The organism is Burkholderia anthinoferrum (genome assembly GCF_002925705.1).
Lineage (GTDB): Bacteria > Pseudomonadota > Gammaproteobacteria > Burkholderiales > Burkholderiaceae > Burkholderia > Burkholderia semiarida.
The window spans coordinates 1-115,343 of record NZ_LFZP01000046.1; the positions used below are offsets into that span (position 1 = coordinate 1).

81 protein-coding genes, 2 pseudogenes and 1 riboswitch (1 of these 84 running past the window's edge) are annotated in these 115,343 nt (G+C 65.0%); of the genes and pseudogenes, 49 read left to right on the forward strand and 34 right to left on the reverse strand.

Features of this window, described 5'->3' with window-relative positions; all coding sequences use genetic code 11:
- Positions 1-637: 637 nt before the first annotated feature.
- Entirely contained in the window at positions 638-2,062 is a 1,425-nt protein-coding gene (locus C5F75_RS17680; RefSeq protein ID WP_059575585.1) for a DHA2 family efflux MFS transporter permease subunit, read from the forward strand.
- A gap of 275 nt (positions 2,063-2,337) precedes the next feature.
- On the opposite strand, the gene C5F75_RS17685 is transcribed toward C5F75_RS17680, so the two are convergent.
- From C5F75_RS17685 to C5F75_RS17695, 3 genes are all read right to left on the reverse strand, one after another.
- Complete coding sequence (locus tag C5F75_RS17685; RefSeq protein WP_059575583.1) at positions 2,338-3,099, reverse strand: 2OG-Fe(II) oxygenase; 762 nt, start codon at positions 3,097-3,099, stop codon at positions 2,338-2,340.
- Positions 3,100-3,378: 279 nt separating this feature from the next.
- Complete coding sequence (locus C5F75_RS17690; RefSeq protein ID WP_059575581.1) at positions 3,379-4,971, reverse strand: inorganic phosphate transporter; 1,593 nt, start codon at positions 4,969-4,971, stop codon at positions 3,379-3,381.
- 164 nt (positions 4,972-5,135) lie between these two features.
- On the reverse strand, positions 5,136-5,726 hold the full coding sequence (locus tag C5F75_RS17695; protein WP_059575579.1) for a histidine phosphatase family protein: 591 nt from the start codon (positions 5,724-5,726) through the stop codon (positions 5,136-5,138).
- Between the two features lie 50 nt (positions 5,727-5,776).
- Positions 5,777-5,915, forward strand: a riboswitch (cobalamin riboswitch).
- 33 nt (positions 5,916-5,948) lie between these two features.
- On the opposite strand from C5F75_RS17695, the gene C5F75_RS17700 reads away from it, so the two are divergent.
- Entirely contained in the window at positions 5,949-6,158 is a 210-nt protein-coding gene (locus tag C5F75_RS17700; RefSeq protein WP_034175140.1) for a CbtB domain-containing protein, read from the forward strand.
- Between the two features lie 13 nt (positions 6,159-6,171).
- Positions 6,172-6,894 carry a CbtA family protein gene (locus C5F75_RS17705; protein WP_059575577.1) on the forward strand — a complete coding sequence of 241 codons (723 nt, stop codon included), beginning with the start codon at positions 6,172-6,174 and terminating at the stop codon, positions 6,892-6,894.
- Positions 6,895-6,916: 22 nt separating this feature from the next.
- On the opposite strand, the gene C5F75_RS17710 is transcribed toward C5F75_RS17705, so the two are convergent.
- Positions 6,917-7,825, reverse strand: coding sequence for a LysR family transcriptional regulator (locus tag C5F75_RS17710; RefSeq protein WP_059575575.1), 909 nt, complete (start codon positions 7,823-7,825; stop codon positions 6,917-6,919).
- A 127-nt stretch (positions 7,826-7,952) separates the two neighbouring features.
- Between C5F75_RS17710 and metE the strand changes: the two genes are divergently transcribed.
- Positions 7,953-10,247, forward strand: a complete 2,295-nt coding sequence (gene metE, locus C5F75_RS17715; protein WP_059575574.1) for a 5-methyltetrahydropteroyltriglutamate--homocysteine S-methyltransferase — start codon at positions 7,953-7,955, stop codon at positions 10,245-10,247.
- A 109-nt stretch (positions 10,248-10,356) separates the two neighbouring features.
- Here metE and C5F75_RS17720 read toward each other — a convergent pair whose 3' ends face one another.
- Positions 10,357-11,682, reverse strand: coding sequence for an MFS transporter (locus tag C5F75_RS17720; protein ID WP_059575570.1), 1,326 nt, complete (start codon positions 11,680-11,682; stop codon positions 10,357-10,359).
- Positions 11,683-11,736: 54 nt separating this feature from the next.
- The gene (speB, locus tag C5F75_RS17725; RefSeq protein WP_059575568.1) at positions 11,737-12,693 is read right to left on the reverse strand and encodes an agmatinase; all 957 of its coding nucleotides are present in this window, start codon (positions 12,691-12,693) and stop codon (positions 11,737-11,739) included.
- 134 nt (positions 12,694-12,827) lie between these two features.
- Here speB and C5F75_RS17730 point away from each other — a divergent pair, with 134 nt between their 5' ends.
- On the forward strand, positions 12,828-13,745 hold the full coding sequence (locus C5F75_RS17730; RefSeq protein ID WP_181035441.1) for a LysR family transcriptional regulator: 918 nt from the start codon (positions 12,828-12,830) through the stop codon (positions 13,743-13,745).
- A gap of 66 nt (positions 13,746-13,811) precedes the next feature.
- Here the strand turns inward: C5F75_RS17730 and C5F75_RS17735 are convergent, their stop codons facing one another.
- A complete protein-coding gene (locus C5F75_RS17735) occupies positions 13,812-14,276 on the reverse strand; it encodes an Lrp/AsnC family transcriptional regulator (RefSeq protein ID WP_006488501.1) in 465 nt (154 codons plus the stop codon).
- 135 nt (positions 14,277-14,411) lie between these two features.
- Between C5F75_RS17735 and C5F75_RS17740 the strand changes: the two genes are divergently transcribed.
- From C5F75_RS17740 to C5F75_RS17750, 3 genes are all read left to right on the forward strand, one after another.
- Complete coding sequence (locus C5F75_RS17740) at positions 14,412-15,032, forward strand: LysE family translocator (RefSeq protein WP_104012493.1); 621 nt, start codon at positions 14,412-14,414, stop codon at positions 15,030-15,032.
- A gap of 287 nt (positions 15,033-15,319) precedes the next feature.
- On the forward strand, positions 15,320-16,909 hold the full coding sequence (locus C5F75_RS17745; RefSeq protein ID WP_104012494.1) for a S53 family peptidase: 1,590 nt from the start codon (positions 15,320-15,322) through the stop codon (positions 16,907-16,909).
- 73 nt (positions 16,910-16,982) lie between these two features.
- Complete coding sequence (locus C5F75_RS17750) at positions 16,983-18,659, forward strand: S10 family peptidase (protein WP_060315180.1); 1,677 nt, start codon at positions 16,983-16,985, stop codon at positions 18,657-18,659.
- Positions 18,660-18,734: 75 nt separating this feature from the next.
- Here C5F75_RS17750 and nadE read toward each other — a convergent pair whose 3' ends face one another.
- From nadE to C5F75_RS17765, 3 genes are all read right to left on the reverse strand, one after another.
- Entirely contained in the window at positions 18,735-19,586 is an 852-nt protein-coding gene (gene nadE / locus C5F75_RS17755) for an ammonia-dependent NAD(+) synthetase (RefSeq protein WP_059575561.1), read from the reverse strand.
- 190 nt (positions 19,587-19,776) lie between these two features.
- Positions 19,777-20,646 (reverse strand): DMT family transporter, encoded by an 870-nt coding sequence (locus tag C5F75_RS17760; RefSeq protein WP_059575559.1) that lies wholly within the window; start codon positions 20,644-20,646, stop codon positions 19,777-19,779.
- A gap of 193 nt (positions 20,647-20,839) precedes the next feature.
- Complete coding sequence (locus C5F75_RS17765) at positions 20,840-21,025, reverse strand: hypothetical protein (protein WP_006480515.1); 186 nt, start codon at positions 21,023-21,025, stop codon at positions 20,840-20,842.
- A gap of 228 nt (positions 21,026-21,253) precedes the next feature.
- Here C5F75_RS17765 and C5F75_RS17775 point away from each other — a divergent pair, with 228 nt between their 5' ends.
- Both C5F75_RS17775 and C5F75_RS17780 read left to right on the forward strand, forming a co-directional pair.
- Positions 21,254-22,012 (forward strand): DeoR/GlpR family DNA-binding transcription regulator, encoded by a 759-nt coding sequence (locus tag C5F75_RS17775; RefSeq protein WP_099317835.1) that lies wholly within the window; start codon positions 21,254-21,256, stop codon positions 22,010-22,012.
- A 105-nt stretch (positions 22,013-22,117) separates the two neighbouring features.
- Complete coding sequence (locus tag C5F75_RS17780) at positions 22,118-23,899, forward strand: phospholipase D-like domain-containing protein (RefSeq protein WP_104012495.1); 1,782 nt, start codon at positions 22,118-22,120, stop codon at positions 23,897-23,899.
- 54 nt (positions 23,900-23,953) lie between these two features.
- On the opposite strand, the gene C5F75_RS17785 is transcribed toward C5F75_RS17780, so the two are convergent.
- The 3 genes from C5F75_RS17785 to C5F75_RS17795 form a co-directional block, all read right to left on the reverse strand.
- On the reverse strand, positions 23,954-24,628 hold the full coding sequence (locus C5F75_RS17785; protein WP_059643544.1) for a TetR family transcriptional regulator: 675 nt from the start codon (positions 24,626-24,628) through the stop codon (positions 23,954-23,956).
- Positions 24,629-24,733: 105 nt separating this feature from the next.
- Complete coding sequence (locus C5F75_RS17790; protein ID WP_104012496.1) at positions 24,734-26,002, reverse strand: NAD(P)/FAD-dependent oxidoreductase; 1,269 nt, start codon at positions 26,000-26,002, stop codon at positions 24,734-24,736.
- A 138-nt stretch (positions 26,003-26,140) separates the two neighbouring features.
- Positions 26,141-27,721, reverse strand: coding sequence for an amino acid permease (locus tag C5F75_RS17795; RefSeq protein ID WP_104012497.1), 1,581 nt, complete (start codon positions 27,719-27,721; stop codon positions 26,141-26,143).
- 633 nt (positions 27,722-28,354) lie between these two features.
- On the opposite strand from C5F75_RS17795, the gene amaB reads away from it, so the two are divergent.
- Both amaB and C5F75_RS36795 read left to right on the forward strand, forming a co-directional pair.
- Positions 28,355-29,866 (forward strand): L-piperidine-6-carboxylate dehydrogenase, encoded by a 1,512-nt coding sequence (amaB, locus tag C5F75_RS17800; RefSeq protein WP_104012498.1) that lies wholly within the window; start codon positions 28,355-28,357, stop codon positions 29,864-29,866.
- Positions 29,867-30,246: 380 nt separating this feature from the next.
- Complete coding sequence (locus C5F75_RS36795) at positions 30,247-30,801, forward strand: hypothetical protein (protein WP_179231793.1); 555 nt, start codon at positions 30,247-30,249, stop codon at positions 30,799-30,801.
- 23 nt (positions 30,802-30,824) lie between these two features.
- Here C5F75_RS36795 and C5F75_RS17805 read toward each other — a convergent pair.
- Positions 30,825-31,135 (reverse strand): annotated as a pseudogene (locus C5F75_RS17805) (transposase domain-containing protein); the annotation flags it as partial.
- A gap of 505 nt (positions 31,136-31,640) precedes the next feature.
- On the opposite strand from C5F75_RS17805, the gene C5F75_RS17810 reads away from it, so the two are divergent.
- The 6 genes from C5F75_RS17810 (at position 31,641) to C5F75_RS17830 (ending at position 43,226) form a co-directional block, all read left to right on the forward strand.
- Complete coding sequence (locus tag C5F75_RS17810) at positions 31,641-32,264, forward strand: hypothetical protein (protein WP_226094230.1); 624 nt, start codon at positions 31,641-31,643, stop codon at positions 32,262-32,264.
- Positions 32,265-32,926: 662 nt separating this feature from the next.
- The gene (locus tag C5F75_RS36380; protein WP_143328761.1) at positions 32,927-33,556 is read left to right on the forward strand and encodes a hypothetical protein; all 630 of its coding nucleotides are present in this window, start codon (positions 32,927-32,929) and stop codon (positions 33,554-33,556) included.
- An 8-nt stretch (positions 33,557-33,564) separates the two neighbouring features.
- Positions 33,565-38,169: a calcium-binding protein gene (locus C5F75_RS17815; protein WP_059575541.1), complete on the forward strand. Its 4,605-nt coding sequence runs from the start codon at positions 33,565-33,567 to the stop codon at positions 38,167-38,169.
- A 101-nt stretch (positions 38,170-38,270) separates the two neighbouring features.
- Complete coding sequence (locus C5F75_RS17820) at positions 38,271-40,457, forward strand: type I secretion system permease/ATPase (RefSeq protein WP_059575539.1); 2,187 nt, start codon at positions 38,271-38,273, stop codon at positions 40,455-40,457.
- Positions 40,454-41,797 carry an HlyD family type I secretion periplasmic adaptor subunit gene (locus tag C5F75_RS17825; RefSeq protein WP_059575537.1) on the forward strand — a complete coding sequence of 448 codons (1,344 nt, stop codon included), beginning with the start codon at positions 40,454-40,456 and terminating at the stop codon, positions 41,795-41,797. Before C5F75_RS17820 ends, C5F75_RS17825 begins: the two co-directional genes overlap by 4 nt.
- Positions 41,769-43,226: a TolC family protein gene (locus C5F75_RS17830; RefSeq protein ID WP_059575535.1), complete on the forward strand. Its 1,458-nt coding sequence runs from the start codon at positions 41,769-41,771 to the stop codon at positions 43,224-43,226. The genes C5F75_RS17825 and C5F75_RS17830 overlap by 29 nt, the downstream gene beginning before the upstream one ends.
- Positions 43,227-43,277: 51 nt before the next feature.
- Here the strand turns inward: C5F75_RS17830 and C5F75_RS17835 are convergent, their stop codons facing one another.
- Positions 43,278-45,722 (reverse strand): DUF3772 domain-containing protein, encoded by a 2,445-nt coding sequence (locus C5F75_RS17835; RefSeq protein ID WP_059575532.1) that lies wholly within the window; start codon positions 45,720-45,722, stop codon positions 43,278-43,280.
- A 448-nt stretch (positions 45,723-46,170) separates the two neighbouring features.
- On the opposite strand from C5F75_RS17835, the gene C5F75_RS17840 reads away from it, so the two are divergent.
- The 4 genes from C5F75_RS17840 (at position 46,171) to C5F75_RS17855 (ending at position 51,567) form a co-directional block, all read left to right on the forward strand.
- On the forward strand, positions 46,171-47,589 hold the full coding sequence (locus C5F75_RS17840) for an MFS transporter (RefSeq protein ID WP_059575530.1): 1,419 nt from the start codon (positions 46,171-46,173) through the stop codon (positions 47,587-47,589).
- Between the two features lie 334 nt (positions 47,590-47,923).
- Positions 47,924-49,231 carry a hypothetical protein gene (locus tag C5F75_RS17845; protein ID WP_104012499.1) on the forward strand — a complete coding sequence of 436 codons (1,308 nt, stop codon included), beginning with the start codon at positions 47,924-47,926 and terminating at the stop codon, positions 49,229-49,231.
- Positions 49,232-49,391: 160 nt separating this feature from the next.
- Positions 49,392-50,504: a porin gene (locus tag C5F75_RS17850; RefSeq protein ID WP_104012500.1), complete on the forward strand. Its 1,113-nt coding sequence runs from the start codon at positions 49,392-49,394 to the stop codon at positions 50,502-50,504.
- Positions 50,505-50,514: 10 nt separating this feature from the next.
- Positions 50,515-51,567, forward strand: coding sequence for a nucleoside hydrolase (locus C5F75_RS17855; protein WP_104012501.1), 1,053 nt, complete (start codon positions 50,515-50,517; stop codon positions 51,565-51,567).
- Positions 51,568-51,596: 29 nt separating this feature from the next.
- On the opposite strand, the gene C5F75_RS17860 is transcribed toward C5F75_RS17855, so the two are convergent.
- Positions 51,597-52,505 carry a LysR family transcriptional regulator gene (locus C5F75_RS17860; protein WP_059575522.1) on the reverse strand — a complete coding sequence of 303 codons (909 nt, stop codon included), beginning with the start codon at positions 52,503-52,505 and terminating at the stop codon, positions 51,597-51,599.
- A gap of 94 nt (positions 52,506-52,599) precedes the next feature.
- Here C5F75_RS17860 and C5F75_RS17865 point away from each other — a divergent pair, with 94 nt between their 5' ends.
- Together C5F75_RS17865 and add are read left to right on the forward strand one after the other, a co-directional pair.
- Entirely contained in the window at positions 52,600-53,949 is a 1,350-nt protein-coding gene (locus C5F75_RS17865) for an NCS2 family permease (RefSeq protein WP_104012502.1), read from the forward strand.
- 45 nt (positions 53,950-53,994) lie between these two features.
- On the forward strand, positions 53,995-55,095 hold the full coding sequence (gene add / locus C5F75_RS17870; RefSeq protein ID WP_104012503.1) for an adenosine deaminase: 1,101 nt from the start codon (positions 53,995-53,997) through the stop codon (positions 55,093-55,095).
- A gap of 34 nt (positions 55,096-55,129) precedes the next feature.
- On the opposite strand, the gene C5F75_RS17875 is transcribed toward add, so the two are convergent.
- Together C5F75_RS17875 and pdxR are read right to left on the reverse strand one after the other, a co-directional pair.
- The gene (locus C5F75_RS17875) at positions 55,130-57,361 is read right to left on the reverse strand and encodes a penicillin-binding protein 1A (RefSeq protein ID WP_104012504.1); all 2,232 of its coding nucleotides are present in this window, start codon (positions 57,359-57,361) and stop codon (positions 55,130-55,132) included.
- A gap of 87 nt (positions 57,362-57,448) precedes the next feature.
- On the reverse strand, positions 57,449-58,993 hold the full coding sequence (gene pdxR / locus C5F75_RS17880; RefSeq protein WP_104012505.1) for a MocR-like pyridoxine biosynthesis transcription factor PdxR: 1,545 nt from the start codon (positions 58,991-58,993) through the stop codon (positions 57,449-57,451).
- A gap of 123 nt (positions 58,994-59,116) precedes the next feature.
- On the opposite strand from pdxR, the gene C5F75_RS17885 reads away from it, so the two are divergent.
- Positions 59,117-59,755: an FMN-binding negative transcriptional regulator gene (locus C5F75_RS17885; RefSeq protein ID WP_104012506.1), complete on the forward strand. Its 639-nt coding sequence runs from the start codon at positions 59,117-59,119 to the stop codon at positions 59,753-59,755.
- A 53-nt stretch (positions 59,756-59,808) separates the two neighbouring features.
- Here the strand turns inward: C5F75_RS17885 and C5F75_RS17890 are convergent, their stop codons facing one another.
- Positions 59,809-60,390 (reverse strand): thioredoxin family protein, encoded by a 582-nt coding sequence (locus C5F75_RS17890; protein ID WP_104012507.1) that lies wholly within the window; start codon positions 60,388-60,390, stop codon positions 59,809-59,811.
- 227 nt (positions 60,391-60,617) lie between these two features.
- Between C5F75_RS17890 and C5F75_RS17895 the strand changes: the two genes are divergently transcribed.
- Complete coding sequence (locus C5F75_RS17895) at positions 60,618-61,358, forward strand: response regulator (protein ID WP_059575507.1); 741 nt, start codon at positions 60,618-60,620, stop codon at positions 61,356-61,358.
- On the forward strand, positions 61,355-62,677 hold the full coding sequence (locus tag C5F75_RS17900) for an ATP-binding protein (RefSeq protein WP_059575505.1): 1,323 nt from the start codon (positions 61,355-61,357) through the stop codon (positions 62,675-62,677). The genes C5F75_RS17895 and C5F75_RS17900 overlap by 4 nt, the downstream gene beginning before the upstream one ends.
- A gap of 115 nt (positions 62,678-62,792) precedes the next feature.
- On the opposite strand, the gene C5F75_RS17905 is transcribed toward C5F75_RS17900, so the two are convergent.
- From C5F75_RS17905 to C5F75_RS17915, 3 genes are all read right to left on the reverse strand, one after another.
- Positions 62,793-63,527, reverse strand: a complete 735-nt coding sequence (locus C5F75_RS17905; protein ID WP_104012508.1) for a metallophosphoesterase family protein — start codon at positions 63,525-63,527, stop codon at positions 62,793-62,795.
- A gap of 97 nt (positions 63,528-63,624) precedes the next feature.
- Entirely contained in the window at positions 63,625-64,161 is a 537-nt protein-coding gene (locus C5F75_RS17910) for a GNAT family N-acetyltransferase (protein WP_104012509.1), read from the reverse strand.
- A 12-nt stretch (positions 64,162-64,173) separates the two neighbouring features.
- Positions 64,174-64,815: a LysE family translocator gene (locus tag C5F75_RS17915; protein ID WP_059575499.1), complete on the reverse strand. Its 642-nt coding sequence runs from the start codon at positions 64,813-64,815 to the stop codon at positions 64,174-64,176.
- 296 nt (positions 64,816-65,111) lie between these two features.
- Between C5F75_RS17915 and C5F75_RS17925 the strand changes: the two genes are divergently transcribed.
- From C5F75_RS17925 to C5F75_RS17935, 3 genes and pseudogenes are all read left to right on the forward strand, one after another.
- Entirely contained in the window at positions 65,112-66,305 is a 1,194-nt protein-coding gene (locus C5F75_RS17925; RefSeq protein WP_059575497.1) for a porin, read from the forward strand.
- A gap of 152 nt (positions 66,306-66,457) precedes the next feature.
- Positions 66,458-66,556: pseudogene (locus C5F75_RS37245) on the forward strand (GFA family protein); the annotation flags it as partial.
- Between the two features lie 431 nt (positions 66,557-66,987).
- The gene (locus tag C5F75_RS17935; protein WP_060012051.1) at positions 66,988-68,913 is read left to right on the forward strand and encodes an NHL repeat-containing protein; all 1,926 of its coding nucleotides are present in this window, start codon (positions 66,988-66,990) and stop codon (positions 68,911-68,913) included.
- Positions 68,914-68,926: 13 nt separating this feature from the next.
- On the opposite strand, the gene C5F75_RS17940 is transcribed toward C5F75_RS17935, so the two are convergent.
- Positions 68,927-71,089: a TonB-dependent siderophore receptor gene (locus C5F75_RS17940; protein WP_104012510.1), complete on the reverse strand. Its 2,163-nt coding sequence runs from the start codon at positions 71,087-71,089 to the stop codon at positions 68,927-68,929.
- Positions 71,090-71,494: 405 nt separating this feature from the next.
- Here C5F75_RS17940 and C5F75_RS17945 point away from each other — a divergent pair, with 405 nt between their 5' ends.
- On the forward strand, positions 71,495-71,941 hold the full coding sequence (locus C5F75_RS17945; RefSeq protein ID WP_059575492.1) for a hypothetical protein: 447 nt from the start codon (positions 71,495-71,497) through the stop codon (positions 71,939-71,941).
- Positions 71,942-72,108: 167 nt separating this feature from the next.
- Here C5F75_RS17945 and C5F75_RS17950 read toward each other — a convergent pair whose 3' ends face one another.
- Both C5F75_RS17950 and C5F75_RS17955 read right to left on the reverse strand, forming a co-directional pair.
- A complete protein-coding gene (locus C5F75_RS17950; RefSeq protein ID WP_104012511.1) occupies positions 72,109-73,074 on the reverse strand; it encodes a PDR/VanB family oxidoreductase in 966 nt (321 codons plus the stop codon).
- Positions 73,071-74,150, reverse strand: a complete 1,080-nt coding sequence (locus C5F75_RS17955) for an aromatic ring-hydroxylating dioxygenase subunit alpha (RefSeq protein ID WP_104012512.1) — start codon at positions 74,148-74,150, stop codon at positions 73,071-73,073. Before C5F75_RS17955 ends, C5F75_RS17950 begins: the two co-directional genes overlap by 4 nt.
- A gap of 201 nt (positions 74,151-74,351) precedes the next feature.
- On the opposite strand from C5F75_RS17955, the gene C5F75_RS17960 reads away from it, so the two are divergent.
- Positions 74,352-74,840, forward strand: a complete 489-nt coding sequence (locus tag C5F75_RS17960) for a MarR family winged helix-turn-helix transcriptional regulator (protein WP_104012513.1) — start codon at positions 74,352-74,354, stop codon at positions 74,838-74,840.
- 47 nt (positions 74,841-74,887) lie between these two features.
- Here C5F75_RS17960 and C5F75_RS17965 read toward each other — a convergent pair whose 3' ends face one another.
- Positions 74,888-75,634, reverse strand: coding sequence for a TetR/AcrR family transcriptional regulator (locus tag C5F75_RS17965; RefSeq protein WP_059575485.1), 747 nt, complete (start codon positions 75,632-75,634; stop codon positions 74,888-74,890).
- Positions 75,635-75,804: 170 nt separating this feature from the next.
- Between C5F75_RS17965 and C5F75_RS17970 the strand changes: the two genes are divergently transcribed.
- The 17 genes from C5F75_RS17970 to C5F75_RS18050 all read left to right on the forward strand — a co-directional run bounded on the left by C5F75_RS17970 (position 75,805) and on the right by C5F75_RS18050 (position 101,413).
- Positions 75,805-76,986 carry an isovaleryl-CoA dehydrogenase gene (locus C5F75_RS17970; RefSeq protein WP_059575483.1) on the forward strand — a complete coding sequence of 394 codons (1,182 nt, stop codon included), beginning with the start codon at positions 75,805-75,807 and terminating at the stop codon, positions 76,984-76,986.
- Positions 76,987-77,017: 31 nt separating this feature from the next.
- Positions 77,018-78,625: a carboxyl transferase domain-containing protein gene (locus C5F75_RS17975; RefSeq protein WP_059575480.1), complete on the forward strand. Its 1,608-nt coding sequence runs from the start codon at positions 77,018-77,020 to the stop codon at positions 78,623-78,625.
- Positions 78,626-78,643: 18 nt separating this feature from the next.
- Positions 78,644-79,429: an enoyl-CoA hydratase/isomerase family protein gene (locus tag C5F75_RS17980; RefSeq protein ID WP_059575479.1), complete on the forward strand. Its 786-nt coding sequence runs from the start codon at positions 78,644-78,646 to the stop codon at positions 79,427-79,429.
- Between the two features lie 36 nt (positions 79,430-79,465).
- Positions 79,466-81,466 (forward strand): acetyl/propionyl/methylcrotonyl-CoA carboxylase subunit alpha, encoded by a 2,001-nt coding sequence (locus C5F75_RS17985; RefSeq protein ID WP_104012514.1) that lies wholly within the window; start codon positions 79,466-79,468, stop codon positions 81,464-81,466.
- 326 nt (positions 81,467-81,792) lie between these two features.
- Entirely contained in the window at positions 81,793-81,996 is a 204-nt protein-coding gene (locus C5F75_RS17990) for a hypothetical protein (protein WP_011694854.1), read from the forward strand.
- 42 nt (positions 81,997-82,038) lie between these two features.
- On the forward strand, positions 82,039-84,153 hold the full coding sequence (locus tag C5F75_RS17995; RefSeq protein ID WP_104012515.1) for a phosphocholine-specific phospholipase C: 2,115 nt from the start codon (positions 82,039-82,041) through the stop codon (positions 84,151-84,153).
- Positions 84,154-84,970: 817 nt separating this feature from the next.
- The gene (locus tag C5F75_RS18005) at positions 84,971-87,325 is read left to right on the forward strand and encodes a type VI secretion system Vgr family protein (protein WP_104012542.1); all 2,355 of its coding nucleotides are present in this window, start codon (positions 84,971-84,973) and stop codon (positions 87,323-87,325) included.
- A 76-nt stretch (positions 87,326-87,401) separates the two neighbouring features.
- The gene (locus C5F75_RS18010; protein WP_316252118.1) at positions 87,402-89,771 is read left to right on the forward strand and encodes a hypothetical protein; all 2,370 of its coding nucleotides are present in this window, start codon (positions 87,402-87,404) and stop codon (positions 89,769-89,771) included.
- Entirely contained in the window at positions 89,735-90,400 is a 666-nt protein-coding gene (locus C5F75_RS36385) for a hypothetical protein (RefSeq protein WP_146075213.1), read from the forward strand. Before C5F75_RS18010 ends, C5F75_RS36385 begins: the two co-directional genes overlap by 37 nt.
- Before the next feature lie 89 nt (positions 90,401-90,489).
- Positions 90,490-90,750 (forward strand): PAAR domain-containing protein, encoded by a 261-nt coding sequence (locus C5F75_RS18015; protein ID WP_081059280.1) that lies wholly within the window; start codon positions 90,490-90,492, stop codon positions 90,748-90,750.
- Positions 90,750-92,048 carry a hypothetical protein gene (locus C5F75_RS18020; protein WP_059575462.1) on the forward strand — a complete coding sequence of 433 codons (1,299 nt, stop codon included), beginning with the start codon at positions 90,750-90,752 and terminating at the stop codon, positions 92,046-92,048. Before C5F75_RS18015 ends, C5F75_RS18020 begins: the two co-directional genes overlap by 1 nt.
- Positions 91,996-95,559, forward strand: a complete 3,564-nt coding sequence (locus C5F75_RS18025) for an ImcF-related family protein (RefSeq protein WP_258048567.1) — start codon at positions 91,996-91,998, stop codon at positions 95,557-95,559. Before C5F75_RS18020 ends, C5F75_RS18025 begins: the two co-directional genes overlap by 53 nt.
- Before the next feature lie 23 nt (positions 95,560-95,582).
- Positions 95,583-97,409: a type VI secretion system baseplate subunit TssF gene (tssF, locus tag C5F75_RS18030; protein WP_089465813.1), complete on the forward strand. Its 1,827-nt coding sequence runs from the start codon at positions 95,583-95,585 to the stop codon at positions 97,407-97,409.
- Positions 97,410-97,429: 20 nt separating this feature from the next.
- A complete protein-coding gene (gene tssJ, locus C5F75_RS18035) occupies positions 97,430-97,936 on the forward strand; it encodes a type VI secretion system lipoprotein TssJ (protein WP_104012518.1) in 507 nt (168 codons plus the stop codon).
- 250 nt (positions 97,937-98,186) lie between these two features.
- Positions 98,187-99,329, forward strand: a complete 1,143-nt coding sequence (locus tag C5F75_RS18040) for a DUF2827 domain-containing protein (protein WP_089465749.1) — start codon at positions 98,187-98,189, stop codon at positions 99,327-99,329.
- Between the two features lie 791 nt (positions 99,330-100,120).
- A complete protein-coding gene (locus C5F75_RS18045; RefSeq protein WP_059575453.1) occupies positions 100,121-100,924 on the forward strand; it encodes an EAL domain-containing protein in 804 nt (267 codons plus the stop codon).
- 72 nt (positions 100,925-100,996) lie between these two features.
- The gene (locus C5F75_RS18050) at positions 100,997-101,413 is read left to right on the forward strand and encodes a hypothetical protein (protein WP_059575451.1); all 417 of its coding nucleotides are present in this window, start codon (positions 100,997-100,999) and stop codon (positions 101,411-101,413) included.
- Positions 101,414-101,437: 24 nt separating this feature from the next.
- Here C5F75_RS18050 and C5F75_RS18055 read toward each other — a convergent pair whose 3' ends face one another.
- The 8 genes from C5F75_RS18055 to C5F75_RS18090 all read right to left on the reverse strand — a co-directional run.
- Complete coding sequence (locus C5F75_RS18055) at positions 101,438-102,574, reverse strand: DUF2827 family protein (protein ID WP_060315308.1); 1,137 nt, start codon at positions 102,572-102,574, stop codon at positions 101,438-101,440.
- A gap of 28 nt (positions 102,575-102,602) precedes the next feature.
- Complete coding sequence (locus tag C5F75_RS18060; RefSeq protein ID WP_104012519.1) at positions 102,603-103,757, reverse strand: DUF2827 domain-containing protein; 1,155 nt, start codon at positions 103,755-103,757, stop codon at positions 102,603-102,605.
- Positions 103,758-103,771: 14 nt separating this feature from the next.
- The gene (locus C5F75_RS18065) at positions 103,772-104,917 is read right to left on the reverse strand and encodes a DUF2827 domain-containing protein (protein WP_104012520.1); all 1,146 of its coding nucleotides are present in this window, start codon (positions 104,915-104,917) and stop codon (positions 103,772-103,774) included.
- A gap of 389 nt (positions 104,918-105,306) precedes the next feature.
- Positions 105,307-105,975 carry an OmpA family protein gene (locus tag C5F75_RS18070; RefSeq protein WP_104012521.1) on the reverse strand — a complete coding sequence of 223 codons (669 nt, stop codon included), beginning with the start codon at positions 105,973-105,975 and terminating at the stop codon, positions 105,307-105,309.
- Between the two features lie 124 nt (positions 105,976-106,099).
- The gene (locus C5F75_RS18075; protein ID WP_104012543.1) at positions 106,100-112,837 is read right to left on the reverse strand and encodes an ESPR-type extended signal peptide-containing protein; all 6,738 of its coding nucleotides are present in this window, start codon (positions 112,835-112,837) and stop codon (positions 106,100-106,102) included.
- Between the two features lie 964 nt (positions 112,838-113,801).
- Positions 113,802-114,704 (reverse strand): hypothetical protein, encoded by a 903-nt coding sequence (locus tag C5F75_RS18080; protein ID WP_059575437.1) that lies wholly within the window; start codon positions 114,702-114,704, stop codon positions 113,802-113,804.
- A gap of 95 nt (positions 114,705-114,799) precedes the next feature.
- Positions 114,800-115,018 (reverse strand): hypothetical protein, encoded by a 219-nt coding sequence (locus C5F75_RS18085; RefSeq protein WP_006480563.1) that lies wholly within the window; start codon positions 115,016-115,018, stop codon positions 114,800-114,802.
- Between the two features lie 232 nt (positions 115,019-115,250).
- A protein-coding gene (locus C5F75_RS18090; protein WP_060968372.1) for an NADPH-dependent FMN reductase crosses the window boundary here: on the reverse strand, positions 115,251-115,343 show its 3' portion. It continues 558 nt past the right edge of the window; the window shows 93 of its 651 coding nt (coding positions 559-651); its start codon lies off the right edge, out of view — the gene reads right to left on this strand; the stop codon is at positions 115,251-115,253.

The window sequence follows — 115,343 nt, forward strand, 5'->3', positions numbered from 1 at the left end:
GAACAGGACCGTGAAACGACTCTACGCCGATGATAGTGCGGATTCCCGTGTGAAAGTAGGTAATCGTCAGGCTCCCTCAAGCCAGAAACCCTCGCCCGACAAGGCGGGGGTTTTTGCATTTCGGCATCCCGAAAGGCCGGCGGCGAAGCATTGCCGAGGCTACCTACGCCGAGTCCCGCTGCGACGTAATGAATAGCAGTGCAGACCGGTCAATCCTGCGCTCCGTTATTCTCGGGTAGCGGCCGTTGTACCGTCCTGAATCTCCCAGCACCTCCTTCCGCTAACCGTACCATCCGTCTTCAGGATCGATTCCGGCCAATACTGCACATTCGGCGACGACGTTGCGACCGCTGATGATGAGCGATGTTGATCGACAGCGATCGATGAATACTGCCTACTGACGAAAAATCCCTGCATCTGCCCGTCCTTCGAGGCGCCGTGTCATACGCACCACTCGGCGATCGCAGCACGACATCATCATAAAAATCTATGCGCATAAAGTTCATTCGCGCGACATGCCCGGCAGAGCGGGAAGCAAGCCCTTCGGGGTAATATCATCGCTCGTCCCGATTCCCCGGCGCTTGCCTGCATCCGCCGGCGGTCGGCGCTTTTTTGTATTCCGTCTTCTGCATCGTTCATGACTGACAGCCCCGCTCAAAGTGGTCGGACGACCGACTTCTTGCCGTATCTCGTCGCCGCGACCTTCTTCATGGAGTACCTCGACACGACGGTGATCGCGACCGCGCTGCCGCAAATGGCGAATTCGTTCGGCGTCGGACCGAACGCACTGAGCCTCGGGATGACGGCCTACATGCTGGCGCTGGCGGTGTTCATCCCGATCAGCGGCTGGATCGCGGATCGCTATGGTTCACGCACCGTCTTTGCGAGTGCGATCGTCGTCTTTACCGGCGCGTCGGTGCTGTGCGGGCTGTCCGACGGGGTGATGTCGTTTACGGCTGCCCGGCTGCTGCAGGGTGTCGGCGGGGCGATGATGGTGCCGGTCGGGCGGATGATCGTCGTGCGCAATACCGAGAAGGCGAGGCTGATGCGCGCGATCGCGACGATCACGTGGCCGGGGATCGTCGCGCCCGTCGTCGGGCCGCCGATCGGGGGCTTCATCACGACCTATGCATCGTGGAGATGGATCTTCCTGTTGAACGTCCCGTTCGGCCTTGCCGCGCTCGTTTGTACCTGGCTGATCGTCCGGAATACGCGGGCCGACGAGCAACGGCCGCTCGACTGGGTCGGCTTCGTGCTGGCCGGCGGCGCATTGACCTGCCTGTTGATCGGCACCGAAGCGGCTGGCCAGCAGGATGTCGATTTCACGCGCGCGGGTGTCCTGGTGGGCGCGAGCGTGCTGTTCGGCATTGCCGCTTGGCTGCATGCGCGACGCTGCGCGCATCCACTGCTCGATTTCACGACGCTGAAGGTGCCGACGTTCTCGGTGACCGTGATCACCGGCTCGATCACGCGGATGGCGATCAACGCCGTCCCGTACCTGCTGCCGCTGTTGTTCCAGATCGGCTTCGGGCTATCGCCGTTTCAGTCCGGCCTGCTGCTGCTCGCGAGCGCGCTCGGCAATCTCGGGATGAAGGCGGGCACGTCGTGGATCCTTGATCGTTACGGCTTCCGGCGCGTTGCGCTCGTCGACGTCACGATCGTCGGCATTTTCACGATCGCATGCGGCTGGCTGACTGCGTCGACGCCGTTGGCGATCACGCTGTTCGTCGTATTCGTCTACGGGCTCACGCGTTCGATGCAGTTCACGACGCTCGCGACGCTGGCCTATGCGGATATCCCGCCTCAGCAAACGAGCGCGGCCAGCACGCTGTGGAGCGCCGCGCAGCAGATGACGATCGGGATGGGGATCGCGTTCGGTGCATTGTCGCTGCGGCTCGCAGCATGGGGGCGCGGCGACGCGGCCGGCATGCACTACGTGCTCGACGATTTCCGCTGGGCGTTCGTCGCAGCGGGCGTGCTCGCGCTGCTGACGTTGCCGGGCTATGCACGGCTGGCCTCCGATGCCGGCGACCGGCTGCGGGCCAACATGGCGCGAGGATAGGCCGGACTGGCAATCGTATCGGCGGGGCGACAGGTGAGCGCGGATGTTTTACAGCACTCACCCTGAAGGGCCGATTCGTTTCTGCGTGGATCGCTTGACGGTCGGCGCAATCGGTATTCAGTCATTGCGGGCACGCGGCCTTCTGGTCGATCGTGCTTTGTCGGAACGCTCTCGGAACGATAGCGTGCGGTGCCGCGGCGACCATGCATGGGATGCGCGACAGGGGCGGGACGAGACAGCAGCCGTCCGTCCCGATGCCCGCTATCCACTACCCGCTATTGCGCGTCATGGAAGATGATGCCGACCGTATGGCGGTGGCCGCTTCGAATCCGGCTGACGCCGTGCCGCAGGTTGACGCGATAGACGCCGCGGGTTCCCTGCACGGGCCGGCCGTGTACCGCGAAGATCACCGCGTCGCCTTGTGTCAGCGGCACCACTTCCGCACGCGACTGCATGCGTGGTCGCTGTTCCGTCAGCACGAATTCCCCGCCACTGAAATCGCGGCCCGGCGCCGACAGCAGGATCGCGACCTGCAGCGGAAACACGTGCTCGCCATACAGGTCCTGATGGAGGCAGTTGTAGTCGTCGGCACCGTATTGCAGGATCAGCGGTGTCGGTCGCGTCTGTCCCGCTGCGTGGCAGCGGTCTAGGAACGTCGCATGGTCTTTCGGATAACGGACGTCGCATCCGAGCGCCCGGTTCCAGCGATTCGCGATCGGCGCGAGATGCGGGTAGATCGTCGCGCGCAGCTCGGCGATGACCGCGGGCAGCGGATATGCGAAATACTTGTACTCGCCCCGGCCAAAGCCGTGCCGCGCCATCACGACGCGTGAACGATAGAGCGCATCGCGCGGATAGAGCGACGCGAGTGCATCGCACTCGCGTGCCGACATCAGGCCCGGCACGCGCGCGCATCCGTAGCGATCGAGCTCGGCATCGACGCTCGGCCAGTCGAGGGTGTCGACGCGCTGCGCGATGTCCGGCGAGTCGACGGCGGGTTGCAGATCGGCAATGTTCACGGGCGTACCTCGGGGCATCGGCAGTGCGGCGTCGTGCGGTCGCGCACGGTCGGATTCACGATGAAAGTTGATGAACCCAGTCTAGCTGCGTCCACATGCCGATACGCTCCAGATCTTGCGCTTTAATTCGGGCCAGGAAGCATTGAAGGCGCGGCATCGACACACTGAATGTTGCGACGTGCCGGAGCGGAGAAGCGTAGAAGCGTAGAAGCGGAGAAGCGGAGAAGCGGAGAAGCGCCATATCCCACCTGCCGCGGCGGATAGCCGGCGATCGCCCGCCACCCGCCGCGTCCGCGATCAGGCCAGCGACCGGAACAACCAGTAAAGCCCGGCCGCCAGCGCGATCGACGCCGGCAGCGTCAGCACCCATGCGAGGACGAGGCTGCGCACCGTGCTCCATTGCAAGCCGGAGCCGTTCGCCGCCATCGTGCCCGCGACACCCGACGACAGCACGTGAGTCGTCGATACGGGCAACCCGTACACGTCGGCGGCGCCGATCGTCAGCATCGCGACGAGTTCGGCCGATGCGCCCTGTCCGTACGTCAGATGCTGCTTGCCGATTTTTTCGCCGACGGTCACGACGATCCGCTTCCAGCCGACCATCGTGCCGAGACCCAGCGCGATCGCGACGGCGACCTTCACCCACGTCGGAATGAACTTGGTCGCGTGGTCGAGCTGCGTGCGATAGTTGTTGATCGCGAGCTTGTCGTCGGCCGCGAACGCGGGCTGGCCCGACTTCTCGATCAGGCGAATGGCTTCGGAGACGAGATACATCGTGTTGCGCACGTTGTCGACGTCGCGCTGCGGCACGGCCGCCATCGAGCCCGACGCGCCGACGGCGGTCGCGAGCGACGTGGATAACTGCGCGACGGCCGGCAGCACGGCGGGCGTCAGTTCACGATGCTGCACGTAGTGTTCGACATCGGCGCGCGGGTTCGCGGACGGCGCGACGCCGTTCGTATACTTCCCGAACGTCGCGGCCGCCTGGTTCGCGACGGCCACGAAGGTCTGCGATTCGGCGGGCGTGACGGCCTTGTTCAGCGCATATGCGGTGGGCACCGTGCCGATCAGGATCAGCATGATGAGGCCCATTCCTTTCTGCCCGTCGTTCGACCCGTGTGCGAACGACACGCCGGTGCAGGTGAGGATCAGCAGGCAGCGAATCCAGAACGGCGGCGGCTGGTCCTTCGGCGGTTCCTTGTACAGCTCGGGAATCCGCACGACGGCCTTCAGCGCGAGTAGCAGCAGCGATGCACACAGGAAACCGACGATCGGCGAGAGCAGAAGCGACTTGCCGACGCCGAGCGCCTGGCCCCAGTCGACGCCGCTCGTGCCGGACGGCCCGTGCATCAGCTGGTTCATCAGCCCGACGCCGATGATCGAGCCGATCAGCGTATGCGAGCTCGAAGACGGCAATCCGAAATACCAGGTCGCGAGGTTCCAGACGATCGCGGCGATCAGCAGTGCGAACACCATCGCGAAGCCCGCGCCGCTGCCGACCTGCAGGATCAGCTCGACCGGCAGCAACTGCAGGATGCCGAAGGCGACGGCACCGCTCGAGACCATCACACCGAGGAAGTTCCACATGCCCGACCAGATCACTGCGACGTTCGGCGTCAGCGAGTGCGTATAGATCACGGTGGCGACCGCATTCGCGGTGTCGTGGAAGCCGTTGACGAATTCGAAGCCGAGCGCGATCAGCAGCGCGGCGCCGAGCAGCAGATACGGGAACAGCGTCCCTTCGCGGACCGGCGCCAGATCGGCGAGCAAGTGCGTGGCGATATAGACGGCGCCGAGCACGAGCACCAGCAGGAACGCGGCATAACCGATCTGCCTGTTGCGTGCGACGGAGCCGGGATGGTGCGGGGAGGACGAAGCGGGTTGATTCATGACGGCATCTCGTGAGGGAACCGCGTCCGATCCTAGCTGCGGCTAGCAGTCAGTTTGATGACAGTTGGGACGACGAACGGTGCGTCTTACGGGATGTAAGGAAAGCGGCGGCATGTGACGCGTCGGGGCGCATCGTCTACCCACATCGTGAACGAGACAGTGGCCTACGCACCCGTGTCGTGCACGTCGTCTGTCGCGGCCAACGTCCAGCCGCCGGGCGACGCGACGAACGTCGTGCACGACAGCGGCGCGACGTCGAGGCGGGCGGCCGCCTCGCGATCCATCCGCAGCACGTGCGCGATGGCCGCGCGGACGATCGGTGCATGCGTGATCGCGACGACATCGCGATCGCGCGGCAATGCGGCCAGCCATGTGCCGACCCGATGCGCGGCGGCGTCGAACGATTCGCCGCGATGCGGCGACGCGGACGGCGAGCCGATCCATGCTGCAAGTTCGTCGGGCAGGTCGCGCGCGAGATCGTGCAGCCGCTTGCCGCGCCAGTTGCCGTAGTCGAGGTCGCGCAGCGCATCGTCGATATCGGCGTGCAGCAGCCCGAGTGCGTCGGCCGTCTGCCGTGCGCAGCGTGCCGGGCTGCACAGCACGAGCGAGCCGGCAACGCCCATCCATCGGCCGCGCAACGCAGCGGCTTCGGCGAGCCCGAGTGCGTCGAGCGGATCGTCGTCGGGAAACGTGCCGGTGCGCATGGCGCGGGTCGATGCGTGCGCGATCAGGCGCAGCGAGGCAGGCAGGGTCATGTCGGTTGTCGGATGATCCGGAACGGGATGTGCTTGCCCATGTGGCATCGCTTCAATACGCGAACGTTCGCGCGTACAATTCGCCCGATACGAAGCGCGGAAGCCGGTGCAATTCCGGCGCGGTCGCGCCACTGTAACCGGAGAATCGATGATCCCGGAAGCCAGACCTGCCTTCGTACCCATCCATCATTTGTCGGGGCGCGATTCCCCTGAGGTGCATCCATGAGCGAAGCAGTGCTGAAGCCGGCGGTCGTGCCGGCACCCATCCCCGTCCGTGAGCTGTTGCCGTGGGCCGTGTTCGTCGGCCTGATCCTGCTGCTCGCACTCTATTTCGTCGGTGCGGAACAGGGCGCGACGTCGCTCGTGCCGGGCATGGTCGTACACGAATTCGTCCACGACGGCCGCCATCTGCTCGGCTTTCCCTGCCACTGACGCGGAGTAAAAGATGGTCGGAAAGCTGCTCATGCGCGGGATGCTCGCCGGCATCGCCGCGGGCCTCCTCACGTTCGGTTTCGCGAAAATCGTCGGCGAACCGCAAGTCGATCAGGCAATCGCCTTCGAGGAAAAAACCACCGCCGCCCAAGGCGAGGCGCCGGAGCCCGAGCTGGTCAGCCGCCACACGCAGGCCGGCCTCGGGCTGCTGACGGGCGTCGTGACCTACGGCGCGGCATTCGGCGGGCTGTTCTCGCTGGTCTTCGCGTATGCATACGGGCGCGGCAGCCGCCTGCCGGCGCGCCCGCTCGCCGCGTGGCTCGCGCTGGCGGCGTTCGTCGCGCTCGTGATCGTGCCGAACCTCAAGTACCCGGCCAATCCGCCGTCGGTCGGCGACCCCGACACGATCGGCTATCGCACGGGCCTGTTTTTCCTGATGATCGCGATCTCGGTGGCGACGATGGTGTTCTCGGTCAGCGTGCGCCGCCATCTGCTGGCGAAGCTCGGGCAGTGGAACGCATCGATCGTCGCCGGGCTCGTGTTCGTCGCGATCATCGCGGCCGTGCAGATCGGGCTGCCGTCGGTCAGCGAGTTGCCGGCCGATTTCCCGGCGGCCTTGCTGTGGAAATTCCGCGTGGCGGCCATCGGCATGCAGGTGATCATGTGGACGACGATCGGCCTGCTGTTCGGCGCATGGGTCGAGCGCGGCGAGCGCGCGGGAATGCGCGCCGCCTGACGCGCGGGGCAACCGGGCGCGCCTAGCGCAGCATGCGCGGCGCGCTCCACGTCGATTCGCGTGCCAGCGCGACGAACGCGGCCAGATAGTCGATCGATGCATCCGCTTCACGGATGCCGAGGAAGATCTGCTTCGCGATGCCCTTCTTGCCGAGCTTGACCGGCACGACCGGCATCCGGTCCGCGTACTCGTCCGCGAGCCACCGCGGCAGCGCGGCCACGCCGCGCCCGCTCGCGACCATCTGCAACATGATGTCGGTCGTCTCGATCGACTTGTGCCGCCTCGGCACGATGCCGGCCGGCGTCAGGAACTGGTTGTAGATGTCGAGCCGATCGGTTTCGACCGGGTACGTGATCAGGATCTCGTCGGTCAGCTGCGCGGGCGTCACGTAGTCGGCATGCGCGAACCGGTGCGAATCCGCGACCACGAGCACCTGTTCGTAGTCGAACACTGGATCGAAACGCAGCCCCGGCTTGTTCAGCGGATCGGGCGTCACCAGCACGTCGATGTCGTAACCGAATAGCGCGCCGATGCCGCCGAACTGGAAGCGCTGCTTCACGTCCACGTCGACGTCGGGCCAGCGCGACAGGTACGGTGACACGACCTTCAGCAGCCACTGGTAGCACGGGTGGCACTCCATCCCGATGCGCAGCGTGCCGCGCTCGCCCTTCGCGTACTGCTTCATCCGTTCCTCGGCGAGCTCGAACTGCGGCAGCAGCCGGTTCGCCAGCTTCAACAGATACTGCCCGCCCTGCGTGAGCCGCAGGCCGCGGCCTTCCCGGTCCCAGATCGGTGTGCCGAGCTGCTGCTCGATTTTCCTGACGGTATGGCTGAGCGCCGACTGCGTGAGGTGCAGTGCATTGGCCGCCGCGGTCAGCGAGCCCTGGCGCTCGACTTCACGAATGACGACGAGATGGAATCGTTCCAGCATGGATGGCGCTCATTCCATGAATACATGAAGAATGTTAATGGATGAATGAAATAATGCCATTTTATTTCATGGTTTGAAATCCCTATGATGGCTGCCGGATCTTCATTTTTCTCTGGACGGCAGCTTCATGGTCACGACACACAACCTCGGTTTTCCGCGCATCGGCGCGAAGCGCGAACTCAAGTTCGGTCTCGAACGCTACTGGAAGGGCGAATCGTCGCGCGACGAACTGAAGGCGCTCGGCGCCGAGTTGCGGCGGCGCCACTGGCACGACCAGCGTGATCTCGATCTCGCACCGATCGGCGACTTCGCGTTCTACGACCAGGTGCTCGACATGAGCTTCACGCTCGGCAACCTGCCGAAGCGCGTGCAGGACTTCCACGGCGATGCGCTCGACAACTATTTCCGCGTCGCGCGCGGCCGTTCGGCGCAGTCGGCGGAAGAACATGCGGCGTGCTGCGGCGGTGTCGCGGCCGGCGAAATGACGAAGTGGTTCGACACGAACTACCACTACATCGTGCCGGAGTTCCACGCGGATACGAATTTCTCGCTCGATCCGTCGCGTCTGCTGCAGCAACTGGCCGAAGCGAACGCGCAGGGCGTGCGCGCGAAACCGGTGATTCTCGGCCCCGTCACGTACCTGTGGCTCGGCAAGTCGAAGGACGATTCCGATCGCCTCGCGTTGCTGCCGAAGCTGCTGCCGGTGTACGGCGCGCTGCTCGACACGCTGACCGCGCAGGGCGTCGAATGGGCGCAGATCGACGAGCCGATTCTCGTGACCGAGCTCGATGCCGAATGGCGCCAGGCGTTGCGCACCGCGTACGCGGCGCTGGAAACGCGCCGCATCAAGCTACTGCTCGCCACGTACTTCGGCCAGCTTCAGGACAACCTGACGCTCGCGGCGTCGCTGCCGGTCGACGGCCTTCATATCGACGCGATCAACGCGCGCGACGAAGTCGACGCGCTGGTGCGTGAACTGCCGGCAGACCGCGTGCTGTCGGTGGGCGCGATCAATGGCCGCAACATCTGGAAGACCGACCTGAACGCGACGCTCGACTGGCTCGAACCGCTCGCGAAGCAACTGGGCGACCGGCTGTGGCTCGCGCCGTCGTGCTCGCTGCTGCATGTGCCGGTCGATCTCGCGAGCGAGGAGAAGCTCGACGCGGAAATCCGCTCGTGGCTCGCGTTCGCGCTGCAGAAACTCGACGAGTTGAAGGTGCTCGCGATCGCGCTGAACGAAGGCCGCGACAAGGTGGCCGGCGCGCTCGCCGCGAATGCCGCCGCGATCGATTCGCGCCGCCGCTCGCCGCGCGTGAACAACCCGGCGGTGAAGGCCGCAATCGCGCGCATCGACACGCAGCTCGGCAACCGTGCGAGCCCCTATACGCAGCGTGCGTCGAAGCAGTCGGCGCGACTGAACCTGCCGGCGTTTCCGACGACGACGATCGGTTCGTTCCCGCAGACCGCCGAGATCCGCCAGGCGCGCAGCCGGTTCAAGGCCGGCGCGCTGGACGAAGCCGGCTATCGCACGGCGATGCAGGCCGAGATCGAACGCAGCGTGCGCGAACAGGAGTCGCTCGAACTCGACGTGCTCGTGCATGGCGAAGCCGAGCGCAACGACATGGTCGAATACTTCGGCGAGCAACTCGACGGCTACGCGTTCAGCCAGTTCGGCTGGGTCCAGTCGTACGGTTCGCGCTGCGTGAAGCCGCCGATCCTGTTCGGCGACATCAGCCGCCCGAAGGCGATGACGGTCGAGTGGATCGCCTATGCGCAGTCACTGACGGACAAGCCGATGAAGGGCATGCTGACCGGCCCGGTGACGATCCTGAACTGGTCGTTCGTGCGTGACGACCAGCCGCGCTCGGTATCGTGCTACCAGCTTGCGCTGGCGATCCGCGACGAAGTGCTCGATCTCGAGAAGGCGGGCGTGCGCGTGATCCAGATCGACGAAGCGGCGCTGCGCGAAGGTCTGCCGTTGCGCCGCGCGCAATGGAGCGAATACCTGAAGTGGGCCGTCGAGTCGTTCCGCATCGCCGCGAACGGGGTGCAGGACGATACGCAGATCCACACGCACATGTGCTATTCGGAGTTCAACGACATCATCGCGTCGATCGCCGACATGGATGCCGACGTGATCACGATCGAGACGTCGCGCTCGGACATGGAGCTGCTCGACGCGTTCGACACGTTCAAGTATCCGAATGAAATCGGGCCGGGCGTGTACGACATCCATTCGCCGAACATTCCGACGCAGGATCACATCGTCGGGTTGATGAAGAAGGCGGCCGAACGGATTCCGGCGGAACGTCTGTGGGTGAACCCGGATTGCGGGCTGAAGACGCGGCAGTGGGCGGAAGTGATTCCGGCGCTGACGAACATGGTCGCCGCCGCGAAGACGCTACGCAATCAGGTGCAGTGACGCAGCGAACGCGGTGCGGTACCGTCGCGATCGACGATCGGACGAAAAAAACGACCCGCGGCAGCGGGTCGTTTTTTGTCATGCATGGATGTGCACCACGCGTCGAGCGCTACGCGGTGCGCGTGCCGCGCGGCAGCGCGTCGTTCGTCTTGCCGGGCGCACCCGCATCGTCGATGCGGACGCGGCGCGAGATCAGCCACACGCAGAGCGACGACAGCACGGCCGCACTCGTGTACTGGAGCGCGAGCGGCCACCATTGCGGCGCGGCGTGCTGCGCGATGATGGTCGCGACCAGCGGCGTGAGGCCGCCGGCGAGCGCGCCGCACACCTGGTACGCGATCGAGATCGCCGTATAGCGGATCCGCGCGACGAAGATGCCGCTGACGAAGCCGGCGACGACCGAGTAGTAGCCCGATTCCGCGAGCGTCGCGAGTCCGACGCCGATCGTGATCGACACCGGCGTGCCCAGGTGCACGAGCGGCAGCATCACGAACGGGACGATCATCGCCCAGGCGCCGGTGATCAGCAGCACGCGCGTGGTGCCGAAGCGCTGCGCGAGGAAGGCGGCCGCGAGTTGCACGACGAACTGCAGCACCGCGACGATCGTCATGCAATGCAGCACCATCGACCGGTCGAGCGACAGGAATTGCGTCGCATAGCTGATCATGAAGATGTTGCTGAAATACACGCCGGCGATCCCGTAAACGTTCGCGCCGATCGCGAGCAGCAGCAGCGGCCAGACCTTGAGCGCTTCGCGCAGCGGTTTTTGCGCGATGTTGCCGCTCTTCCTGACTTCCTCGAACTCGGGCGATTCCGACACGCTCGCGCGGATCACGAAGCCGACGATCAGCAGCACGGAACTCGCGAGGAACGGCACGCGCCAGCCCCAGCTCATCATGTCGTCCTTCGACAGCGTGCTGATCGCGCCGAACGCGAGCATCGACAGGATCAGGCCGCTCGCGCTGCCCAACTGCGCGAACGACGCGAAGAACGTGCGCTTGCCCTCGGGCGCATGCTCGCCGGCGAGCAGCACCGCGCCGCCCCATTCGCCGCCGACCGCGATGCCTTGCAGCACGCGCATCAGCACGAGCAGGATCGGTGCGATCACGCCGGCTTGCGCATGGGTGGGCAGCAGGCCGATCGCGACCGTCGACACGGCCATCAGCATCAGCGTCGCGAGCAGCGAGCGCTTGCGGCCGAAGCGGTCGCCCAGATAGCCGAACATCACGCCGCCGAGCGGCCGCGCGAAGAAACCGACCGCGAACGAGCCGAACGATGCGAGCAGGCTGATGAAGCGGTTTTCGCCGGGAAAGAACAGCGGCCCGAACACGATGGCGGCGGCGGTCGCATAACTATAGAAGTCGTACCACTCGATCGTGGTGCCGACGAACGAAGCGAGCGCCGCACGCTTCGGTTGCTTGGCGGAAGTCCCCATCTTGGTGTGTGCTCCTCTGGAATCCTCTGATTTGGAATAGTGGCGGCGCCGGGATCAGTCGCGGTAGGCGACGCCCGGCAGCACGCACAGCAGCTCGTACGCGAGGTTCGCGCCGAGCAGCGCCGTGGTGCCGAACGGGTCGTACGGCGGCGCGACTTCGACGAGATCGCAGCCGACGATGTTCAGCCCCTTCGCGCCGCGGATGATCTCGAGCGCTTGCGGCACCGTGAGGCCCGCGATTTCCGGCGTGCCGGTGCCCGGTGCGTAGGCCGGGTCGATGCCGTCGATGTCGAACGTGATGTAGACGGGCGTGTCGCCGATGCGCGCGCGCACTTCTTCCATCAGCGGCGCGAGCGATTTGTTCCAGCATTCCTCGGCCTGGACGACGCGGAAGCCCTGCTCGCGGCACCAGTCGAAATCCTCGGCCGCGTAGCCGGTCCCGCGCAGGCCGATCTGCGTGACCTTGTCGCCGTGCAGCAACCCTTCCTCGACCGCGCGGCGGAATGGCGTGCCGTGCGCGATCTTTTCGCCCATCATCGTATCGTTCACGTCGGCGTGTGCATCGACGTGGATCAATGCAACCTTGCCGTGCTTGCGGTGGATCGCGCGCAGGATCGGCAGCGCGATCGTATGATCGCCGCCGAGCGTGATCGGCTTGCAGTCGTGCTCGAGAATCGCGTCGTACGCGGCCTCGATGCGGGCAATCGAATCGTGCAGGTTGTACGGGTTGATCGCGACGTCGCCGATGTCGGCGATCTGCAGCGAATCGAAGGGCGCCGCGCGCGTGGCCATGTTGTACGGGCGCAGCAGCACGGATTCGGTGCGGATCTGGCGCGGGCCGAAGCGCGCGCCGGTGCGGTTCGACGTGCCGAGATCGAACGGCACGCCGACGAAACACGCGTCGAGGCCTTCGGCGCTCGCCACGTGCGGCAGGCGCATCATCGTCGCGATGCCGCCGGAGCGCGGCATTTCATTGCCGCCGAGCGGCTGGAAATGGGTGTGGTCGTTCATGGGTTCGTCTCTTCCGGTGTGGGGTTGCCGTATCATGCGACGCGGCCTGACGCACAGTTTTACGCGCTCCGCCGGCAAAGAAGAATGCGAAGATATCGACGTAAACATCGATCTTCATCGATGTATGGAAGGGGATGAACGTGCTGGGGAATCTGTCGACCCTCGATCTGCGGTTGATCCGCGTGTTTCTCGCGGTCACGGACGCGGGCGGCGTGTCGGCCGCGCAGGCGATACTGAACGTCGGCCAGTCGACGATCAGCGCGCAGCTGTCGTCGCTCGAGACGCGGCTCGGCTACCGGCTGTGCGAGCGCGGCCGCAGCGGCTTCCGGCTCACGCCGAAGGGCGAACGGTTCCACGCGATGAGCCGCAAGCTGCTCGCGGCGCTCGACGAATTCGGGATGGCCGCGCGGCACATGGATCGCCAACTGGTCGGCACGCTGAACATCGGCCTGATCGGCCATACGCCGGTGAGCCAGAACGCGCGGATCGCCGAAGCCATCGCCGCGTTCCGCACGCGCGACGAGGCGGTGCGCTTCTCGATCTCGGTGCGCGCGCCCGGCGATCTCGAGGAAAAGTTGCTGAGCAACGAGATCCAGATCGCGGTCGGCTATTTCTGGCATCGCGTGCCGACGCTGCACTACACGCCGCTGTTCATCGAGCGGCAGGTCGCCTACTGCGGCCGTGGCCATCCGCTGTTCGAGGGCGCCGGCACGCTGACGCCGGCCGACGTCGCCGGCTTCGAGTGGGCCTGGCGCTCGTATCCGCTGCCGGAAGCGCAGATGTCGACGACGCCCGACCGCGTGACCGCGACCGCGGACAACATGGAGGCCGTCGCGCTGCTGATCCTGTCAGGCCATCACCTCGGCTACCTGCCGCAGCACTTCGCGGCGCCCTATGTCGCGCAAGGCCTGCTCGCGCCGCTCAATCCGGATCGACTGCACTACGAGGTCACGTTCCACATGGTCGTGGCGCGCGACGGACGCGGCGATCCGGTGGTCGAAGCGTTTCTCGAGGATCTCGAGCGCGCGCATCAGGCGCCCGACGTGGTGTGACGCCGGCGCGGCGCGGCCGACCAGGTGAACGCGCGTTGCGCGGGCGGCTTGCCGGCCAGCCATGCATCACGGCACCGGCAACCCCGCATCGTGCTTCACCTCGCGCAGCGACAGCGCCGATTCGATCGACGTCACGCCCGGCAGCATCCGCAGCGAATCGCGCAGGAACGTGCCGTAATCGTCGAGATCGCGCGCGACCACCTGCAACAGGTAGTCGGCGGTGCCCGCGACGTTGTGGCAGGCCAGGATCCGCTCGATGCCGAGCACTTCCCGTTCGAACCGGTCGGCGACCTTGCGGTCGTGCGTCGCGAACCGCACGAGCACGAACGCGACCACGCCGAAACCGAGCGCCTGGCGCGACAGTTGCGCGCGGTAGCGCTCGATGTAGCCGTCGTTTTCCAGACGTTTGAGGCGCCGCGCGCAAGGCGTCTCGGACAGGCCGACGGATTCGGCGAGCCGCGCGATCGGCAGGCGGCCGTCGCGCTGCACCGCGGCGAGGATCGCGCGATCGGTTTTGTCGAGGTCGATCATGTTGGTGGAATCCTTGTCGTGACGGCGCCATTGTGGCGGATTCCGCCACGAATCTCCATTCCTGAGTCGCAAATTGCCAATAATCCCTCTGCCTTCGGCGGCAACATATCGTCATTGAAGGACGAGGGGCAGACCATGATCTCCACGCATTTGCTGTTGATTTATCTCGCCGCGCTGGCAGCCATTTACGCGGTGCCGGGGCCCGACGTGGCGCTCGTGCTGCAAACCAGCATCGGCCGCGGCGTGCGGCCGGGGATGGCGGCGGCCGCCGGCCTGTCGCTCGCCCGCACCGTGCACGTGACGCTGTCGGCATGCGGCGTCGCGGCGCTGATCCGCGGCGCGCCGTGGCTGTACGAGGTGATCCGCTACGGCGGCGCGCTCTATCTCGCGTATGTCGCGATCCAGGTGTTCCGCTCGCCCGTGTTCGCGCTCGGCGACGGCGACGCGGCGGCGGGGGAACTGCGGCAGTCGTTCGTGAAGGGATTGCTGACCAATCTGCTGAACCCGAAGGCGCTGTTGTTCTGCTCGGTGCTGCTGCCGCAGTTCGTGCGGCCCGAGGTCGGGCCGGTCGTCTGGCAGATGTTCGAGCTCGGTGCGCTGCTGGTGGCGGCCGGCGTGTGCTTCGACCTCGCGTGCGTGTTCGGCGCGTCGCGCATCGCGGCGTGGATGCGTGCGCATCCGCTCGCGCAGACGGTGCAGCGCTGGACCTTCTCTGCGGCGTTGATCGGTTTCGCGCTGCGTTTGTCGATGGACTGAGCGTTGCGCCGACATGGCCGCCGGCGGGGCGATCGGCCGCGCGGGCGGGCCATGCACGAGTCGATTCAGGCCGCGCGCGATGGTGGCCTTCGCGCAAATGCTTGCCGCAGAAGGGCGTGCGCGCAAATCGTCTGACTGTTCTAAACTTCCTCTGACTTCGCGTGATCGCGAACGCGCCGTCGCAAACGCGCCGTCGCTAATCGACTGACCGAACGGAACCGTCGTCCGCAGGCTATGTCCGATTTCCTGGCTGTTCCGTGCAACGCGGTACCAAGGAGGGTCTGAACATGGCAAGGCATCTTCAAGCCGACCGTGAACCCCGCATCGTCGCCGAGTCCAAGTGTCTCGGCCAGTGCGATCCGGCAGAACGCATCCACGTCACGATCATGTTGCGGCGGCAGGAAGAAGGGCAACTCGATGCATTGGTCCACCAGCTCGCCACCGGCGACGCCCGCGCAAAACCGGTGTCGCGCGACGCATTCGCGCAGCGTTTCTCCGCCAATCCCGACGACATCCGCAAGACCGAGGAATTCGCGCATCGTCATCAACTGACGGTCGATCGCGTCGACCCGGTCGAAAGCGTCGTCGTGGTGTCCGGCACGATCGCGCAGTTCGAAGCCGCGTTCAGCGTGAAGCTCGAGCGTTTCGAGCATCGGTCGATCGGCCAGTATCGCGGCCGCTCGGGCCCGATCGCGCTGCCCGACGAGCTCGGCGACGCGGTAACCGCCGTGCTCGGCCTCGACAGCCGCCCGCAGGCGCGGCCGCACTTCCGCTTCCGTCCGCCGTTCAAGCCTGCGCGCGGCGCGGCGGCCGTCACGTTCACGCCGATCCAGCTTGCGTCGCTGTACGACTTTCCGGCCGGCGACGGCGCCGGGCAATGCATCGCGATCATCGAACTCGGTGGCGGCTATCGCGCGGCGGACATCCAGCAGTATTTCCGCGGGCTCGGGATCACGACGCCGCCGACGCTCGTCGACGTGAACGTCGGCACCGGCCGCAATGCACCGACCGGCGAGCCGAACGGCCCGGACGGCGAAGTCGCGCTCGACATCGAAATCGCAGGCGCGATCGCGCCGGCCGCGAAGATCGCGGTCTACTTCGCGCCGAACAGCGACGCGGGCTTCATCCAGGCCGTCAACGCGGCCGTCACCGACAAGACCCACCGGCCTTCCATGATCTCGATCAGCTGGGGCGGCCCGGAGGCGATCTGGCAGGCGCAGTCGGCACACGCGTTCAACCGCGTGCTGCAGGCGGCCGCCGCGCAGGGCATCACCGTATGCGCGGCGTCGGGCGACAGCGGCTCGGACGACGGGCTGCAGGATGGCGCCGATCACGTCGATTTCCCGGCGTCGAGCCCGTACGTGCTCGGCTGCGGCGGCACGCAGCTCGATGCGCTGCCGGGGCAGGGCATCCGCAGCGAGGTCACGTGGAACGACGAGGCGTCGGGCGGCGGCGCGGGCGGCGGCGGCGTCAGTTCGCTGTTCGACCTGCCGGCGTGGCAGCAGGGGCTGAAGGTCCCACGCGCCGACGGCACCGCCACGCCGCTCGCCAAGCGCGGTGTGCCGGACGTGGCCGGCGATGCGTCGCCGCAGACGGGCTACGAAGTGTCGGTCGCCGGCACGCCCGCGGTGATGGGCGGCACGAGCGCGGTCGCACCGCTGTGGGCCGCGCTGATCGCACGGATCAATGCGGCGGCCGGCGCATCGGCCGGCTGGATCAATCCGGTGCTGTACAAGCATCCGGACGCGTTGCGCGACATCACGAAAGGCTCGAATGGCACCTATGCGGCCGCGGCCGGCTGGGACGCGTGCACGGGGCTCGGCAGCCCCGACGGCGCGAAACTGGCGGCGCTCCTCGCGCGCAAGCCGTCGAGCTGACGCGCCGGTATCTGCCTTTTCTTTCGACGCGGGTGATCTGCCCGCGTCTTTTTTCACCTCCAGGAGCAGCACGATGGGCATCGATTCCGCATCTTCCGGCGGCGTGTATCCGCTGCATCACGGCGACCACAATTCGCACGGCGTGCCGCCGACCATCAACCCGGTCGCGCTGAGCCGCGGCCGCGACCAGCCGTTCTTCGATCCGGTCGCGTACGGCAACGGCCCCGACGACTCGGTGACCGACACGACCGAAGCGGCCGCGATCACGCACCACACGATCCTGATCGACGGCAGGCGCATCGCGTACACGGCGACGGTCGGCCACCTCGTGACCGTCGATCCCAGCAGTTCGCAGCCGGCCGCGAAAATCTTCTACGTCGCGTTCACGGCGGACGGCGCGAAGGAAGAAACGCGGCCCGTGACGTTCTTCTATAACGGCGGGCCCGGCTCGTCGTCGGTGTTCGTGCTGCTCGGCTCGTTCGCGCCGAAGCGCATCAAGACGTCGATGCCGGGGTTCACGCCGCCCGCGCCGTACCAGATCGAAGACAACCCGGACAGCATGATCGACCACAGCGACCTGGTGTTCATCAATCCGGTCGGAACCGGCTATTCGGCGGCCGTCGCGCCGAACAAGAATCGCGACTTCTGGGGCGTCGACCAGGATGCGGATTCGCTCAAGCAGTTCATCAAGCGCTACCTGACGAAGAACAACCGCTGGAATTCGCCGAAATACCTGTTCGGCGAATCGTACGGCACCGCGCGCAGCTGCGTGCTCGCGTACAAGCTGCACGAGGACGGCGTGGACCTGAACGGCGTCACGCTGCAATCGTCGATCCTCGATTACCGGCAGGCCGGCAACCCGGTCGGCACGCTGCCGACCGCCGCGGCCGACGCGTGGTATCACAAGAAGCTCGGCATCAAGCCGGCGCCGAGCGATCTCGGCGCGTTCGTCGAGGAAGTCGCGCAGTTCGCGCGCACCGACTACCTGAGCGCGCTGCGCGCGGCGCCGCATGCGGACCCGGCCACCGTGCGGAAACTGTCGGAATACACGGGCATCGACACGGCGACGCTGCAATCGTGGGGGCTCGACATCGCGGGCTACGACACGCGCGGCAATTCGCTGTTCCTGACGACGCTGCTGCATGCGCAGGGGCTCGCGCTCGGTTCGTACGACGGCCGCGTGACCGGGATCTCGTCGGGCATCGCCGGCAAGATCGACCCGAATTCGGGTGGCAACGACCCGACGATGACGGCCGTGACGGGCGTCTATACGGCGATGTGGAACAGCTACCTGAACGAGCAGTTGAAGTTCACGTCGAACTCGGCGTTCACGGACCTGAACGACCAGGCTTTCAAGAACTGGGATTTCAGCCACATCGACCCGACCGGCGCGCAGCAGGGCATCGATGCGCAGGGCAACGTGATTCTCTACACGGCCGGCGACCTCGCCGCGGTGATGGCGCTGAACGTGGACCTGAAGGTGCTGTCGGCGAACGGCTTCTACGATTTCGTCACGCCGTTCTACCAGACCGTGATCGATCTGCAGCAGATGCCGCTGGAGGACCAGAAGGTGCGGCAGAACCTGTCCGCGCGGTTCTATCCGTCGGGGCACATGGTGTACCTCGACGCCGGGTCGCGCACCGCGCTCAAGCGCGATCTCGCGACGATGTACGACGCGACGGTCAGCGATACGGGCGCGCGCATGCGCATTCGTGCGCTGCAGGCGAAGAAGACGGGCGGGCGCGCGTAGCGTGGCCCGTCGCCGGTCGGCCGCGCGCAGCCGTGACGGTGCGCGCGGCGGTATGTCGGTGGCGCGGCGGCCGGCTTATGCGGTGGCCGGCCAGTCGAACATCGTGTACGGCAGTGCGCGCTTGTGGCGTGAGCCGTCGTAGAAGCGCAGCACCGTTTCATACACGCGATCGGCAACCGGCTTGCCTTCGAGGAAATCGTCGATCTCGTCGTAGGTCACGCCATACGCGTGCTCGTCGGGGCGCAGCGGGCGCAGCTCCTCGAGGTCGGCCGTCGGCACCTTCATCACGATCAGCTCGTCGCCGCCGAGCGCGCGCGCGACCGCGCGCACGCGACGCTTGCTCAGGCCCGCGAGCGGCAGGATGTCCGCGCCGCCGTCGCCGAACTTCGTGAAGAAACCCATCAGCGATTCGGCCGCGTGATCCGTGCCGATCACGATGCCGCGCCGCGCGCCGGCTACCGCGTATTGCGCGATCATGCGCTCGCGCGCCTTGATGTTGCCGTGCACGAAATCCTGCTGCGCGGGCGTGTCGAACGCATGGCCGGATGCGACCAGCGAACGGAGCATCGCATCGGCGGCCGGCTTCACGTCGACCGTCAGCACCTCGTCCGCGCGCACGAACGCCAGCGCGCGCTGCGCATCCTCTTCGTCGTTCTGCACGCCGTTCGGCAGGCGCATCGCGATGAAGCGTGCATCGTAGCCGTCGGCGCGCAGGCGCTCGACCGCCAGTTGCGCAAGGCGGCCGGCCGTCGACGAATCGACGCCGCCGCTGATGCCGAGCACGTAGGTCCGCAGGCCGGTCGAACGAAGGTACTGCGCGAGGAAATCGACGCGCCGGGCGATTTCGGCTTCGGCGTCGAAGTGCGGGGCGACGTTCAGTTCGGCAATGATCGCGCGTTGGCGGCTGGCGTAATCGGCGGAGGTCATGAGGGAAATTCCGGAACGAATTGCAAGGCGCCCATCATAAGCGCAATCGCGGCGCGCCGCCGCGCCGGGCCTGCGTTTCCGGCGGTTTCGCGTTGCTTCGGCGAGACGCGGCGCGTCGCCATGGTGCGCGGTGCGCCAGGCAGGTGCGGGATGCGGCGCGAACGGCCTCCGGGCGGGGCGACGGCGGGCGTCAGCGCCGCGCGAGCACGACGCCCACCAGCGCGAGCGCGAAGCCGGCGAGCTGGATCGTCGCGAGCGTTTCGCCGAACAGCCCGTAACCCTGCAGCGCGGCCAGCGGCGGCGCGAGAAACAGCAGCGACGTCGCGCGAGCGGCGTTGCCGCGCCGCAGCATCCACATCAGCATCGTGACCGCGCCGCCGGACAGGAACACGACGCCCCATACGAGCGACACCCACAGCGCCGGCGCGCCGATCCAGCGGGTTTCATGGAGCAGCACGACGAAGGCGGCCGCGACGACCGCCGCGCCGAAGTTCTGCACGGCGACCGCCGTGCGCAGGTCGCTCTGCGCGAGCTTGCCTTTCTGGTACAGCGAGCCGGCGGTGATCGCCCCGACCGCGAGAACCGACACGGTGACGACGAGCCACGCAGGCGCCGCGCCCGGCGGCGGCGCGACGCCGCCCGTGACCTTCGGCGCGAGCACGAGCGCGACGCCGGCCAGCCCGAGCGCCATCCCGAGCCAGCCGCGCGCGGGCAGGCGTTCGTTGAACAGCGGGACCGCGAGCACGGCGGTGGCGAGCGGCTGCAGCGCGCCGAGCAGCGCCATCACGCCCGCGTTCAATCCTTGCGCGACGGCCCAGTAGCTCGCGCCGAGATAGACGCCTTGCAGCAGCGCGCCGGCGATCAGGTGGCGCGGCCATTCGCGGCGGGCCGGCCACGGCGCGCGTGCGACGAGCGCCACCACGCCGAACAGCGCGGCCGTGCCCGCGAAGCGCGCCAGCAGGAACAGGTTCGGATCGGCGTAGGGCTTGATCGCCCGTGCAACGATGAAGCCGGTGGACCAGAGCGCGACGAAAACGGCGGCGACGATCGAGTTGAGCATGCGTGACGGGCCGCGACGCGGCCGGACAGAACCGGAAAGTCGGCCAGTATCGGGCGAAGCCGTGCCGGTGTCTTGTCGAATCCTGCACTCACGCCGGGCGGTGCGTGACGGTGCGGGCGATCATCGCGCGCCGGGTGGGCGATGCGAAGGCGATGCGTACCGCCCCGTGCGGGCGGCTACGACGCGGCGGCGATCAGTCGATCGAGAACGTATCGAGCGGCTGGTTGGCGCGCGCGTCGGTCGCGAAGCGCGCGGCGAGCTGTTCGTAGAGCCGGCGCGCTTCGTCGAGCGTCAGGTCGATCCAGTACGGGTCGCCCGCCGCGTCGTTGAGGCGTTCCGGCGGAAACTGGATTTCGATCACACTGCCTTTGCGATACATGGCGCGAGCCCCCTGGTTGGTCGGTCTTAGTCGGTCGTTCGGCGAAACGCCAAGTGTAGCAACCGGCGCCGCGCCGATTCGCGCGCGCCCGGCAATACTGAATTTCGCTTTCGGGCGACGCGCGCGGCCGCCGCCCGGCCGCATTCCCCGGCGCGGTCAAATGGTCGTCAAACGACCGTAATACAATGGCCGGCTTATCCATTACCAGTCGCCTCGGGCGCACACGCGATGCTGGCGGAACAACGTCATCAATACATCCTGTCGGAGCTTGGACGCTCGGGCGCGCTGTCGGTCGCGGAACTCGTCCGTTCGCTCGACGTGTCGCGCGAAACCGTGCGGCGCGACCTGAACGCGCTGGCCGCGCGCGGCCTGCTCGTGATGACGCATGGCGGCGCGCTGGCCGCGGATCGCCGCGAGCCGAGCCTGTCCGAGCGCGAAGCCGCGAACGCCGACGCGAAGCGCACGATCGGGCGGCGCGCGGCCGAATTCGTGCCCGACGATGCATCGGTGCTGATCGATTCGGGCAGCACGCCGCATGCGGTCGCGCTGGCGCTCGCCGACCGGCACCGGCTGTCGATCTACACGAACGACTGGCGCACCGCGTTCGTGCTCGCGCGGCGCAACGGCAACCGCGTGACGCTGCTCGGCGGCGAGCTGTCCGACGACGAGGACGCCACGTTCGGGCTCGACACGATCCACCAGCTCGCGCAATACCACGTCGATTTCGCGTTCGTCGGCGCCGGCGGCATCACGCCCGACGGCGAATGCACCGACTATTCGCGGCTCGCGGCAGAAGTGCGCAGCCGGATGATCGCGGCGGCGGGCACGGCGATCATCGTCGCCGACCATTCGAAGTTCGGCCGCGTGACGCCGGTGCGGATCAACGGCGCGTCGGCCGCCCGCTATCTCGTCACCGAACGCGCGCCGGACAAGGCGGTGCGCCGCGCGCTGACCGCTCGCGGCATCGAGCTGCTCGTGTGCGACTGACGCGCGTCCGACATACAAGGTTCATCGAACGGTCATCGTGCCGGAAGAACCGCCGTCGACACTGACCCATTCACCTCGACCGGCCGTCAGGCCAGGGAGCAACGAATGGCCGTCAGCGTGCGCAGCTATCTTTCCCCCACCCTCGTCCTGCTGGCTTTCGACTGGCCCGATGCGGCGTCGCGCGCCGATTTCCTCGGCTTCGCGATCCGGCGCACGCCGGGCTTCTGGGCGGCCGACGGCAAGACGCGTGCGCCGGACAGCTGGCTGCCCAACCGCCTGACGTTCGACGGCCCGGCCGCCGACACGCAGGGTGATGCGCCGACCGATCAGGCGCCGATCCAGAAATTCATGTGGTGGGACGCGCGCATCGATCCGCAGGACCGCGGTGCGTCGTTTCGCTACGACGTCTTTCCGGTCGTCGGCACGCCGGCGAACCTGCAGGTGCTCGACGCGCAAGCCGGCGCGTGCGACGTCGTGCTGCCCGCGCACGTCGAGGACGGCATCGGCACGTGGTTCAACCGCGCGGTGGTCAGCTCGCAGGCGTTCGCGAAGCAGGTCGCGGCGCTCGGCCTCGCGCCGAACGAGGCGCCGAGCGCCGCGCAGGCGCTGAAGCTGCGCACGTGGCTCGCGAACGACATGGAGCAGGTGTTCGCTCAGATGCTCGATCCCGCGTCGCGCGCGGTGTCGGCCGTCTATCACCTGACCGACACGCTGTGGGCGCTGCCTGCATTCGCCGCGTTCGGGCGCCGGCATGGCGAAGCGTCGCTCGCGATCGTCTATGACGCGCACACGACGGCGCGCAAGGGCAAGCCGCCGCTGCCGTCGCCGAACCAGCCGGCCGTCGATGCGCTGCAGGGCCTCGCGACGCTCGCGCCGCGCGACCGGACGCACATCATGCACGACAAGTTCATCGTGACCGATGCGCGGTCGGACCCGGCGCCCGCGCGCGTGCTGACGGGTTCCGCGAACTTCACGACCGAGGGGCTCACCGAGCAGGCCAACGTACTGCATGCGTTCGACTCGCCCGCGCTCGCCGCGCTGTACAACGAGCGCGCCCTCGCGCTGGCCGGGAATCCGTCGATTGCGGAAACCGCCCGGCTGTCGCCCGGCTGGTCGGCGCCGATGACGATCGGCAGCGCGCAGGTACGCGTTGCGTACTCGCCGGAGCCGGCGGGGCAGCGTACCGAGATCGATACGATCGTCGCCGCGATCGCGGCCGCGAAGCATTCGGTGTCGTTCTGTCTGTTCATGCCGACCGACGCGGCGCTGCGCGATGCGTGCTTCGCGGCCGGCGACCGCGGGCTGATGATGTTCGGCCTGGTGAACCGGATCAACGTTGGCGGCGCGACGAAGGCCGATGCCGCGCGGCAGGCCGGCCAGCCGCTCGATGCGGCGGCGCTCGCGAACCTCGAGCTGTACCACCGCAGCCGCGACAACCACGACGTGATCGACGCGTCGTATTTCTCGCCGGCCACCGTGCCGCAGGGGTTCGAGCCGGAGTTGCGGCTCTTCCCGGGCGAGCCGGCGCCGGCGTTTCCGCCCGTCGTGATCCACCACAAGTTCATCGTGATCGATGCGGAGGGCGCGAATCCGGTCGTCTATACGGGCTCGGCGAACATGAGCCGCAATTCCGAGCAGTACAACGACGAGAACCTGCTCGAGATCCGCGACAAGCAGATCGCGGCGATCTATCTCGCGGAATTCCTGCGACTTTACGAGCACTATCGCGCTCGCGCATTGGCGATTCGTGCGAAGCGGCGCGGCACGGGCGCGCATGCACGGCTCGCGCTCGCGCCGGATTCGAGCTGGGCGAAGAAGTATTACGTGGCGGGCAGCCCGGAAGAGAAGGCGCGGATCGCGCTCGCGTCGACCGCGCCGACGGACTGATGCGCCGACGTGCGACGGGCGCGGCGCGCGCGCGCTCCGACGGGTTGCCGTCGCTTACGCGGCGACGTAGCGGAGCACCGCGTCGGCGATCGTGTCGCGATGCCGCGCGCGCAGGCGCGGCGCCGACGGATCGCGGCCGAATGCGGCGCCGAACGTGTAGCGGTTCGCCACGCGATGGAAGCAGAACGAGCTGATCAGCAGGTGCAGGTCGTATGCGTCGATGTCCTTGCGGAACGCGCCGCTGGCCGCGCCGCGCTCGACCAGTTCCTCGAGCGTCTTGATGATGCTGACGTTGCGGTTCTTGAACGACTTGAGCTGTTCGAGATATTTCGCGCCGTGGATGTTCTCGATCGACACGAGGCGGACGAAATCGCGATGCTTGTCGTGATAGTCGAACGTGAATTCGACGAGACGGCGCATGCCTTCGCGCGGCTCCATGTCGCCGACGTGCAGTTCCTGCTCGAATGCGCGGATGTCGCCGTACACCTTCTCCAGCACGGCCTCGTACAGGCCTTCCTTGCTTTCGAAGTAGTAGTAGAGCATCCGCTTCGTCGTGTTCGTGCGCTCGGCGATCGCGTCGACGCGCGCACCGGCGAGGCCCATCGCGGAAAATTCCTGCGTGGCGACCTCGAGGATGTTGCGCTTGGTTTGCTCGGGATCGTATTTGCGCCGCGCATCGGACGCAAGCGCGCGGGGGGCGGACGTGGCGGCCTTGCTTCCTGCTTTCATGTGACTTTGTTGTGGTTCGCGGCGGCTTGGAAAAGGCATTCTAGCATGCGGAAAATGCCCGCCCGGCCGACCTTCCGCTCTAATCGGCAAGGCCGTCGCGGGCGCTCAGCGGCGGCACGACGCGAGCGCGTCGCGGGCCTGATACGCCGTATACGCAAGCTGCGCGGCGGCGAGGCCGGCCAGCCCGAACGTGCGCGTGAGCCCGAACGCGGCGAAGCCGTCCGGCACCGGCCGGCCTTCGGCCAGCGCGGCGGCGAGCGTCTCGCCGGCCACCGTGGTCGGCGCCATCCCGTGGCCGCCGAAAGCGATCGCGTGCCACACGCCGTCGGCGTCGCGGCCGATCTGCGGCATCTTGTGCCGCGCGTAGCTCATCAGCCCGCCCCACGCGTAGTCGACCTTCACGCCGTCAAGTTGCGGATACACGCGCAGCAGGTCGCGCCGCAGCAGGCGCGCGATCGCGTCGGGGCCGCGGTCGAGCACGGAGATCCGGCCGCCCCACAGGATCCGCGTGTCCTTCAGCGGACGGTAGTAGTCGAACGCGAAACGCGTGTCGTAGATCGCGTACGGCGCGTCGATCGCGTCGGGCAGGCGCGTGCCGAGCGGTTCGGTCGCGATCACGTAGGTCGCGATCGGCAGCACCGCGCGCTCGATGCGCGGCGACACGCCGCGCGCGTAGCCGCCGCCGGCGAACACGACGTCCCTCGCGCGCACCGTGCCCTGCGCCGTGCGCACGACGTAGCCGGCGCCGTCGCGCGCGATGCCGAGCGCGGCCGAGCGCTCGAACACGCGGGCGCCGCCGCGCGACGCGGCCGCCGCGACGCCGAGCACGTACTTCAGCGGATGGAAATGGAATGCGTTCGGCTCGAACAGGCCGCCGTAATAGCGCCGCGTCTTCAGCCGCTCGCGCAGCGCGTCGGTCGGGACGGGTTCCCAGTCGACGCCGAGCTCGTCTTTCATCAGCGTGCGCACGCTGTCGAGCCGCGCCGGATCGTCGAACCAGTTCGCGAGCATCACGCCCCGGTCGACGATGTCGCAGTCGATTCCGTAGCGGGCGATGCGCGCGCGGATCAGGTCGACCGCGTCGACGGTGAGCCGGTACAGCCGGCGCCCTTCGTCGCGGCCGAGCGTGCGCAGCAGGTCGGCGTTGTCGAGGCTGTAGCCGCCGAACACGAAGCCGCCGTTGCGGCCCGACGCGCCGAAGCCGACCCGCTCGCTGTCCAGCACCACGACATCGTGCACGCCGCGTTCGACGAGGCCGAGCGCCGTGCACAGGCCGGCGAGGCCGCCGCCGACGATGCAGACCTGCGTATCGATCGTGCCGGTCAGTTGCGGGTAGGGCTGGCGGGAAACGGTGGCTTCGTAGAAGTTCTGCATGCGTGTTCGGTGACTCGTGACGGCGGAAAAACGGGCGGCGCGTCGATCTTGCCTGAACGCGCGCGCCGCGTCGAATGGGGTTTTCAGCGCAGCGGGCCGGGCGCCGCGAAGGGGTGGCCGCTGGCGCGGTACCGGGCGTCAGGCGCCCGGCGTCGGGTTGACCGGGCGGGCAACGTAGGCCGGATAACCGGCGTCGGCCTTTTCGGCTGCTTCATGCGCCGCGTTGCGTTCGATCCACGGCGCGATTTCCATGTCCTCGTAGCGCACCAGGCGGCATTTGCGCACGAGTGCGTAGCCGAGCCAGATCGCGAGGAAGAACGGCAGGCCGATGTAGGTCGCGGCGACGCCCGTCCAGTCGATCCTGTCGGCGAGGAACGCGTGGTAGTCCTGGCCGAGCGCGACGACCGCGCACAGCGCGAACGCGAACAGCGGGCCGAACGGGAACCACTTCGACCGGTACGGCAACTGGTCGAGCCGGTAGCCCTGCTTAAGGAAGCCCTTGCGGAACCGGTAGTGGCTGACCGCGATGCCGAGCCACGTGATGAAGCCGGCCATGCCCGACGTGTTGAGCAGCCACAGGTACACGGTCTTGTCGCCATACAGCGACGTGAGGAAGCACAGTGCGCCGACGGCGGTGGTCGCATACAGCGCGTTGCGCGGCACGCCGCCCGGCGACAGCTTCGCGAAGAGTCTGGGCGCACGACCCTCGACCGCGAGGTTGTAGAGCATCCGCGTCGACGCATACATGCCCGAGTTGCCGGCCGACAGCACGGCCGTCAGGATCACCGCGTTCATCACGCCGGCCGCGAACGCGAGGCCCGCGTGGCGGAACACGAGCGTGAAGGGGCTCACGCCGATATCGGTCACGTCGCTCTTCAGCAGGCTCGGGTCGGTGTACGGAATCAGCACGCCGGTCACGAAAATCGCGAACACGTAGAACAGCAGGATGCGCCAGAAGATCTGGCTCACCGCGCGCGGAATCGTCGTGCGCGGGTTTTCCGATTCGCCGGCCGCGACGCCGATCATCTCGGTGCCCTGGAACGAGAAGCCCGCGATCATCGCGACGCCGAGCATCGTCGCCCAGCCGCCGACGAACGGCGCGTCGCCGGTCGTGAAGTTGCCCCAGCCGGCGCTCGGGCCGCCCTGCATGATCCCGAAGATCATCAGCAGCCCGACGCCGACGAACGCGAGCACCGTCAGCACCTTGACCAGCGCGAACCAGTATTCGGCTTCGCCGAAGCCGCGCACCGACAGCGCGTTGAGCGCGAAGATCAGCGTGAGAAACAGCGCGCTCCACCAGACGCCCGGCACGTGCGGGAACCAGTAATTCATCACGAGCTGCGCGGCGACCAGTTCCACCGCCAGCGTCACGGCCCAGCTGTACCAGTAGTTCCAGCCGAGCGCGAAGCCGAAGCCTTCGTCGACGAACTTCGCGCCGTAGGTCGCGAACGAGCCCGACACCGGCATGAACGCGGCCATCTCGCCGAGGCTCGTCATCAGGAAATAGACCATCAGGCCGATCACCATGTACGCAAGCATCGCGCCGCCCGGCCCGGCCTGCGAGATCGACGCGCCGGACGCGACGAACAGGCCCGTGCCGATCGAGCCGCCGATCGCGATCATCCGCAGATGGCGGGCCTGCAACGCACGGTGGAGGGACGGCTTCGCGGGCGGCGAGCCGGACGGGCGGGACGAATCGGGGCGGGCATCTGAATGCATGGCGGGCGCTGGGCGCTGTCTCCGGGATTGTTGTTCGGTGACGAAGCGCGACGCGTTGCCGGCCGCGGGCCGGGCAGCGGTGATGCGGGGCGAAGCCGGCCCGCTGAGCCGGGCCCTGATGCGTGCGCCTTCGTCGGTCGTCCGGGCGCCGTAGTGGCGGCCGGCGGCACGCCGGGTGCGTTGCACCTCGACGTCGCACCGATTGTGGGTGCGGGGTGCGCGGGCGGGCAAACGATATTTCCGAACAGGGTGATGCGGGATGATCATCAACTACTGTCGCGGCGCGACGCGTCCGAGCACCCGTCCACGAGCTTTGGAAACGTCCGATATCGGAGCACGAACGGACGCGGCTGCCCGACTGACTTCTTGCGTTTTGGGAATGAAGTCGTGAGTTAATATCAATAGCGGCCCGACTTGTGGCCATCGACAATGTGTTTCATGGATCGTGCCTCGCGAGGCCGGGGCGCGCCGTCCGGGCGGGCTTTCGGCGGCGGCGCAGCGCGATGCGCCGGATGGCGCATCGGGCCCGCCGCGCGGCGCATCCGCTTGCACGAGGCGCTCGAACGCGCTCCAATCGAATCACGCGGGCGGCGCTGCCGCCGCACCGATCAATCTGTCCCTGAAGAGGAAGTGATGCAATTCAACGACATTCTTGCCGCGCTCGACATCGATCTCGCCCAGTGGAAAGGCAATGCGCTGACCGCGCGTTCGCCGCTCGACGGCGCGACGCTCGCGACGCTGGCCGTCGACACGCCCGCCGACGCCGAGCGCAAGATCGACGCCGCGCACGACGCGTTCCTCAAGTGGCGCACGGTGCCGGCGCCGGTGCGCGGCGAACTCGTGCGCGTGTTCGGCAACGTGTTGCGCGAGCACAAGGCCGAACTGGGCCGCCTCGTCACGCTCGAGGCCGGCAAGATCACGTCGGAAGGGCTCGGCGAAGTGCAGGAAATGATCGACATCTGCGATTTCGCGGTCGGCCTGTCGCGCCAGCTTTACGGCCTCACGATCGCATCGGAGCGCCCGGGCCACCGGATGATGGAAACGTGGCACCCGATCGGCGTGTGCGGCGTGATTTCGGCGTTCAACTTCCCGGTCGCGGTGTGGGCGTGGAATGCGGCGCTCGCGTTCGTGTGTGGCGATTCGGTCGTGTGGAAGCCGTCCGAGAAGACGCCGCTCACCGCGATCGCTTGCCACGTGCTGCTCCAGAAGGCGCTTCGCGAGTTCGAAAAGACGCATCCGGGCGTCGCGCCGGCGGAGCTGAGCCAACTGGTGCTCGGCATGCGCGATGTCGGCGAGGTGCTGGCGGCGTCGAAGAAGGTGCCGGTCGTCAGCGCGACGGGCAGCGTGCGGATGGGCCAGGAAGTCGCGAAGGTGCTGAGCCAGCGCCTGGCACGCGGCATCCTCGAACTCGGCGGCAACAACGGGATGATCGTCGCGCCGAGCGCCGACCTCGATCTCGTCGTGCGCGCGGTCACGTTCGCGGCGGTCGGCACGGCCGGCCAGCGCTGCACGACGCTGCGTCGTTTGATCGTGCATCGCAGCCTCGTCGAGCAACTGCTGCCGCGCATCGAGAAGGCCTATGCGTCGGTGAAGGTCGGCAACCCGCTCGAGGAAGGCACGCTGGTCGGCCCGCTGGTTGATCGTGCGTCGTTCGACGCGATGCAGAAGGCGCTGGCCGATGCGCGCGAGCAGGGCGGCGAAGTGAAGGGCGGCGAGCGCGTCGACGTCGGTCATGCGGATGCGTACTACGTGCGTCCGGCCATCGTGCGGATGCCGCAGCAGTCGGCGGTGGTCGAGCGCGAGACGTTCGCGCCGATTCTGTACGTGATGGTCTACGACAACTTCGACGACGCGATCGAGCTGCACAACGCGGTGCCGCAAGGCTTGTCGTCGGCGATCTTCACGAACGACATGCGCGAGGCCGAGCAGTTCATGTCGGCGGCCGGCAGCGATTGCGGGATCGTCAACGTGAACATCGGCACGAGCGGCGCGGAAATCGGCGGCGCGTTCGGCGGCGAGAAGGAAACGGGCGGTGGGCGCGAGTCGGGTTCGGATGCGTGGAAGGCGTATATGCGCCGGGCGACGAATACGATCAACTACAGCCGGCAACTGCCGCTGGCGCAGGGGGTGAAGTTTGATGTTTGATGCACCGTGTCGTGAACACGTATCGTGTGCTGACTGTACATAGCGACTGACAATACGTCGGTCTTCAGGTTTAGCGGAAAAGCCGGCCAGAGTGCCGGCTTTTTTATTTTGGCGGTATTGATTGGCTCGTGGGTCTATAGAGTAGATCGACTGGTGGTGGGTACATATAGATCAGCTAATTCAGGACCGTAAGACGTGGGTCAGACAAGTACGGAATTGTTTTCCGTGTTTCGTATATGTATGAAAATTAAGCGTTTGCTTGTTTTCTTTCAATTCTTTCTATATTTTTGAGGGGTCGATGTGGCTTTGAGGGACGTAAATTAAGGCCGATTGTAGGGTGAGGCCTCTTTGCGAGTATAAGAATTCTGGCGAAGCAATCTATGAATGAATTGAAAGGCCTTCTGAGGTATTACCGCTACTGTCCGCGAATGTTGGCTTTGCATTTCGTCTCCGCTCTGATGGCATGGTTTGCTCCCGATGACATATTGGTGCAATACCAGACGCTCGGAAGGTTTGTGTCCTATATGGCGAATATATTTCCAGTTATAGGGGAAGCGATTGAGAGGTCGGTGTTTCCTGAGGTGACCGGATTGTATTTTTCGATCATGTATGTGTTTCTGCCGCTGAGAATCATTGATTCAACTAGGGCATTTTATGCGGATAGGGATAGGACATTTGAAATAATTAGAGGATTTTTCTGGAAAAGAATTTTTGCTTCAATTGGAGTCGTTATTTTCTTTGGGTTTGGGATCGTGGCGGTATTGTTTGGTCGGCCGTACTATGAAATTAACATCATTCCTATTTCAAATTCTAGATTTTTTCTTGGGCTTGTCGGGCCATTATTTGCGGGCGGTGTTGAGGCATTCGGTGTTGCAGTAGGTTTTGTATGGGTTTTTATTTTTGTCTCATGGGTGTCGTCGAAAATGAGGGGGTAAAAATGGCACGGAATGAACCCGATAAGCCGGGCCGCGGGCGCATCGCCGGGCCTGGGCGTGCTTGAGCGACGGTGCTCTTGCTGACGAACGTGCCCTCGTTGGCAAGACCAGATCGAATCTATCGACCACCTCGCTGGTTGACCAGTGCCGGTAGATTGCTAGCGCGATGACCAGCCACACCAGTTGTTCGGCCGGTAAGCACCGCCGACGAATGCCGGCCGCGCCCGCCGCTTCGATGGCCTGTTCGATCCAGTTATGTGGCAGATGCTTTGCTGAGTCGACTGAGGTCGGCAGGTGCGGTATCCAGTAGAAAGGTCAGGTGGTCGTTCAGCATCGCTGACCAAGTTAACAGTTTGCCGCTCCGTTTACAACTCCAACGATAAATTTACTACTCCAACGATAAAACAAAAATACCTTTCAGGTTTTGACTGAACGGCATTGCTACCACAGCGCCGGCTTTTTTGATTTTTTGCGGTATTGATTGGCTCATGGGTCTATAGAGTAGATCGACTGGTATTGTGAATGTGTAAAGGGCAGCTAATTCGGGGTTGTAAGGCGTGGATCAGACAAGTACGGAATTGTTTTCCTTGTTTCGTATGTGTATGAAAAATTAATCGTTTGCTTGTTTTCTTTCAATTCTTTCTATACCTTTGTGGTGTTGTGCTCGGTGACGGGTAAGGTACGGCAGAAAACGGATTTTCATGTGGTTTTTGGGATGACATTGATATTTCGAATTATGAAATTACGCGAATCTGAGCAGAAAGAAGTATTGGCGTCGAGCGATTGATGAATGAGTAAGAACTGGTTGGGGTGGCTTTAATATGGGTCGCCAATGTTGAATGGATTGGAAAGTAAAATTAATGGGACGTGACTCAATATTGAAAAAGGAAACTGATTCGAATGAATCTCGAAGTATTGTTGGTGAAATAATTGGAATTTATAAATTCAGTCCGGTTATTCTGGTATTGCATGTCGCCGGTGTAATCGTAGCTTGGCTTGCGCCGGAGGATGTGCTGGTGCAATGGCCCTTTCTGGATGTGATTGTAGCCGGCGTCGGCAAAGTATTTCCTTTGATATTCGGTGCTGTTGAAAAGTCAAAATTCCCCGACGTCACTGCACTCTATTTTGCACTGATGCTTGCCGCGTTCCCTTTTAGGCTTCTGGTCGGATTTCGCTTGCTTTATGCTGGTCAGGCTAAGGGGAGGGAAACGTATGAAAGATTGTCGATGGCAGGGAAGGCAAAGGTAATTTTTGGGGCTCCGTTTTTCCTTTTATGTGGGATTTTTGTTTTGGTTGAGGGGTATTACTACGAATTTAATTTCATTCCAATTAGTGAGTCTCGATTGTGGCTTGGCTTGGTGGGGCCATTGTTCGCCGGCGGTGCTCATATTATGAGTATTTCTCTAGGTCTTAGTTGGATTTGGTTTTTTATGACCAGAATTTTTTCATCGAAAGAGGAGTGATTCATGGCTTGGCATGAACTTGATGAGTGGGATGGGCTGGGTTCGCCATGGGAAAGGAATTAAATTCGCTGCAATATGGTTCCGCTCAGATGGGGTAAGTGTCGAACAATGCGGTGTGTCTTTCTACGGGTCCTGCTGCGTGGGTCCAATATGCGAGTACGATGTGGCAGAGCTTGGATGAGTTGAGTAACGTAACAATCAGCACGTTGGATAGCATTGTTTGTAGCCGACTTGATGTTCAACTTTTGAATTACGTTGAGGTCGCACGGCGGATCTTGGAAAGATGGCTTGTTTTCCAAGATCGCATAGGAAGCGGAGCCTTCGTCTCCAAATTGACGTCGGGATTCTGGTGAAAATTGGGCGGAATTGTTAGCGCGGCCGTGGCCACCGCTTTACGACCGCCATCCGTTTCCTTCTTTATGTTGAGATTAGCCTGCGTGGGGGATGCTATTGGGAGACTTAACCGACGGTGCTCGGCAGGAATATATCGCATACTCGGACAAGTACGGAATTATTCTGTCGTTTCGTATGCGTACGGAAGTTAAGCGTTCGCTTGTCTTCTTTCAATTATTTCTATATCTTCGTGACATGGCATCGTGCGGTTCAATAGTGTGATGTAGGGATAAGTGTTGATGTTGTGTATATATTGATTAGATCTACGTATGAAATATGAAGCGGATCAAGATGGCTTGCCATTGCTGCCAGAGGATGGTCGACGTCATGGCTTAGCATTGGGGGGCGTGAGGAAGATTTTTGTTTTGCTCGTGATTTCGTTTTTTGTCTCTGCGTGTGCGATTAATTCAGTGGAGGATTACCCGGTTCGGTCTCCAAAGATTTTTTTGACGGATATCAAGACTGTTGCAGATTCTGGCGATCTTGAGAATGTCGAGTTTGTTGCGAATCGACTAAGGATTGACTACAGAGTGGACCCACGGCAGCCAGTTAGCGATAGCAAGGGAGTGATTGAGGGGTATGGGGTTGATGTGAAACGCATGGCATCCTCTAAAGAATACAGGAAGACGAGAGGGTTTGACTATGGAATATTCTGGCCTATGGGGAGAGGTTTCTATAGGGCCGGGTTGTCGCTCCCCATTGATAGCAAGGAAATATGTATAACACCGAGCGATCTGTTCGAGATATTTGATAATGTTGAAAAATATCCGGTTTCTCACGGGACGTGGTGGGCATATATATATGAAAAGAAGGATGTGAATACCAGGGCGGTTTTTTCGATTGATCGTGGTGGTTGTATTAGTGGTGTTTATATTTCGATGAATCGTGGGAGAAAGTGAGGCGGATTATGCGGATAACTGGTCGTGAAGAATTGTTTCGAGATATTGAGTTGGGGCGAGAGGCTATTGATCTGATTAATAAGAGTAATCTGCTTGTAGAGCAAATAATCAAATACAACGAAGGTGTTGTGAATAAGGATCTGGAGGCAATTAGGGTTGACACTGACGAGCGGGGAATATTCTGGGATCGTCGGCGGCCAGGAATTGTATTTGGGAGTTACGGTGGAATGACGTTCGACGGACTCGATCCGCGTGTTTTGGTCGGCATCTTGAGTCACGAGATTGGCCACTATGTCAACGATGCACGCGATCAAGCTCGGGAGCGGCTCCATGCAGCTGAGATGCGAGACGACTACCATGTGGCGGCTATGGTGGGAGTGACAAGAGAGGCTGCGGCTGCCTATAACAATTGGTTGGTATCTCGGGAGATCGCAAAAAACGGCGGTGTGTTGATCCCCGTACTGGGCGATCGCCCGGACCACGACACTGCGCCCGGATTCGATCTGAACAGTGCGCTGACCAAGGTCTACGACGCGAACGTCGGAAAGATGTCTGCTGACACGCTGGAGCTGGTCATGATCGAGGTGGCGGGAAACTATCTGGCTCGGGCGCGTCCCGGAGCGGATCTGGATACAACGTACTATGAGCAAAATGGAGTAGCTTACGGTGCGACCGGCAAACGTTTGTCCCAAGCGCCAGTCGCGGGAGTGAGCTATTCATTGGATCTGGCGACGGGTTTTATCAAGGCCACCACGCTGGTATTTTCTACCGGTGCAACGCAGATCAACCAGTACGTTAGCGGGGCGCTCAGTACCGCAACGTTGTACGGCTCGAACGGACAGGTGACGGAATATGTAAGATATGCGACGAATGGTGCCAGGCTTCAAGAGACTCGATTTGCCAATGATGGCCGCGTGGTTACTACCAGAACCGATGCCAACTGCGACGGCGTCTTCGACAACATCAAAACAGAAACCCACCTCGGTAACGGCGCCAGCGTAATCCGCGAAGACACCAACGGCGACGGCGTTACCGACCGCAATTTCGTCGTAAACGGCGGTCAGCGCTACGACTTGTCCAACGTCCGCGATGCCGCCTTTGCCGACAGCCTGCTGTCGCGATATCGCGCCACCGGCCTACTGAGCGGCACAAGTTATCTGGATCTGAGCCAGATTATTTCGCGAACCCTGACCTTTGGCGGAAAAAACGACTACGGGTTCACGATGCCCGCAGGCTGGCAAAACCCGATCGGCGCATTCTACGAAGCGAAAAGCGCCGCACTGGACGCGGCAGTATCGATTGCAAACAAGACCCCCGTACTGCTCGACGCGCAGCGGCGTCGCCTGAGCGCGGCAGCGCTTGGATCGCTTGACGCCAATCGCGACGGCAAGCTTTCAGGCGCGGAATTGAGCGGGCTGCAAGTCTGGGTCGACACCAATGAAGATGGCATCGGCGACGCGGGCGAATTTCAAACACTCCGGCAGGCAGGGATTTCCGAGATCCGCGCTATCGATTACGACCTTCTGACCCGCGGCAACGCTTGGTATGCGGCAGGCTCTGCCGCCGCGCCGTGGAAGGGGAGCGACGTTGCGGGCCAGCCCGGAAGAATCTATCTGGCGCCGAGCGTACCGTTTTCGAACTATCGGTGGTTGCGCGACAACGACAATATTTACTGGGTCAACGGCGGCAGAGACTTTATCTTTTTCGGCCCGAATCAAATCAAGGTCAACAACAGCAATCGAACCTATCTCGTCGGAACCGACGGCAACGACGTATTCGATGCGAACTACTACGCCGCATACGGTCACTGGATCAACAGCGGCCTGCTCGTGAACTTCCTCGCCGGCGGCGGCGACGACATCATGGGCGGCAGCAGCCGCAACGACAATTTGTGGGGCGGCACCGGCAACGACACGCTGTTCGGCTATGACGGCGACGACAGACTGTACGGCGAGGAAGGTGACGACGAACTCAACGGCGGCGCCGGCAACGACGTCCTCGACGGCGGGATCGGCAACGACAGGCTATTTGGCCAGGTCGGCAACGACATCATGAACGGCGGCGACGGTGACGACATCATGATGGGCTTTACCGCATCGAACGAAAGCAAGCAAACGCTGGCCTGGGGCGAAACGGATGACGACGTCATGTACGGTGGCGCCGGCAACGACCGGATGTGGGGAGGCCTCGGCCACGACTACATGGACGGTGGCGACGGAGCGGACTTCGTGAGTGGCGGGGACGGAAACGATACGGTCTTCGGCGGCGCCGGGAACGACGAACTGCATGGTGACGCAGGCAACGACCAGCTACTTGGAGACGCCGGTAACGACCGCATCTTCGGCGAAGCCGGCGACGACGTGCTCTGGGGCGGCGATGGCGATGACGTGCTGGTCGGCTTCACCGCCAGCAACGATGCGAAGCAAACGTTGTCGTGGGGTGAATCCGACAACGACACGCTGTATGGCGGCAACGGCAATGATGCGCTGTACGGCGGTTTGGGCAACGATTACCTCGACGGCGGCAACGACCACGATTTCCTCGACGGCGGAGATGGCGACGACCGGCTCTTCGGTGGGGCGGGTAACGACGAGTTGAACGGCGGCAACGGCAACGACGCGCTTTCCGGTGAATCCGGCAACGACAAGATTTTTGGCGGTGCAGGCAACGACACGATCTGGGGTGGCGACGGCGACGATATTCTCGTCGGCTTTACGGCCAGCAATGACGCGAAGCAGTCGCTGGCCGCATGGGAAACCGACGACGATACGATCTACGGCGGAGCCGGAAACGATCTGATCCTCGGCGGTCTCGGCAACGATCTGCTCCACGGCGACGCAGGCAACGACGAAATTCAGGGGGGCGACGGCCACGACCGGCTTTACGGCGGCGACGGCGACGACCGACTGTTCGGCCAGGTCGGAAACGACATCCTGTACGGCGGCGCCGGCGACGATTTGCTGGTGGGTTTCACCGGCGACAACGAGGCGAAGAGGACGCTAGGCCCCGGTGAAACCGACGATGACTATCTCTACGGTGGAGAAGGCAATGACACGCTGCTCGGCGGTCTCGGCGACGACTATCTCGACGGTGGGGCCGGCGCGGATCACATGGAAGGCGGCGCGGGCAACGATACCTATATCGTGAACAGCGTCAATGACGTGATTCTCGAATACGCAAACGAGGGTTACGACACGGTCATCAGCAGCGCAAACTACATTCTCAATGCCAATATCGAAGAATTGAGACTCGTCGAAGGCTTCAACATCAACGGCACGGGCAATGCGCTCGATAACCGGATCGTCGGCAACAGCGCAGACAACATCCTCGATGGTGTCACCGGTGCCGATACGATGATCGGCGGAAAGGGCAACGATACCTACTACGTCGACAATGTCGGCGACCGTGTCGTCGAATTCGCCGGCGAGGGTATCGATACCGTGCAGAGCAAGATCAGCTATACGTTGGGCGAACACGTCGAGAACCTGAACCTGCTGGATTTCGGCAAGCCGGAAAAAGGGCTTGTCGACGGCGTGGCTGTTCACGTGTACGGGTACCCGAAGGCCAACGAGCTGGATTACATGCAAGGCGATGCGGTTCCGACGTTCCAGGGAACGTGTGCGCTGACCTCGATCGCGAATCTGTTGACGCAGACCGGGACGCCGACGACTGAGGGAGACGTCGTCCGACGCGCAATCGACAATCAATGGGCCGTCACCAGCCCGGCGGCAACGGATTACCAGCGAGGCGGGTCGAATTACGTTCAGCAACAGGCGCTGCTCAAGAGTTACGGTATTGCAAACAATCTGCTTGCCGGCTACGACGAGCATGCGGTTGCGAATCTCGTGCGCAGTGGTCGTGGCGTGATACTCGCGCTGAACTCGGGGCGGCTCTGGGAGGACAGCGCTTATCTCGATGGCGGTGGCGTGAATCACGTCGTCACCGTGACGGGCGCGGTCTACGGAGACTCTGACGGCCAGCTCAAAGGCTTCTATATCGCCGACTCGGGCCGCCGGCGCGTCAGCGACATGACGCGCTACATCAGCCTTCAGGAGTTCCGGGCAGCCGCCAACGTACCGAATGCCTACGCGATCTACACGGCCGAAGCGCTGAAACTGTGGAACGAGGACATCGACGGCACGGGTAACGCACTCGACAACACGATCATCGGCAATCGCGGTAACAACGTGCTGGATGGTGGTGCCGGCAACGACATCCTGGTCGGCGGCTTGGGCAACGATACCTATCGATTTGGCCGCGGGTCCGGCCGCGACACGATCCGGGACGACGACGAAACGCTCGGCAACAGCGATGTGATCAGCATCGGGGCTGGCGTATCCGCGGATCAATTGTGGTTCCGTCACGTCGGCGACGATCTCGAGATCAGTATCCTCGGCTCCAGCGATACGGCTACGGTTCGGGACTGGTACTCGGGATCACGCTATCAGATCGAGCAGATCCGCTTGGACGATGGTCGGACGCTCGTCAACGCCGATGTCGAGAAGCTGGTACAGGCCATGGCGGCATGGTCGCCGCCGGCTGCAGGAGCGGTAACGCTGCCCCCTGAGCATCAGGCCGCGCTTGCGCCCACGCTGGCGACAAGCTGGCGCTAATTCCCGTTCCCGAACGTCCATCCGTCCGGTTGCACATTAGTGCGACCGGACGGCCTGCTGCCGGCCGTATCGCATTTCCTTCCTCGCCACGTATTCCCTCCATGGACAGTTCCAATTTCCGGCCTCAGGCGTCGTTTCCGACGCAGGATGTCGACTCCGGTCTCGCCGTCGTTCTGACGATGGCGAGCCTGCACGGCATCGCGGCCGACGAAGCCGCGTTGCGACATGAATTTGGTTTCGATCGTTTCGATACTCAAACAATCCTGCGAGCCGCGCGTTCGCTCGGCATGACGGCCCGGGTCGTTCAACAGAACCCCGAACGACTGGATCGGGCGCCTATGCCCGCGGTCGCACGGATGAAGGGTGAAGGCGGCTATTTCGTGGTCGCGCAGTATCAGGCCGGGGATGGAACGCGCGCGCCCCGAACGCTTGTCCAGTTTCCGGGGGAGGCGCCTACCGTGCTGACGCGCGAGCGTCTTCTAGAAATCTGGACGGGAGAGCTCATCTATTTCACGAGCAGGAGCAGCATTGCGGGCACTCTGGCGCGCTTCGATTTCAGCTGGTTCATTCCGGCAATCGTCACGTATCGGAAGCTGCTGGGCGAGGTCCTCGTGATTTCTCTGGTGTTGCAGTTGATTGCGCTCGCCACGCCGCTCTTTTTCCAGGTGGTGATGGACAAGGTGCTCGTCAATCACGCGATGAAGACGTTGAACGTGATCGCCGTTGGGCTGATTTGCGCGACGCTGTTCGAGGCGGCGCTCTCGGGGATACGAACGTGGGTCTTCGCGCATACGAGCAGCAAGATCGACGTCGAACTCGGCGCGCGGCTCTTCCGCCATCTTTTGGCGTTACCGCTGGCGTGGTTTCAGGCGCGCCGTGTAGGCGATTCCGTCGCCCGTATTCGCGAGCTGGAGAACATTCGCGCGTTCCTGACCGGCAACGCCGTGACGCTGGTGATGGACCTCGCGTTTTCGTTCGTTTTTCTCGGGGTGATGCTCTGGTACAGCGCGTGGCTTACGTTGATCGTCGTTGTTTCGATTCCGCTCTACGGGTTGTTGTCGGTCGTGTTTACGCCGATCATTCGGCGGCGTCTGAACGAAAAATTCAATAAGGGCGCCGAGAATCAGTCATTCCTCGTTGAAACCATCAGCGGAATCGATACGGTCAAGGCGATGGCACTCGAGCCGCGCTGGACGGACCGATGGGATCGTCAACTGGCCGCTTATGTGAGTGCGGGGCTGGCGGCGACCAACGTTGCCACGATTGCAAGCGGCGGCGTGGCGTTGATCAGCAAGCTGGTGACCGCGGCGATCATGTGGCTGGGCGCCATGCTGGTGATCGACGGCAAGTTGACGGTCGGCGAGCTCGTCGCGTTCAACATGCTGGCCGGGCAGGTATCCAGTCCGATACTGCGTCTCGCGCAGTTGTGGAACGACTTTCAGCAGGTGGGGATTTCGATGGGGCGCCTCGGGGATATCCTGAACACGGCGCCCGAAACCGCAGCGAAAAAGACGCGTGTACCCCGTCTCGACGGGGCGATCGAGTTCGACCAGGTATCGTTTCGCTACCGGCCGGATGCAAGCGATGTCATCCGGCAGATCTCCGTCAGGATCGCGGCGGGGGAGGTCATTGGAATCGTTGGCCGCTCCGGGTCGGGCAAAAGCACGCTGACCAAGCTCGCGCAGCGGCTATACGTGCCGGATCGCGGGCGAGTGCTCGTCGACGGGCAGGATATCGCCGTGATCGATACGGCGAGCCTTCGCCAGCAGATTGGCGTCGTTTTGCAGGAAAACACGCTGTTCAATCGTTCGGTACGGGACAACATCGCGCTGGCTCGACCCACTGCGTCGATCGACGCGGTGATCGATGCTGCGAGGCTGGCCGGCGCACACGAGTTCGTCTGCGAACTTCCGGAGGGGTACGACACACTCGTCGGCGAGCATGGCACCGGACTCTCGGGTGGCCAGCGGCAGCGCATCGCCATTGCCCGCGCATTGATGACCGATCCACGCATCCTGATATTCGACGAGGCGACCAGCGCGCTTGACTACGAATCCGAAGCCGTCATACAGGCCAACATGCGCGACATCTGCGCGCGACGCACGGTATTGATCATTGCGCACCGGCTCTCGGCGGTGCGCGATGCCGACCGGATTCTCGTGATGGATCGCGGGCAGATCGTGGAAAGCGGTACGCACGACACACTGCTGCGCATGCGGGATGGCATCTACGCACACTTGTATTCGCTGCAACAGGGCGGCCGCGACGTAGCGGAGGCACGGACATGAGCGTGCGGCAGCAGGCAGAGGCCTGGCGTGAACTGGTGGGGCGTTACCGCGACGTCTGGCGTCACTGCTGGAAGCGACGCCATCGGATGACGCTGCCGACATTCGACGCGAACGAGGCCGAATTTCTCCCGGCGGCGCTGTCGGTCCAGGCGGCGCCTGTCTCGCCGGCAGGCCGGTGGGTCGCGCGCATTCTCATCCTGCTCGTGATGACGGCGATCGTCTGGTCGTATTTCGGGAAAATCGACATTGTCGTCGACGGCGGCGGCAAGATCATTCCATCCTCCCGGACCAAGACACTGGCGGCGGTCGAAGTGGCGAGCGTCAGAGCGCTGCACGTGCGCGACGGGCAGATCGTGAAGACGGGCGATGCGCTGATCGATCTCGACACACGCGTGATCGACGCCGAACGTCAACGGGCGGACGGCGACCGGCTGAATGCGGTACTGCAGGTCGAGCGTGCACGGGCGTTGATCGACGCGATCGACACGGGGCGACAACCTCGACTGGCGGATGTGGAGGGCGTGTCGCCCGAGCGGCGGCGCGAGGTCGAGCGACACCTGCTGGATCAATGGCGCGATTTCGTCGCGCGGCGGGACCGTCTCGACAGCGAAATACACAGGTACGGTCAGGCCGCTCCGCTTGCGGCGCGTCGTGCGGACGATTACGCCAGGTTGATGAAGACCGGTGACGTTGCGGAGCACGCGTGGATCGAGGCCGAGCAGCAGCGCATCGATATGGCCGGACAACTGGCGGATGCTCGTCACCAACGCGCGGCGCTCGTGGCAGAGACGCGAAGGAATACCCAGGATGCGCTGAACGATGCGCAGCGTATCGTGGACGCGTCGTCGGGCGACATGCGGCGAGCGGAGGCACACGGGGAACTGCTGCGCCTGACCGCGCCGATCGACGGAACCGTCCAGCAGCTCGCCGTCCACACCATCGGGACGGCGGTGCCGGCCGCGCAGCCGCTGATGCAGATCGTGCCGCGAGAGGGGGCGGTAGAAATGGAAGCATTCGTCGACAACCGGGATATCGGCTTCGTCAAGGAAGGGCAGGCCGCCAGCGTGAAGATCGACGCATTCGAGTACACGAAATACGGCACGGTGTCGGCGACCGTGAGTCATGTCTCGCGCGATGCGATAGACGACGACAAGAAGGGGCTCGTCTACTCGGTCAGGATCATGCTCGATCGTTCGGCGCTGATGATCGACGGTCGCGAGATCGCACTGTCGCCGGGTATGTCGGGCAGTGCGGAAATCAGAACCGGCACGCGGCGGGTAATCGAGTATGTGCTGTCGCCGTTGCTGCAGCATGCACGGGAGAGTTTGCGTGAGCGCTAGGAGCTTGAAAGATCGCGCGCGTCCGTGGATCTTCGGCCTGATGTTGGTTTCGATTGCGTGCAATGCCGAAACACGCTGGATTCCGGATGGCCTCGCCGATCCGCTGCTGACCCGTCCGCCGGTGCTGGATGCGGGGAAGCGATTACCGGGCGATGACGCGCCAGTTGTGTGCGCTTCGTCGACTGACCCGGCGAAGCCGCTGACGATTGGTGATGCGGTCGATCTTGCGCTATGCCACAACCCCCGTATCCGAGCGGCGTGGGCATCGATCAAGATCCAGGCCGCTGCGGTGGGTGAAGCCAGATCGGCATGGCTCCCCACTATCAGCGGATCGATCAGCCAACTGACGACATATAGCCGGTATCCCGATGCACCGTCGATGAATACGCGCGGTGTCGGTCGAGCGTCGAACGCGACGTTGAACTGGCGGCTACTCGACTTTGGCGGGCGGGCTGCAAACGGCGCGGCGGCGCAACAGCTGCTGACGGCCGCGCTGGCGAGCCACGACGCAGCGATGCAAAAGGCGGTCGCGGATGTCGTCGGGAGTTATTTCGATGTTCAGAATGCTCAAGCCGCGTTTGCCGCGCGTACCGAATCCGCGACCTTGGCGGAATCGACGCTGCGTGCGTCGCGTAAGCGACTGGCCATGGGCGTTGCATCCCGAGCAGACGTATTGCAGGCGGAGACGGCGTTGGCCAAGGCATTGCTCGCTGCCCGGCGAGCGGGCGGAGAGGTCGCGCGGGCCCGCGCCGAACTGGTCTTTGCGACCGGTCTGCCCGCCGGCACGCGGGTCGAGGTCGAAGAGGCAGTCGTACCAGTTGCGCTGGACGCGGAGCGCCAGCTAAGCGACTGGCTTCGCGCGGCCGAAGGTTCTCATCCCGAGATTCGTGCAGCGCGAGCCAAATGGGAGGCTGCACAAGCGAAGGTGACGACTGCACGGTCAGAGGGTATGCCGACGCTGGATCTGAGCGGCACGTTGTCCCGGAACGGCTACCCGAATCAGGGGCTGCAGTCGGTGCGGGCGACGCAAACCAGCATCGGCCTGACTCTGACGATTCCGTTCTTTGACGGTTTTTCCCGCACGTATCGGATTCGCGGCGCGCAGGCTCAGACCGAACTGGCACAGGCACAGCTTCACGATACGCAGCAGCAGATTCTGCGTGACGTGCTGAAGGCTCACGCCGATGCGGAGACGACGGCGGATAACCTGGGAGCGTCGGCACGCTTGCTGGCTGCCGCGGAAGCGGCGCTGACATCGGCGCGCAATCGTTACGCGTTCGGCGCAGGCGATATTCTGGAACTGCTGTCGGCGCAGGCGGCGCTTGCCGATGCCCGCCAGGAACGGGTGCGAACGCTCGCCGAATGGGAGGCGGCACGGCTTCGACTGCTTGCCAGCGCCGGCATCATCGGACGATGGGCATTCCGGTAGGACTGGAGACGGCCATCGCGGTAGCTGCAGTACGCGACCGGCCGTCTTTGTTCACTTCTCTTCCGCCGGCATGTTCTGCACGACCAGCATCTGCGGGCTCGACAGCGTAATCCCCGCCGCGCGCAACTGCTTGAGGATCTCGAACAGCAGATCGCTCTTCGTCGAACTCGCGATCCGCGGGCTCGACACGTAACCCGTCACGCTCAGCGTGATCCCGTCCGGCGCGAGCTGGCTGAACGTCACCGACGGCGCCGGTTTGTCGAGAATCGCCGGGTGCGCGCGATACGCATCGAGCAGCAGGTCGCGCACCTGTTCCGGATCGGTGTTCAGCGGGAACGTCAGCACCAGCGTCGCGACACCCTGCGTGCTGTTGCCCATCGTTACGTTGCGCACGTTCTGCGAGATCAACTGCGAATTCGGCACGATCACGGTCGAGCGGTCGCTCAACTGGATCTCGGTCGCGCGCACGTTGATGCGGCGGATGTCGCCTTCGACGCCCGCGATGCTGACCATGTCGCCCACCTTCACCGGGCGCTCGGTCAACAGGATCAGCCCCGACACGAAGTTCTTCACGATTTCCTGCAGGCCGAAGCCGATACCGACCGACAACGCGCTGACGATCCACGCGAGATTGCTCCACCTGACGCCGAGCAGACCGAGCGTCATCAGCACGAGCAGCACGTAGCCGACGTTGGTGAACAGCGTGATCAGCGACACGCGCATGCCGGTATCCATGCCGAGCGCGGGCATGAACTCGCCGTCGAGCCAGCGGCGCAGCGAGCGCAGCAGGTAGAAGCCGATCGCGAACCCGATCACGGCGTTCATGATCCGGTCGGGCATGATGTTCAGGCTCTGCAGCCGCTGGCTGCCGATCATCGCGACCGCGCTGTCGAGCAGGTCGCCGGGCGTCGTGCCGAAGCCGCCCGTCAGCAGCGCGATCGCCGCGATCAGCATCAGCAGGCTCGTGCCGAAGCCGGACAGGACCGTGCGCGCCTGATCGAGGTGACGGTCTTCGAGCGCGAACAGGTGCTTGATCTGCTGGCCCGTCGACAGGCTCGACGAGAACAGGCTCTCGCTCGCGTCGCGCGTCAACTGGATCAGGATGTAGGTCGCGCACAGCACGATCTCGAACCACACGAGCTCGTACGTGATGAAGCGCGCGACCGTGATGTAACCGATCAGGAGTGCGATCAATGATACGACGATCGCGAGCGTGACGCCGGCATGGATCAGGCCCGCGAGCGTCGAGCGTTGCTCCGGCGCCTCGCCTGCCGCCGCGAGTGCGGCACGCGCGCGGTTCGCGCGCAACAGCGACGCGCCGACCGTCAGCGCGACGACGAGCGATACGATGCCGCGGCCGAACAGCGTGACCGACAGGCTGGTGTCGACGATCCGGTTGATCGATTCGAGCGTACCGGATACCAGCAGCAGCGCGGCGAGGATGCTGGGGAACGGCTTCATCGCGAGCGCGACGGGATCGGCGAGCGCGGGCAGGCGCCACGACGGGTGCTTGGTGCAGAGCAGCGCACGGCCGAGGCCCGCGATCAGCGCGCAGGTCGCGGCGAGCTTCACGAACTGGTCCCACAGATCGGTCAGCGACGGCGTGAGCTCGTAGCGGCGCGCGACGGCGAGGTAGAAGATCTGCACCGCAATCGCCGTTGCCAGGAAGGTCGACAGGGCGGTCGACAGCGCCAGCGCACTGCGCCGCAGGCGCGTGGGCGGCAGGCGGTTCAGCGCGACCCAGGCGAGCCCGCGCTCGATGAGCCGGCGGCCGCCGAGCCATGCCGCGAATGCGGCGATCAGCAGCATCGCGGTGATCGTCCGCTGCCCGGGCACCCACGACGAGCGCAGCATGTCGAACAGTTCGCCGTTGAAATCGTCGAGTCGCTGACGGTCGTCCGGCGCCAGGTGGAACAGCGGCAGCCAGAACTGCGCGCTGAAGATGCTGCCCGAACGGAACGCGAGCTGGTTCTTCAGCAGGCTGCGATGCAGCTTCGCGAATTGCTCGGTCAGGTTCGCGAGGCTCGCCTTCTGGTCGGCGGCCTGCTTCAGCGCGGCGTCGATCTGCGTCTTGCGCGCGTCGAGCGTGGCCCGCTGCTTCGCGACGGCGGGCGTTTCCGGCGCGGCGCCTTCGGCCGGCGGCGGCCCGAGCACGTCGAGTTGCGCCTGGACCTGCGCGCGTTGCGGCGTGAGATCGCTCTGCAGTTTCGCGACATCGGCGCTCAGTTCCTGCGCCGAATCGTCGAGCGCGTCCAGCTCCTTGCTGTTGGACGTAGTCGAAGTCTGCTGCTTGATGCGGTCCAGCTCGGCCTGCATCTGCTTGAGCTGCGCGACCGCGTCGGGCAGCGAGATGGCCGGCTCGGTTGCGCCGACGCCGCTCGCGACAGGCGCGGACGCGGCCGCCGGAAACGCCGACGCGGTCGCGATCGCCGCGAACTGCAGCAGCGCGATCAGCGCGATCCGGCGGGCGTACAGGGATAGTCGTTGTATGGACATGGAATGCTTACGATTTGCCGACAATGCCGGTTGCCGAAAGGCAGCCGGAAGCCGGTAGTTGGCCCGCTAGCATGTTACCGGGGCGCGGAACGCGTGGTTGTACCGATTGCGTCTTGCCGTTCGCCGCGATTTTGGCGGCGCGTGCCTGCGCGAAACGGCGCGGCAGGCCCGTATTGCCGGGCTTGCGCCGTCGGCGGGCGGGGGAAGGCGGCGCGGCAACGCCGAGCTGACGCGCGTTTCGGCTCTGATACACGGTTACGCAATTTACACATTATCCGGCGCGGAATCGGGCATCGAATCGGTTCGGCGCCTGTATCGCAGCTGGCTTGCCGGCTCGCACCTGCGCGAAACGGGCGTGCCGGTACAATGCAGCGATTCGCCCGGCGGCGGTTCGACGGTCCGCCGGACGACAACACACAACACGACACGATCAGGAGACGCGCCCAAGATGGCCTCAACGGACAGCCTTCCGCAGGCAGAAGCCCCATCCCCCTCCATCGACCCCGGCTCCATTTCGGCCCGCCTCGACCGCCTGCCGCCGACGCGCAGCGTCTGGAAGCTCGTCGTGCTGCTGAGCCTCGGCTTCTTCTTCGAACTCTACGATCTGCTGTACAGCGGCTACGTCGCGCCGGGCCTCGTGAAAAGCGGCATCCTTTCCGCGACGACGCACGGTCTGTTCGGCACCACGGGCGTCGCGAGTTTCATCGCCGCGCTGTTCTCGGGGCTCTTCATCGGCACGATCGCGTGCGGCTTCCTCGCCGACCGCTTCGGCCGCCGCGCGATCTTCACGTGGTCGCTGCTGTGGTACACGGCCGCGAACGTCGTGATGGCGTTCCAGGACACCGCGACCGGGCTGAATTTCTGGCGCTTCGTCGTCGGTCTCGGCCTCGGCGTCGAGATGGTGACGATCGGCACGTACATCTCCGAACTCGTGCCGAAGCAGATCCGCGGTCGCGCGTTCGCGTGCGAGCAGGCGGTGGGGTTCGTCGCGGTGCCGGTGGTCGCGTTTCTCGCGTACCTGCTCGTGCCGCACGCGCCGCTCGGCCTCGACGGCTGGCGCTGGGTCGTGCTGATCGGCGCGCATGGCGCGCTGTTCGTGTGGTGGATCCGCCGCGAACTGCCGGAAAGCCCGCGCTGGCTCGCGCAGCAGGGCCGGGTCGACGAAGCCGACCGCATCATGCGCGCGCTCGAGGCGAAGGTCGAAGCCGAATACGGGCGGCCGCTGCCGCTGCCCGCGCCGGCCGAACCCGTGCCGCCGCGCGGCAGCTTCCGCGACATGTGGGTGCCGCCGTATCGCAGCCGCACGATCATGATGACGATCTTCAACGTGTTCCAGACGGTCGGCTTCTACGGTTTCGCGAACTGGGTGCCGACGCTGCTGATCAAGCAGGGCATCACGATCACGTCGAGCCTGATGTATTCGAGCGTGATCGCGCTCGCGGCGCCGATCGGCCCACTGATCGGCCTCGTGATCGCCGATCGCTTCGAGCGCAAGTCGGTGATCGTCGCAATGGCGGCGGCGATCGTCGTGTGCGGGCTGCTGTTCAGCCAGACGACGGTGGGCGCTTTCCTGATCGTGCTCGGCATCGGCCTCACGCTCGCGAGCAACATCATGTCGTACAGCTTCCACGCATATCAGGCGGAGCTGTTCCCGACGTCGATCCGCGCGCGGGCCGTCGGTTTCGTCTATTCGTGGAGCCGCTTCTCGGCAATCTTCTCGTCGTTCGTGATCGCGGCCGTGCTGCGCGGTTTCGGCACGTTCGGCGTGTTCGCGTTCATCGCGGGCGCGATGGTGATCGTAATGGCCGCGATCGGAGGGATGGGACCGCGCACGAAGGGTATCGCGCTCGAAACCATCTCGAAGTAGTGGGCAGGTGCGCACGCGTGTCGCGCGGTTCGTGCGACATGCGTGCGATGTGGTCGAGGTTCTGAGTTCAGATGGACGGGGCGTTGGAATGATTGGTTGACCGAATCGATCGCACGGCACGAGCCTGCCATGCAACGAACGCGCAAGTGGAAACGAGTTGAAACAAAGCGTGACGAAGCGCAATTTGACGGGAAATCGCGGTTTTCGTCGCTGCCGATTCACGCATCGACGAGTAAAATGGAGGGCCTGACGACTCATTAGCCGCCATCGGAGCGCCCGCGTTGCATCAGCGAACGGCTCCGCCGCGAAGAGACGTCGGCGCCGGGCGCGCGCGATGCGCCGCACGTGTCGATGGCTTGCGCGGAAGATGCGCCGCTCGCACCAGCAGCATGCGGCGGCCGGATCGGCCGATGGCCTCGAACGTATGATTCTTGCCTATTTGACGCGGCGCTTTGCGAAGCCGCGTTGCCTCGACCGCGCAGTCGCCGCATCCGTGTGGCTTGCTGCAGCAGTGTCGATTTCCGTGCTCGCCGAGCGGCCTGCCTTTGCCGCGTCCGACGCTGCGCCGTCTGCCGCGTCATCCTCATCCTCACCCGCTGTGCCGCCTGCTTCGGCGCCCTCCGGTACGCATCCGGCTTCGTCCGCGCATGCGGCGCCGGGTGCATCATCGGCGGCAGCGCCGGCATCCGCCGCGTCACACGTGAATTACGCGGAACCCGCGGGCGCGGCATCGGGTGCGTCGGCCGCATCCGCGGCGTCGGCCGCCGCGCCTGCATCGGCCGCCTCCGGCACGCCCGCCAGCGAGGCCGAGCCGCCTGCGCCCACTCCGCCGCGCCGGCATCCGCCGCTGTCGGCCGAGGAAGCCCAACGCGCGACGACGCGTGCGCTCGACATCCGCAAGCGATTCACGCAGGAAGTCACGCGACGCCTGAACGTGCCGGCGAACGAGCAGCGCGCGTACGGCGAGCGGCTTCAGAAAGCACTCGCCGATGCGGACCTCGGCGATCTCGCGGGCGAATACGTCGTGATGGTCGATCGCGCGCCGAACGTGCAGGCGCTGTTCATCTACTTTCGCGCGACGCCGGCCAATGCGTGGCTGATGATCGGCGCATCACCGGTCGGCACCGGGTTGCCGGGCCAGTACGACCATTTCCTGACGCCGCTCGGCGTGTTCCATCACTCGCCTGATACGATGGATTTCCGCGCGGAAGGCACGACGAACGAGAACGGTATCCGCGGCTACGGCCGCCGCGACATGCGCATCTACGATTTCGGCTGGGTGGACGGCGAGCGCGGCTGGGGCAAGGGCGGCGTGTCGCCGATGCGCTTCCAGATGCATGCGACCGACCCCGACCGGCTCGAAGCGCTGCTCGGCATCCGGCATTCGAAGGGCTGCGTACGGATTCCCGCGTCGCTGAATACGTTCCTCGACCAGCACGGGCTGCTCGACGACGACTATCAGGCACGCGTAGAGGCCGGCAAGTCGCTGTGGGTGCTGCGTCGCGATCGCGACATCACGCCGATCGCGGGCCGCTATCTGGTCGTGATCGACAGCGCCCGCAAGACTCGCCCGGCGTGGTCGCCGATGCCGGGGCGCGGTGCGTGGTCGAAGCTGCCGAAGGGCGGCGACACGGCGGACTGAGCGCCGGTTCGCCGAGAGCGAAACGCCCACGGATGAGAATAAATCCGTTTTATTGACATATAAGGAAAGCAAACTTTTATTATCCGATCCGGGTTCGTATAGTCGAGTCCAGTTTCGCGGAACCCTGCCGCGCCTGGACCACCACCGACCAACGACCCGCATGAAAACTCTCTACAAGCTCGCTCCGCTCGCGATGCTCGGCGCCTTCGCGACCCATGCCGGTGCGCAAAGCAGCATCACGCTGTACGGTCTCATCTCGGCCGGTGTCGGGTTCGCGACGAATCAGGGCGGCAAGAACGCGTGGCAGGCGCTGTCCGGCACGAACCAGAACCCGCGCTGGGGGCTGAAGGGCAAGGAGGATCTGGGGCAGGGGCTGTCCGCGGTCTTCCAGCTCGAAAACGGCTTCAACGTGATGACGGGCACGGCCGCGCAGAATGGCCGCGAGTTCGGGCGCATGGCGTACGTCGGGCTCGCCGATCGTACCTACGGTTCACTGACGTTCGGCCGCCAGTACGACGCGATCCACGACTACATCGGGCCCGTGATCATCGCGAGCAACGGCGTGAACATCGGCGACAACGACAACGGCTACAACGACATTCGCGTGCAGAACTCGGTGAAGTACGTGAGCCCCGTCTACTACGGGCTGAAGTTCACCGCACTGTACGGCTTCAGCAATGCCACCGGTTTCGCGAACAACAGCGCGTACAGCCTCGGGCTCGGCTATGAGCGCGGCCCGCTGCGCTGGAGCGCGGTCTATGCGCAGTACAACCATCCGTACAGCGCGACGAACCAGGACGGCGCGATCGCGAACGACTATGCGTCGCCGCTGCTGATCTTCAGCAAGAGCGCGATGTCGCCGGCCGCGTACGCAAGCCGGCAGCGGATCGCGGGCACGGGCGGCTTCTACACGATCGGCCGCGCGCAGTTCGCGGCGATGTTCACCGACGTGCGCTACGATTACCTCGACAATTCGCACCTGCACCTGCAGAACCTGGGCGTGAACGTCGTCTACACGATGACGCCGCAGCTCTTTCTCGGCGCCGCGTATGCGTTCACGAACGGCAAGTACGACGTGATCGACAAGCGTCCGAAATGGCATCAGGTGAACCTGCAGGCCGATTACTTCCTGTCGAAACGCACCGACGTCGCGCTGACGGTGATCGCGCAGCAGGCGGCAGGCGACGCGGATCATGCGCAGATCTTCGCGTATGCGCGTTCGACCGGCACGCGCCAGATGATGGCGACGCTCGGCGTCCGGCACGTGTTCTGAGCGCCCGACCATGACCCATCCGATCGCATCCCGCCGCACCTTCCTGAAACTGTCCGCCGCGCTGGCCGGCACCGCGCTGCTGCCCGAAACGGGCGCATTCGCGGCCGGCGGTGACGCCGCGCGCCGCACGGTGATCATCGATACCGATCCGGGGCAGGACGACGCCATCGCGATCCTGTTCGCGCTCGGCGCGCCGGACCGGCTCGACGTGCGCGCGCTGACGGCCGTGGCCGGCAACGTGCCGCTCGAGCTGACAGAACGCAATGCGCGGATCGTCCGCGACTGGGCCGGCCGCACGAAGACGCTGCCGGTGTACGCAGGCTGCCCGCGCCCGCTCGTGCGCGACCTCGTGACGGCCGCGAACGTGCATGGCAAGACGGGGCTCGAAGGCGTCGAACTGCACGAGCCGCGCGCGCCGCTCGCGGCCGGTCACGCGGTGTCGTACCTCGTCGATACGCTGAGCCGCGCGGCGCCGAACAGCGTGACGCTGTGCGCGCTCGGCCCGCTGACGAACCTCGCGACGGCGCTGGTCGAAGCGCCGCAGATTCGCGGCGCGCTGCGCGATATCGTACTGATGGGCGGCGCGTTCTTCGAGCGCGGCAACATCACGCCGGCCGCGGAGTTCAACGTCTACGTCGATCCGCAGGCTGCCGACGTCGTGTTCGGCAGCGGCGTGCCGATCGTCGTGCTGCCGCGCGACGTCGCGGTGAAGGCGCCGATCACGCCGGCGCGCGTCGCGCCGTTCCGCGCGCTCGGCAACCGCTGCGGCGCGATCGTCGCGGACATCATGGAGGCCGAGCTCGCCTACAACAAGAAGCGGCGCGGTGTTGAAGACGCGCCGATGTACGACCCGACGGCCGTCGGCTATCTCGTCGATCCGACGCTGTTCGGCGGCCGCAAGGTGAACGTGGTGGTCGAGACGACCGGGCAATGGACGCTCGGCGAGACGATCGTCGACTGGAACGGGCGCAGCGGCCGTGCCCCGAATGCCACGTGGATCAACGAGGTCGACGCGGACCGCTTCTACGCGACGCTCGTCGATCGAATCGCGAAGCTGCCCTGAACGTGGGTGCCCAAGCGCGGCGAACGGAATCAGATGTGCTTCTCGATCCACTCGCGGCAAGCGCGCACGTGCGGTCCGCGATCGTCGGCGGCGAGCGAGATCAGCGAGATCGCACGCGTGACGCGTGGTTTGTCGACGCGCAGCGCGACGAGTTCGGGATCGTGCAGATGCATCGTGTAGAGGCTCGGCAGCACGGCGGTCGCGAGGCCGTTGCGCGCGAGCGCGTAGAGCGGCTCCGTGTATTCCATCCGGTACGTGACGTTCAGGCGCAGTTTCCCGGCACCGCCGGTGCGATGCAGCGATTCGCTGACGCTGCCGCGCACGAATACCGCGAGTTCGCGATCGACGAGCTTCGCCCACGTGACGCTCTTCGCGCGGGCGAGCGGATCGTCGTGCCGTACGACGATCACGATCTCGTCCTCGAACAGCTGCTGGTAGCGCAGCGTGCCGTCGTCGCTATCGGGTTCGCGCACGCCGATGCCGAGATCCGCGACGCCGTCGCGCACCGCTTCGACGAGTGCGCTGTTCGGCAAATCGGTGAGCGTGAAGCGCAGCGTCGGGTGCGTGCCGCGCAGGGCATTGAGCGCGGGCAGCAGGCGGCCCGCGACCGACGGAATGAACGCGATGCGCACGGTCTGGATGCGTTCGCCGATGAGCCGCGTCATGTCGTCGAAGGTGCCGCGCGCCTGGTTGAGCAGGCGTTCGGCGAGCGGCAGCACGGCTTCGCCCGCGGTGGTGAGCGTGAGGCGATGCGCGGTGCGTGCGAACAGGCGGCCGCCGAGCAGGAACTCGATCTGGCGGATCGACGCGGTGAGCGCTGGCTGCGTGAGCGACAGCGCCTGCGCGGCCTGCGTGAAGCTGCGTGCATGGGCGAGCACGACGAAGTGCTGGACCTGCCGCAGCGTAAGCGCGGGGAGCAGCGACGAGCGGTCGGACATCGGGCAATAACGGTCGGGATGCGGTACGCGGCAGTATAAGACCGCGCTGCACGACCCGACACAGGACAATATTCGGAATCACGGGAGAACCACCATGTCAGCGACTGACACGATGCCGGCGCACGCGCCGGCCAACTGGCTCGAGCGGCGCTTCGCGCTCGCCGCGCGGGGCACGACCGTACGCACCGAGACGATCGCGGGCGTCACGTCGTTTCTCGCGGCCGCGTACCTGCTCGTCGTGATCCCGTCGCTGCTCGCGACGGGCGGCATGGACCGCGGCGCGGCGACGACCGCGACGATCGTCGTGTTCGTGCTGTTCACCACGCTGATGGGGCTTTACGCGAACCTGCCGTTCCTCGTCGGTCCTGGTATCGGCGGCTCGGTGATCATCGGCGTGACGCTCGCGACGACCGAGCACGTCGGCTGGCAGACGGGCCTTGGCATCGCGTGCGTGTCGGGCGTGCTGTTCTTCCTGCTGACGATCCTCGGCGCGCGCGGCGTCGTGGTGCGCCTGATTCCGGTGCAGATCAAGCTCGGGCTCGGCGCGTCGATCGGGCTGTTCGTCACGATGCTCGGGCTGCGCAATGCGGGGATGGTCGTCGCGAACGCGAAGACCAACGCGTTCGCGCTCGGCGACTTCTCGCGGCCGGGCGCGCTCGTTGCGCTGATCGGCCTCGCGGTCGCGATCGTGCTGCAGGCGCGCAAGGTGCCCGGCGCGATCCTGATCGCGATCCTCGTCGCGGCCGCGGCCGGCGTGCCGCTCGGCGTCACGCACCTGCCCGCGTCGTTCGTGTCGCCGCCGCACAGCATCGCGCCGATCGCGTTCAAGCTCGATATCGGCAGCGCGTTGAGCCTGGCCGCCGCACCGTACCTGTTCGCGTTCTTCGCGGCGGAATTCTTCTCGACGCTCGGCACCGCGCTCGCGGTCGGCGCGAAGGCGAACCTGCTCGACGAACAGGGCAACCTGCCGAACATCAACCGGCCGTTCGTCGTCGATTCGCTTGCCGCGACGCTCGGCCCCGTGTTCGGCATTCCGGCGCTGACCGCGCTGATCGAATCGGCAGCGGGTGTCGAAGCCGGCGGCCGCAGCGGGCTGTCGTCGCTGGCCGCGGCCGTGCTGTTCGCCGCGATGCTGCTGTTCGTGCCGGTCGCGCTCGCGATCCCCAAGGAGGCCACCGCGCCGGCGCTGATCCTGATCGGGCTGTCGATGTTCGCGACGATCCGCCACACGCATTTCGACGACTTCACCGATGCGCTGCCCGTGATGTCGATGGTGCTGCTCACGCTGATGTCGAACAGCTTCGGCACCGGCATTGCCGGCGGGCTGCTGTGCTACGTGCTCGTCAAGCTGCTGGCCTGCCGCTGGCGCGACGTGTCGTGGGGGCTCGTCGTCCTCGCGCTGCCGCTCGGCTATTACTTCTGGACCGTCGTGAAGCCGCACTGAGAGACGGCTTCGCGACGCATCGGCACTACCAAAAAAGAGACTGACATGAAGGGAACACCAGGCAACGTCCCGGCCGCGCGCACGGGCATCGAGATTACGCCCGCCCATCGGGCCTTCTTCCACGCGTTGCCGAAGGTCGAGCTGCATTGCCATCTGCTCGGCGCGGTGCGGCACGACACGTTCGTCGCGCTGGCCGAACGCAGCGGCGCGCCGATCGAGCGCGCGGAGATCGACGCGTTCTACGCGCGCGGCGAGAAGCCGGTGGGCGTGCTGCACGTGCTGCGCGCGCTCGACAAGTATTTGCTCACACGCCCCGACGACCTGCGGCGGATTGCCTACGAGTATCTGGAAGACGCGGCCGCGCACAACGTCAGGCATGCGGAATTCTTCTGGAATCCGACGGGAACGGTGCGCGTGTCGGGCATCGCGTATGCGGACGCGCAGGCCGCGATCGTGACCGGGATTCGCGACGCCGCGCGAGATTTCGGGATCGGCGCTCGCTTGATTCCGAGCATCGACCGTGAGCAGGACCCTGACGAAGCGGTTGTGATCGTCGAGTGGATGACGGCCAATCGCGCGGACGAAGTCGCGGGGCTCGGCATCGACTATCGCGAGAACGACCGGCCGCCCGAATTGTTCTGGAAGGCGTACCGCAACGCGCGCGCGGCCGGTTTTCGCACGACCGCGCATGCGGGCGAATTCGGGATGCCGTGGCGCAACGTCGAGACGGCCGTTGATCTGCTGCAGGTGGACCGCATCGATCACGGCTATACGATCGTCGACAACCCCGAGCTGTGCGCGCGCTATGCGGAGCGCGGCATCGTGTTTACCGTCGTGCCGACGAACTCGTACTACCTGCGCACGCTACCGCCGGAGCAATGGGCCGAGCTGCATCCGATGCGCAAGATGCCGGGCCTCGGGTTGAAGATCCATCCGAACACCGACGATCCGACGCTGCACAAGGTGAACCCTTCGGAAGCGTGGGAGCTGATGTTCAGCCATTTCGGCTTCACCGTGGCCGAGTTGAAGCAATTCATGCTGAACGGAATCGACGGCGCGTGGGTCGATGACGCGACGAAGGGGGTGTGGCGTGCGGCATGGGCGTCTGAATACGACGCGCTGGCTGCGACGCTCGCGGCGGGCTGAGCGCGTTTTCTGACCAAGCCCGCCCGCATCACGCTCAGCGAAACAACCTCAGCCAGTCGAACAGTCCCGAATGCTGCGGCGCGCGCCGCTTCGGCGCCGGCGCGCTACGCGGCCGGAAGTCGGGCGAGAACTGCACGTGCGGATCGATGGCCCGCGCGCGCAGCGCCGCATCGTAGAACGATCCGACGATCGGCAGCGCACTGTGCGCGCCCGCGCCCCAGTAGTCGCTGCGCAGCGTCACGCTGCCGTCGTCGAAGCCGACCCATGCGCCGGCCACCAGTTGCGGATGCATCAGGATGAACCAGCCGTCGGTGTTGTCCTGCGTCGTGCCGGTCTTGCCCGCGACGTCGATGCGGATGCCGTAGCGCGAGCGGATGTCGGCGCCGGTGCCGTAATCGACGACGCCGCGCATCACGTCGACCAGCGTCTGCGCCGCGGCCACCGGCAATGCGCGCTCCGGCGGCGCACTGGCGAACGTGGCGAGCACCTTGCCGTCGCGATCCTCGATGCGTGTGATCGTCTGCGGCGCGACGTACACGCCGCGGTTCGCGATCGTGCCGTACGCGGACACCATCTCCTTCAGCGTGACGGGGCTCGTGCCGAGCGCGAGCGACGGCACCGCGTCGAGCGGGCTGTCGCGCACACCCATCGCGCGGGCGAGCTGCGCGACCTTCGCCGCGCCCTCGTGCTGCATCACCTGTGCGGTGATGCGGTTGCGCGACAGCGCCAGCCCGTCGCGCAGCGTCATCGGCTCGCCGGTCGGCGGTTCCGCATCGGTCGGGCGCCACACCGTGTGCGCGTCGATCGGGATCGCGACGGGACGGTCGACGAACGTATCGCCCGGCCGCATCCCGTCAGCGAACGCGGCGCCATAGACGAACGGCTTGAACGTCGAGCCCGGCTGACGCCGCGCCTGTATCACGTGATCGAACGGCTCGCTGCCGAAATCGGGGCTGCCGACCCACGCGCGGATCGCGCCGTTGCGCGGATCGATCGCGACGAAGCCGGCCTGCACCTGCGTCTTGCGCTCGCACAGCGTGCGCATGAATGCGCGATTCGCGCCGAGCTGCTTCAGCGCCGGCACATCGGCGAGCCCCGTTTCGCGGGCCTGACGATATTCGGGCGTCTGCCGGATGAAGCCGCGAAACAGGTCGTTGCGCAGCCCGCAGCCGGACGGCCCGCGCCATGCGCTGTCGGCGATCGCCTGCAGCCGTTCGGTCTGCCGTGCGAGCGCCTGCGTGGCCATGTCCTGCAGGCGTGCATCGAGCGTCGTGCGCACGACGAGGCCGTCCGAGTAGAGATCGTAGTTGTTGCGGTCGGCCCACGCGATCAGCCACTTGCGCAGTTGCACCGCGAAATGCGGCGCGAGGCCCGGCTGCGCGGTCTGCGGTTCGAAGTCGACGCGCAGCGGCTGGCGCTGCAGTGTCGCGAGCTGCCGCGGCGCCAGCATGCCCGTCTGCGCCATCCGGCCGAGCACGACGTTGCGCCGCTGGACCGCGCGTTCCGGATTCAGCACCGGGTTGTAGTAGCTGTTGCCCTTCAGCATCCCGACGAGCGTCGCGCTCTCCGCGATGTCGAGCTGGTCGGCGGACTTGCCGAAGTAGGTGCGCGCGGCCATCTCGACGCCGTACGCGTTGTACAGGAACGGCACGGTATTCAGGTAGGTTTCGAGAATCTCGTCCTTGCTGTACACCGCTTCGATCTTGAACGCGGTGATCAGCTCCTTCACCTTGCGCGTGAGCGTCGGCGCGCGGCCGATTTCGTCGGGATACAGGTTGCGCGCGAGCTGCTGCGTGATCGTCGAGCCGCCTTGGCGGCTGCCCGAGAACGTATGCAGGCCGGCCGCGAGCGTGCGGCGCCAGTCGATGCCGTGATGCGCATAGAAGCGGTGATCCTCGGTCGCGATCAGCGCGTCGACCATGTGGGGCGAGATCTGCTTGAGCGGCACCCATTCGCGGTTCACGGGCCGGAATTCGGCGATCAACTGGCCGTCGGCCGACAGCACGCGCGCGGGGCGGTCGATGCGCGCCTTGCGGATGTCGCCGATGCTCGGCGTGAACGGAACGAACGCGAGCAGGACCAGCAGGCCGAACACCGGGATCGCGGCGAGCGTCAGCGCCACGCCGCGACGTGTCGGATGGCGCAGGCGATGCAGCGCACCGGCACACAGTGCGCGGACGCGCGTGCGGCACGCGGCGGCAAGCGGCGCGATACGGGCGCGGCAACGGAGCCACGCGTTTCGGAGAAACGGCACGAAGCGGTTCAAGGCGGCAGGGGCGCGAATGGAAGACGCGCGATCCTAGCAAACGGAACCTGCGCGCCGGCAGCCGAAACGGCCGTTTGCTTGCAGGATTTACAGACGATTACGTTTGTTGCCCGCCGACAACCTTTTGCCATGCGCGGGCCGCGATTCCACCGACGAAACCACGTCCGCGAGCCGCTGCGCGGCCGCTTCCATCTGCGCGCGGCCGAACCCGCCGAAGCCGAGCACGAGCCCCGGGCGCGCCGTGCCGGGCGCGAACATCGGCGACACCGCACGCACGGCGACACCGGCCTGGGCGGCGCGCGCGACCACGTCGAGATCGTCGATGCCTTGCGCGAGCCACAGCACGACGTGCATGCCCTGGTCGCCCGGCTGCACCCATGCGCGTTCGCGCGGCAGCCGCGCGCCGAGCGTGTCGATCAGCAGCGCGCGCTGTTCCGCATAGACGCCGCGCACGCGGCGGATGTGGCGGTCGAGATGACCTTCGGCGATGAACGCGGCGAGCACATGCTGATCGGCGGTCGGCGCATGACGATCCATCAGCACGCGCGCGCCGCAGAACGCGGGCACGAGATCGTCGGGCGCGATCACGTAGCCGAGCCGCAGCGATGGAAACAGGATCTTGCTGAAGGTGCCGAGATAGATCACGCGGTCGGGCGCGAGGCCCTGCAGCGACGGGAACGGATAGCCTTCGTAGCGCAACTCGCTGTCGTAGTCGTCCTCGACGACCCATGCGCTGTGCGTGCGGGCCCACGCGAGCAGCGCATTGCGGCGCGCCATGCTCAGCGGCATGCCGAGCGGGTACTGGTGCGACGGCGTGACGAACGCGGCGCGCGCATCGGGCGCGAGACGAATGCCGGCGTCGACGTCGAGGCCGTCGGCGTCGACCGGCACGCGCACCATCGCATCGCGCCGCCCGGTGCTTTCGAGCAGCGCGGTGATGCCGCGGTAGGCCGGATTCTCGACCCACGCGCGGTCGTGTTCGCCGAGCAGCACCTGGCTCGCGAGATGCAGCCCCTGCTGCGTGCCGCTCGTGATCACGACCTGGCCGGCATCGCAGCGCACCGAGCGTGATCGGCGCACGTAGTCGGCAATCGCTTCGCGCAACGGCAGCGCGCCTTGCGGATCGGCATAGCCGGACGGCGCGCCGGCGCCGCGGGCGCGCAGGCGATTGCCGAGCCGGCGCCAGATGTCGTCGGGCGCGGTGAGGCCGAGCGGCACCGAGATCGCGAACGGCATGGCCGGCAGCGGATTGAATTCGCGGGCGAGCCGCGCGAAGGTGGCGGCCGGTTCGGGCAGGCCGTCGCGCATCGGGTCCGGGCCTGGCGCCGGCGATTCCGGGCCGTTGCCGGGCGGCGGTTCCGCGAGCGCGTGCGCGACCCGCGTGCCCGCTCCGCCGCGCGATTCGAGAAAGCCTTCGGCGATGAGCTGGGCATAGGCGTCGACGACGGTGCCGCGCGCCACCTGCAGCGACGCCGCCAGCAACCGCGTGGAGGGCAGCATATCGCCCGGCCGGACGTCGCCGCGGCGCACCGCGTCGCGCAGCGCCTGCGCGAGCTGGCGGCTCAGGTCGCCGGCCGCGCGGTCGAGCGCGCCGAGCGACGGGATTTCGACGATCCGGGCCGTTCTTGCCATGATTCTGGTCTGCTGAAATTGTTTCAAACCGGCTCTACAGCATAAACCAGTTTCGGCTCACAATCGACGCATGACGGGCCTGCGCCCGCACCCTTTCCCACCCCGCACGACCGTGGAGCCGACATGTACATCCCCGCCGACTACAACGAACCCAACCCCGACGCGCTGCGCGAGCTGATCGCGCAGCATCCGTTCGGCAGCCTGGTCACGCACGGCAAGCGCGGGCTCGACGCGAACCACATTCCGTTCGAGCTGATGCTGGACGACGGCGGACTCGGCGAACTGCACGCGCATGTCGCGCGCGCGAATCCGGTCTGGCAGGACGTCGCGGACGGCGACGAGGTGCTCGTGATCTTCCGCGCCGGCGACGCGTACATCTCGCCGAACTGGTATCCGAGCAAGCACGTCGCGCACCGGCAGGTGCCGACGTGGAACTACCGGGTCGTGCATGCGCATGGCCGCATCACGGTGCGCGACGACGAGAAGTTCGTGCGTGGCGTGGTCGCGCGGCTGACGCGCACGCACGAAGCGTCGCAGCCGGTGCCGTGGAAGATGGGCGACGCGCCGCAGGACTATATCGATACGATGCTGCAATCGATCGTCGGGCTGCAGATCGAGATCACGCGGCTCGTGGGCAAGCGCAAGCTCGGGCAGAACAAGGCCGAGGCCGATATCCGCGGCGCCGGCGAAGCGCTGGTTGCGGACGGCCATCTCGCGATCGGGGAGGCGATGCTGGCGGAGGCGGACGCGAAGCGCACTTGAGCACACGAGGACCGCGGCGCGCGGGCGAGCCGCGGGCCCGCGCGCCGCGCTGATCACTGCGTGCGCGTCGAATCCTTCATCCCTGCCTTTGCCTGCGCGAGCGCTTCCCGAATCGCGGCCTCCGTCTTGTCGTACCCGCCTTCGCCATAACGCGTATAGACGATCTTGCCGTTCGCATCGATCAGGTACAGCGCGGGCCAGTACTGGTTGCCGTACGCGCGCCACGTGTCGTAGCGGTTGTCCTGCGCGACCGGATACCGGATGTCGAAGCGCTTGATCGCATCGGCGACGTTCTTCGCGTCGCGCTCGAACGGATATTCCGGCGTATGCACGCCGACCACGACGAGCCCCTGGTCGCGATACTTCCGATACCAGTCGTTCACGTACGGGATCGTATGAATGCAGTTGATGCACGAGTACGTCCAGAAATCGACGAGCACGACCTTGCCGCGCAACTGCTCGAGCGTCAGCGGCGCGCTGTTGTGCCAGCGCTCGATGCCGGTGAAACCGGGCGCCGCCATGCCCGCCAGCGACGTCTGCATGCCCGCGTCGTCCCGGGTGCCGGCGAACGCGGCGAGCCCGGCCGTGGCGGCGAGAGCGATGACGAGGGCGGCGGTCTTGAGTCGGGGCAGCATGGCGTTCTCCTGATCTTTGGGGGCCGCGGCGCGATGTCGGCGTCCGGGCGGGTTTCGACAGGCCCCATTAGGCGGCGCCGACGTATCTGCGATGTGTCCGGCCGGCCGCGCGTGTGCAATGTTGTGTGTCGTCGCGGCGACGCGATACATTGCGATACAAATGCGTGCCCGCCGTGCGGTATAAAAGCGGACATCGCCCGCCCGAACCCCGATACCGACACCGACTCATGGACAAGATCGACCACGTGCTGATCGTCGACGACGATCGCGCGATCCGCGAACTGATCGCGGACTACCTGGAGAAGAACGGCATGCGCGTGTCGCTGGCCGCGAACGGCCGCGAGATGCGCCACGTGCTCGACGACGGCGCGCCCGACCTGATCGTGCTCGACCTGATGCTGCCCGGCGAGGACGGCCTGACGCTGTGCCGCGATCTGCGCGCGGGCAAGTTCCGCACGGTGCCGGTGCTGATGCTGACCGCCCGAGGCGAGGAAACCGACCGCATCATCGGCCTCGAGATGGGCGCCGACGACTACCTGGCCAAGCCGTTCGCGGTGCGCGAGCTGCTCGCGCGGATCCGTTCGGTGCTGCGCCGCGCGCGCATGCTGCCGCCCGGCATGCAGGTGACGGAAACGGCCGCGATACTCGCGTTCGGCGAATGGCAGCTCGACACGACCGGGCGCCACCTGCTCGACGCCGAAGGCACGCTGGTCGCGCTGAGCGGCGCCGAATACCGGCTGCTGCGCGTGTTCCTCGACAACCCGCAGCGCGTCCTGACGCGCGATCAATTGCTCAACCTCACGCAAGGGCGGCAGTCCGACCCGTTCGACCGCTCGATCGACCTGCTCGTGAGCCGGCTGCGCCAGCGCCTGCGCGACGGCGCGCGCGAACCGCGCTACATCAAGACACTGCGCAACGAGGGCTATGTGTTCTCGTCGGCCGTGACCGCCATCGACGGTACGCCATGAGCGCGCGCACGCCGTGGCACTGGCCGCGTTCGCTGTTCGCGCGGCTCGCGCTGATCCTGTTCGTGGGGCTCGCGCTCGCGCAGACGCTGTCGTTCTGGCTCACCATGACCGAGCGCGACCAGGCGACCACGAACCTGATGATGGGCTACATCGAGCGCGAGGTCGCGAGCTCGGTTGCGCTGCTCGACCATCTGCCGCCGGCCGAGCGGGCCGCGTGGCTGCCGCGTCTCGCGCGGCGCAGCTATGCGTTCATCCTCGGGCCCGGCCAAACCGGCACGCCGCCGGAAGCGCGGCTGTCGGCGCGCGTCGAGCGCTCGATCTCGGACGGCATCGGCGGCGACTACCCGCTGACCGCGAACTCGATTCCCGGCGACCGCGAACATCTGCAGGTGCATCTGCGGCTGACCGACGGGTCGCCGCTGACGATCGACATTCATCCGATGTCGACGGTGCCGCTGTCGGGCTGGTTGCCGGCCGTGCTCGTGGTGCAGCTCGCGGTGCTGGCCGCGTGCTGCTGGCTCGCGGTGCGGCTCGCGACGCGGCCGCTCAAGCAGCTCGCGCAGGCCGCCGACGCGCTCGGCCCCGATCTGAAGGGCGAGCGGCTGAACGAAGACGGGCCGTCGGAAGTCGCGCGCGCCGCGCGGGCCTTCAACGCGATGCAGGACCGCATCGCGCAGTACATGGCCGAGCGCATGCAGATCCTCGCGTCGATCTCGCACGATCTGCAGACGCCGATCACGCGAATGCGGCTGCGCGTCGACGTGATGGACGACGACACGCAGGGCGCGAAGCTGCGCCAGGATCTGCTCGAGATGGAGCATCTGGTGAAGGAGGGCGTCGCGTACGCGCGGACGCTGCACGGCACCGAGGAGGCCGCGCGCCGCATCGATCTCGATGCGCTGCTCGACAGCATCGTGTACGACTACACGGATGCGGGGCAGGACGTCGCGCTGCACAGCCATGCGCCGCTCGCGCTCGTCACGCGGCCGAAGGCGCTGCGCCGCATCGTCGGCAACCTCGTGGACAACGCGCTGAAGTTCGCGGGCGCGGCCGAGATCGACGTGCAGGCGGCGCCGGACGGCGGCGCGGTGATCGCGGTGCTCGACCGCGGCCCCGGCATTCCGGACGATCAGCTCGACGCGGTGTTCGAGCCGTTCCGGCGCGTGGAGACGTCGCGCAATCGCGATACGGGCGGCACGGGGCTCGGCCTCGCGATCGCGCGGCAACTGGCGCTTGCGATGGGCGGCACGCTCACGCTGAACAACCGGCCCGACGGCGGCGGCCTCGAAGCGAGGCTGACGCTGAGGAACGCGGGGTGAGGCGACGCGGCGCGCGAGCGTCGCGGTGTCGGGCGTGTGCCGAAGCGTGCGATGTGCGTGATGCGTGCGACGTCACACGCGTCTCGGCTGCGCGTCGACGAGCGGCGCGAGTGCGTCAGCAGCGGCCGGTGCGCAGCGCGACGCGCCAGTCGTCGCGCCCGCGCGAGGCCGCGATGGCCGCGGCCGTGTGCCAGTCGTATTCGACCGCATGGAATTCGACGTTCCAGCCGGCGGCGGTGCGCGACACCATCGCGTAGCGCGCATGCGGCGAACCCGTCTCGATCCGGTGCGGATGCGGCAGATCGTCCGTATACGCTTGCAGCCCGACGCTGCCGGGATTGACGATCAGCCGGCCGTCGTCGAGCTTCGCGGCGCGCGGCACGTGCGTGTGGCCGCACAGGATCAGCGAGGCCGTTTCCTTGCCCGCGCGCTGCGCGACCTCGTCGGGCGTGGCCGTGCGGCAGCCGTCGGGCGTGACCGTTTCGAGGAAATAGACGAGGTCGCTGGCCGGCGTGCCGTGCACCATCAGCACGTCGCCGTCGAGCATCAGGCGTTCGGGCAGCGCGGCGATCCACGTGCGGTGGTCGGCGCGCAGCGTGTCGTGCGCCCAGCGATCCGACAGCCGCATCGCGTCGCGATCCTCGGTGAGCAACTGCCGTTCGTGATTGCCCTTGACGGTCGGCAGGTCGAGCGCGATCAGGCGGTCGGCCGTTTCGGCCGGATGGAGCGCGCCCGACACGATGTCGCCGAGATTGACGATCACGTCGGCGCCGCGGCGCCGGACGTCGTCGAGCACCGCGTCGAGCGCGGCGAGGTTGCCGTGGATATCGGACAGCGCGGCGATTTTCATGGCGGAGCGTCGATGAGGGGAACGGCGATTGTCGCCAATTCGGCGCGGGCCGTCCAATCGCGTCACGGCGTCGGCACGCGATGCCGCGGGCGGCACGTCAGTCGGTCGCGAGCCGTGCGTACATCGCGAAATCGCCGGGCGTGCCGCGCACCATCTTGTATGCGCGCAGCAGCCCTTCGTAGCGGTAGCCGCATTTCTGCAGCACGCGCGCGGAGCCCGCGTTGCCGGTCAGCACGACGGCCTGCATGTGGATGAAGCCCCCTTCGGCGAACGCCCACGCGGTGACGGCTTCGCACACCGCGCTCGCGATGCCGCGCCCCCAGTGCGATGGCGCGAGGTCGTACGCGATCTCCGCCGAGCGGTTCGCAGTGGACACCGTATGCAGCCCGATCGTCCCGGCGAGCGCGCCGGATTCGGTATCGACGATCGCGAGACGCCGGATCGAATCCGGATCGGCCGATTCGATGCTGTCGAACAGCGGCAGCAGATCGCCGGGCGAGCGCAGGTTCCAGCTCGTGTGGCGGAAAACGGCCGGGTTCGACAGGTACGCGTACCACGCGTCGAGGTCCGCGCGTTCGAGTTGCCTGAGCGACAGGCCGGGAAATCCGGAGCAGGGCGGCGCGGCGATTTTCATCGTACCCGGCGCCTACGCGGCACGGCGCCGGTACAGCGCCAGCGAGCCGGCGAGCGCGAGCAGCATCGCCCCGCACGTGCGCTCGAGCCACAGCGCGCCCGAGCGCTTCAGCAGCCGCACCGCACGGGCGCCGAGCAGCGCGTAGCCGAACATCACCGCGCCGTCGAGCAGCGCGAACGTGACCGCGAGCGCGACGTACTGCGGCGCGAGCGGCGCGGCCGGATCGAGGAACTGCGGCAGGAACGCGGAGAAGAACAGATAGCCCTTCGGGTTCGTCACCGCGGTCAGGAAGCTTTTCGCGAAGATCGACGCGTTGCGTCCGGTGCGTCCGGATGCCGTGTCGCCTTGCGCGGCCGCGACGTCGAGCGATCCCTTCGACATCAGCAACCGGATGCCGACATAGGCGAGGTAGGCGGCGCCGAGCCACTTCACGACCGAGAACCAGAACGCCGACGCCATCAGCAGCGCGCCGAGGCCGAGCGCGACCGCGACGATCAGCACGAAGTCGGACAGCATCGCGCCCGCGAAACCGTAGGCCGCGCGGCGCACGCCGTAGCGCGAGCCGTTGGTCAGCGCGAGCAGCACGGTCGGGCCGGGTGTCGCGATGCCGACGAACGCGACGGCGGAGAAGACCAGCAGGGTCGTTTCATGCATGAAGAAGCTCCCGGTGGAAGGCGCGCAGCCGATTATCGTCCGCGCCGCCCCGCGCTGTACAGGCGCCGCCGCCTCGGCGCCGTCTCCGACTATCGCGATTTTGACAAGAAACTGTTGTCATTATTCCGCTTTGGAACGGAACCGGTTCCAACTACCATACCGGCCGCAGCGGGGCACGCCCGCCGCATCGTCGCGCGCGGACGTCGCCGGCCTTGCACCGCCGGCGGATGTCGGCGCCCCGCGCGCTACTCGCAAACAGCCAGAACAACGGGTTCACCGCCCGGAGACACGAAACCATGAACAAGCAACTGATCGCAGCCCCGCTGCTGCTCTCGCTCGCGGGTATCGCCGCCGCGCAAAGCTCCGTCACGCTGTACGGCATCGTCGATGCAGGGGTGACCTATCGCAGCAACGAACGGGCCGGCTCGGCGGGCGCGTACACCGGGCATTCGAACGTCGGGCTCACGACCGGCAACCTGTCCGGCAGCCGGTGGGGCATCAAGGGCTCCGAGGATCTCGGCGGCGGGATGCGCGCGCTGTTCGTCCTCGAGAACGGCTTCGACATCACGAACGGCACGTCGGGCCAGGGCGGCCGCCAGTTCGGCCGGCAGGCGTTCGTCGGCGTCGGCAGCGACCGCTACGGCACGATCACGCTCGGCCGCCAGTACACGTCGCTCGACGATTTCGTGAGCCCGGTCGGCCCGTCGTCGTTCATCGGCGGCTTCGGCGCGCACCCGGGCGACATCGACGATCTCGACCAGACCGCACGCGTCGACAGTGCGATCAAGTACACGAGCGCGAACTACTCGGGCTTCACGTTCGGTGCGCTGTACGGCTTCGGCGGCCAGCCGGGGAGCATGAAGCAGCGCAACACGTGGAGCGTCGGCGCCGCGTACGCGGCCGGCCCGCTGCGCGTGGGTGTCGGCTACGAGCGCTCGGACAACAGCAAGACGGGCGCGACCGACCCGACGGCAGGCAAGTGGCGGAGCACCGACGACGGCCTGTTCAATTCGTCGATCAACGAAGGCTATGCGAGCGCGCAGTCGCAGCAGGTGATCGCGACGGGCGCGACGTACAACTTCGGGCCGGCCGTCGTCGGCGTGAACTACAGCAACGTGCAGTATCGCGGCGGCGCGCAGTCGCTGTTCAGCGGCCATGCGACGTTCAACGTCGCTGGCGTGTTCACGCGCTGGAACGTGCAGCCGCAGACGCAGCTGTTCGCGGGCTACAGCTACACGCGCGGCAGCGACGTCGACGGCATCGACAACCGCGCGCAGTATCACAACGTCACGCTCGGCGCGGTCTACGACCTGTCGAAGCGCACCAGCGTGTACCTGCTCGGCGCGTACCAGCATGCGTCCGGCACGACGCTCGACGCGCTCGGCCGGCCGGTGGCCGCGACCGCGTCGGTGTCGGACAAGGCGAACGGCCATTCGTCCGATTCGCGGTCGCAGGCGATCGTGAGCCTCGGGCTGCGCCAGAAGTTCTGACGCGGCGGCCGTTGCGCGCGCAACGGGGCTCGCGGACGATGCGGGCCTCGTGGCGCGCATGCTCCTGTACCGCCGCCGCCCTTTTCGAGGCGACGGCATGACGCGAACGCTGTCCGCGCCGCCGGTGCGGCGCGGCGACCGTCACGTTGCGCGGCGAGATCGTGTCCGGAACGAATCGGCTCGGCGTGCGCGTCGTGCCGAACAGGCTGCGTGCGCGTGCTTGCGGCGGACGATTGCCTGGCGACCTGCAGCGGAGCCGGTACGGCCGGCGCGCGACTTTCCCCTCCGCATTCCTGCTTTTCCTCCCGCTTTCCCGTCCGTTGCAGGATCACGCATTTCCGATCGCACCGAATAATTTTTTTCTTTCATTTCGATTTCGATTTGTAATAATAGAAACGATTTCCGGGGAATGAAAAAGCAATGCGGTCGTGGCAGAAAAAATGACGTATTTGCATTGCGTGATCCGGAAGAAAATGCCGGGAAATGCGCCCGAGCTGCACGCCGGAAGGCCGTATGGGCGCGGGTTCGGCGATTTTTCGATCGTTGACGAAAAAGCCCCGGACGGCAAAAGACGCGGAGTGAATAATTCCGGGGAACGGCGAATGCGAATTTTCCGGAATCACCAATATTTCACGCGCCGCGATTTACAGTGTCGACGATGGTTCGTCTGGGAGCATTATTCATGTCAATGAAACAAATCCGCGCGGCGTTGCTCGGAATGTGCATCGCGATGCTGGCGCCGGCGAGCCACGCGCAGGCGCAATACTCGACCGACTGGCTCGCGAACACGTACGGCACGCTGGCCTCGCACGTCGGCAACGGCGCGCGCTCGATGTGGGTCGCGCCCGAAGGCGTGATCTACACGGCGTCGCGCTGGGACGAGAACGCGGGCGGCGTCGCGATCTACCAGAACGGCCAGCCGCTCGGCACGATCGGCATTCACGACGAATTCCACGGCGGCGCGATCACCGGCAATTCGACGTCGCTGTTCGTCGCGCTCGGCTACAACCGCACGTTCGGCAGCGGCTCGGTGGGCCGCTACAACCGAAGCACGAACCAGCGCGACCTCCGCATTCCGGTCAGCACGTGGACGGGCATCCAGTATGCGGACGTGATCACGGGCCTCGCGACGACCGGCAACCTGCTGTACGTGAGCGACTTCTACGGCAACCGCGTGCGCGTCTACACGACCGACGGCGTATGGCAGCGCGACATCGGCGTCACGGGCCCCGGCGCGCTGGCGCTCGATGCGGCCGGCAACCTGTGGGTCGCGCGCAAGAGCGCGGGCGTCGTCGCGCAGTTCAGCCCGACCGGTGCGGCGATGAACACGCTCCAGATGGCGGCCGGCGCGCGGCCGGCGTCGCTGTACTTCGATGCGCCGATGGGCCGGTTGATGGTGGGCGACGAAGGGCCCGACATGAACATCAAGGTGTACGGCGGGCTGCCCGGGTTGCCGGTGCAGGTCGGCACGTTCGGCGTGCAGGGCGGCTATCTCGACACGACGACGGGCATCAAGGGGCAGGTCGGCGACAAGCGCTTCACGCGCGTCGCGGCGCTCGGCAAGGATGCGGCCGGCAACCTGTACGTGCTGAACAACGCTTGGGGCGGCGGCTGGGATCTCGGCCGCAACGGCAGCACCGATCTGCATTCGTACAGCCCGGTCGGCACGCTGCAGTGGAAGCTGCAGGCGCTGAACTTCGAGGGCGTCGCGGCGCCCGACCCCGCGACCGACGGCGCGTTGTTCTTCAGCGGCAACAACGTGTACACGGGCACCGCGGGCGGCACGTTCGTCGCGAACACGATCGACCCGTTCACCTATCCGAAAGATCCGCGTCTCGACATGAACGACTATCAGCGCGGCCAGCACTTCGGCCAGCTCGTGACGGTCGGCGGCAACCGGATTCTCGTCGCGTCGGGCCAGAACCCGGGCAACTTCAACTTCTATTACTTCAACACCGCGAGCGGCTATATCGCGATTCCGGCCGGCTCGCTGCCCGGCAAGCCGTTCAACACGACGCTGCAGGTGACGGCCGGTTTCGACATCGACGGCAACGGCGACGTGTGGGCCGGGCTGAACGGCTCCAACGTGATCACGCGCTATCCGATGACGGGCTTCGACGCGACCGGCAAGCCGTCATGGGGCAAGCCGGTGACGACGCCCGTGCCGAGCAGCGTGGCGCCCGTCACGCGCATCATCTACCAGGCCGACAGCGACACGATGATCCTCGCGCAGGGCCTCGCGGGCAACTGGGACTGGACGGCGATGAACGGGCACATCGAGGTCTATCGCGGCTGGAAGAACGGCAACACGAGCGCGCCGAACCCGGTGATCAACCTGACGAGCGCGAACCCGAAATCGATCGCGGCGGCCGGGCACTATCTGTTCGTCGGCTATGTGCACACGGTGCCGAACATCGACGTATTCGACCTGAACACGGGTGCGCTCGTCACGACGCTGACGAACTCGAATCCGTCGGCGATGGACGTCGGCAACGACGTCGACTCGATGTACGGCGTGCGCGCGTACCTGCGCTCGAACGGCGAGTACGTGATCACGAAGGACAACTACAACGGGTCGAGCATCGTCGTGTATCGCTGGCGTCCGTGACCGCGCGGGCCCGTCAGAACGATACCGTCGTCGTCAGCGTGACGAGTCGCGGTTCGCCGACCGCGACGATCAGGTTGCTGTTGCTCGACGGATAGTAGGTCTTGTCGAGCAGGTTCTTCACGTTGAGCTGGAAGCGGGTCGGAAACTTGCCGATCGTCGTTTCGTAGGCCGCGAATGCGTCGACGGTCACGTAGCCGGGCAGCGTGAAGCTGTTGGCGGTGTCGCCGGAGCGCGCACCGACGAGACGTGCGCCGCCGCCGAAGCGCCAGCGCCCGGGCAAGTTCGCGATGGCCGTGTCGTATACCGCGAACAGGCTGCCGGTGTGGCGCGCGACGTTGACGAGCGGCGTGTTGCTGTCGCGATCGTTCGCGTTCGTATACGCATAGCTGCCGATCACGCTCAGGTGGCGCGTGATCTGCCCGGCGACGTCGAGCTCGATCCCGCGCGAGCGCGCGGTGCCGATCGTCGACGTGAGGTCGCCGACCGTGACCGCGACGTTGCGCTTGTCGATCTGGTAGACGGCGAGCGTGCCCGTGATCGCGGGCTTCAGGCTGAACTTCAGCCCGGCCTCGAGCACGCGGCCGTATTCCGGCGCGAGCGGCGCGGCAACGTTCGACGCGACGTTCGGCTTGAACGAGCGGCTCACGTTCGCGTAGGCGGTGAGCGCCGGCGTCAATACATACGCGAGCCCGAACTGCGGCAGCCAGACGCTGCCGTGCGAGCGGTCGGCGAACACGAACGGCCGGCCCATCCCCGACTCCTGCTGCCAGTTTTCCCATCGCAGGCCGCCGACCGCGGTGAGGCGTTCGGTGATCTTCACCGAGTCCTGCACGATCGTCGAATACGCATGCACGACCGAGCGCGAATCGCTCTGCTTCGCGTTGGGTATGCCGCCCGGCGCGAGCAGGCCGTACACGGGATCGTAAAGATCGAAGCCCGTCGTCGCCTTGCCGCGGATCGTGTCGCCGCGGAAGCTGCGCTGCCGCTCGTATTCGCCGCCGACGTAGATCGCGTGTTGCATGCCCGCGAGCGTCACGTTGCCAAGCAGGCCGAGCGTCGCGATCTGGTCGGAGTCGTTGCGCCCGAGGTTCGCATCGGACGAGCGCGTCAGCGCGCCGGTCCTGCTGTTGAACGCGGTGGCGCGGGTGAGGTATTGATCGTAGCGATCGCGGCCCCAGCCGTAAGTTGCGCGCACGCGCCATGCATCGGAGAAGCGGTGTTCGATACGCGTACGCAGCGTTTCCTGGATGCCGCTGCTTTGCGACCACGCTTCCTCGTAGCGGCGATAGCGCAGCGCATCGTCGAGCTGGCCGTTCACGAGCACGGTGCCGCGGTCGAACGGCATCGTGTAGTCGACGTACTGGTAGCTGACGTCGATCGACGTGTTCGCGTCGTGCCACGACAGCGCGGGCGCGATCAATGCGTTGCGCTCGCGGCCGAAGCTGCGCCAGTAGCGGCTCGTGTCGTGTTCGCCGGTCAGCCGGAATGCGAGCGTGCCGCCCGCGATCTGGCCAGGCTTGCCGAGCGGGCCCGTGAGATCGAACTGTGCGCTGCTGCCGCCGTGGTTCGTGCGCGACGCGGAGATCGAGCCGCCGAACGTGTCTTCCGGCTTGCGCGTGACGAGGTTGATCACGCCGCCCGGGTCCTGCATTCCGTACAGCAGCGAAGCGGGGCCCTTCAGCACTTCGACGCGGTCGATCGTCGCGAGATAGCTGTGCAGCACCGGCGTGCGCACGCCGTCGACCAGCACCGAGCCGTCATTGTTCGACCCGAAGCCGCGCTTGATGAACGCGTCGCGCGTGCCGCCGAGCGTGTTGGTCTGCGTGACGCCGCTGATGTTGCCGAGCACGTCGTCGAGCGAGCGCGCCTGCTGGTCCTGCATCACGCTGCTGCTGACCACCGCGACCGATTGCGGAATCTTCTTCAGCGCCCGGTCGTCGCCGCCCGCGATGCTCGTCGTGCGCGGCCGATAGCCGATCGTCGGGTCGACGGCGGCCGATGCATTGACGCTGATCGCCGGGAGTTCGTGTTCGGCGGCGGTCGCAGGTGCGGGTGCAACGGGTTCGGTGCCGGCCGCATGCGCGCCGCTCGCGACGCACAGGGTGAGCAGGGCAGGCAGGCGCGTGCGCCACGGACGCGCGGCCCGGGCGCGGCAGGACATTCGACGGGATGGCATGAATCGATGCGGGAAGAGGAATGCTAAGGATCGCGGCGCGGGCCGCGACATTGCGTTGCGTACAGGACGCGCATGATATATGTAATGAGAACCATTTGCAATTGTAATGGGGCGGCAGGACGATGCTCGGCCCTCGGTTGCCGGCCTGTCGGCCGTCTGCTACCGTAGCGGCCAAAATCAGACGCAGTGAAATTCAACGAGAGAGAACCGGGGGCCGCACCATGTCATCTTCCTGCCACGTCGCATTCAGCGCGACGCCATGCGCCGCGCGCGACCACGCGGGCGGATGAAGTGATCGCAGCCGCGTACCGCCATTCGAACGATTAAATCAACGGAAGCGAATTCAACCGGCATCGCGCCGGGTTCGATCATTTCAACCACCACGCTGGACGGGAGAGACCACCCATGAAGAAGATTTCCGCACCATTCGCGGCGGCCGCGCTTGCTGCCTGCACGCTGCTGGCGGGCGTTCACCAGGCGGCCGGTGCGGCGTCGAACGCCGAACCCGCGATCGACGCGCATTACGGCGCCGTGATCGAGGCCTATACGCGGGACATGGCCGCCGCGAAGACGAAGTACGACGGCAAGCGCCTCACGTTCGTCGGCGCCGTGATCCGGATGGGTAGCGACCCGGGCGGCACGTACTTCGGCGCGCTGACGGCCGACGGCGAGCAGTTCGACACGCATTTCGACGTGGCCGACCAGGGCGCGCTGAAGCCGAAATTCCCCGGCGGCGAGATCAAGCCGTTCGTCACGTCCGCGGCTTTCCGGTTCAGTTGTGTGAACGAAGGCTATATCGACGCGCCGGTGCTGCCGGGGTTGAAGCTGACGCATTGCCGGCTCGCCGATTGAGCAGAGCGATGGGCGGCGCCGGCGTGCGAGGGTCACGCGGATTCGGGTTGCAGCACCATCGATCGGTCGGGAATTCAGGTGTATTGACCGACGGCGGGCAGGATTCGCCATTGATCGTTTCCGTTATCGTGGTCGGCCGCCGCGCGTCTGGCAGCCCGTCTGCCGCTCTACAGATCGAGTACCAGCAGGTCGGTGCGCGACCGCGAGCAGCAGGGCATGAACTGGTCGCCGGCCGCCTTTTCGTCGTCGGTCAGATATGAATCGCGATGATCGGGCTCGCCTTCGAGCACGCGGGTCAGGCAGGTGCCGCACACGCCTTGCTCGCACGAGGTCAGCACGTCGACGCCGTGCGCCGCCAGCGCCGCGATGACCGTGCATTCGGCCGGCACGTCGATCGTCTGGCCGCTGCTCGCGATCCGGATCTGGAATGCGCGATCGGCGCCGGATCGCGTGACCGCGCCGCCGAAGAATTCGTAGTGCAGCCGCGCTTCGTCCCAGTGGCGCTCGCGCGCGGCGTTCAGCACCGCCTCCATGAAGCCGCGCGGGCCGCATACGTACAGATGCGTGCCTTCGGGCGCGGCCGCGAGCACGGCGGCCAGGTCGAAACGTTGCGCCGGGTCGCCGTCGTCGACGTGGAAGCGGGTGCGATCACGGAAACCGGCTGCGTTGATCCGCTCGACGAAGGCCATGCGATCGGCCGAACGCGCGCAGTAGTGCATGTCGAACGGCGTGCCGGTCGAGAACAGCCGTTCCGCCATGCTCAGAATCGGCGTGACACCGATCCCGCCGGCGAGCAGCAGATGGTGCGGTGCGTCGGAGGCGAGCGGGAATTGATTGCGCGGCATGCCGATCCGCACGGTATCGCCTTGCCGGACTTCGTCGTGAATCGCGCGCGAGCCGCCGCGGCCTTCGGCCTCGCGCAGCACAGCGATCTGATAGCGATCGCGTTGCTCGGGGTGATTGCACAGCGAGTACTGGCGGACGAGCCCGCCCGGCAGATGCACGTCGATATGGGCGCCGGCGTCGAAGCGCGGCAAGGGCGAGCCGTCGTCGCTGACGAATTCGAAGCCGCAGATGTCGCGCGCTTCCCGCCACTTGCGGGCCACCCGGACCGTCAACGTCGCGTCGCTCATGAGGCCTCCTTGACGTGCGCGACCGGAATCGCGGGCCGCGGCGGGCTCGCCGCGTTTTCGGCGGCGAGCAGCCGGTCGATCACCTTGCGCGACAGCACGCCGCCGGCGTCGATGTTGAGCTTGAGGAGCGTGCGCTCGGGCCACTGCTCGAGATTGCGCTGCTGGCGCTCGAGCATCTCCAGATCCTCCGCGAAGATCTTGCCCTGGCCTTCGCGGATCTCGGCGGTCAGCGTGTCGTCGTCCGGCCGGAAATTGCGCGCCATCCCCCAGAAATACCAGATCGACGTGTCGGTTTCGGGCGTGATGAAGTCGACCACGATCGACGACGCCTTCTTGTCCGCCGGCGCGTCGTAGCCGCCGTGGCCCGCATGCGCGACGCCCACTTCGATCATCACGTGGCTCGGGGGCGTGAAGCGGCAGATCTGCCAGCGGTCGACCGGCACGTCGTCGGCGAGCCCGTTGCCGCGCAGCGCCATCCGCCAGAACGGCGGCGGCATCACGTTCTGCATGAAGCGGCTCGTGACGACTTCGTCGCCGTGGCCGGTCGTCTTCGGCGGCGCTTCGTCGATTTCCTTCTGGCCGATGCTCGTCGCATGCACGTACGTCTCGTGCGTGAGGTCCATCAGGTTGTCGATCATCAGCCGGTAGTCGCAGCGGATGTGATACAGGCCGCCGCCATGCGCCCAGGCCGGATCCTCGGCCCATGCCAGCGCGGGCAGCTTGGCGGGATCGGCCTCCGACGCATCGCCCGGCCACACCCACACGAAGCCGTACCGCTCGACCGCCGGAAAGCTGCGAATCGACGGAAAACCGCCGACGCGCTGGCCCGGCATGCCGGCCGTCTTGCCGTTGCAGCCCATTTGGAGCCCGTGATAGCCGCACACGAGCACGCCGTCGCGCACGAACCCCAGCGACAGCGGCGCGCCGCGGTGCGGGCAGAAATCCTCGAGCGCGGCGATCTGGTCGTCCGCCGCGCGGTAGAGCACCATCGATTCGTTGCAGATCTTGCGGCCCAGCGGCTTGCCGTCGATCTCGTCGGGCGTGCACGCCACGTACCAGGCATTCTTGAGAAACATGTTCCTTGTCTCCTTCGGGGCGGTGCCGCCGGGGAAGCGGCCCGATCTTCATTCCGTGTACTGAATGAGATTCAGTGTACTCACTGATAGGGGGCGGGACAAGGCGAGCGGTATACTGGTTTTCCCGGGAAATGGCGCGAGACAGCGCCATGCCGACGGCGCGCGCAACCGGTGCGCGCCGCCTATGTCATCGACTCATCCATGGAAAAAACGAATCCCGCCGACCTGCCGGCTTTCCCGATCGACCTGTACGACGAACCCGGGCACCTGATCCGGCGCGCGCACCAGATCGCGGTTGCGATGTTCTACGAGAAGCTCGGCCGGGACGTGACGCCCGTGCAGTACGCGGTGCTGCGGATGCTGTACGAGAATCCGGGGCTCGATCAGGTGACGCTCGCGCAGCGGGTCGCGCTCGACACGTCGACGACGGCCGATCTCGCGGTCCGGCTCGAGGCGAAAGGATTGATCGTCCGCGAAGTGCTGCCGCGGCGTCAGCGGCGGCTGCTGCTGACGCCGGCGGGCGTCGAGTTGCTCACGCAGCTGATTCCCTCGGTGAAGGAACTGTGCGCGGGCCTGTTCGACGGGATGGGTGAGGACGATGCGGAGGAACTGATGCGCCTGCTGCGCAAGTTCGTCCATTTGAACAACGAGCAGAGCCGCGCGCCGCTGCGGGTGAGCGAGGATTCGTAGCGGCGCCGGGCGACGGCGCGGAACGGCGGCGCGCGCTGCGCCGGCCGTCACCCGCGTGACGCTTCGCCTTCCAGCCGCCGTACCGCTTCCGCGACTTCGTTCCTGAAGCGCACGAGCGCCGCCTGTTCCGGCGCCGGCGGCTGCACGGCCGCCCACAGCATGTCGATCAACTGCGTGGCCGTCGTTTCGGTATCGAGCTTGCGGTGCCCGAGGATCGCATCCCACAGCACGTGCTCCATCGGCCCGAACACCATCGAGCGCAGCAGGCTCAGCGGCAGATCCGCGCGAACCTGCCCGGCCGCCTGGCCGCGCGCGAGCACGTCCATCAACGGCGCCGTGTAGCGGCGCTGCAGCGCGGTGAGCTCGTCGCTCAGCGCATGCTGCTTCGCGCGGCCTTCCGACAGCACCAGCGCGCACAGCCCCGTGCCGTTCACGAGCATCAAGCGCAGATGGGTGCGCACGATGAACGCGAACTGCTGCTGCACTGACGCGTCCCGCGGCATCCCGTGTTCGAACGCGGCGATGATTTCGTCGTACCAGTCGGCGATCACACGCGCGCACAGCTCGCGCTTGCCGCGGAAATAGCTGAACACCGTCGCCTCCGACACGCCCACGCGCTGCGCGATCTCGGCGGCCGTCGCATGCTCGTAACCTTTTTCGGCGAACACTTCACGGCCGGCGCGCAGGATGTCCTGCACGCGCTGCTGGGATTTGCGCCCGGCGGGGGCGCGCGACGCGTCGGCGCGATCGGCTTTGGCGGTGGCGGTCATGGTGTCGGCGGGAGCGGCTGTCATCTTCGCATCATATCTGAGTATCACTCAAAAAACTATTGACGGCGAACCGGGCGAGGCGCGAAACTGTGCAAAATTTCCGCTGTATTGGTCAATGAATCGGCGTATTCATTCGATCTGAGCGAAACTCAGAAATCGGTGAGTGCGACACACTTTCTGGAGACGGAGGAGACATGATCAACCTGCCCGGCGTGCAATTCATGCTCGGTGAAGACATCGAGATGCTGCGCGACGCCGTCGCGACGTTCGCGGCGAAGGAAATCACGCCGCGCGCGGCGGAGGTCGACCGCACCGACCAGTTTCCGATGGATCTGTGGAAGAAGTTCGGCGATCTCGGCGTGCTCGGGATGACCGTCTCCGAGGAATACGGCGGTGCGAACCTGGGCTACACCGCGCACATGGTCGCGATGGAGGAGATCTCGCGCGCGTCGGCGTCGATCGGCCTGTCGTACGGCGCGCACTCGAACCTGTGCGTGAACCAGATCCACCGCAACGGCACCGACGCGCAAAAGCGGAAGTACCTGCCGAAGCTCGTGTCGGGCGAACACATCGGCGCGCTCGCGATGAGCGAGCCCAACGCCGGCTCCGACGTCGTCAGCATGAAGCTGCGCGCGGACAAGCGCGGCGACCGCTACGTGCTGAACGGCACGAAGATGTGGATCACCAACGGCCCCGATTGCGACACGCTCGTCGTGTATGCGAAGACGGACATCGAAGCCGGCCCGCGCGGCATCACCGCGTTCATCGTCGAGAAGGGGATGAAGGGCTTCTCCGTCGCGCAGAAGCTCGACAAGCTCGGCATGCGCGGTTCGCACACGGGCGAGCTCGTGTTCCAGGACGTCGAGGTGCCGGAAGAGAACATCCTCGGCCAGCTGAACGGCGGCGTGAAGGTGCTGATGAGCGGCCTCGACTACGAACGCGCGGTGCTGTCGGGCGGCCCGACGGGCATCATGGCCGCGTGCCTCGACGCCGTGGTGCCGTACATCCACGACCGCAAGCAGTTCGGCCAGGCGATCGGCGAATTCCAGCTGATCCAGGGCAAGGTCGCCGACATGTACACCACGTTCCAGGCGTGTCGCGCGTATCTGTACGCGGTCGGCCGCCATCTCGACTCGGCGGGCAGCGACCACATTCGCCAGGTGCGCAAGGACTGCGCGGGCGTGATTCTCTACACGGCCGAGAAGGCGACGTGGATGGCCGGCGAGGCGATCCAGATTCTCGGCGGCAACGGCTACATCAACGAATACCCGGTGGGCCGCCTGTGGCGCGATGCGAAGCTGTACGAGATCGGCGCCGGCACGAGCGAAATCCGCCGGATGCTGATTGGCCGCGAGCTGTTCGCGGAAACGATGTAACGCCCCACGTCACGCGAACGGAGCCCCGTCGATGCCGATCATCGAATCGAAACTGAACCCGCGTTCGGAAGACTTCCGCGCGAATGCCGCGGCGCTCGAGGCGCTCGTCGCCGACCTGCGCGCGAAGATCGAACAGCTCGCGCAGGGCGGCGGCCAGGCCGCGCGCGACAAGCACCTGTCGCGCGGCAAGCTGCTGCCGCGCGATCGCATCGCGCAACTGCTCGATCCGGGCGCGCCGTTCCTCGAGTTCTCGCAGCTCGCGGCGAACGGCATGTACAACGACGACGCGCCGGGCGCGGGCGTCATCACCGGGATTGGCCGCATCGCCGGCCGCGAATGCGTGATCGTGTGCAACGACGCGACGGTCAAGGGCGGCACCTACTATCCGATCACCGTGAAGAAGCACGTGCGCGCGCAGGAGATCGCCGCGGAAAACCGGCTGCCGTGCGTGTACCTCGTCGATTCGGGCGGCGCGAACCTGCCGAACCAGGACGACGTGTTTCCCGATCGCGACCACTTCGGCCGCATCTTCTACAACCAGGCGACGATGTCGGCCGCGGGGATCGCGCAGATCGCCGTCGTGATGGGCTCGTGCACGGCCGGCGGCGCCTACGTGCCGGCGATGAGCGACGAGTCGATCATCGTGAAGGACCAGGGCACGATCTTTCTCGGCGGGCCGCCGCTCGTGAAAGCCGCGACCGGCGAGGAAGTGAGCGCCGAGGATCTCGGCGGCGGCGACGTGCATACGCGCCTGTCGGGCGTGGCCGACCATCTCGCGCAGAACGACGCGCATGCGCTGTCGATCGCACGCACCATCGTCGGTCACCTCGCGCCGAAGATCGCGTCGCCGGTTCAGCTTCGCGAGCCGAAGCCGCCGCGCTACGACGCGAAGAGCCTGTACGGCGTGATCCCGGCCGATACGCGCAAGCCGTTCGACGTGCGCGAGGTGATCGCGCGGATCGTCGACGATTCGGAATTCGACGAATTCAAGGCGCGCTACGGCACGACGCTCGTTACCGGCTTCGCGCACATCTGGGGCCACCCGGTCGGAATCGTCGCGAACAACGGCATCCTGTTCTCCGAATCGGCCGTGAAGGGCGCGCATTTCATCGAGCTGTGCTGCCAGCGCAAGATCCCGCTCGTGTTCCTGCAGAACATCACGGGCTTCATGGTCGGCCGCAAGTACGAGAACGAAGGCATCGCGCGGCATGGCGCGAAGATGGTGACGGCCGTGTCGAACGCGAAGGTGCCGAAATTCACGGTGATCATCGGCGGCTCGTTCGGCGCCGGCAACTACGGGATGTGCGGCCGCGCGTTCGGCCCGCGTTTCCTGTGGATGTGGCCGAACGCGCGCATCTCGGTGATGGGCGGCGAACAGGCGGCGTCGGTGCTCGCGACCGTGCGCCGCGACGGCATCGAGGCGAAGGGCGGCGCATGGTCGCCGGAAGAAGAGGAAGCATTCAAGCAGCCGATCCGCGACCAGTACGAGCGCCAGGGGCATCCGTACTACGCGAGCGCACGGCTGTGGGACGACGGCGTGATCGATCCCGCGCAGACGCGCGACGTGCTCGGGCTCGGCCTCGCTGCGTCGATGAACGCGCCGATCGACGACACGCGCTTCGGCGTGTTCCGCATGTAACGCCCGGGAGGCAGACCGATGCGATACGAAACGATCAAGGTAAGCGAGGCCGGCCGCGTGGCGACCGTCACGCTCGCGCGTCCCGACGTGCGCAACGCGTTCAACGAGACGACGATCGCCGAGCTGACCACCGCGTTCGAATGGCTCGATGCGCACGAAGGCGTGCGCGCGATCGTGCTCGCCGCGGAAGGCGCCGCATTCTGCGCGGGCGCGGACCTGAACTGGATGAAGAAGATGGCCGGTTACTCGGACGACGAGAACCGCGCCGATGCGCGCAAGCTCGCGCGGATGCTCGAAGCGATTTATCGCTGCGGCAAGCCGGTGATCGCGCGCGTGCACGGCGACGCGTATGCGGGCGGCGTGGGCCTCGTCGCCGCGGCCGACATCGCGATCGCCGCCGACGGCGTGAAGTTCTGCCTGTCGGAAGCGCGGCTCGGGCTGATTCCGGCGACGATCGCGCCGTACGTCGTGCGTGCGATGGGCGAGCGCGCGGCGCGCCGCTACTTCACGACGGCCGAAGTGTTCGACAGCGCGCGCGCGGCGTCGCTCGGCTTCATTCACGACGCGGTGCCGGCCGACGCGCTCGACGAAACGGTCGCGAAGCTGGCCGCGACGCTCGTCGCGAACGGCCCCGACGCGGTGAAGGCGTGCAAGCGGCTCGTCGCCGACGTGGCCGGCCGGCCGCTCGACGCGATGCTGATCGAGCAGACCGCCGACTGGATCGCGAAGACCCGCGCCGGCGCGGAAGCGCGCGAAGGAATCGCGTCCTTCCTCGACAAGCGTGCGCCGTCGTGGCGTGAATGATCGCGTGACCCCAACCTTCCGGACGACATCGAAGCCATGTTCGACAAGATTCTGATCGCCAACCGCGGCGAAATCGCGAGCCGCGTCGCCGCGACGTGCAAACGTCTCGGGATCGCGAGCGTCGCCGTCTATTCCGACGCGGATGCGAACGCGAAACACGTGGCCGCGTGCGACGAGGCCGTGCATATCGGCGGCTCGGCCGCGGCAGACAGCTACCTGCGCGTCGAGCGCATCATCGAAGCCGCGCGCGCGACCGGCGCGCAGGCGATTCACCCCGGCTACGGCTTTCTGTCGGAGAACGAAGATCTCGCGCACGCATGCGAAGCGGCCGGCATCGTGTTCATCGGGCCGCCGGTCGACGCGATCGCGGCGATGGGGTCGAAGGCCGCCGCGAAGGCACTGATGCACGCGGCCGCCGTGCCGCTCGTGCCCGGCTATCACGGCGACGACCAGGACGCGGCCAGCCTGCATCGCGAAGCCGACGCGATCGGCTATCCGGTGCTGCTGAAGGCGAGCGCGGGCGGCGGCGGCAAGGGGATGCGCGTGGTCGAGCGCTCCGACGATTTCCCGGCGGCGCTTGCGTCGTGCCAGCGCGAGGCCGCGAGCAGCTTCGGCAACGACCGCGTGCTGATCGAGAAATACCTGACGCGCCCGCGCCACGTCGAGGTGCAGGTGTTCGGCGACACGCTCGGCAATACCGTGTACCTGTTCGACCGCGATTGCTCGGTGCAGCGGCGCCACCAGAAGGTGCTCGAGGAAGCGCCGGCGCCGGGCCTGCATCCGGACGTGCGCCAGGCGATGGGCGAAGCGGCCGTCGCGGCCGCGCGCGCGGTCGGCTATGTCGGCGCCGGTACCGTCGAATTCATCATGACGGGCGAATCGTTCTACTTCATGGAAATGAATACGCGCCTGCAGGTCGAGCATCCGGTGACCGAGATGGTCACGGGGCTCGACCTCGTCGAATGGCAACTGCGCGTCGCGGCGGGCGAGCCGCTGCCGTTGAAGCAGGAAGAACTGCGCGTGAACGGCCATGCACTCGAGGCGCGCCTGTACGCGGAGAATCCCGCGCGCGGCTTCCTGCCGTCGACGGGCACGCTGAAGCATCTGCGGTTGCCGGCCGGCGTCGAGTTCGCCATCGGCGCTGCGGTGCGCGTCGACAGCGGCGTGCGCGAAGGCGATGCGATCACGCCGTTCTACGATCCGATGATCGCGAAGCTGATCGTGCACGGCGCGGACCGCACGGAAGCGCTGGGCCTGATGCTGCGTGCGCTGCGTGCGTGCGAAGTGGTCGGCCTGCATACGAACGCCGCGTTCCTGCAGCGGATCGTCGCGTGCGCGCCGTTCGCGACGGCCGAGCTCGATACGGGCCTGATCGAGCGCAACCACGATGCGCTGTTCGCACCGCAACAACCGCCGCGTGCGGCGCTCGCGCTGGCTTGCGCGGCGTTGCTCGCACGCGAACGCGATGCGGCCGCGCACGAGGGTGCGTCGCCATGGCGCGCGCTGTCGAACTGGCGGCTGAACGGCGGCTATCGCCGCACGCTCGAATGGCATGCGACCGATCGCGAAGCGGACGTGACGGTGACCTGCGAGGACGACGGCGCCGGCACGTGCATCGCGATCGGCGACGCGGCCGCGCAACCGTTCGCGTGGACGCGCGGCGCCACGCCGCTCGATTTCGACGTGACGCTCGGCGGCGTGCGCAGCAGCGGCCGCGTGTATGCGGACGGCGACACGTTCCACGTGTTCACGCAGGGCGCGGCCGAGACGTTCGAATGGCGCAACCTGCTCGCGCATGCGGGCGACGCGGAGCACGGCGGCGGCCGCCTGACCGCACCGATGCCCGGCAAGGTGATCGCGGTGCTGGTCGAGCCGGGCCAGAAGGTCGAAGCCGGCACGCCGCTGATCGTGATGGAAGCGATGAAGATGGAACACACGATCGGCGCGCCGAGCGCAGGCGTCGTCGCGGAAGTGCTGTACGGCGTCGGCGACCAGGTCGCCGACGGCGCGCAGTTGCTGATGATGACGGAAGGCTGAACCGGCCTTGGCCTTGTGCGCGGGCCGGTTGCCGTCGCGGCCGGCCCGCAAAAAATGCGTTGCGGTTCACCGTACGCCCGTCGTCTGGACTGCGCGGCTTCGATAGCGCCGACACATGAAGCAGGACGCGTGATTCGCGCCAGTCTTTCGAACGCCTTACGACCTTCGCTGCTCCTCCCACACCTTCGGGTGCCGTCCGCTGCGCGCACCTCGATCTTCCCGCCACTCGACACCATCGTGTAACAAGTCGAACATAGCATCTCGGCGTCGATATGACCGGCGCGGGTTCGCGCCGCGTCACGTCATCATCCCCACGGAGAACCGTTATGCGAACGTCGGCCCTACGGCCTTTCGCGGTCGTCGGTCTGATCGCGCTGACCGCCGTCCTCGGCGCCTGCAACGACGACCTGACCGCACCCGCCGCGCCCGTCGCGCAGCAGAAGGCCGCGTGCGGCGGCGCCGTGGTCGCCACCGCGCAGATGCGGTGCCCGCCGGGTTTCACCGCGCCTGCTTCGTCGCCTGCTTCCTGATACCGGCCGTTTCCACCAGAAATCCCATCAAGAGCAATCAGCATGGCCACTCATTCACGACGCGACTTTCTGAAGTTCTCGGCCGGCCTCGCCGGCGCGACCGCCGCCACCGCACTGCTGCCGGAATCGATCCGCAAGGCGCTGGCGATCGAGCCGAACACCGTGACGGGCACGATCCAGGATGTGCAGCACATCGTCGTGTTCATGCAGGAGAACCGCTCGTTCGACCACTACCTCGGTCACCTGAGCGGCGTGCGCGGCTACAACGACCGCTTCCCGGTCACGCTGCCGAACGGCAAGCCGGTGTGGTTCCAGCCGCGTCAGGAAGACAAGTCGAGCGTGATCGCGCCGTTTCGCTACGACACGACCAACCCGGGCGTCAACGCGCAATGTATCGGCGGCCTCCCGCACACGTGGGCGACGACGCACGGTGCGATCGACAACGGCCGCGCGGACCAGTGGGCCGTGCAGAAGTCGAACATGACGATGGGCTATCACGTTCGCGACGACATCCCGTTCCATTACGCGCTCGCGGATGCGTTCACGGTGTGCGACAACTACTTCTGCTCGATTCCCGGCAACACGCACCCGAACCGCATGTACCTGATGACGGGCATGGTCGATCCGCTCGGCACGGGCGGTGGCCCGCTGCTCGACAACACCGACTATATCGACAATCAGTTCGACAAGGTTCAGCTCCCGCCCTTCAACTGGACGACCTACCCGGAACGGCTCGAAAAAGCCGGCATCTCGTGGCAGATCTACCAGCAGGGCACCGGGTTCGACAATTTCACCGGCAACTACGGCACGAACATGCTCGCGTGCTTCAGCAACTTCGTGAACGCGCCGGCCGGTTCGTCGCTGCAGAAGCGCGGGATGAGCACGCGTCCGATCACGCAACTGAAGGCCGACGTGCAGGCGAATGCGCTGCCGCAGGTGTCGTGGCTGCTGCCGCCCGCCGCGTATTCCGAGCATCCGAAGTTCACGCCGCTGTACGGCGCGTACTATCTTTCGACGATCCTCGATGCGCTGACGTCCAACCCGGACGTGTGGAGCAAGACGGTCCTGCTCGTCATGTACGACGAGAACGACGGCTTCTTCGATCATGTCGTGCCGCCGTCTGCGCCGACGCTGCCGGGCTCGGGCATGAGCACGGTGGACGTGGCGCTCGAGCGGCACGACGTCGTGACCGCCACGCAAGCCGGCACCTATACGGCCGACAACCTGCCGTACGGCCTCGGCCCGCGCGTGCCGATGTTCGTCGTGTCGCCGTGGTCGAAGGGCGGCTTCGTCTGCTCGCAGGTGTTCGATCACACGTCGGTGCTGCAATTCATCGAGAAGCGCTTCGGCGTGATGGAAACGAACATCTCGCCGTGGCGCCGCGCGATCTGCGGCGACCTGACGTCGGCGCTCGACTTCTCGAAATCGGATGCGACGGTGCCGGCCCTGCCGAACACGCAGGCGTATGTCGCGCAGGCGGATCTGCAATGCTCGCGCGCGTCGTCGCAGACCGCGCCGGCCAGCACCGCGCAGCAGGTCGTGACCGCGCAGGAACCGGGCACGCGGCCGGCGCGCGCGCTACCGTACGAATTGCATGTCACCGGCCAGTTGCAGCCGCAAGGCTACGCGCTGACGTTCGCGAATACCGGCACGCAGGGCGCGCACTTCTGGGTCTACACGGGCGACCTGTCCGCGATGCCGCGCCGCTATACGGTCGAAGCGGGCAAGCAGCTGATCGATACGTGGGCGCTCGATGCGAACGGCAACTACCTGGTGAGCGTGTGGGGGCCGAACGGCTATTTCCGGCGTTTCGCGGGTTCGGCTGCCGCGGATGCCGCTGCCAAGCCTGAAATCACGCCGTGCTATGACACCGCGAATGGCGACGTTTACGTGACGATCGCCAATGCGGGCGCCAGCCCGCTCACGGTCACGGCGACCGATGTCGCGTACGGCGGCGCGGCGCGCACGCTGACGATTCCGGCCGGGCAGCGCGTCGAAGCGCACTGGGACCTGTCGTGCAGCAGCCACTGGTACGATCTGCAGTTCGCGGTGGCGGGCAATGCCGGCTGGGTGCGCCGCATCGCGGGGCACGTCGAGACCGGTAAGCCGAGCATCACCGACCCGGCCGCCGTGGCGCCGACGATCGCGGCGATCTGACGGTAACCGACGCGCGCCGGCTGGTTGAATCCACCCGGCGCGGGAGTTTGCGGTTCCGATTCCGAAGCGGCGGCTTCAGTGCGGCGGTTCGCCGTCGTGCGCCATCGTCCGCGCGCGTGGCGGGCCACATCCGTTGGTCATGCTCGATGTAGCGGTCCGCACGGCGAAACAGCCTGGGCGTGTCGAGGCTGACGAGATCGGCCACGCCTTCGCCGTGCAACCGCCCGTCGCGCTCCATCGCGCGCATGAATGCAGCGGGTTGCCATCGCTGGCATAGACGCTCGACCTGTCCTGCCGTGCGGCGATCGTGGTCATCATGTCGCGCGGCATCGCATCGTTACGTTCGGTGCGCCAGAACGCGATCACGCCCGAGTTGAACGCCCGCCGGCCGATATCTTGCGCGAGCAGCCAGTCAGATCCTTCGAGCAGCCGCTCGACGACATACCGGCAGAGCGATTAGGGGCGACGGATTGTACGAACCGGTGCTGCGTGATGTGTGTCGTGTTGCTTTGCAGCAGGTACCAGCCACCAACTTTCGGTGTTCGTTAATTTTCCAGTAATTCCATTGAAATAAAAATCATCGCATGGATATCTCTCGGAATATTCTGATATTGCATTCTTGACGGAAAATTGCGAGATTTTAACGATTCGCAAACCTAATTTCCTTGTCGTTGATTTGATTTTGAAATTTCGTATTTGTCTCATGGATTTCATTATGAAAATTTGCTTAACTCGGGAAAATTCGACGGCATCGTATCCCTGAGTTCGTAGCGAATGGGGCGTGCCGATGTATGCAACCCGTCATGCAACGGTGGCCATGCGAACCATTCAGGACGTGCTCCAACACCCGAGCGCGATCGTTACCCAGTCTCTTCATCTCGAGATCGCGACGCTTGCTTCCGCGCTCTCCGTGTTCGAATTCACGCTCACTGAGGCGATGAACACGCCGTTTCTGGCCGACATCACGGTCACGTCTCCAGACAAGCATATCGACGGCGCGGCCACCGTCGGGCGGCCGGCGATCTTCACGATCGACGAGCATGCATCGGTGCCGTCCCTGCCGGGATTGATCGACCCCGTGCGCCACACCGCTCGCACAGTGCACGGCGTCGTCACGCAGTGGACGCGAATCAAGACCACGCGTGACGAGGCAACCTATCAGCTTCATTTGAAGCCGCGGTTCGCGCTGCTCGAATCGGTGCACGACTCGGCCGTGTTTCTCGACCGATCCTTGCGCGAGTTGCTCACCGACGTGATCGTCGATCGCAGTCTGTTCCAGTCCTTCGACGTCGAGTTCGAGCTGGAAGGGCTTGACGGGAAGTTCGAACAAACCGTGATGTACGAAGAGACGGTCGCGAACTTTATCGATCGGCATTGCCGCCGCGCGGGCGTCTACTACTACTTCAAACAGGCGAAGAAAGAGGACGGCCCCCAACGCGACACGTTGGTGTTCGGCAATACGGCGCGAGGCTATGTGCGGGCGCTCGAAGTGCCGTTGCTGCCGCACTCCGGCCTGACGAGTTGGCACGAGGCGATTCTGACGTTGGAAGCCACGCGCGCGCTGGTGCCACAGACGGTACGCGAATGGGACCACAACTATCGCATCCCCGACGATCCGTTGCAGGTCGAATCGGTCGTGGCCGACGACGATCGATCGGTCTATGGGAGCGTGAACCGCGGCATCGAGCATTTCCATTCGATCGAAGAGGGGCAGGCGCTGGCCGATGCGCGGCGTGACGAACTGCGCACGCGGCAGATGCGGCTCGCGGGCACGAGTAACGTGATCGGCATGGCGCCTGGCATGGTGGTGCGGATAACTAATGACGTAGTGCCCGAGGCGCCGCACGGGATCGTGATCACGAAGCTCGTTACGACCGGTAGCCGCAGCCAGTCGGTGATCAATACCTTCGAAGCAATCCCGGCGCATCAGACCTATCGGCCCGAATACGTTCCTGAAAGGCATTGGCGATGGATCACCGGGATGCTGATCGGTGTGGTCGAGTCCGTCGATGACGAACCGTACGCATGGATGGACGAATATGGCCGCTATCGCGTCAGGCTCCTGTTCACCCGGCACAGCGGCAAGCGTGGCACGAACAGCATGCCGTTGCGGCTGCTGCGCGCGTCCGCGTCGTATCAGGGTGGCTTGCACATCCCCTTATTGTCAAGAACGGAGGTGCGCATTGTCCCGACGCAAGGCAATTGCGATCGGTTGCTGATTGCCGGGGCGGTTCATGACTACGCCCGGCGGGATCCGGTGCATGGCAAGGAGGGCTGGTATAGCCGTGCGGTGTTCCGTTCACCGTTGCTTGGCAACAAGCTGCGCTTCGAAGACCTGAAAAATCACGAGGGCGTTCGGTTGGCGACGGTGTTCGGGAAGTCGTCGCTCAACATGGGCTATCTGGTCGACACGGAGAAGTACAAGCGCGGCGAGGGCTTCGAACTGACCACGCAGCACTGGGGCGCGGTGCGCGCGCCGAAGGGGTTGTTTTTGTCGGCGGACGCGGCAGCCGGCTCCGAGACGCCGCATCTCGATATGCCTGCCGCGATTGCGCAGCTCAAGGCAGCATTACAGCGTGTAACGGACCTTGCGGCAGCGACGACGCAGGCCAAGGCCGACCCTGCTGACCGTGCGGCGCAGGCGGCGCTGCTCGACGGCCTGAATCAGCTTCGCGACGCGGGGCTGCTTGCGAGTGCTCCCGGCGGCATGGCGTTCGTGACAGCGAAATCGACGCAGCACTCGGCAGGCGAGAACGTGATCGTCACCGCAGGCCGGGATATGGACGTGAGCATCGTCAAGCGACTGCGCATGGTGGCGGGGGACCTGATTTCGCTGTGCGCGCACAAGTTTGGACTGAATTTTGTCGCGGCGAAGGGCAAGGTCATGATGGCGGCGCTTACGGACGGGATGGATTTGTTCGCGAAACAGCAGATGCGCGTCGCGAGCCAAAGTGCGGACGTCCAGGTGTCGGCCAAGTCGAAGATCACGCTCAACAGCGGTGGTGCTTCGCTCGTAATCGAAAATGGCAACATGACATTTCACTGTCCCGGCGCCTTCACGATAAAGGCGGCGTCATTTTCGTTTCAGGGGCCGGACAACGTCACAACACCATTGCCATCGCTACCGCAGACGAGCCTGAAGATTTCTGACCGGTACTCGTCGTCCCACTGAAGCCATGATCATCAGCCCTCCCTTCCTGCCCATATCGGGCACGACGTCTACTGATGCGTCGAAGACGGACCCTATGATGGATGTCGTCGATCAGTTCGAGATTGGTCATCATGGAGTCTATCCCGTTGCTTTCGACCGGCGCTTTCACTGCGGCATTCATCTGGATCCGGGCGAGCAGCACGAACCGGTGCGCGCAATTGCCGATGGCGATGTGGTCGCGTATCGCGTTTGCAAAAGCGCTTTGTCTGATGGCGCGAAAGATCCGACTGGACAACCGTTGCTGAACTCGAATGCTGGATTTGTCTTGCTCAGACATAAGACCGATACAGGACATGGGCGAGCGATTACATTTTACTCACTATATATGCATTTGCTGGACATGACGGAACAGGAGCGGCTTGCTCCTCAGCCGACCAATCCGCCAGCAGAGGGATCGATGAATGCCCTGCCTGAATGGTTGCTCGATACGGCAGGCGGCAAAGACGGGATCGTTCAGTTGGGCGGCACAAAGAAGGTGTACCGCAAGGACATGCTCGGTTATGTCGGTCAGCACCAGGGAGTGCGGCATCTGCATTTTGAAGTTTTCATGTCGGACACCGACTTTACAGCCTGGTTTGATCAGGACGGCCACAAGGTTCAACTGGGTGAGAGGAATCCTGTTCAGCCTGCGTCGAGTGACTACTGGGGGCATTCCTATTTTGTCATTAAGGGACCACATGATTTTATCGCGCAGCCCGCGGGTATGGCGGACGACTGGTTTCCGCGTCTGCCAGGCGGTTCAATTGGTGAACAAGACATCCTTTATGTGGAAGCATGGTTCAACAAGGGGCGGCGCTACACATGCGCGTGGATCGACCGTGGTAGCAGCGGCAACGTTATTCTGCTTACAAAGGTTCCGGTTGCTGACCCGTACGACGGAGAAACAGGGCAGTATGAGTACGACCTGTATGATCGAGCGGTAGCACTTTATTCAGAGTGTCCCAGCGATGGCTATGAAATGCTGCGCTTTGGGCGAATTCTTTCACGTACGGTGGTGACGGGGGAGGCCCCTGCTACTTGGGTAGCGGTGCCAATCGACGAGAACGGGACGCAAGGATATGTCAACATCGCTGCCGACAAGATCATCAAATTGTCGGATGCCGACTTTCCGTTCTTCAAGGGTTGGCAAAAAGTTGACGAAAGCAATACGCCGTTTAATCGGGATGGGTTATGCGGATACGATGAGCTTTGTCGTCTGACCGGCGTTACTGATCCACAGGCAACGTTCGGAATGATCCAGCCGCTCGAATACGACGGTAACAACAACGATAGTGCCAATCAGCTGCTCGCTGGCTATGTGCGGAATGCAGAGGGTGTGCGCACAAAGCTCAGGGGGCTGGTGTTCAACGCGCGCAGCGAGTGGGATCCGTCGGACAACGACGATCGCTATCGAGGTCTGAATGAACCAGATGGATTCTTTGGCAAGCAGAAAGATACCAACCCGGATGGCTATGCCTTGTTTATTGAATTTCTCGGAAAATTCCAGTTTCTTGACAGGTTGCCATCCGAGGAATCGCTAGCAAAAGAGAAGCTCTGGTATTTTCATCCGCTCGAATTTATTCGGCATTTCAGGAAATGCGGATGGCTTGGTAAGAGGGAGATGCTCCAGCTTATACCGGATCATGTTATTAGAAAGCCAGGCTCACATAACTCCCCATCTCAAGGAGTATGGGAGTCACCGAATCCAGATCACGCTTCGTCTTTGCTTGATAGGTTTGGGTTGGGTTTGAACGATTCGATGAGGAAGTTCAAGCTTGACACCCCTATTCGACAGGCGTGTTTTATAGCAAATGCCACACAAGAAACAGGGTGGTTCCGCTATCTTGCGGAAGGGAATCGCAATGATAGTGCAACAGACCTGCACAACGGTTGGTTTGGTCGGGGTTTTTTGCAGTTGACAAATCCTAACGGAAATATGGGCGGCGGAAATAATAACTACTATAAATATTTTAAATTTATTGGTCGACACCCGACTCTGCCGCCGGGGGCGCAGGAGTTGCAGTGGCGAAATGAGGTTGCAAGAGATGCTTATCATGCGAGTCATAGTGCAGGTGCTTATTGGGTTTGGTCTGGGAAATCGATGCCTACGGTGAACAATCCGTCTCGACCGCGGGTGGATAGTGCAAATAAATATGCAGATGAGATGGGTGTGAACGAAAGAAGGGTAATTCGAACAAACGCCGGAATTAAGGTGTGGTATTACAACCAATCCTTTGCGAATTGTGCTGCAGCAGTGAACTATCCGGGTGCTACGGGCAAAAACCCACCAAACATGAATGGTCTGGTAGATCGATCGACGTCGCTGACTAATGCGTTAATGGTTTTGACCGATATTGCGATTTTCAAGGGGGCAAATCAGGAAGATCTAACGTGGCCGGAAAACTTCACAAGACGGAAGTTGCCGTGAGAAATATTTTTTGGATGTTGTTGGCTTTTTTGGGGCTCGGTGGGGCCGCGAATAGTGAGTCGGTTTCTACTGGTCATGTCAATTATCGGGATAATGTATCTCTGCTGAAAAATCGGTGCGGATATGTTCTCGGCGAGAGTATATCGTCAAAGGTAGTCGATTCTTCGGTGGGTGTAAATAATGAAATCATATCATTTGATTTTTATCTTGTGATGGCGCTGGATAAGAGGGCTATACGCGGGAAGCTGTCGTTTAGTTGTTTTATGGCTGAATCGGGTGTGTCGGGTTCAAGTGTTGTGAATAACACCACCGCGGTCGACGAAATTGCTTTGGAAGATTCTGGGGGGCGATATGTGCGTAATATCGTGTGGCAAAGGAAATATGAAGGAAGGGGATGGGATGGAACCATTTCCTACGTTGATTCGATATATGGCGATCGAGAGAGATTGACTGTTCCTGATTATTTCTTAATATGCCCTGACGCAATACATTACCCATGTTTCTCGTTTGAAATTGTGGGACAGAGGCTTGACAAGAAGGAAATCGATCGAATTCCGGTGGCGCTTGGCGGAATTGAAGTTGTTGCATTGCGATCGACGGCTCCTGAAAGAGACGACGGGGATCGATAGATTGTCATCCGCGATTAATTTGTCCCTGAGCTTCGGTACGCGGTGTGCTGGAAACTCCAAAAATCCCTATTCAACTAGATAGCCAGTATATGCAATCTCCTATTCGCAAAGGTGACAAGCTCGAACATGGCGGTGAAGTTACCAGCGGCTCGCCGTGGACGACGTTCATGGACAGGCCGCTTGCACGTAAAGGCGACGATGCGACCTGCGACCTGCATGGTCCGACCGTCATCGACGAGGGCGCGGACAAGTATCCCGATCGCGATGAGAAGTTGTTCGCGCTGGACGGCCATCGCTGCACGTGCGGTTGTCGATTGATTTCGTCGCTACCGAACGTCCACTTCGAGTAGTGCCGGTCGATCTCTCTCCCGCCGGACGCCCCAGCGCGTATCCGGCCAGGATGCGTTTCAGGCCGTGGGCATTAACTTGGTTCGTGTGTAATGTGTTCGGCCCGGTGGTCATTTTGCTGGCGTGGCCGAAAAGCGAGCCCGCGAGCGGCCTTAGGTTTTGGGGCTTGATTAGTGGGGTACCCAACGGACTGTTTCTGGTCCTGCTCGGCTTTGGCCGCGCAGGCTACGAGGGGCTATGGTATCGCGCATACTGGCGCAACCATCATCGTGACCGCTGGCTTGCGAAAAAGATCGGGTTTGCGCAGCGACCGCTTTATGTACTCGACGCAGGCTATTGCCTGCCACTTGGTGGGACATCTCTGTCCGATGTTCTGATAGGGAAACGCTCCATCATGAAGGTGCAAGCCCCGCGGCACGGTTCAGGAAAGGTTTTGTGCAATCGCTTTGAGGACAACGACCCGCTACTGGACGCCCCGTCCAATGATCCGCCGCTGGACGCTTCCTCCATGGCGGATGAAGAGGAAAGTCCAACTGCTGCCGTACCGAAGAAGGCCGATCCGGTGGTGCAGATGATTCGCGTTGCGCTTGAGCCTCTCGCTGAAAGCATTCAGGCACTGACTCGATACGAAAGGGCATATTGGCCTCAAGTGCGCGTATTGGCCGAGTCGGACATCGCGGACGTGCGTTTGACCCAGGTTCGTGCCGCGATGCATCTGGTGGCGTTTCCGCCCTTGGAAGTCCAGGCCGTTCCGGCTGCCGACGCGTTGCTTGTGGCCGATGTATGGCTCGACGCGCATGAATCCCGTCCGCTCCTCGTCATCGCTACGACGTGGTACGACGATGACATCGACGAGAGCCTTGCCGAGGGATGTGTGGCCGCGTTGCTTGATGCCGGCTATTTCGGGCTTCCGCAGGAGGTCCGTAGAAAGGCTGCGCTACATAGGCCCGTTGCGGGTGATTCCGCCGAACCGGAATATGGTTTCGCGAATTCCGCGATCTGGGGCAAAGCCGACGCCGCCTCGGTGACGCGCGCGTGGATAACGCGGCCGGTTGAAAACTGTGACCGCGCGTTGAACGCCGCCGGGTTTGTGGTTGCAGCGAAAGACGCTGCGCAGAGTCGGTTGGATCGTATTGTTGGCGACATGCGGGCAGCGAACGGTCTGCTGGCGATCGCCGCGGCGATCGAGTCCGGTGCCAGTGACGGACCGCAACTCGTCGTCGATGGCTCGCAGTCGGCCATCCTCTATGTTTTACCTCGAGATCAAACGGCTTCTCCGCATGTCGATATCCAAAAATAATCTACAAAACACGCAGCCTAGAGCGGCCTTAACCGACGACGCTCAGAGCCGGGTCGCAGTCTGGGGGCTGCCTCTTGCCGTCTTGGTTATTGCCGTTTCAGCGCTCGTGCTGGTTTGGTTCCATGGCGAGCGCCTCGGCGTCCCCGATGGCACGCCTCGTACACTGGCATTGATCGGTATTCCGGTATTGCTGGTTGTCATCGTGATCATTCATCTGATGGCGATATCGACTTGCGCATATGCGGGCGCAGCCAAACTGTTTCGTCTGCAAACCGGTGAGAAGGAAGCTGCTTCAACGACGGGACGGCAGTTCAAACGCGATGCGCGTCTGCAACGTCTGGTCGAGGAACTACGGGTATCGCAGGGCCGGCGCTGGCGATACCGATCACCGTGGCTGATGGTGAGCGGCGCTGACACGCTGGTCGATCAGGTCGCGCCGGGCCTGAAGTGCGCGGGTGCGATGCCCGTCGGCGACGTGATCCTCGTGCACGCGGCGCCGGACGACATCGACGCGGGCGTGTGGCGTCGGCAGATCCGTAAGCTGCGGAGCAGACGGCCTGTCGACGGCGTCGTGCAGGTCACGCATGCGGACGAGCGCGTTAGCGAACTGCCGCGCGCACTCGCCACGCTTGCCGCGGACATCGGCTGGGCCGCGCCTGTCACGTTCCTGCATCCAGTGCCCGCGGCGAACGGCCGCCCGGAAGCATTCGATGCGATCGGCGCATTTCCGGAGCCGGTGGTCGGTGCTAGTCGGCTTCTCGTCTTACGCGATCAACTCGCTGCGATCGAGCGTAGTACGGCGGACACGGGCGTTCGGCTTTGTGCGGCATCGACACGCATCACATATTTAGCCGAAATCTCGCAATACATCGAAAAGCAGCACGAGCAAATCGTCGCCGGCTGGCAGGCGCTCGTTGATTCGCACTGGGCGCGCGCGCCGCTGACGGGCGTCATGTTCGCTCCCGTATTCGCGACGACAGCCACCATGCCGACGCCGGTGCCGATTGCTGCGGGCGCGAGCGCAACGGCGCCGACCCTCCCGACCGATTTCCCGCCGCAACCGGCCGCACTGCTACCCGCGTGGCGCGCAATCGCCAGTCGGCGACGCATTGGCCAGCGGGTGGGCTTCTACTGGCCGGATGCGCTGGCGATAGGCGTGACAGTTGCGGCGATAGCGTGGTGCGCATGGATGACCATATCGTTCGTCGGCAACCGGCAACTCATGCGCGAAGCGGAAGCGGCGGCTCGCGCAGCGGTCGATGCACGGCCGCAAACCGCTATCGCCTTGCGCGCGCAGCTTGCGCTGCAACAGTTGATCGAAAAGCTCGAATACCGGCAACGGCATGGCGCACCGTGGTATCTGCGCGCGGGTCTGTCGCACAATGCCGATGTTCTCGGCAGTCTGTGGCAACCGTACCGAATCGCCGCGACTCGCAACTTGCAGGCGCCTGTTGTGAAAACGATCGGCGAGCTGTTGGTGGCAGCCGATCGGATGCGCGCCGACAGCCTTCAATCACAGGACGCACGCAGCAGTACCTACAATGCGCTCAAGGCTTATCTGATGCTCGGTGATCCATCTCGCGCCGAATCTGCATTTCTGAAGCATCAACTCACAGCTCTGTGGAAGAGGCCGCCGGAAATGCCTTCGGGCGAGCGTGACGATATCGGCCGACGGCTCGCAGCGTTTTACGCCGATCATCTGAAAGCGCATCCGGAATGGCGAATTGCGACGGACGATCGCGTCGTGACAGCGACTCGCAACATGCTGGTGACGCAGATGGGACTCGCGTCAGCCGACGACACGGTCTACCGGCGCATTATTGACGACGTCGAGAACAAGTACGCCGACGCGTCGCTCGAGACGCTGCTGAATGGCGCCGATGCACGTGGGATGTTCACCGCGTCGCAGACGGTGCCGGGGATTTATACGCGCGCAGCGTGGAACGGCATGATCGCCGCGGCAATCGACAAGGCCGCCGGGGAGTACCAAAGCAGTGGCGACTGGGTGTTGGCGAGCACGCAGCCGTCTCGGACGACGGGGCACACGCGCGCGGCCGACATGATCCGGTCTAAAGCGCCCGCCGAGGAACTGAAGCAGCGGCTGACGGCGCGTTATTTTGACGAGTACACGGTTGCGTGGCAGCGCATGCTCAACAGTATGCAATGGCAGCCGGCATCCAATCTCGGCGGTGCGGTGGCACAGCTTTCGCGGCTCGCGGATGCACAGACCTCGCCGTTGATCGCGCTGATGAAATCCGTGCAATATCAGGCCCAGGCGGGCCGCCCGTCGCAGGCGCTGGTTGACACGCTGATGCGCAAGGCGCAAGACCTGATCGGCACGGACGAGCAGGCAGGGGCGGCCGTCGTCAGCCCGCTCGACAAGCCGTTCGGTCCGCTGCTCATGCTGATGAGCGACACGGGCGCGTCGCCGGCCGCTGCAAACGCGAAGAGCGCTCTGCCGGCCGGTATCGCGCTGACCGGTGTGAGCCTGTCGCGCTACCTGACGGCAGTCACGACGATGCGGCTGAAGTTGCAGCAGATTTCCGGCAGTCCGGATGCGCAGGCGATGGCGCGTTCGCTCGCGCAGGCGGTGTTCCAGGGGAAGTTGTCGGAGCTGTCCCAAGCACGCGATGACGCGGCGCTGACGGCCGCAAGTCTGGGCGCGGCATGGGCGGGTTTTGGCGATGCGGTGTTTGCGCAGCCGCTCGAGGCCGCATGGCAGACGATTCTGCAGCCGGCCGCAGCGAGCCTGAACGACGCATGGCGAGCCAGCGTTGCCGCGCCCTTCAACGCGGCGATGAGCGGCCGCTATCCGTTCTTCGATACGCAGGCCGATGCATCCTTCGCTGAGCTTGGCCGCTATGTTCGGCCCGACACCGGATTGATTTCGCGTTTCGTCACTACACAACTGGCCGGCGTGATGAAGCTGGAGGGCGATCACTGGGCGCCGAACGAGTTTGCGCCGCAGGCGCTGCAGTTCGACCCGAAATTCCTGAGCGCCGTCCGGCAGCTGTCGACGGTGGGCGCGCAGCTCTACTTGCAGGGCGACGCGGGACAGAAATTCGAAATGATGGCCCTGCCGACGCCAGAGGTAACACGCTCGGAACTGTCGATCGACGGCAAGCAGATCGTCTATTTCAATCAGCAGGAACGCTGGACGCCGCTGGCGTGGCCAGGCAATGGCCTGAACGGACACGCGGGGCTCACGTGGCAGACGCTCGACGCGGGCCTGCGGCAGGCGTTTGATTCGACCGGCGATTGGGCGTTCCTGCGTCTGCTGAGCAAGGCGGACGTCAAGCAGCTTGATAGCACGCGCTATCGGCTCACGTGGAACACCGGGAGCAGCGAGCCGCTTTCGTATGTGCTGCGCACACAGGTCGGCGCCGGGCCGATTGGCCTGCTGAAACTGCGCGGATTCCGAATGCCCGATCGCATTTTCATCGTCGGCAACGCCGGTGTCGTGTCTACCATGCCGCTCCTGCCGCCGCTGCCACAGGATCTCCAGCCATGAGTGAAGGCAAAAACGAACCGGTGATGCCCGAAGGCGTTGGCTTCGGCGCGGAGGACGATCCGTACCTGCGCTACTTCGATGCCGAGATGCGCTACCTGCGCGAAGCGGCGCGGGAATTTGCGAAGGAACAGCCGCAAGGCGCCCGCCGTGTGGGAATGACGATGATGCCCGGTGCACTCCACGACAGTGTCGAGCAGACTTACGCGGGCTTCGCTTTCCTCACGAGCCGGCTGCGCATGAAGCTCGACGACGCCTATTCGGAAATCACCGATCCGCTGATCGACCACCTTTGGCCGCATGCGGGTCGCACGATTCCGTCGCTGGCGATCCTTGCGTGCATGCCCCGCACCGGCGAGGCGCGGATTCTCGATACGTTGCCGCCGGGGCTACAGGTTCATTCGACACCGGTCGGCCAGGACGGGACGATATGCGTTTATCGGACCACTCAGGCGGTAAGCCTGTTGCCGCTCGGCGTGCGCGAGGCGGGTGCGCGTATGCGCGAGGACGGTCACACGGTGATTCGGCTCGCGTTCGACCTGCTGCACCGCGAGCAGCGGTTGCTGGATGACCTGTCACGTATCCGGCTTTACCTGCATGGCGACCGGCCGACCGCATCCGCGCTGTACGCAGTGTTCACGCGCCAGGTCGAGTCGATCGGCGTGCGCATGCCGCGCCTGCTCGACGGCCAGCTACAGCCGCGTCCGGCGATGAAGTTCGAGGCGGCCGGCTTTGGCGCACAGGAGCGACTGTGGCCGGTCGATCACGACGCACGCGACGCCGCTCTCGATCGCGAGCAGACGATGCTCGAATATTTCGCGTTCCCCGAGAAGTTCCACTTCGTCGACTTGTGCGGTTTCGACGCGGCGAGTGTGCCACCGGGCGAAACGCGTCTTGAATTCGAAATCGTGATCCGGGATCGGATACCCGGTGACGCCACGTTCGGCGCGGACAATATCCGGTTGTTCTGCACGCCGGTGATCAATCTGTTCGAACTGGACGCGCAGGCAATCCGGCCCAACGGACACGATCGCGACTATCCGGTGCTCCCTCCCAGGTCGGCGGGCGAGCACGTCGAGCCCTACGATGCGCTGTCGGTCGTGGCGACCGATCCGCGCACCGCCAATCAATACGCGTATCGGTCGATCAAGGAATTCCGTCACCGCGGCGGGATGATGCGGCACGAATCGCCGGATCGCTACTACCACGCGTCGATTCGGCAAGGCGTGACCGGCCAGCGCGAGATGGTCGTGACGTTGGGCGGGCATCCATGGGATGAGCCGGGCAGCTTGCCGGACGCGCACGTGACGGTCCGGGTATTGGCAAACAATGGCCGATTGCCGCGCATGGCCCTGCGTGAATCGACGATTGCCACGCGTGCTTCGACCTTTAACGGTGTCGAGCGCGTATGCAACCTGACGGCCCCGACGATGCCGCTGTATCCGCCGCGCGGACGCGACTATGACTGGCGGGTGATTTCTCACTTCAACGCGGCAGGCACAACCGAGCTGAACATGATGGACGCGAACGTGCTGCGCGGCGCGCTGTCGTTGTACGACTGGACGCGACAGGACGATAACCGGCGACGTATCGAGGCGATCCATTACGTGTGGCTCGACGAGGAAACGGAACGGGTGGGTATGCGCGTCGATCGCATCGTGAATGTGAACGTAGGTATCGAGCCGTCGGGTTTCGCCGGGCCGGGCGACGTCGCGCTATTCGGCGACGTACTCAGCCGCTTCGTAGGCCGCTACGCGTGTTGCCACTTTGCAGTGCGGCTCGTTCTGTACGAAGGCGTCGGGGGGCCGATTCGGCGCTATCCGTGCGTGAGCAAGAAGGGAGACTGGTTGTGATACCGAGAAACCATCGGAGGATGCGAAGCATTCGACTGGTAGCGGTCGGTGCGCTGATGGTCGCGGCGATGTCCGGCTGCGGCATGTGGCAGTCGGTGATGGATACGGCGGTCGATACGACGCGCGCGGTATTCGTCGCGAAGGTCAAGCAGATGAATCTGGTGATCGAAAGTCGTTCCGCGCTCAACGAAAATGAGCAGGGTCAATCATTACCGGTTGTGGTGCGCGTTTACCAGCTGAAAGACGCGAAGGTCTTCGAAAAAGCGCGTTACGCCCAGTTGCTCGATGACGATAGAGCGTTACTGAGGGCCGATCTGCTCGGCAGTATGGAAACCACGCTCGGGCCTGGCGCCACGGTGAAGCTGTCGGCGCCCATGGCGGATGATGCGCAAGTTGTCGGTGTCGCGGGATTCTTCCGTAACCAAGCCGGTGCCGAATGGCAACTGCTAATCCCGAAATCGCAATGGAAGAAATCCGATCCCGTCAAGCTGGTCGTGACGGGCGATCGGATGGAGCTGGTTCCATGAACGAGGTGCGGTTTCGGGAGCTTGATCGTCGGCGACGGAATCCCTGATGGTGAGAGTTAACTCGGCCATGTCTGGCGCACAACGGGCTCTTCTTCCATTGAAAAGCGCTCCGGACCGGCCGCTGACCATCCCTGACAGTGTGCGGCCGGCGCTCCGCTAGAATGCCGGATTGCCGCCGCTTGACGCAGGCGGCGCTTCGCGCGCTACACTGCGCCATGCCATCCCCGTTCAACTTTCCATCCTGCCGACGATGACGTCTCCTGTCCTGACCGGCCTGCGCATCGGCATCACGATCGGATTGCGTGCCCCCGACGAAAGCCTGTGGATCAACGGCATCAAGCAGAACGCGCTGTTCCTCGCGAAGCTGCTGATGGCGTCGCCGCACGGCTACCGCGTGACGCTGGTCAACACGACCGACGTGCCGCTGACCGACGCCTTGCCGTGGGATCGCGGCATGTACGACACGCGCGCGTTCGCCGACATGAAGGACGCGCTCGACGTGATGATCGAGCTTGGCGGGCAAATCGACGGCGAGCAGACGGCCTACCTGAAAGCGCGCGGCGTGAAGCTCGTCAGCTATTGCTGCGGCGTCGAGTACATCAACGCGATGGAGTCGATGCTGTTCGGCCGCCGGCTGTGGGATTCGCTGTTCATCAACCGCGGCTACGACGAGGTATGGGCAATTCCGCAGATTGCGCCGTCGTCGCTGCCGTTCCTGCAGTCGCTGCGCCGCTGCCCGGGGCGCGTCGTGCCGTTCGTGTGGGATCCGATGTTCCTGACCGAACGCGCGCAGTCGCTGCCCGAGCACGGCGAATACCGGCCGCGCAGCGAGCCCGGCAAGCGGCTCACGGTGATGGAGCCGAACCACAACGTCGTGAAGTTCTGCGTGTATCCGATGCTGATCATCGACGAAGCGTATCGCCGCGACCCGGACGCGATCTGCTTCACGCACGTGACGAACGCCGATCGCCTCGCACACGACAGCCCGGAGTTCGTGATGCTGATGAACTATCTCGACATCGTGCGCGCGGGCAAGGCGAGCTTCGTCGGGCGTTTCGATACGCCGCTGTTCCTGGCCGACCTGACCGATATCGTCGTGTCGCACCAGTGGTCGAACCCGCTCAACTATTTCTATTTCGACGTGTGCTGGCAGGGCTATCCGCTGGTGCACAACGCGAGCCTCGCGCCCGATCTCGGCTACTACTATCCGGACAACGACGTGCAGCAAGGCGCCGATGCGCTGCTGCGCGCGCTGCATACGCACGACCACGACTGGCAGGCGTACACGCGGCGCCAGCGCGAGATCCTCGGCCGTTACACGTCGTCGAATCCGGCGCTCGTCGCCGAGTACGACGCGCTGCTCGCGAACCTGATCGGCGCGACGGCTGCCTGAAGCCGATTTTCCGCGGTACCGGTTCGTTGCGGCCCGCGCGCCGTCTGCCACCGCCGGGTTTGTCCCGCCCTCATGTCTGACGAAATCATGCCGTTAAAAAAGAAACCGCCGAACGCGATCGGTTCGACGGTTTTCGAAGGCACGAAATTGACGGCTCCGAGGGAAGTCCGTCAAAAACAAGTTTATAGGTTAACAAGTTGGAAAGATTGTTAAACATGTTTCAATCCATAATCTTCATATAATTGAGGTTTGTATTATTGATTAAATGAAGATTGATTCCGCATGGAATTTTAATAATATCGTTTGAAACGTGAAAATTGAATGCCGCGATGATCGAATGGCGGGCGGAAACGGGTTTCTCGCGGGGCGGGTCGTGTATGGGGAACGGTGTTTCACCGCGGCCTGTCGCGCGTGATCGGTACTTCACGGCACGGTATTGGTCAGATCAATTGACGGTGCTCTGGTTCTCGAGACGGGGAATTCGCGAAGAGACGATTCAGATAAAACTGTTTCGACGAAAAAGATAAACGACTCAAGCTTCGGGTTCTTTTGATTCGGGTTGTGTAACCTGTCGCACTGTCGGCATCGCGCGTGCGTGATGTATTTCAGGTAACCGAATATCGCAAAAAATATCGAATTTGACGGCGCCGCAGCGAACAGTCCGCTCCCCGGAAAAATCGACATGACAGGATGGGCCGGGTAGGGCGGCGGAGCGCGTCGAGGTCGGCTCGTTCCGCTGATGTGTTGAGGTCGAGCCGCGATCGGCGGCTCGCCATTTGCCGGAGCGCCGGATGAATGCGGTCGAAGCTCGCCAGGAGGCGAATCGGAAAGCGAATCGCGACGAAATCGACCGCGTGTTCGGCGCGCGCGACGATCATCCCGACCTCGCGTCGGTACGCAGTTTCGTCGAAAGCCGGCTCGGATTCGCGCGCGAGCCCGTGTGCCGCGCCGACCTGTCGGGCGGCGTGCTGTACCAGGAATGCCTGGCGCGGCTGCGATGGGGCGAGCGCGACGCGCTGCCGCCGCTCGCCTTCCTGCCGCGCCTCGAAGCGCTCGGGCTGATGCGCTGGTTCGATCGGTTGGTGGTCGGCCGGATGATCGACGCGCTGCGCGCCGATCCCGGTGCCGTGTACGGGTGCAACATCGCGGCGGCCAGTGCGGTCGTGGATGACGCGTGGCTCGCGATCTTCAGGCGGCTCGAGTGCGAGCCGTCGGTGGCGGCGCGGCTGGTGGTCGAAATCACGGAGACGGGGCCGCTGAACCCTGTCGCGGGCCGGTCGTTCGTGGACCGCCTCCGGCGCGCCGGGTGCCGGATCGCGATCGACGATTTCGGTGTCGGTTTCAGTGCATTGAACAATCTGGTGGTCGGCAATCCCGACATCGTGAAGCTCGACCGCTCGATTCTGTCGATGATCAAGCGCAACGCGATCGGGCGATACCGGTTTCGCCGGTTGATCGCGTTTGCGCATGAAGGTGCGCGGCACGTCGTCGTCGAGGGTGTGGAAAGCGAGATGGACCGGCAGATCATCGTGGATGCCGGCGTCGCGTGGGCGCAGGGTATCCGCTTTTCGTGGCGGTCGCCGGCCGCCGCGTGATCGCGGGAACGGGCAGGGCGGTGCGCGGGATGCGCGTCGGGGGCGGGACGAATCGCAAAAAGGGGCGTGGAGATGGCGGAGACGAAAGCCGGAGGCGGAACGGGCACGCAGGCAACCGATGTGCGCGGCCTGATCGCCCTCGCCGAACTGGCCGACATGCTGGGGCAACTGGGCGCCGAGTCGCCCGATGCCCCGATCGATGTCGCGCCCTATCTCGACGGCCTGACGACCGTCGCGCGCCGCATTCAGCGGATGAACCCGCTCGACGCGGGCGGCCGCGAGCTGGCGGCGCGGCACTATTACGCGGGCGTCATTGCCGGCGCGTGCGGTGACGAGTCGGCGATCGCGCGCGGCGTATGCGACAGCCTCGTCAGGCAATCGGGCCGCGCGGGCCGGTCGGCAGCCCGTTGTTTCGCGGTGCTCGCGCGCATCGGACGGCGGCACGGCCGCGCGTTCGCCGCGCAAAGCGGCGATCGGGTACGCGTGTAACGCGACGGGCGCGTGCGATCGCAATCAGCCGAGCGGGCGATCGGCGAACAGGTGTTGGATCTGCGTGGAATAGGCACGCACGTTGTGCTCGGCGAGCGCGTCGACCTGGTGCAGGCAGCGTCGGGCGGCGGCTGCGTAGTCGATGAGCCGTGCGTCGTGCGTCTGCGCGGCGGTCGCGATCGCGCGCGCCGCATCGAAGATCTCGAAGTCCGGATAGTAGTAGCCGACGTCGCGCAGGAACGGCGAGTTGTGCACGAGCGGGTAGTTGCCGTACAGCGCGTCGTACAGCAGGTAGTTCAGGCCGTTTTCCCAGTGGTGCGACACGACGATGTCGGTGTGATGCGCGGCCCACGCGACGAACGGCGCGCGCACGTCGGCGGTGGCCTTGCCGTCGCGCACCATCTCGAGCCCGAGCGCGAGATGCTTGAAGGCGACGTTCTCCTTCTTGTCGAACGTGTTGGTCATGTACACGTGCTCGACGAGCTCCGGATGGTCGACGTAGCACGCGTTCGCGGCGAGCATCGGCACGATCGCGCTCTTCACGACGTTCAGGTTCGGCTCGAAGAACGCGATGCGCTTGGCCGGGCCGTGGTTGCGATAGCCGAAGCGCGCCTTTAGTTCAGGATCGGCGTCGAGGCTGCGTTCGATGAAATACGGCGACCAGATATGCGGCAGCTCGATCACCGGCGCGCGGTACACGGCCTGGAAATACGCGGCGCACGTATGCATGTGCTGCGGATTGGTCCAGATCTCGTCGAACTGCACGCGGTGCGGGTTCGGTCGCCAGTCGTTCTTCTCGAAGTTGATCGTCTCGACCGCGATCACGTAGTCGTTGCCGAAGCGGTACGACACGCACTTGCCGCCGCGCCGGCGCACGACGTCCGTGTGCGACGGGTCGATGAACGCGTTCATCTCGATCAGCAGGTCGGTCTGGTGGACAACGGCCGACAGCGGCCGCAGCGCGTCGCCGAACGCGTCCATCATCAACGCCTGCGGATACTCGGTGACGCCGTCGTCGTGCGCGAGCCAGACCTCGCCGATCAGCGGCGACTGCTTCAGCAGCATGTACAGGTACACGCAGTGCTGGTTCGCGCCGTTGTACCAGATCGACTGCGTCGCGTCGCGCTGGACGTTCATCGTTATCGCGACATTGAGTTTCATCGGATCGGCTCCGTGGGGCGGGGACGGGTCACGCGTCGCGATAGAGCGTGGCGATCGCGTCGGTATAGGCCGCGACGTTGTCGGGGTTGTAGATGCTGACCGAGTCGAGCACGTGCCTCGACTGCTCGCGGTACGCGTCGAGATTCGCGTCGTGCTCGGCGAACGCCTGCAGCAGCGCGCGGCCGCCCGCCTGGCAGTCGAAGTCCGGATAGAAATACCCGGCCTTGCCGAGGAACGGCGAGTTGTGGATCAGCGGATAGTCGCCGTACAGCAGCTCGTAATACAGGTAGTTCTGCGCGTTCTCCCACGTGTGCGACACCACCGCGTCGCCGTACGCGGCCATGAACTCGTACACCGCGTAGCGGCTTTCGAACGTCGTGATGCCGTGGTTCACGATGTCGAGGCTCTTCGCGAAGTGCACGAAAGTCGGGTGTTCCTTCAGGTGCAGCGTGTTGCATACGCGCACGAATTCGAGGAACGCCGGCTTAGCGCGATACGCTTCCTCGGTCACGAGCATCGGGATGATGCTCGTCTTTACCATGCAGATGTTCGGTTCGAACATCGTCACGCGCCACCGGGGCTTGCCGGGCTGATAGCCGAACGACAAACCGGCGCCGAGCGTCGCGCGCGCCTTGTCGAACAGCATCGGATGCCAGATGTGCGGGACGATCGTGACCGGTGCGCGCAGGCCCGTCTGGTAGTAGTGCAGGCACGAGCGCTCGAATTCGGGAATCGTCCACACCGCGTCGTACGGCGCGCCCGAGAACAGGAAGCCCGACGGCTTGTCGAACATCGCGCGCTCGATGTCGATCACGTAGTCGTTGCCCACCCGCATCGTGACGACCTTGCCGCCGCGCTCGCGGAACGCGCGCAGGTAGTCCGCGCCGAATTGCGCGCTCATCTCGATCAGCACGTCGCAGCGCTCGAGCGCTTCGTCCATCGACAGCAGCGGCACGTTCCACTCGCCGAGCATCATCTGCGGATCGGCGACCTGTTCGCCGCCGTTGACCATCACGGCATCCGCGACGAGCGGCGACTGGCGCAGCAGCAGGATCAGCAGCAGGCAGTTCTGGAAAATGCCGTTTTCCCACAGCGACTGGCCGGCGCCGCGCACGAACAGCGACACGCCGACGACGAGGCGCTTGCCCTCGCCGGGCGCTTGACGGGCATTGGAGTCCGACATGCGTATGCTCCGGTTCAGGCGACCAGACGCGAGACGAACGCGTCGAGGTTCGCGGGGTTGTCGATCGAGACCGACTGCAGCAGCCGGCCGGCTTTCGCGCGGTAGTCGTCGAGGCGTTCGTCGTGATGCAGCCACGCTTCGAGCAGCGCGCGGCCGCCGGCGGCCGAATCGAAGTCCGGGTAGTAATAGCCGGCGTCGCCAATGAGCGTCGAGTTGTGGATCAGCGGATAGCCGCCGTACAGCACGTCGTAATACAGATAGTTCTGCCCGTTTTCCCAATGGTGCGACACGACCGCATCCGCGTGGCGCGCCATGAAGCCCGGCAGGTCGAGCCGCGGTTCGAACGTCGCCTTGTGCTGGCGCACGAGATCGAGGCTGTTCGCGAAGTGCAGGAAGGTCGGATGTTCCTTCATGTGCATCGAGTTGACGACGAACATGTGTTGCACCGCATCAGGCCGCGCGCGGTAGAAAGCGTCGCACGCGAGCATCGGGTAGTGACAGGACTTCGCGACCGAGATGTTCGGCTCGAGCGTCGCGAGCCTCCACGGCCGCTGGCCGGGCCGATAGCCGAACGTCGCGCCTTCGTCGGCGAGCGTGGCCACGCGGCGCTCGAGGAAGTACGGCGACCAGATGTGCGGCATCAGGTGAACAGGTGCGCGCAGGATCGTTCGCAGCATCGGCGCGGCGGTCTTGTCGTATTGCGGCAGCAGCCATACTTCGTCGAACGGCGCGCCGTTGAACACGTGCCCCGACGGTTTCCCGAAGATCGGCGTCTCGCACAGGCCCGCATACACGTGCCCGCAGAAGAACGCGGTGATCTTCTTGCCGAGCGCCTTCATGTGCCGCAGCCATTCGACCGGCAACTGCGCGCCCATTTCGATCACGACGTCGAGTTCGTGCGTGACGTCGGCGGGTTTCACGAGCGGGATGTCGAGGCCGTCGAGTTCGAGCCCGGCCGGCAGTGCAGTGGCGTCGCCGCCGTTCAGGAAATAGACGGGGCCGACGCGGTCCGAGCGCTTGAGCATCATCGCGAGGAACGCGATGTTCTGGTGGATGCCGTTTTCCCAGATCGCCTGGCCGTCGCGCGCAAACAGCGAGATGCCGACCGCCGGCCGTTGCTTGCGGGTGCCGCCCGCGGCGGCTTCATTGATGTCCGTCACCGGTTGGTTTCCTCTGCGGCGTCGTGCGTCCGGGCATCGCGTCGAGCGTCTGGCCGGCAGCGGCGCGCCGTGGGTTGTCATGGTTGGATTCGCGCCGGTGCGCCGCGGTGTGCGAATCGGGCGACGAGATTCGCGAAGGCGGCAGCCGGATGCCGGCGTGTCGCCGGGCACGCCCGGCACGGCGCGCGTCGGGCAGGCTGCCCCGGCGACTGTCTGCGGCGATTGTGGCATGGAAACCGCCGTTTTTGGCAGGGCGTGACGAACTTTGACATAGCCGATGGCCAACGGGGACGGGCGCCGGCGAAGCGGCGCCCGGTGGTCCGGCGGAATTCCGGCGCGGCGGGTGCGGCCCGCCGGATAGCGCGGCCGCATGGGCGGCCGCAGGCGGCTCAGTGCTGCAGTCGGATTTCGACGCGGCGGTTGCTGGCGCGGCCTTCCGGCGTCGCGTTGGACGCGACCGGATCGGCCTTGCCGCGGCCCGACACCGTCATCGAATCGGTCTTCAGCCCATGCGCCTTCAAATAGGCGGCGACCGATTCGGCGCGGCGCTTCGACAGTGCGAGGTTATAGTCGTCGCTGCCCACCGAATTGGTGAAGCCGGTGACCGTCACCAGCGAGTACGTGCGGTCGGCACGCTCGCTCAGCAGCCGGTCGAGCGATTCGCGCGCGGTCGGTGCGAGCGTCGCGTGGTCGGTCGCGAACAGCGCGTCGCCCGACAGGTTCACGCGCTCGACGACGGCGGCAGCGGGTGCGGGTGTGGCGGCCGAGGCCGCTTCGGCCTGTGCGACGCCGCACTGGAAGACCAGCGTGGCCGGATCGGATTGGTCGCGCAGCGCGCGGGCCGAATCGACGGCGCGCACGGGCTCGTCGCCGCAGATCTTGCGGGCGGCTTTCATGCAGGTCTGCGGGCCCGACAGCAGGCCGTGGCAGTCCACCTGGAAGGTGCGCACGCCGTCGCGCGGCTGCAGTTCGGAGGCGCTGAAGGTCGGGCCGGATGCGGTCGAGCACGCGGCGAGGGCCGTTGTGGAAAGCGCGAGCGCAAGAGCGAGTTTGTTCACGGTTACATCCTCAATGCTTGGGTTGACTGAAGCCCGCCACGGGTTGCGCGGCGGGCTCGTCTGGCCGTCGGGGCCGCCGCGGGCCGCACGGCCGGCGAGCTGGGCGGCCTGGCGGCGCGACGCATTACTTCCACTGGTACAGCACGCCGGCGCCGATCACCTTCTGACCGCCGCTGAAACCGCCGTTGATCGACGCCTTCAGGTTCTCCGTGATGCGCGCCTGCATGTTGACCGCCATCGCCTTCTGGCCGAGGAAGGTCGACGTGCCCACGCCCATCCCGAAGTTGGCGTCGCGATCGAGCTGCGGGATCGAGGCCATCGCGCCGACGGCCGCGATACCCTGCTTCGCCATCTGGTCGGTCTGCTGCAGTTGCGAACCCAGCGAGTTGATCTGCGCCTGCTGGCCCGACAGCGCCGTCGACAGCGTCGTCTGCACCTGCGTCAGCTGGTTCACGTTCACCGCGTCGGTGCCTTGCGTACCCGGCGCGACGTTCGTGATCTGGCGCTGCTGCTGGTCGCTGCCGACCGACACCACGTTCGAGCGGCCGCCGTCCGTCGAATTCGCGCCGATCGCCACCGAGTTCGAGCCGGCGGTGACGGTCGGGTGATCGCTGCCGGTGCCGTTCATGTCGGCGGCGATGCCGTTGTTGTTCACTGCACGCGTCGTGTTGTTGTTGAGCGTCGTCGACAACTGGTTCAACTGGTTGTTGATGTTCGTCACGCCGGTCGACAGCGACGCCACGTTGCTGTTCGTCGTGCTCAGGCCGGTCGACAGCGAACCGATACCGGTCGACGTCGACGTCGACAGCGAGGTGACGGTGCTGTTCGTCGTGCTCAGGCCCGTTGACAGCGAGCTGATCGCGGTCGAGGTCGACGTGGACAGCGAGGCCACGTTGCTGTTGGTCGTGCTCAGCCCGGTGGACAGCGAGTTGATGCCGGTGGACAGCGACGCGACGTTCGACGCGGTGGACGTCGACAACGTGTTGAGCGCCGTGTTCGTCGCGTTGAGCTGGCTGCCGTTGATCGCATCCGTGCTCGTGGCCGAGATGCGGCCCGCGGCGACGTTCGTGATCTGGCGTTCCTGGCCCGGTGCGCCGACGCTCACCACGCCGACCGGCGAGCCGCCCGCGAACGGGTACGTGACGCCACCGATCGTGGCGCTCGACGTGCCGACGGCTGCCGCCGTGACCGAGTTCGCGCCGAGTGCGATCGAGTTCGCGACGTTCGCTTGCGCGTTCGTGCCGAAGGCGAGTGCGTCGGCGGCCGTGGCCTTGGCGGCCGAGCCGTAGGCCTGGGCGCCGGTGGCGCTGGCCGTGGCCTGGCTGCCCAGCGCGATCGTGTTGTCCGCGGTGGCCTGGTTCGCGCTGCCGAGGGCGAGCGCGCTGGCGCCGGTTGCCGTGTTCTGGTTGCCGAGCGACATCGCGCCGTCGCCGGTCGCCGTGTTGTTCGCGCCCATCGCCACTGCGCCGGTGCCCGTCGCCACGTTCGGATCGCCGATCGCGACCGCGCCATCGCCGGACGCCGTGTTGCCGGAGCCGATCGACACGGCCTTGCCGCCCGTTGCCGAGGCGTTCTGGCCGATCGCAACCGCGCCTGCCGTCTGCGCGTTCGAGCCGTCGCCGACTGCCACGCTGCTGGCGCCCGCCGCGCTGGCGTTCACGCCGGCGGCGAGGGCGTTGGTGCCCGTGGCGCCGTCGTTCGCGTAGTTGGCTTGCTGCGTGCCGTTGTCGTTGACGCTGTAGTAGTGCGTCTTCGCGGCGTTGATCGCGGTCGAAGTGGAGGTCGACAGCGACGATACCGCGCTGTTGGTGCTGCTCAGGCCGGTGGACAACGAGCCGATGCCGGTCGACGTCGAGGTCGACAGCGACGTGATCGTGCTGTCCGTGCTGCTCAGGCCGGTGGACAACGAGCTGATGCCGGTCGAGGTCGAGGTCGAGAGGGACGTGATCGAGCTGGTCGCGGACGACAGGCCGGTCGACGTCGAAGTCGACAGGGAACTGATGGAGCTGTTGGCCGACGACAGGCCCGTCGAAGTCGAGGTCGACAGCGAGGTGATTGAGCTGTTAGCCGACGAGAGGCCCGTCGAGGTCGAGGTCGAGAGCGACGTGATCGAGCTGTTGGCCGAGGACAGGCCGGTCGACGTGGAGGTCGACAGGGACGTGATCGAGCTGTTGGCCGAGGACAGGCCGGTCGACGTGGAGGTCGACAGGGACGTGATCGAGCTGTTCGCGGACGACAGGCCGGTCGACGTGGAGGTCGACAGGGACGTGATCGAGCTGTTCGCGGACGACAAGCCGGTCGACGTGGAGGTCGACAGCGACGACACCGAGCTATCGGTCGAGCTCAGGCCGGTGGACAGCGAGCTGATGCCGGTCGAGGTCGATGTGGACAGCGAGGTGATCGAGCTGGTGGCCGACGAGAGGCCAGTGGACGTGGAAGTCGACAGCGACGTCACCGAGCTATTGGTCGAGCTGAGACCCGTTGACAACGAGTTGATGCCGGTCGAGGTCGAGGTCGACAAGGACGTGATCGAGCTGTTTGCCGACGAGAGGCCCGTCGAGGTCGAAGTCGAGAGCGACGTGATCGAGCTGTTCGCGGACGACAAGCCAGTCGACGTGGAGGTCGACAGCGACGTCACCGAGCTGTTGGTCGAGCTCAGGCCGGTGGACAGCGAGTTGATACCGGTCGAGGTCGAAGTCGACAGGGACGTGATCGAGCTGTTTGCCGACGAGAGGCCAGTCGAGGTCGACGTGGACAGCGAATCGATTGAGCTATTGGCCGAGGACAGGCCAGTCGAAGTCGAAGTCGACAGCGACGTGATCGAGCTGTTGGCCGACGACAGGCCGGTCGACGTCGAAGTCGACAGGGACGTGATGGAGCTATTGGCCGACGACAGGCCCGTCGAAGTCGAGGTCGACAGGGACGTGATGGAGCTATTGGCCGACGACAGACCCGTCGAGGTCGAGGTCGAGAGCGAGGTGATCGAGCTGTTAGCCGACGAGAGACCCGTGGACGTGGAAGTCGACAGCGACATCACCGAACTATCGGTCGAGCTGAGGCCGGTCGACAACGAGTTGATGCCGGTCGAAGTCGAAGTGGACAGCGAGGTGATCGAGCTGTTGGCCGACGAGAGACCGGTGGACGTAGAAGTCGACAGCGACATCACCGAGCTATCGGTCGAGCTGAGGCCGGTCGACAACGAATTGATACCCGTCGAGGTCGAGGTCGACAGCGAGGTGATCGAGCTGTTAGCCGACGAGAGACCGGTGGACGTAGAAGTCGACAGCGACATCACCGAGCTATCGGTCGAGCTGAGGCCGGTCGACAACGAATTGATACCCGTCGAGGTCGAGGTCGACAGCGAGGTGATCGAGCTGTTAGCCGACGAGAGACCGGTGGACGTAGAAGTCGACAGCGACATCACCGAGCTATCGGTCGAGCTGAGGCCGGTCGACAACGAGTTGATGCCGGTCGAAGTAGAAGTCGACAGCGACGTGATGGAGCTGTTCGCCGATGACAAACCGGTCGACGTGGAGGTGGACAGCGACGTCACCGAGCTATTGGCCGAGCTGAGTCCCGTCGACAGCGAATTGATACCCGTCGATGTCGAGGTCGACAGCGAGGTGATCGAGCTGTTGGCCGACGACAAGCCGGTCGACGTGGAGGTGGACAGCGACGTCACCGAGCTATTGGTCGAACTGAGGCCCGTCGACAGCGAATTGATACCCGTCGAGGTCGACGTGGACAGCGAAGTGATCGAGCTGTTGGCCGACGAAAGACCTGTCGAAGTCGAAGTCGAGAGCGAGGTGATCGAGCTGTTAGCCGACGAAAGACCCGTCGAAGTCGAGGTCGACAACGAGGTGATTGAGCTGTTAGCCGACGAGAGACCCGTCGAAGTCGAGGTCGAGAGCGAAGTGATCGAGCTGTTCGCGGACGACAGGCCCGTCGAGGTCGAAGTCGAGAGCGACGTGATGGAGCTGTTGGCCGACGAGAGGCCCGTCGAAGTCGAGGTCGAGAGCGACGTGATGGAGCTGTTCGCGGACGACAGACCGGTCGAAGTCGACGTCGACAGCGACGAAATGGCACTGGTCGCGGTACCGACTTGTTGGGCGACGGAATAAAGCTGGCTGCCGTTGATCGCGTCGGTACTGGTCTGGGTCACTTGGCCGGCAGCGACGTTGGTGATCTGCCGTTCCTTGTTGAGGTCGCCGACGCTGACGGTGCCGACCGGCGTGGCGCCGGCGAATCCGCCGAACGTAACGCCGTTGACGGTCGCGCTGCTCGTCGGGGTGGCCGCGGCGGTCGCCGAGTTCGCGCCGAGCGCGACGGAGTTGTTCGTGCCGGCGACGGCGCCGGTGCCGATGGCGACGGCGTCGGTGCCCGTTGCGGTGCTATCGGCGCCGGTCGAGTTCGCGTGGAAGTACTTGATGCCCTGACTGTTGATGTTGTTGATCGCCGAGCCCACGCTATTGGCCGTCGATGTCGTGCCGTTCGCGTTGTACGTGGTGTACGCCGGAGCCGAGACCTTGCCCGTCGTCGGGTCGTACGTCGAACCACCGCCAAGTGCCGACGCGGTGCTGCTACCCAGGTTGTCGGTCTTCGTCGAGACCGTGCTCAGGCCGGTGGACAGCGAGTTGATGCCGGTCGAAGTCGAGGTTGACAGCGAGGTGATCGAGCTGTTGGCCGACGAGAGGCCCGTCGACGTGGAGGACGAAAGCGACGTAACCGAGCTGTTAGCTGTACTAAGGCCGGTAGACAGCGAATTGATGCCGGTCGAAGTCGAGGTTGACAGCGAGGTGATCGAGCTGTTGGCCGACGAGAGGCCCGTCGACGTGGAGGTCGACAGCGACGTCACAGAGCTGTTAGCCGAGCTGAGGCCAGTGGACAGCGAGTTGATGCCGGTCGAAGTCGAGGTCGACAGGGAACCGATCGAGCTGTTGGCCGACGACAGGCCCGTCGACGTGGAAGTCGAAAGCGACGTAACCGAGCTGTTTGCCGAGCTGAGGCCGGTGGACAGCGAATTGATACCTGTCGAAGTCGACGTCGACAACGAGGTGATCGAGCTGTTGGCCGACGAGAGGCCCGTCGACGTGGAGGTCGACAGCGACGTCACAGAGCTGTTCGCCGAGCTGAGGCCAGTGGACAGCGAGTTGATGCCGGTCGAAGTCGAGGTCGACAGGGAACCGATCGAGCTGTTGGCCGACGACAGGCCCGTCGACGTGGAAGTCGAAAGCGACGTAACCGAGCTGTTAGCCGAGCTGAGGCCAGTGGACAGCGAATTGATGCTGGTCGAAGTCGAGGTCGACAGCGAGGTGATCGAGCTGTTGGCCGACGAGAGGCCGGTCGACGTGGACGACGAAAGCGACGTAACAGCGCTGTTAGCTGAACTAAGGCCCGTGGACAGCGAGTTGATGCCCGTCGAAGTCGAGGTCGACAGCGAAGTGATCGCGCTATTCGCCGACGAAAGACCGGTCGACGCCGACGTCGACAGGCTGCCGATTGCGCTCGTCGTCGTGCTCATGCCGGTGCTGAGCTGGGCGACGGTGACGGCGTCCTGCGGCGCCGAGCCGTCCGCGACGTTCGTGATGCGGCGCAGGGCCGTCGAGCTGCCGACCGAAACTTCCGACAGAGGCGCGGCGCTGCCCGTCAGATAACCCGTGCCCGTCGGCGCTGCGGCGCCCGTCACGCTTCCGGTGCCGAGCGCGACGCTGGATGCGTATCTGGCCGTGCTGCTTGCGCCGAGCGCCATCGCACCGGTGCCCGAGGCCGTCGCGCCGGTGCCGAATGTCGTGGCGTTCGTGCCGGATGCCGTTGCGCCGACGCCGATTACCTGTGCGCCGGTTCCGGTGGCGAGCGTGCCATTGTTGCCGATGGCGATCGAGTTCGTGCCGTTGGCGGTAGTTTGGGCGCCGATCGCCGTCGAATCCTGACCCGTAGCCGATGCACTCGTGCCGATGGCGAGCGAATCGCCGGAACCCGTCGGAGACGTTGCTACAGCACCGGCCCCGATCGCGATCGTGGAACCCGACGTAGCGTTGCCCGCGTTCGCGCCGCTGCCGATCGCGATGCCGCCGCCCGTGCCAGCGTTCGCACCGGCCGTCGCCGATTGACCCAATGCAACCGCGGAGCCGCTTGCCGTGGCGCCGTCGCCCTGCGCGATGCCATACGCACCGTTGACGGTCGCACCGCGGCCGAGCGCGATACCCGACGTGGCGGTCGATGCGACGGACGACTGCCCGCCGATCGCGATGCCGTCCGCCGCGGCCGACTGCGCGCCCTTCGTTGCGTTGCTGCCGATGGCGACTGCGCCCGCGCCCGAAGCGATGGTCGAGTTCGCCTGCGACAGCGGCGTCGTTCCGTTGCCGCCCGCGCCGCCGATCGCGACGGAGTTCAGTGCGTTCGCAGTCGAGCCGAAGCCGAGTGCGGTCGCGCCGGCACCGCTGGCGGTGGTTTCGAGGCCGGCAGCGACGCCCCACAGACCCGCCGACGACTGTATGCCGGTGGCGACCGCGCCGTTGCCGGTCGCCTGTGCGAATGCGCCATATACCGTGACACCGGTCCAGCCGTTGCCGTTGGAGTTACACCCGGCTACGACCGAATACGTTCCGGAACCGTCGCCGGCCTGGTTTTGCGTGCCGCCGGGGTTGACGCGGCCGACCGCGCCGCTGCTTCCCGTCAGGCAGGTTTGCTGTGTGTTGAGCGTATTGGCTTCGGCCAATTCGGGCAGGCTGATCGCCAGCGCCGCGACTGCTGCCACCACGACGGCCGACTTGTTCGGCTTGCCCCGTGCCGAATCGATTTCCGATGCCGCGACCCAGGCGCCAAGAGCTTCGTTCCAGATCGAGCGGTATGTGCGGTTCATGTCCTACTACCTCCAAATGTGCACGCCACACACCGGTCTCTTTTGTTAGAGGATTGCTCCGTGCGCTCGCGCGAATCTCAAAATTGATGGGCGGAGTTTATTGGAGGTGCATTTTTAAGATTGACAAACAGTGATAAATGAAGTGTTTTTAAAGTTAAAGAATGGTTAATGCGACGTGTTTTGATGCGGGAAGTGCGAATGAATTTGAAAGATTCAAGAATGCTTGAAGTATGGTTTGAATTCTTCCGCGGAGATGGCTATTTTCTCTTAAAAATCAAATAGTTGTTGTTGTTTTGTGCGGTAGATGACACACTGGACGGACTTAAAAGTAAGACAAATGAAATAGCAAACGTTTGCGCGGCACCACATTCTTTCATGTTTGTAATGTTATGGGGATTGCGATGAGATAACGCTTTTGTCGAATTATTAACGTGTTAATAATTTGGCTTATATTGAATTTTTTTGTTTGCGTATGGGGATTATCTGATGGCCCAATTAATCGGATTCGAAGTGTATTTGATTGTGCTGATGTGCGCATTCCGCCCGGCGCTGGGGCCCGTGTGACGGGCGCTCCGGGCCGCCTGGCCGTCGAAGTTGTAAAAAATTGCTACAGAGCGCCCAAATGAAACACTCCGCGTCGATTTATCGGATTTGTCCTATTGACGATCGCATTGATATCGCTGTTAGGGCGGAATCGGCGCATATGCCGGAAGTCGAGCAGGTGGGCTCGTGGCGGGTGTTTGGCGTGGTGTCGACGGGGCGCCAACGCCCACGGGTCGGCGTCGCGTCGGAGGGGGGGCGAAATGTCAGGCTCGAGAGCCGCAATTTGTCCGCCACGCCGCCGCCGCCTCGGCGTGGCGAATAAAAAGAGGGGGGATCGAATGTATCGGGCGCGCCACATTCGGCCCACGAGCGCGGGCCGAATGGGCCAGCCTGCCGCATGACCCGCGGCAAACTTCCGGCTTTACTTCTTCAGAAACCGCAGCGCGAACCGCGCCATCCGAGGCACGAACATCGGGCGCAGCAGGCGCTTGTCGTAACCGGCCATCCGCCGGTCGTTTTCCACGAGACACAGCTCGATCAGCTCGCGTGGGTTCAGCGCATCGCCGATGTCGGCGGTGCCCGTCGCCGGAAAATTCGCGTCACGCGCGGCGCCGTCGGCATCGATGCCGCGCGCGATGCTCATGCGGTCGCGGATCAGCTGCACCCACACGGCTGCGACGCGTGCGAAGAACCACGGCCGGCGCCACCACGGCATCGTGCGCCAGTACCATGCGTACCAGTTGACGAAGAACAGGATGTGGCGGCCTTCTTCCTGGATCACGGGCTCGAAAGTCTCGACCAGTTCGGGCGGGAAATAGCCGGAGCGCTGCGCGGAGCGGAACAGGCCGAACGCGAAAAAGCTGTCGATGCACTCGCTGAAGCCCGTCATCATCCACGACCATTCGGGATCTTTCGGCGCGGGGTAGGCCGGCTCGGGCGCGAGCCGGATGCCGTACGCCTCGACGAGCTTCGACAGCACGACCTTGTGGCGGGCTTCCTCGCCGCCGTCCATCTCGAGCGCGCGGCGCAGCAGCGGATCGTCGACCGTCGCGGCGTAGGTCGCCACGCGGATCGACGCGCGGCCTTCGGTTTGCACCGCGATGTCCCAGATCGGCAGCGACGTGAGCCGCCTGAGCTCGGCCGGCTGGAGCGCCGGCCAGTCGATCACGGCCGGCTTGTACGGGTTGTGTGTGTCGAGCAGCATCCGACAGAACATCTGCTTGTGCGCATCGGAACCGATCCGGACCGGGCCTTGGGCCTCGAAGGTCCAGTTGCGCATTGCGTGATCTGCGGCTGCATGCTCTTCCTGCAGCGTGTCGGTCATGGCTATTGTTATGCGATTACGGATCGAAAGATTCTTGCACAGCTTCCGTCATCGCGTATTTTCGAGCGGCCATGTGCACGCCGGCCCCGCGCACGTCACGCGTTCGTGTCGACCCAGAGGCGGCCCCAGCGCGATGCGTACGCGAGGGCGTGCTCTTCCTCGAAGAAGAAATCGATTGCGTCGAACGACACGGAGCGCGGCGACGGGCCGCCGCTCGCGCGTTCGATCGTCAGGTTGGCGGCGAACAGCCCGTTCGGCAACCGGGCGGCAGCGGGAGCGACTTCGTAGCCCTTGTAGCGGATCGTACGGTTCATGGCATGCGCGGAAAAAGTTCGGACTTTCAGCGTACGCAAACCCGCCGGTCGGGTGAACCAATCTTTCGGCCAATGCAAATGACGCGGCGGGCTGAATCGTTATCGGGGCGGGACGCGGAACGGTGTTGTCGGGAGCCGGGACGACGCGCCCGCATGTCGCACGCGTCGGAAGACGCGCCGCGCGCCCTCGTCGAATCCTGTCGATCGAGGGCGCGCGGCGGAATGCGGGGGGTTACTGGTTGGCGACCTTCAGCACGGGGGCGAGCGCATCGACCGACGCCGCGTGCGAGGCCGCCCGATGCGACGCGAACGCGAGCGCGAATTC

Excerpts from the sequence above, each read along its gene's own strand:
- C5F75_RS17775 (WP_099317835.1), top strand. The coding sequence starts at position 21,254 with ATGCTGGCGGAACAACGTCATCAATACATCCTGTCGGAGCTTGGACGC.
- C5F75_RS17815 (WP_059575541.1), top strand. The coding sequence starts at position 33,565 with ATGCGGATAACTGGTCGTGAAGAATTGTTTCGAGATATTGAGTTGGGG.
- C5F75_RS17905 (WP_104012508.1), bottom strand. The coding sequence starts at position 63,527 with ATGAAAATCGCCGCGCTGTCCGATATCCACGGCAACCTCGCCGCGCTC.
- C5F75_RS17820 (WP_059575539.1), top strand. The coding sequence starts at position 38,271 with ATGGACAGTTCCAATTTCCGGCCTCAGGCGTCGTTTCCGACGCAGGAT.
- C5F75_RS17985 (WP_104012514.1), top strand. The coding sequence starts at position 79,466 with ATGTTCGACAAGATTCTGATCGCCAACCGCGGCGAAATCGCGAGCCGC.
- C5F75_RS17865 (WP_104012502.1), top strand. The coding sequence starts at position 52,600 with ATGTCAGCGACTGACACGATGCCGGCGCACGCGCCGGCCAACTGGCTC.
- C5F75_RS36795 (WP_179231793.1), top strand. The coding sequence starts at position 30,247 with ATGAATGAATTGAAAGGCCTTCTGAGGTATTACCGCTACTGTCCGCGA.
- C5F75_RS17720 (WP_059575570.1), bottom strand. The coding sequence starts at position 11,682 with ATGGGGACTTCCGCCAAGCAACCGAAGCGTGCGGCGCTCGCTTCGTTC.
- C5F75_RS17970 (WP_059575483.1), top strand. The coding sequence starts at position 75,805 with ATGATCAACCTGCCCGGCGTGCAATTCATGCTCGGTGAAGACATCGAG.
- C5F75_RS18040 (WP_089465749.1), top strand. The coding sequence starts at position 98,187 with ATGACGTCTCCTGTCCTGACCGGCCTGCGCATCGGCATCACGATCGGA.
- C5F75_RS17760 (WP_059575559.1), bottom strand. The coding sequence starts at position 20,646 with ATGCTCAACTCGATCGTCGCCGCCGTTTTCGTCGCGCTCTGGTCCACC.
- amaB (WP_104012498.1), top strand. The coding sequence starts at position 28,355 with ATGCAATTCAACGACATTCTTGCCGCGCTCGACATCGATCTCGCCCAG.
- C5F75_RS17785 (WP_059643544.1), bottom strand. The coding sequence starts at position 24,628 with ATGAAAGCAGGAAGCAAGGCCGCCACGTCCGCCCCCCGCGCGCTTGCG.
- C5F75_RS18075 (WP_104012543.1), bottom strand. The coding sequence starts at position 112,837 with ATGAACCGCACATACCGCTCGATCTGGAACGAAGCTCTTGGCGCCTGG.
- C5F75_RS17925 (WP_059575497.1), top strand. The coding sequence starts at position 65,112 with ATGAACAAGCAACTGATCGCAGCCCCGCTGCTGCTCTCGCTCGCGGGT.
- C5F75_RS17780 (WP_104012495.1), top strand. The coding sequence starts at position 22,118 with ATGGCCGTCAGCGTGCGCAGCTATCTTTCCCCCACCCTCGTCCTGCTG.
- C5F75_RS17825 (WP_059575537.1), top strand. The coding sequence starts at position 40,454 with ATGAGCGTGCGGCAGCAGGCAGAGGCCTGGCGTGAACTGGTGGGGCGT.
- C5F75_RS18010 (WP_316252118.1), top strand. The coding sequence starts at position 87,402 with ATGGATGTCGTCGATCAGTTCGAGATTGGTCATCATGGAGTCTATCCC.
- C5F75_RS17810 (WP_226094230.1), top strand. The coding sequence starts at position 31,641 with ATGGATTGGAAAGTAAAATTAATGGGACGTGACTCAATATTGAAAAAG.
- C5F75_RS17900 (WP_059575505.1), top strand. The coding sequence starts at position 61,355 with ATGAGCGCGCGCACGCCGTGGCACTGGCCGCGTTCGCTGTTCGCGCGG.
- tssJ (WP_104012518.1), top strand. The coding sequence starts at position 97,430 with ATGCGAAGCATTCGACTGGTAGCGGTCGGTGCGCTGATGGTCGCGGCG.
- C5F75_RS18080 (WP_059575437.1), bottom strand. The coding sequence starts at position 114,704 with ATGACCGACACGCTGCAGGAAGAGCATGCAGCCGCAGATCACGCAATG.
- C5F75_RS17695 (WP_059575579.1), bottom strand. The coding sequence starts at position 5,726 with ATGACCCTGCCTGCCTCGCTGCGCCTGATCGCGCACGCATCGACCCGC.
- C5F75_RS17735 (WP_006488501.1), bottom strand. The coding sequence starts at position 14,276 with ATGATCGACCTCGACAAAACCGATCGCGCGATCCTCGCCGCGGTGCAG.
- C5F75_RS17845 (WP_104012499.1), top strand. The coding sequence starts at position 47,924 with ATGCGCCGCACGTGTCGATGGCTTGCGCGGAAGATGCGCCGCTCGCAC.
- C5F75_RS17975 (WP_059575480.1), top strand. The coding sequence starts at position 77,018 with ATGCCGATCATCGAATCGAAACTGAACCCGCGTTCGGAAGACTTCCGC.
- nadE (WP_059575561.1), bottom strand. The coding sequence starts at position 19,586 with ATGACCTCCGCCGATTACGCCAGCCGCCAACGCGCGATCATTGCCGAA.
- C5F75_RS17855 (WP_104012501.1), top strand. The coding sequence starts at position 50,515 with ATGACCCATCCGATCGCATCCCGCCGCACCTTCCTGAAACTGTCCGCC.
- C5F75_RS17765 (WP_006480515.1), bottom strand. The coding sequence starts at position 21,025 with ATGTATCGCAAAGGCAGTGTGATCGAAATCCAGTTTCCGCCGGAACGC.
- C5F75_RS17750 (WP_060315180.1), top strand. The coding sequence starts at position 16,983 with ATGGGCATCGATTCCGCATCTTCCGGCGGCGTGTATCCGCTGCATCAC.
- add (WP_104012503.1), top strand. The coding sequence starts at position 53,995 with ATGAAGGGAACACCAGGCAACGTCCCGGCCGCGCGCACGGGCATCGAG.
- C5F75_RS18025 (WP_258048567.1), top strand. The coding sequence starts at position 91,996 with ATGTTTTACCTCGAGATCAAACGGCTTCTCCGCATGTCGATATCCAAA.
- C5F75_RS17895 (WP_059575507.1), top strand. The coding sequence starts at position 60,618 with ATGGACAAGATCGACCACGTGCTGATCGTCGACGACGATCGCGCGATC.
- C5F75_RS18085 (WP_006480563.1), bottom strand. The coding sequence starts at position 115,018 with ATGAACCGTACGATCCGCTACAAGGGCTACGAAGTCGCTCCCGCTGCC.
- C5F75_RS17950 (WP_104012511.1), bottom strand. The coding sequence starts at position 73,074 with ATGAGCGACGCGACGTTGACGGTCCGGGTGGCCCGCAAGTGGCGGGAA.
- C5F75_RS17685 (WP_059575583.1), bottom strand. The coding sequence starts at position 3,099 with ATGCCCCGAGGTACGCCCGTGAACATTGCCGATCTGCAACCCGCCGTC.
- C5F75_RS17690 (WP_059575581.1), bottom strand. The coding sequence starts at position 4,971 with ATGAATCAACCCGCTTCGTCCTCCCCGCACCATCCCGGCTCCGTCGCA.
- C5F75_RS17965 (WP_059575485.1), bottom strand. The coding sequence starts at position 75,634 with ATGACAGCCGCTCCCGCCGACACCATGACCGCCACCGCCAAAGCCGAT.
- C5F75_RS18045 (WP_059575453.1), top strand. The coding sequence starts at position 100,121 with ATGAATGCGGTCGAAGCTCGCCAGGAGGCGAATCGGAAAGCGAATCGC.
- C5F75_RS17730 (WP_181035441.1), top strand. The coding sequence starts at position 12,828 with ATGAACGTGCTGGGGAATCTGTCGACCCTCGATCTGCGGTTGATCCGC.
- pdxR (WP_104012505.1), bottom strand. The coding sequence starts at position 58,993 with ATGGCAAGAACGGCCCGGATCGTCGAAATCCCGTCGCTCGGCGCGCTC.
- C5F75_RS17935 (WP_060012051.1), top strand. The coding sequence starts at position 66,988 with ATGTCAATGAAACAAATCCGCGCGGCGTTGCTCGGAATGTGCATCGCG.
- C5F75_RS17915 (WP_059575499.1), bottom strand. The coding sequence starts at position 64,815 with ATGCATGAAACGACCCTGCTGGTCTTCTCCGCCGTCGCGTTCGTCGGC.
- C5F75_RS17680 (WP_059575585.1), top strand. The coding sequence starts at position 638 with ATGACTGACAGCCCCGCTCAAAGTGGTCGGACGACCGACTTCTTGCCG.
- C5F75_RS18055 (WP_060315308.1), bottom strand. The coding sequence starts at position 102,574 with ATGAAACTCAATGTCGCGATAACGATGAACGTCCAGCGCGACGCGACG.
- C5F75_RS17740 (WP_104012493.1), top strand. The coding sequence starts at position 14,412 with ATGATCTCCACGCATTTGCTGTTGATTTATCTCGCCGCGCTGGCAGCC.
- C5F75_RS17790 (WP_104012496.1), bottom strand. The coding sequence starts at position 26,002 with ATGCAGAACTTCTACGAAGCCACCGTTTCCCGCCAGCCCTACCCGCAA.
- C5F75_RS17835 (WP_059575532.1), bottom strand. The coding sequence starts at position 45,722 with ATGTCCATACAACGACTATCCCTGTACGCCCGCCGGATCGCGCTGATC.
- C5F75_RS17910 (WP_104012509.1), bottom strand. The coding sequence starts at position 64,161 with ATGAAAATCGCCGCGCCGCCCTGCTCCGGATTTCCCGGCCTGTCGCTC.
- C5F75_RS17990 (WP_011694854.1), top strand. The coding sequence starts at position 81,793 with ATGCGAACGTCGGCCCTACGGCCTTTCGCGGTCGTCGGTCTGATCGCG.
- C5F75_RS17885 (WP_104012506.1), top strand. The coding sequence starts at position 59,117 with ATGTACATCCCCGCCGACTACAACGAACCCAACCCCGACGCGCTGCGC.
- C5F75_RS17960 (WP_104012513.1), top strand. The coding sequence starts at position 74,352 with ATGGAAAAAACGAATCCCGCCGACCTGCCGGCTTTCCCGATCGACCTG.
- metE (WP_059575574.1), top strand. The coding sequence starts at position 7,953 with ATGGTCACGACACACAACCTCGGTTTTCCGCGCATCGGCGCGAAGCGC.
- C5F75_RS17980 (WP_059575479.1), top strand. The coding sequence starts at position 78,644 with ATGCGATACGAAACGATCAAGGTAAGCGAGGCCGGCCGCGTGGCGACC.
- speB (WP_059575568.1), bottom strand. The coding sequence starts at position 12,693 with ATGAACGACCACACCCATTTCCAGCCGCTCGGCGGCAATGAAATGCCG.
- C5F75_RS18015 (WP_081059280.1), top strand. The coding sequence starts at position 90,490 with ATGCAATCTCCTATTCGCAAAGGTGACAAGCTCGAACATGGCGGTGAA.
- tssF (WP_089465813.1), top strand. The coding sequence starts at position 95,583 with ATGCCCGAAGGCGTTGGCTTCGGCGCGGAGGACGATCCGTACCTGCGC.
- C5F75_RS17860 (WP_059575522.1), bottom strand. The coding sequence starts at position 52,505 with ATGTCCGACCGCTCGTCGCTGCTCCCCGCGCTTACGCTGCGGCAGGTC.
- C5F75_RS17705 (WP_059575577.1), top strand. The coding sequence starts at position 6,172 with ATGGTCGGAAAGCTGCTCATGCGCGGGATGCTCGCCGGCATCGCCGCG.
- C5F75_RS17840 (WP_059575530.1), top strand. The coding sequence starts at position 46,171 with ATGGCCTCAACGGACAGCCTTCCGCAGGCAGAAGCCCCATCCCCCTCC.
- C5F75_RS18060 (WP_104012519.1), bottom strand. The coding sequence starts at position 103,757 with ATGTCGGACTCCAATGCCCGTCAAGCGCCCGGCGAGGGCAAGCGCCTC.
- C5F75_RS17710 (WP_059575575.1), bottom strand. The coding sequence starts at position 7,825 with ATGCTGGAACGATTCCATCTCGTCGTCATTCGTGAAGTCGAGCGCCAG.
- C5F75_RS17795 (WP_104012497.1), bottom strand. The coding sequence starts at position 27,721 with ATGCATTCAGATGCCCGCCCCGATTCGTCCCGCCCGTCCGGCTCGCCG.
- C5F75_RS17700 (WP_034175140.1), top strand. The coding sequence starts at position 5,949 with ATGAGCGAAGCAGTGCTGAAGCCGGCGGTCGTGCCGGCACCCATCCCC.
- C5F75_RS17830 (WP_059575535.1), top strand. The coding sequence starts at position 41,769 with ATGCACGGGAGAGTTTGCGTGAGCGCTAGGAGCTTGAAAGATCGCGCG.
- C5F75_RS18050 (WP_059575451.1), top strand. The coding sequence starts at position 100,997 with ATGGCGGAGACGAAAGCCGGAGGCGGAACGGGCACGCAGGCAACCGAT.
- C5F75_RS17955 (WP_104012512.1), bottom strand. The coding sequence starts at position 74,150 with ATGTTTCTCAAGAATGCCTGGTACGTGGCGTGCACGCCCGACGAGATC.
- C5F75_RS17850 (WP_104012500.1), top strand. The coding sequence starts at position 49,392 with ATGAAAACTCTCTACAAGCTCGCTCCGCTCGCGATGCTCGGCGCCTTC.
- C5F75_RS17890 (WP_104012507.1), bottom strand. The coding sequence starts at position 60,390 with ATGCTGCCCCGACTCAAGACCGCCGCCCTCGTCATCGCTCTCGCCGCC.
- C5F75_RS17745 (WP_104012494.1), top strand. The coding sequence starts at position 15,320 with ATGGCAAGGCATCTTCAAGCCGACCGTGAACCCCGCATCGTCGCCGAG.
- C5F75_RS17940 (WP_104012510.1), bottom strand. The coding sequence starts at position 71,089 with ATGCCATCCCGTCGAATGTCCTGCCGCGCCCGGGCCGCGCGTCCGTGG.
- C5F75_RS17945 (WP_059575492.1), top strand. The coding sequence starts at position 71,495 with ATGAAGAAGATTTCCGCACCATTCGCGGCGGCCGCGCTTGCTGCCTGC.
- C5F75_RS36380 (WP_143328761.1), top strand. The coding sequence starts at position 32,927 with ATGAAATATGAAGCGGATCAAGATGGCTTGCCATTGCTGCCAGAGGAT.
- C5F75_RS18005 (WP_104012542.1), top strand. The coding sequence starts at position 84,971 with ATGCGAACCATTCAGGACGTGCTCCAACACCCGAGCGCGATCGTTACC.
- C5F75_RS17995 (WP_104012515.1), top strand. The coding sequence starts at position 82,039 with ATGGCCACTCATTCACGACGCGACTTTCTGAAGTTCTCGGCCGGCCTC.